This window comes from Stenotrophomonas maltophilia, from assembly GCF_002799155.1.
Classification (GTDB): Bacteria; Pseudomonadota; Gammaproteobacteria; order Xanthomonadales; family Xanthomonadaceae; genus Stenotrophomonas; species Stenotrophomonas maltophilia_R.
The window spans coordinates 963,231-1,075,637 of record NZ_NERD01000002.1 but is presented as its reverse complement, the minus strand read 5'-3'; the positions used below and the strand labels follow the sequence as shown (position 1 = coordinate 1,075,637).

104 protein-coding genes and 6 tRNA genes (2 of these 110 running past the window's edge) are annotated in these 112,407 nt (G+C 66.8%); 55 read left to right on the top strand and 55 right to left on the bottom strand.

What is annotated here, in order from left to right:
• Positions 1–229, bottom strand: partial view of a sensor histidine kinase gene (locus B9Y82_RS05500; RefSeq protein WP_100471852.1) — the beginning only. The gene continues 1,115 nt to the left of window position 1, outside the view; only the first 229 of its 1,344 coding nucleotides appear in the window; its start codon is at positions 227–229; its stop codon lies beyond the left edge, outside the window.
• Between the two features lies 1 nt (position 230).
• Positions 231–902 carry a response regulator transcription factor gene (locus B9Y82_RS05495; protein ID WP_100471851.1) on the bottom strand — a complete coding sequence of 224 codons (672 nt, stop codon included), beginning with the start codon at positions 900–902 and terminating at the stop codon, positions 231–233.
• A gap of 145 nt (positions 903–1,047) precedes the next feature.
• Here B9Y82_RS05495 and B9Y82_RS05490 point away from each other — a divergent pair, with 145 nt between their 5' ends.
• Positions 1,048–1,815 carry a MipA/OmpV family protein gene (locus B9Y82_RS05490; RefSeq protein WP_100471850.1) on the top strand — a complete coding sequence of 256 codons (768 nt, stop codon included), beginning with the start codon at positions 1,048–1,050 and terminating at the stop codon, positions 1,813–1,815.
• A 29-nt stretch (positions 1,816–1,844) separates the two neighbouring features.
• Positions 1,845–2,129 (top strand): hypothetical protein, encoded by a 285-nt coding sequence (locus B9Y82_RS05485; protein WP_100471849.1) that lies wholly within the window; start codon positions 1,845–1,847, stop codon positions 2,127–2,129.
• Positions 2,130–2,230: 101 nt separating this feature from the next.
• On the opposite strand, the gene B9Y82_RS20745 is transcribed toward B9Y82_RS05485, so the two are convergent.
• Complete coding sequence (locus tag B9Y82_RS20745; RefSeq protein WP_202908117.1) at positions 2,231–2,371, bottom strand: hypothetical protein; 141 nt, start codon at positions 2,369–2,371, stop codon at positions 2,231–2,233.
• A 182-nt stretch (positions 2,372–2,553) separates the two neighbouring features.
• Between B9Y82_RS20745 and B9Y82_RS05480 the strand changes: the two genes are divergently transcribed.
• On the top strand, positions 2,554–2,856 hold the full coding sequence (locus B9Y82_RS05480) for a hypothetical protein (RefSeq protein ID WP_100471848.1): 303 nt from the start codon (positions 2,554–2,556) through the stop codon (positions 2,854–2,856).
• Between the two features lie 130 nt (positions 2,857–2,986).
• Here the strand turns inward: B9Y82_RS05480 and B9Y82_RS05475 are convergent.
• The 3 genes from B9Y82_RS05475 to uvrB form a co-directional block, all read right to left on the bottom strand.
• Positions 2,987–3,061: transfer RNA gene (locus B9Y82_RS05475), tRNA-Val, on the bottom strand.
• Positions 3,062–3,159: 98 nt separating this feature from the next.
• Positions 3,160–3,234, bottom strand: a tRNA-Val gene (locus B9Y82_RS05470).
• Between the two features lie 106 nt (positions 3,235–3,340).
• Entirely contained in the window at positions 3,341–5,365 is a 2,025-nt protein-coding gene (gene uvrB, locus B9Y82_RS05465) for an excinuclease ABC subunit UvrB (RefSeq protein WP_100471847.1), read from the bottom strand.
• 128 nt (positions 5,366–5,493) lie between these two features.
• Here uvrB and B9Y82_RS05460 point away from each other — a divergent pair, with 128 nt between their 5' ends.
• On the top strand, positions 5,494–6,039 hold the full coding sequence (locus B9Y82_RS05460; RefSeq protein WP_100471846.1) for a GspH/FimT family pseudopilin: 546 nt from the start codon (positions 5,494–5,496) through the stop codon (positions 6,037–6,039).
• Positions 6,040–6,091: 52 nt separating this feature from the next.
• Here B9Y82_RS05460 and B9Y82_RS05455 read toward each other — a convergent pair.
• From B9Y82_RS05455 to grxD, 11 genes are all read right to left on the bottom strand, one after another.
• Positions 6,092–6,168: transfer RNA gene (locus tag B9Y82_RS05455), tRNA-Asn, on the bottom strand.
• Positions 6,169–6,215: 47 nt separating this feature from the next.
• Positions 6,216–6,623: a type IV pilin protein gene (locus tag B9Y82_RS05450; protein ID WP_005415966.1), complete on the bottom strand. Its 408-nt coding sequence runs from the start codon at positions 6,621–6,623 to the stop codon at positions 6,216–6,218.
• A gap of 24 nt (positions 6,624–6,647) precedes the next feature.
• A complete protein-coding gene (locus B9Y82_RS05445) occupies positions 6,648–10,412 on the bottom strand; it encodes a pilus assembly protein (protein ID WP_100471845.1) in 3,765 nt (1,254 codons plus the stop codon).
• A 13-nt stretch (positions 10,413–10,425) separates the two neighbouring features.
• Positions 10,426–10,947 (bottom strand): pilus assembly PilX family protein, encoded by a 522-nt coding sequence (locus B9Y82_RS05440; RefSeq protein ID WP_100471844.1) that lies wholly within the window; start codon positions 10,945–10,947, stop codon positions 10,426–10,428.
• 5 nt (positions 10,948–10,952) lie between these two features.
• Positions 10,953–12,110, bottom strand: coding sequence for a PilW family protein (locus B9Y82_RS05435; RefSeq protein WP_100471843.1), 1,158 nt, complete (start codon positions 12,108–12,110; stop codon positions 10,953–10,955).
• An 8-nt stretch (positions 12,111–12,118) separates the two neighbouring features.
• Positions 12,119–12,616 (bottom strand): type IV pilus modification protein PilV, encoded by a 498-nt coding sequence (gene pilV / locus B9Y82_RS05430; RefSeq protein ID WP_100471842.1) that lies wholly within the window; start codon positions 12,614–12,616, stop codon positions 12,119–12,121.
• Positions 12,613–13,128 (bottom strand): pilus assembly FimT family protein, encoded by a 516-nt coding sequence (locus B9Y82_RS05425; protein ID WP_100471841.1) that lies wholly within the window; start codon positions 13,126–13,128, stop codon positions 12,613–12,615. The genes pilV and B9Y82_RS05425 overlap by 4 nt, the downstream gene beginning before the upstream one ends.
• A gap of 162 nt (positions 13,129–13,290) precedes the next feature.
• Positions 13,291–14,679 (bottom strand): nucleotide 5'-monophosphate nucleosidase PpnN, encoded by a 1,389-nt coding sequence (gene ppnN, locus B9Y82_RS05420; RefSeq protein ID WP_100471840.1) that lies wholly within the window; start codon positions 14,677–14,679, stop codon positions 13,291–13,293.
• A 252-nt stretch (positions 14,680–14,931) separates the two neighbouring features.
• Complete coding sequence (locus tag B9Y82_RS05415; protein ID WP_100471839.1) at positions 14,932–18,135, bottom strand: TonB-dependent receptor; 3,204 nt, start codon at positions 18,133–18,135, stop codon at positions 14,932–14,934.
• A gap of 232 nt (positions 18,136–18,367) precedes the next feature.
• Positions 18,368–19,144, bottom strand: a complete 777-nt coding sequence (locus B9Y82_RS05410; protein ID WP_100471838.1) for an SDR family NAD(P)-dependent oxidoreductase — start codon at positions 19,142–19,144, stop codon at positions 18,368–18,370.
• The gene (gene grxD / locus B9Y82_RS05405) at positions 19,141–19,461 is read right to left on the bottom strand and encodes a Grx4 family monothiol glutaredoxin (RefSeq protein ID WP_005415957.1); all 321 of its coding nucleotides are present in this window, start codon (positions 19,459–19,461) and stop codon (positions 19,141–19,143) included. Before grxD ends, B9Y82_RS05410 begins: the two co-directional genes overlap by 4 nt.
• 121 nt (positions 19,462–19,582) lie before the next feature.
• Here grxD and B9Y82_RS05400 point away from each other — a divergent pair, with 121 nt between their 5' ends.
• On the top strand, positions 19,583–20,161 hold the full coding sequence (locus B9Y82_RS05400) for a superoxide dismutase (protein ID WP_100475178.1): 579 nt from the start codon (positions 19,583–19,585) through the stop codon (positions 20,159–20,161).
• A gap of 76 nt (positions 20,162–20,237) precedes the next feature.
• Here the strand turns inward: B9Y82_RS05400 and B9Y82_RS05395 are convergent, their stop codons facing one another.
• The 3 genes from B9Y82_RS05395 to purE form a co-directional block, all read right to left on the bottom strand.
• Complete coding sequence (locus B9Y82_RS05395; protein WP_100471837.1) at positions 20,238–20,579, bottom strand: carboxymuconolactone decarboxylase family protein; 342 nt, start codon at positions 20,577–20,579, stop codon at positions 20,238–20,240.
• A gap of 124 nt (positions 20,580–20,703) precedes the next feature.
• Complete coding sequence (locus B9Y82_RS05390; protein ID WP_100471836.1) at positions 20,704–21,852, bottom strand: 5-(carboxyamino)imidazole ribonucleotide synthase; 1,149 nt, start codon at positions 21,850–21,852, stop codon at positions 20,704–20,706.
• Positions 21,849–22,352, bottom strand: coding sequence for a 5-(carboxyamino)imidazole ribonucleotide mutase (purE, locus tag B9Y82_RS05385; protein WP_100471835.1), 504 nt, complete (start codon positions 22,350–22,352; stop codon positions 21,849–21,851). The genes B9Y82_RS05390 and purE overlap by 4 nt, the downstream gene beginning before the upstream one ends.
• Before the next feature lie 58 nt (positions 22,353–22,410).
• Between purE and B9Y82_RS05380 the strand changes: the two genes are divergently transcribed.
• From B9Y82_RS05380 to B9Y82_RS05365, 4 genes are all read left to right on the top strand, one after another.
• Positions 22,411–22,680, top strand: coding sequence for a Trm112 family protein (locus B9Y82_RS05380; protein WP_049432560.1), 270 nt, complete (start codon positions 22,411–22,413; stop codon positions 22,678–22,680).
• Positions 22,677–23,528 (top strand): carboxylating nicotinate-nucleotide diphosphorylase, encoded by an 852-nt coding sequence (gene nadC / locus B9Y82_RS05375; RefSeq protein ID WP_100471834.1) that lies wholly within the window; start codon positions 22,677–22,679, stop codon positions 23,526–23,528. The genes B9Y82_RS05380 and nadC overlap by 4 nt, the downstream gene beginning before the upstream one ends.
• Positions 23,529–23,729: 201 nt before the next feature.
• On the top strand, positions 23,730–24,731 hold the full coding sequence (locus B9Y82_RS05370) for a DUF2272 domain-containing protein (RefSeq protein WP_100471833.1): 1,002 nt from the start codon (positions 23,730–23,732) through the stop codon (positions 24,729–24,731).
• Between the two features lie 67 nt (positions 24,732–24,798).
• Positions 24,799–25,149, top strand: a complete 351-nt coding sequence (locus B9Y82_RS05365) for a DUF3301 domain-containing protein (RefSeq protein WP_005415950.1) — start codon at positions 24,799–24,801, stop codon at positions 25,147–25,149.
• Positions 25,150–25,236: 87 nt separating this feature from the next.
• Here the strand turns inward: B9Y82_RS05365 and B9Y82_RS05360 are convergent, their stop codons facing one another.
• The 7 genes from B9Y82_RS05360 to B9Y82_RS05330 form a co-directional block, all read right to left on the bottom strand.
• A complete protein-coding gene (locus B9Y82_RS05360) occupies positions 25,237–25,689 on the bottom strand; it encodes a ClpXP protease specificity-enhancing factor (protein WP_100471832.1) in 453 nt (150 codons plus the stop codon).
• 84 nt (positions 25,690–25,773) lie between these two features.
• On the bottom strand, positions 25,774–26,409 hold the full coding sequence (locus B9Y82_RS05355; protein WP_005408842.1) for a glutathione S-transferase N-terminal domain-containing protein: 636 nt from the start codon (positions 26,407–26,409) through the stop codon (positions 25,774–25,776).
• A gap of 134 nt (positions 26,410–26,543) precedes the next feature.
• Positions 26,544–27,293, bottom strand: a complete 750-nt coding sequence (locus B9Y82_RS05350) for a cytochrome c1 (RefSeq protein ID WP_100471831.1) — start codon at positions 27,291–27,293, stop codon at positions 26,544–26,546.
• Entirely contained in the window at positions 27,286–28,545 is a 1,260-nt protein-coding gene (locus B9Y82_RS05345; RefSeq protein WP_100471830.1) for a cytochrome b, read from the bottom strand. The genes B9Y82_RS05350 and B9Y82_RS05345 overlap by 8 nt, the downstream gene beginning before the upstream one ends.
• Entirely contained in the window at positions 28,545–29,165 is a 621-nt protein-coding gene (gene petA / locus B9Y82_RS05340; protein WP_004151998.1) for a ubiquinol-cytochrome c reductase iron-sulfur subunit, read from the bottom strand. Before petA ends, B9Y82_RS05345 begins: the two co-directional genes overlap by 1 nt.
• A gap of 194 nt (positions 29,166–29,359) precedes the next feature.
• Complete coding sequence (locus B9Y82_RS05335; RefSeq protein WP_100471829.1) at positions 29,360–30,265, bottom strand: lytic transglycosylase domain-containing protein; 906 nt, start codon at positions 30,263–30,265, stop codon at positions 29,360–29,362.
• 46 nt (positions 30,266–30,311) lie between these two features.
• The gene (locus B9Y82_RS05330; protein ID WP_100471828.1) at positions 30,312–31,280 is read right to left on the bottom strand and encodes a helix-turn-helix transcriptional regulator; all 969 of its coding nucleotides are present in this window, start codon (positions 31,278–31,280) and stop codon (positions 30,312–30,314) included.
• A gap of 80 nt (positions 31,281–31,360) precedes the next feature.
• On the opposite strand from B9Y82_RS05330, the gene B9Y82_RS05325 reads away from it, so the two are divergent.
• Together B9Y82_RS05325 and miaB are read left to right on the top strand one after the other, a co-directional pair.
• Positions 31,361–31,981, top strand: a complete 621-nt coding sequence (locus tag B9Y82_RS05325) for a glutathione S-transferase family protein (RefSeq protein WP_049414878.1) — start codon at positions 31,361–31,363, stop codon at positions 31,979–31,981.
• Between the two features lie 165 nt (positions 31,982–32,146).
• Positions 32,147–33,565, top strand: coding sequence for a tRNA (N6-isopentenyl adenosine(37)-C2)-methylthiotransferase MiaB (miaB, locus tag B9Y82_RS05320; protein ID WP_049435924.1), 1,419 nt, complete (start codon positions 32,147–32,149; stop codon positions 33,563–33,565).
• A 99-nt stretch (positions 33,566–33,664) separates the two neighbouring features.
• On the opposite strand, the gene B9Y82_RS05315 is transcribed toward miaB, so the two are convergent.
• The 3 genes from B9Y82_RS05315 to B9Y82_RS05305 are packed head-to-tail and all read right to left on the bottom strand — an operon-like array spanning position 33,665 to position 36,674.
• Positions 33,665–34,777 carry an ABC transporter permease gene (locus B9Y82_RS05315; protein WP_100471827.1) on the bottom strand — a complete coding sequence of 371 codons (1,113 nt, stop codon included), beginning with the start codon at positions 34,775–34,777 and terminating at the stop codon, positions 33,665–33,667.
• Positions 34,774–35,697 (bottom strand): ABC transporter ATP-binding protein, encoded by a 924-nt coding sequence (locus B9Y82_RS05310; RefSeq protein ID WP_100471826.1) that lies wholly within the window; start codon positions 35,695–35,697, stop codon positions 34,774–34,776. Before B9Y82_RS05310 ends, B9Y82_RS05315 begins: the two co-directional genes overlap by 4 nt.
• Before the next feature lie 20 nt (positions 35,698–35,717).
• Entirely contained in the window at positions 35,718–36,674 is a 957-nt protein-coding gene (locus tag B9Y82_RS05305; RefSeq protein WP_100471825.1) for an HlyD family secretion protein, read from the bottom strand.
• 525 nt (positions 36,675–37,199) lie between these two features.
• Here B9Y82_RS05305 and B9Y82_RS05300 point away from each other — a divergent pair.
• The 7 genes from B9Y82_RS05300 to B9Y82_RS05270 all read left to right on the top strand — a co-directional run bounded on the left by B9Y82_RS05300 (position 37,200) and on the right by B9Y82_RS05270 (position 43,150).
• Positions 37,200–38,186, top strand: a complete 987-nt coding sequence (locus tag B9Y82_RS05300) for a PhoH family protein (RefSeq protein WP_100471824.1) — start codon at positions 37,200–37,202, stop codon at positions 38,184–38,186.
• Positions 38,183–38,668, top strand: coding sequence for an rRNA maturation RNase YbeY (gene ybeY / locus B9Y82_RS05295; protein WP_014036587.1), 486 nt, complete (start codon positions 38,183–38,185; stop codon positions 38,666–38,668). Before B9Y82_RS05300 ends, ybeY begins: the two co-directional genes overlap by 4 nt.
• A 49-nt stretch (positions 38,669–38,717) precedes the next feature.
• Entirely contained in the window at positions 38,718–39,329 is a 612-nt protein-coding gene (locus B9Y82_RS05290) for a hypothetical protein (protein ID WP_100471823.1), read from the top strand.
• A complete protein-coding gene (locus B9Y82_RS05285) occupies positions 39,329–39,937 on the top strand; it encodes a hypothetical protein (protein WP_428993169.1) in 609 nt (202 codons plus the stop codon). Before B9Y82_RS05290 ends, B9Y82_RS05285 begins: the two co-directional genes overlap by 1 nt.
• Before the next feature lie 64 nt (positions 39,938–40,001).
• Positions 40,002–40,883 carry an HlyC/CorC family transporter gene (locus B9Y82_RS05280; protein WP_100471821.1) on the top strand — a complete coding sequence of 294 codons (882 nt, stop codon included), beginning with the start codon at positions 40,002–40,004 and terminating at the stop codon, positions 40,881–40,883.
• On the top strand, positions 40,880–42,121 hold the full coding sequence (locus B9Y82_RS05275; protein ID WP_100471820.1) for a DUF4105 domain-containing protein: 1,242 nt from the start codon (positions 40,880–40,882) through the stop codon (positions 42,119–42,121). Before B9Y82_RS05280 ends, B9Y82_RS05275 begins: the two co-directional genes overlap by 4 nt.
• Before the next feature lie 6 nt (positions 42,122–42,127).
• A complete protein-coding gene (locus B9Y82_RS05270) occupies positions 42,128–43,150 on the top strand; it encodes a magnesium and cobalt transport protein CorA (RefSeq protein WP_087922051.1) in 1,023 nt (340 codons plus the stop codon).
• 79 nt (positions 43,151–43,229) lie between these two features.
• On the opposite strand, the gene B9Y82_RS05265 is transcribed toward B9Y82_RS05270, so the two are convergent.
• From B9Y82_RS05265 to B9Y82_RS05250, 4 genes are all read right to left on the bottom strand, one after another.
• Entirely contained in the window at positions 43,230–44,594 is a 1,365-nt protein-coding gene (locus B9Y82_RS05265) for an NAD-dependent succinate-semialdehyde dehydrogenase (RefSeq protein ID WP_100471819.1), read from the bottom strand.
• Between the two features lie 83 nt (positions 44,595–44,677).
• Entirely contained in the window at positions 44,678–45,520 is an 843-nt protein-coding gene (locus B9Y82_RS05260) for an ABC transporter permease subunit (protein ID WP_100471818.1), read from the bottom strand.
• Positions 45,517–46,449 (bottom strand): ABC transporter permease subunit, encoded by a 933-nt coding sequence (locus B9Y82_RS05255; protein WP_100471817.1) that lies wholly within the window; start codon positions 46,447–46,449, stop codon positions 45,517–45,519. The genes B9Y82_RS05260 and B9Y82_RS05255 overlap by 4 nt, the downstream gene beginning before the upstream one ends.
• Positions 46,446–47,582 (bottom strand): ABC transporter ATP-binding protein, encoded by a 1,137-nt coding sequence (locus tag B9Y82_RS05250; RefSeq protein ID WP_100471816.1) that lies wholly within the window; start codon positions 47,580–47,582, stop codon positions 46,446–46,448. The genes B9Y82_RS05255 and B9Y82_RS05250 overlap by 4 nt, the downstream gene beginning before the upstream one ends.
• A gap of 272 nt (positions 47,583–47,854) precedes the next feature.
• Here B9Y82_RS05250 and B9Y82_RS05245 point away from each other — a divergent pair, with 272 nt between their 5' ends.
• The gene (locus B9Y82_RS05245; RefSeq protein WP_100471815.1) at positions 47,855–49,255 is read left to right on the top strand and encodes a flavin-containing monooxygenase; all 1,401 of its coding nucleotides are present in this window, start codon (positions 47,855–47,857) and stop codon (positions 49,253–49,255) included.
• A gap of 39 nt (positions 49,256–49,294) precedes the next feature.
• Here B9Y82_RS05245 and B9Y82_RS05240 read toward each other — a convergent pair whose 3' ends face one another.
• The 3 genes from B9Y82_RS05240 to B9Y82_RS05230 form a co-directional block, all read right to left on the bottom strand.
• Complete coding sequence (locus B9Y82_RS05240; RefSeq protein WP_100471814.1) at positions 49,295–50,404, bottom strand: polyamine ABC transporter substrate-binding protein; 1,110 nt, start codon at positions 50,402–50,404, stop codon at positions 49,295–49,297.
• Positions 50,405–50,495: 91 nt separating this feature from the next.
• A complete protein-coding gene (locus B9Y82_RS05235; protein WP_014036577.1) occupies positions 50,496–51,893 on the bottom strand; it encodes a glutamine synthetase family protein in 1,398 nt (465 codons plus the stop codon).
• Positions 51,890–52,651, bottom strand: coding sequence for a gamma-glutamyl-gamma-aminobutyrate hydrolase family protein (locus B9Y82_RS05230; RefSeq protein WP_100471813.1), 762 nt, complete (start codon positions 52,649–52,651; stop codon positions 51,890–51,892). The genes B9Y82_RS05235 and B9Y82_RS05230 overlap by 4 nt, the downstream gene beginning before the upstream one ends.
• 161 nt (positions 52,652–52,812) lie before the next feature.
• Between B9Y82_RS05230 and B9Y82_RS05225 the strand changes: the two genes are divergently transcribed.
• Together B9Y82_RS05225 and B9Y82_RS05220 are read left to right on the top strand one after the other, a co-directional pair.
• Positions 52,813–54,090, top strand: a complete 1,278-nt coding sequence (locus B9Y82_RS05225) for an NAD(P)/FAD-dependent oxidoreductase (RefSeq protein ID WP_100471812.1) — start codon at positions 52,813–52,815, stop codon at positions 54,088–54,090.
• Positions 54,091–54,315: 225 nt separating this feature from the next.
• Entirely contained in the window at positions 54,316–55,908 is a 1,593-nt protein-coding gene (locus B9Y82_RS05220) for an MASE1 domain-containing protein (protein WP_100475177.1), read from the top strand.
• A 159-nt stretch (positions 55,909–56,067) separates the two neighbouring features.
• Here B9Y82_RS05220 and B9Y82_RS05215 read toward each other — a convergent pair whose 3' ends face one another.
• Positions 56,068–56,556, bottom strand: a complete 489-nt coding sequence (locus tag B9Y82_RS05215; protein ID WP_087922044.1) for a hypothetical protein — start codon at positions 56,554–56,556, stop codon at positions 56,068–56,070.
• A gap of 157 nt (positions 56,557–56,713) precedes the next feature.
• On the opposite strand from B9Y82_RS05215, the gene B9Y82_RS20565 reads away from it, so the two are divergent.
• From B9Y82_RS20565 to B9Y82_RS05200, 4 genes are all read left to right on the top strand, one after another.
• Positions 56,714–56,887 carry a hypothetical protein gene (locus tag B9Y82_RS20565; protein WP_157804594.1) on the top strand — a complete coding sequence of 58 codons (174 nt, stop codon included), beginning with the start codon at positions 56,714–56,716 and terminating at the stop codon, positions 56,885–56,887.
• A gap of 126 nt (positions 56,888–57,013) precedes the next feature.
• Positions 57,014–58,576 (top strand): MASE1 domain-containing protein, encoded by a 1,563-nt coding sequence (locus tag B9Y82_RS05210; protein ID WP_100471811.1) that lies wholly within the window; start codon positions 57,014–57,016, stop codon positions 58,574–58,576.
• A gap of 94 nt (positions 58,577–58,670) precedes the next feature.
• Positions 58,671–60,014, top strand: coding sequence for a diguanylate cyclase (locus tag B9Y82_RS05205; RefSeq protein ID WP_100471810.1), 1,344 nt, complete (start codon positions 58,671–58,673; stop codon positions 60,012–60,014).
• Positions 60,015–60,098: 84 nt separating this feature from the next.
• A complete protein-coding gene (locus tag B9Y82_RS05200; RefSeq protein ID WP_100471809.1) occupies positions 60,099–60,560 on the top strand; it encodes a bacteriohemerythrin in 462 nt (153 codons plus the stop codon).
• Here B9Y82_RS05200 and B9Y82_RS05195 read toward each other — a convergent pair.
• Complete coding sequence (locus tag B9Y82_RS05195) at positions 60,541–61,842, bottom strand: MFS transporter (RefSeq protein ID WP_100471808.1); 1,302 nt, start codon at positions 61,840–61,842, stop codon at positions 60,541–60,543. The two genes, B9Y82_RS05200 and B9Y82_RS05195, sit on opposite strands and share 20 nt — an antisense overlap.
• 134 nt (positions 61,843–61,976) lie before the next feature.
• Positions 61,977–63,473, bottom strand: a complete 1,497-nt coding sequence (locus B9Y82_RS05190) for an aldehyde dehydrogenase (RefSeq protein ID WP_100471807.1) — start codon at positions 63,471–63,473, stop codon at positions 61,977–61,979.
• A gap of 104 nt (positions 63,474–63,577) precedes the next feature.
• On the opposite strand from B9Y82_RS05190, the gene B9Y82_RS05185 reads away from it, so the two are divergent.
• The 7 genes from B9Y82_RS05185 to B9Y82_RS05155 all read left to right on the top strand — a co-directional run bounded on the left by B9Y82_RS05185 (position 63,578) and on the right by B9Y82_RS05155 (position 72,171).
• Entirely contained in the window at positions 63,578–64,930 is a 1,353-nt protein-coding gene (locus B9Y82_RS05185) for an aspartate aminotransferase family protein (RefSeq protein ID WP_100471806.1), read from the top strand.
• Between the two features lie 63 nt (positions 64,931–64,993).
• Positions 64,994–65,872, top strand: a complete 879-nt coding sequence (locus B9Y82_RS05180; protein WP_100471805.1) for a plasmid replication/partition related protein — start codon at positions 64,994–64,996, stop codon at positions 65,870–65,872.
• 118 nt (positions 65,873–65,990) lie between these two features.
• A complete protein-coding gene (locus tag B9Y82_RS05175) occupies positions 65,991–67,277 on the top strand; it encodes a DUF445 domain-containing protein (RefSeq protein ID WP_100471804.1) in 1,287 nt (428 codons plus the stop codon).
• A gap of 289 nt (positions 67,278–67,566) precedes the next feature.
• Complete coding sequence (locus B9Y82_RS05170) at positions 67,567–69,792, top strand: TonB-dependent siderophore receptor (protein ID WP_100471803.1); 2,226 nt, start codon at positions 67,567–67,569, stop codon at positions 69,790–69,792.
• A 107-nt stretch (positions 69,793–69,899) separates the two neighbouring features.
• Positions 69,900–70,214, top strand: a complete 315-nt coding sequence (locus B9Y82_RS05165; RefSeq protein WP_100471802.1) for a DUF3649 domain-containing protein — start codon at positions 69,900–69,902, stop codon at positions 70,212–70,214.
• Positions 70,211–71,845, top strand: a complete 1,635-nt coding sequence (locus B9Y82_RS05160; protein WP_100471801.1) for a PepSY-associated TM helix domain-containing protein — start codon at positions 70,211–70,213, stop codon at positions 71,843–71,845. Before B9Y82_RS05165 ends, B9Y82_RS05160 begins: the two co-directional genes overlap by 4 nt.
• Entirely contained in the window at positions 71,842–72,171 is a 330-nt protein-coding gene (locus tag B9Y82_RS05155; protein ID WP_100471800.1) for a DUF3325 domain-containing protein, read from the top strand. The genes B9Y82_RS05160 and B9Y82_RS05155 overlap by 4 nt, the downstream gene beginning before the upstream one ends.
• Positions 72,172–72,291: 120 nt before the next feature.
• Here B9Y82_RS05155 and rlmKL read toward each other — a convergent pair whose 3' ends face one another.
• Together rlmKL and B9Y82_RS05145 are read right to left on the bottom strand one after the other, a co-directional pair.
• Positions 72,292–74,430, bottom strand: a complete 2,139-nt coding sequence (gene rlmKL / locus B9Y82_RS05150) for a bifunctional 23S rRNA (guanine(2069)-N(7))-methyltransferase RlmK/23S rRNA (guanine(2445)-N(2))-methyltransferase RlmL (protein ID WP_100471799.1) — start codon at positions 74,428–74,430, stop codon at positions 72,292–72,294.
• Positions 74,431–74,575: 145 nt separating this feature from the next.
• Positions 74,576–75,103, bottom strand: a complete 528-nt coding sequence (locus B9Y82_RS05145; protein WP_100471798.1) for a hypothetical protein — start codon at positions 75,101–75,103, stop codon at positions 74,576–74,578.
• A gap of 72 nt (positions 75,104–75,175) precedes the next feature.
• Between B9Y82_RS05145 and B9Y82_RS05140 the strand changes: the two genes are divergently transcribed.
• On the top strand, positions 75,176–75,742 hold the full coding sequence (locus B9Y82_RS05140; protein WP_100471797.1) for an N-acetylmuramoyl-L-alanine amidase: 567 nt from the start codon (positions 75,176–75,178) through the stop codon (positions 75,740–75,742).
• A 317-nt stretch (positions 75,743–76,059) separates the two neighbouring features.
• Here B9Y82_RS05140 and B9Y82_RS05135 read toward each other — a convergent pair whose 3' ends face one another.
• The 3 genes from B9Y82_RS05135 to B9Y82_RS05125 form a co-directional block, all read right to left on the bottom strand.
• Positions 76,060–76,962: a sulfurtransferase gene (locus B9Y82_RS05135; protein WP_100471796.1), complete on the bottom strand. Its 903-nt coding sequence runs from the start codon at positions 76,960–76,962 to the stop codon at positions 76,060–76,062.
• Positions 76,959–77,762, bottom strand: coding sequence for a CoA pyrophosphatase (locus tag B9Y82_RS05130; RefSeq protein ID WP_100471795.1), 804 nt, complete (start codon positions 77,760–77,762; stop codon positions 76,959–76,961). Before B9Y82_RS05130 ends, B9Y82_RS05135 begins: the two co-directional genes overlap by 4 nt.
• 125 nt (positions 77,763–77,887) lie before the next feature.
• On the bottom strand, positions 77,888–78,589 hold the full coding sequence (locus B9Y82_RS05125) for an FKBP-type peptidyl-prolyl cis-trans isomerase N-terminal domain-containing protein (protein WP_005408797.1): 702 nt from the start codon (positions 78,587–78,589) through the stop codon (positions 77,888–77,890).
• A 167-nt stretch (positions 78,590–78,756) separates the two neighbouring features.
• Between B9Y82_RS05125 and B9Y82_RS05120 the strand changes: the two genes are divergently transcribed.
• From B9Y82_RS05120 to rnt, 15 genes are all read left to right on the top strand, one after another.
• Positions 78,757–79,539, top strand: a complete 783-nt coding sequence (locus B9Y82_RS05120) for an enoyl-CoA hydratase/isomerase family protein (RefSeq protein WP_100471794.1) — start codon at positions 78,757–78,759, stop codon at positions 79,537–79,539.
• A 4-nt stretch (positions 79,540–79,543) separates the two neighbouring features.
• A complete protein-coding gene (locus tag B9Y82_RS05115) occupies positions 79,544–79,897 on the top strand; it encodes a hypothetical protein (RefSeq protein WP_100471793.1) in 354 nt (117 codons plus the stop codon).
• Positions 79,897–80,583: an endonuclease III gene (nth, locus tag B9Y82_RS05110; RefSeq protein WP_100471792.1), complete on the top strand. Its 687-nt coding sequence runs from the start codon at positions 79,897–79,899 to the stop codon at positions 80,581–80,583. The genes B9Y82_RS05115 and nth overlap by 1 nt, the downstream gene beginning before the upstream one ends.
• Before the next feature lie 215 nt (positions 80,584–80,798).
• Positions 80,799–82,010 carry an OprO/OprP family phosphate-selective porin gene (locus tag B9Y82_RS05105; RefSeq protein ID WP_100471791.1) on the top strand — a complete coding sequence of 404 codons (1,212 nt, stop codon included), beginning with the start codon at positions 80,799–80,801 and terminating at the stop codon, positions 82,008–82,010.
• Positions 82,011–82,242: 232 nt separating this feature from the next.
• A complete protein-coding gene (pstS, locus tag B9Y82_RS05100) occupies positions 82,243–83,259 on the top strand; it encodes a phosphate ABC transporter substrate-binding protein PstS (protein WP_100471790.1) in 1,017 nt (338 codons plus the stop codon).
• A 385-nt stretch (positions 83,260–83,644) separates the two neighbouring features.
• Positions 83,645–84,733, top strand: a complete 1,089-nt coding sequence (gene pstS / locus B9Y82_RS05095; protein ID WP_100471789.1) for a phosphate ABC transporter substrate-binding protein PstS — start codon at positions 83,645–83,647, stop codon at positions 84,731–84,733.
• A gap of 82 nt (positions 84,734–84,815) precedes the next feature.
• Complete coding sequence (gene pstC / locus B9Y82_RS05090; RefSeq protein ID WP_100471788.1) at positions 84,816–85,784, top strand: phosphate ABC transporter permease subunit PstC; 969 nt, start codon at positions 84,816–84,818, stop codon at positions 85,782–85,784.
• The gene (pstA, locus tag B9Y82_RS05085) at positions 85,784–86,647 is read left to right on the top strand and encodes a phosphate ABC transporter permease PstA (RefSeq protein WP_006428262.1); all 864 of its coding nucleotides are present in this window, start codon (positions 85,784–85,786) and stop codon (positions 86,645–86,647) included. The genes pstC and pstA overlap by 1 nt, the downstream gene beginning before the upstream one ends.
• A gap of 19 nt (positions 86,648–86,666) precedes the next feature.
• On the top strand, positions 86,667–87,497 hold the full coding sequence (gene pstB / locus B9Y82_RS05080; protein WP_005408788.1) for a phosphate ABC transporter ATP-binding protein PstB: 831 nt from the start codon (positions 86,667–86,669) through the stop codon (positions 87,495–87,497).
• A gap of 65 nt (positions 87,498–87,562) precedes the next feature.
• The gene (gene phoU, locus B9Y82_RS05075; RefSeq protein WP_049444209.1) at positions 87,563–88,270 is read left to right on the top strand and encodes a phosphate signaling complex protein PhoU; all 708 of its coding nucleotides are present in this window, start codon (positions 87,563–87,565) and stop codon (positions 88,268–88,270) included.
• A 238-nt stretch (positions 88,271–88,508) separates the two neighbouring features.
• Positions 88,509–88,874, top strand: a complete 366-nt coding sequence (locus tag B9Y82_RS05070; RefSeq protein ID WP_100471787.1) for an HvfA family oxazolone/thioamide-modified RiPP metallophore — start codon at positions 88,509–88,511, stop codon at positions 88,872–88,874.
• A complete protein-coding gene (locus tag B9Y82_RS05065; RefSeq protein WP_100471786.1) occupies positions 88,861–89,736 on the top strand; it encodes an HvfB family MNIO-type RiPP peptide maturase in 876 nt (291 codons plus the stop codon). The genes B9Y82_RS05070 and B9Y82_RS05065 overlap by 14 nt, the downstream gene beginning before the upstream one ends.
• On the top strand, positions 89,729–90,484 hold the full coding sequence (locus B9Y82_RS05060) for an HvfC family RiPP maturation protein (RefSeq protein ID WP_100475176.1): 756 nt from the start codon (positions 89,729–89,731) through the stop codon (positions 90,482–90,484). The genes B9Y82_RS05065 and B9Y82_RS05060 overlap by 8 nt, the downstream gene beginning before the upstream one ends.
• A gap of 24 nt (positions 90,485–90,508) precedes the next feature.
• A complete protein-coding gene (locus B9Y82_RS05055; RefSeq protein ID WP_100471785.1) occupies positions 90,509–91,030 on the top strand; it encodes an HvfX family Cu-binding RiPP maturation protein in 522 nt (173 codons plus the stop codon).
• A 169-nt stretch (positions 91,031–91,199) separates the two neighbouring features.
• Complete coding sequence (gene rnt / locus B9Y82_RS05050; RefSeq protein WP_014036542.1) at positions 91,200–91,850, top strand: ribonuclease T; 651 nt, start codon at positions 91,200–91,202, stop codon at positions 91,848–91,850.
• Positions 91,851–92,168: 318 nt separating this feature from the next.
• Here rnt and B9Y82_RS05045 read toward each other — a convergent pair whose 3' ends face one another.
• The 3 genes from B9Y82_RS05045 to B9Y82_RS05035 form a co-directional block, all read right to left on the bottom strand.
• The gene (locus B9Y82_RS05045) at positions 92,169–95,195 is read right to left on the bottom strand and encodes a ligand-binding sensor domain-containing diguanylate cyclase (RefSeq protein ID WP_100475175.1); all 3,027 of its coding nucleotides are present in this window, start codon (positions 95,193–95,195) and stop codon (positions 92,169–92,171) included.
• A gap of 176 nt (positions 95,196–95,371) precedes the next feature.
• Positions 95,372–96,781 (bottom strand): ATP-binding protein, encoded by a 1,410-nt coding sequence (locus tag B9Y82_RS05040; protein ID WP_049446197.1) that lies wholly within the window; start codon positions 96,779–96,781, stop codon positions 95,372–95,374.
• A gap of 6 nt (positions 96,782–96,787) precedes the next feature.
• The gene (locus tag B9Y82_RS05035) at positions 96,788–97,516 is read right to left on the bottom strand and encodes a response regulator (RefSeq protein WP_057498358.1); all 729 of its coding nucleotides are present in this window, start codon (positions 97,514–97,516) and stop codon (positions 96,788–96,790) included.
• 204 nt (positions 97,517–97,720) lie between these two features.
• Between B9Y82_RS05035 and B9Y82_RS05030 the strand changes: the two genes are divergently transcribed.
• From B9Y82_RS05030 to B9Y82_RS05020, 3 genes are read left to right on the top strand one after another with little or no spacing between them, the layout of a single operon-like run.
• Positions 97,721–98,962 carry an efflux RND transporter periplasmic adaptor subunit gene (locus B9Y82_RS05030; RefSeq protein ID WP_100471784.1) on the top strand — a complete coding sequence of 414 codons (1,242 nt, stop codon included), beginning with the start codon at positions 97,721–97,723 and terminating at the stop codon, positions 98,960–98,962.
• Positions 98,959–100,917 carry a MacB family efflux pump subunit gene (locus tag B9Y82_RS05025; RefSeq protein WP_100471783.1) on the top strand — a complete coding sequence of 653 codons (1,959 nt, stop codon included), beginning with the start codon at positions 98,959–98,961 and terminating at the stop codon, positions 100,915–100,917. Before B9Y82_RS05030 ends, B9Y82_RS05025 begins: the two co-directional genes overlap by 4 nt.
• Positions 100,914–102,356, top strand: coding sequence for an efflux transporter outer membrane subunit (locus B9Y82_RS05020; protein ID WP_100471782.1), 1,443 nt, complete (start codon positions 100,914–100,916; stop codon positions 102,354–102,356). The genes B9Y82_RS05025 and B9Y82_RS05020 overlap by 4 nt, the downstream gene beginning before the upstream one ends.
• A gap of 53 nt (positions 102,357–102,409) precedes the next feature.
• Here the strand turns inward: B9Y82_RS05020 and rlmB are convergent, their stop codons facing one another.
• The 3 genes from rlmB to rnr form a co-directional block, all read right to left on the bottom strand.
• Positions 102,410–103,153 carry a 23S rRNA (guanosine(2251)-2'-O)-methyltransferase RlmB gene (gene rlmB / locus B9Y82_RS05015; protein ID WP_100471781.1) on the bottom strand — a complete coding sequence of 248 codons (744 nt, stop codon included), beginning with the start codon at positions 103,151–103,153 and terminating at the stop codon, positions 102,410–102,412.
• Between the two features lie 92 nt (positions 103,154–103,245).
• Positions 103,246–103,740 carry a GFA family protein gene (locus B9Y82_RS05010; RefSeq protein ID WP_100471780.1) on the bottom strand — a complete coding sequence of 165 codons (495 nt, stop codon included), beginning with the start codon at positions 103,738–103,740 and terminating at the stop codon, positions 103,246–103,248.
• An 84-nt stretch (positions 103,741–103,824) separates the two neighbouring features.
• On the bottom strand, positions 103,825–106,284 hold the full coding sequence (gene rnr, locus B9Y82_RS05005; RefSeq protein WP_100471779.1) for a ribonuclease R: 2,460 nt from the start codon (positions 106,282–106,284) through the stop codon (positions 103,825–103,827).
• A 128-nt stretch (positions 106,285–106,412) separates the two neighbouring features.
• Here rnr and B9Y82_RS05000 point away from each other — a divergent pair.
• Positions 106,413–106,497, top strand: a tRNA-Leu gene (locus B9Y82_RS05000).
• A 205-nt stretch (positions 106,498–106,702) separates the two neighbouring features.
• Positions 106,703–106,787: transfer RNA gene (locus B9Y82_RS04995), tRNA-Leu, on the top strand.
• Between the two features lie 56 nt (positions 106,788–106,843).
• Here the strand turns inward: B9Y82_RS04995 and B9Y82_RS04990 are convergent.
• Entirely contained in the window at positions 106,844–107,590 is a 747-nt protein-coding gene (locus B9Y82_RS04990) for a sulfite exporter TauE/SafE family protein (protein WP_100471778.1), read from the bottom strand.
• Between the two features lie 98 nt (positions 107,591–107,688).
• Between B9Y82_RS04990 and B9Y82_RS04985 the strand changes: the two genes are divergently transcribed.
• Together B9Y82_RS04985 and B9Y82_RS04980 are read left to right on the top strand one after the other, a co-directional pair.
• On the top strand, positions 107,689–108,588 hold the full coding sequence (locus B9Y82_RS04985; protein ID WP_100471777.1) for a LysR family transcriptional regulator: 900 nt from the start codon (positions 107,689–107,691) through the stop codon (positions 108,586–108,588).
• 50 nt (positions 108,589–108,638) lie between these two features.
• Positions 108,639–108,723: transfer RNA gene (locus tag B9Y82_RS04980), tRNA-Leu, on the top strand.
• Positions 108,724–108,959: 236 nt separating this feature from the next.
• Here B9Y82_RS04980 and emrB read toward each other — a convergent pair.
• The 3 genes in view from emrB to emrC are tightly spaced (at most 11 nt apart) and all read right to left on the bottom strand, a layout consistent with a single transcriptional unit that may run on beyond the window.
• Positions 108,960–110,546, bottom strand: a complete 1,587-nt coding sequence (gene emrB, locus B9Y82_RS04975; RefSeq protein WP_100471776.1) for a multidrug efflux MFS transporter permease subunit EmrB — start codon at positions 110,544–110,546, stop codon at positions 108,960–108,962.
• Between the two features lie 7 nt (positions 110,547–110,553).
• Positions 110,554–111,732: a multidrug efflux MFS transporter periplasmic adaptor subunit EmrA gene (emrA, locus tag B9Y82_RS04970; RefSeq protein ID WP_099551083.1), complete on the bottom strand. Its 1,179-nt coding sequence runs from the start codon at positions 111,730–111,732 to the stop codon at positions 110,554–110,556.
• Positions 111,733–111,743: 11 nt separating this feature from the next.
• Positions 111,744–112,407, bottom strand: partial view of a multidrug efflux transporter outer membrane subunit EmrC gene (gene emrC / locus B9Y82_RS04965; protein WP_100471775.1) — the final stretch only. The gene runs 830 nt beyond the window's last position; the window shows 664 of its 1,494 coding nt (coding positions 831–1,494); the start codon falls outside the window, past its right edge — the gene reads right to left on this strand; it ends in the stop codon at positions 111,744–111,746.

Sequence of the window (112,407 nt, the reverse complement as noted above, 5' to 3'; positions counted from 1 at the left end):
CGGCGTCGGCATCGAGTGTGTCCCAGCGCGCCTGGTCCAGCACCAGCCGGCCGCCTTCGCTGTGAACCGCCTTGGCCACCGCCTCGGCAACGAACATGTCCATGCCCCAGGAGTCCTTGTCCCCCCATGTCAGGATCAGCGCGACCACCGCGAACAGTACGGTGAAGGCCTGCGCCAGGAACAGGCGCCAGGCCAGGCCAAGGGTAATCGAACGGATCGGACGGGCCATTTCAGGCCTCCGCCAGCAGGTAGCCAACGCCGCGGATCACATGGATCTCCACCCCGGCCCCGGCCTGCTGCAGCGCCTTGCGCAGCTTGGAGATATGCGCATCCAGCGCATTGGACTGGATCTCATCGTCGAAGCCGTACACCGCCGCCTCCAGTGCACTGCGGGTGACCGTGCGCCCCTGCCGCATCGCCAATGCCTGCAGCACCAGCACCTGGCGTCGTGGCAATGCCAGTGGCCGGCCCTCCACCTGTGCCTGCAGCGATTCGAAATCGAACTCGAGCCGCCCCAGCCGCAGGCTGGGCGTCACCATCGCCGAAGGCCTGCGCGATACGGCACGGATACGCGCCATCAGCTCCTCGATCGCCACGGGCTTGACCAGATAGTCATCGGCACCGACGTCCAGGCCTTCGACCTTGTCCGACAGCGTGCCCTTGGCGGTCAGCATGATCACCGCCAGGTTCGGCCGCAGCGCACGCGCCATCGCAACAAATCCGGCGCCATCGCCATCGGGCAGCTGACGGTCGAGCAGCAGCAGCTGGTGCACCGGTTCGCGCAACGCGAGCGCGGCCTCGGCAAGGCTGCCAACCACGTCGGCGACCACGCCCTGCCGCTCCAGGCCCGATTGCAGCGCACGGGACAGATCAGGATCGTCTTCGACCAGGAGGATGCGCATCAGGGACTCGTCAACCGGAAACGCTGCCGATCATAGTGCCTGGCGCCCTGATTTTCCGCCCATGCATGCCGAACGCGCGGGCGCAATGTTCTGACAATGTTGCCCCGTCACCATGCGCAGCCATCTCCTGCAAAGTGGCTGATCGATGCCGTCGCTGTCCCCGCCCCTGCTGCGCCCGCTGCTGTTCACCGCTGTTTTCGGCGTGCCGTTGATCGCCCACGCAGCCGAGCAGAACCCTGGCGTGCAGGCCGGCATCAGCGCTGGCGCGACCTCCGGTGCATACGCGCACTATGACGTCAAACCGCTGCTGGTACCGGCCGTTGCCTGGCAGGGCAAGCGCTTCTTCGCTAGCCCAGGCTCGCTGGGCATGTACCTCTACAAGGGCCAGGGACTGCGCCTGTCGGCGGCGGTCACGCCCTACACGCTGCGCTTCAAGACCGGCGATGTGGACGACGCACAGCTGCGCCGCCTGCACAGCCGTCAGATGTCGGCGATGGCGGGCATCAACGCTGAGTACAGCGCCGACTGGGGCATGGTCGAGGCCAGCGTGATGCGGGAAGTCACCGGCCATGGCGGTGGTATCGAGTCGCGCCTGCATTACAGCTATCCGATCCAGGCGGGCCGCTTCACCTGGGTTCCGCGGGCAGGGGTGGTGCATTCCAGTGCTCGGCTGCTCGACTACTACTACGGCATCAGCGACGAAGAAGCACTGCGCTCTGGCCTTGCCACTTACCGCCCAGGCAGTACCACGTCGCCGAGCCTGCAGATCGCGGTCAGCACGCCACTGGGCACGAAATGGCGCGCCACCGGCGTGGTGTCCAACCAGTGGTTCGGTGATGCAGTGAAGGACAGCCCGATGGCGCGACGTGGCACGCAGACGTCGGCCTTCGTTTCCCTGATGCGCTCGTTCTGAGCGCGCACCCCTACGGACAAGGACCCCCCATGGCCTCCGTCTCCCCCGTCACCGAAGCCCACGCGATCCTGCGTGCACCCGACCTGGACAGCGCCGAGCGCGTCTATCTGGGGCTGATGCCCGACCTTGAACACGTGAACGCACTGGCCCGCCGTGCAGTGGGCCTGTCACGCGTTGCAGACGCCGCACGCGGCTATGCGTTGTCGATGACCCTGGTCGGACTGCGCCTGCAGGAGCTTGAGATGGGCGAACCGACCGCCCGGGAACATCGCCAGGCGACCCTGCGCAGCCTGCGCCAGACCTTCAGCGCCTGACGGTACACGCATGGAAATCGCCGCCGCCCCCTTGCGGCGGCACCCGTATCCACTACCTCGGCAGGGCCTGCGCACAGGCAAGCCCGGCGCGATGGCGTTGCTCAACGCAGCGTGGTCCATGCCAGCAGCGCACACAGGATTGCGACCCAGATTACTGCCTTGAACGTGCCTTCCAGCATGTTGCCGCCGAACAGGCGTTCCAGGAACGGATTGGGCCTGGATTCGGGTACGTGATCGCTCATGCGGCAGCTCCTTGCAGTGTCGGCGCGGTTGCGCGGTAGCGCCGAGTCTACGCCTGCGCGGCCCGGCTTCATCGGCGTCTGCCTGCCTTTGGCGACGCAATCCCTGCCTTCGTCGCAGGCCGGCTGCGGTGCCCGGCAGGCCATGCCAGCCTGCATGCACTTTCCCGCCGGAGCACCGTGCCATGCCGATGCTTGCCCTGATCCTGCTGCTCTCCAGCCTGTTCGGCGACGCCAGCGGACCCACCGACGATGCCCTGCGCAGCCAGATCCTGCGCGCCGAGGCCCCGCAGCACACGCATGACGTGCTGCCCCTGCAGCTCTATCACCTGCGCCAGGACCGCGTACTTCGATTGGGCTGCCAGCGGCTGCCAGACGACCACAGGGGCCGCCCCCAGGCCGCGCTGGTGCGGGCAGGTGTGGCGCAGCTGTGGGAACGCGTCGATGGCCACTGGCGGATCCAACGTTCGGTCAGCATCACCCGCTGATTTCACGCCACTGAACCGATCGGGATGCGGCCTCGCGGGAAGAAGGGAGGCCCCCCCCGGAACGAAAAAAGCCGGCCCAGTGGCCGGCTTCCATCGTTTCCACCATTTCACCGGCAATGCCGGGAGCAGGTGGTGGGCGGTACAGGGTTCGAACCTGTGACCCCTACCATGTCAAGGTAGTGCTCTACCGCTGAGCTAACCGCCCATCATGTTCTTGCCACCCGAAGGCTGGCCTTGTTACGTAAAAACCCGGCGCCAGGGCCGGGCTTTGCAGTTCACGACAGCCCTCTTCCGAGAACTTCGTGGTGGGCGGTACAGGGTTCGAACCTGTGACCCCTACCATGTCAAGGTAGTGCTCTACCGCTGAGCTAACCGCCCGTTTTTCTTCTGCATTTCCGCGATTGCGTCGGTGCAGGCCGCGTATATTACGTATGCCGGCGGGGAAGCGCAACACTTTTGTGAAGATGATGCTGCACTGCCGCGTTCAGCCCAGACTGGCTTCCTTCAGCTGCCGGATCTGGTCACGCACGCGTGCGGCATCTTCGAACTCCAGGTCCTTGGCATGCTGGTACATCTGCTGTTCCAGCGCCTTGAGACGGGACGCAAGCTGGGCCGGGCTGAGCAAACGATAGTCGCTCCCTTCCTCGGCAACGCCGGGCCGGCCCTTGCCCTTGCCCTTCTTCGCCTCCTTCTCCGCCGCATCCGAACGCGCGCCCTCGAGGACGTCGACGATCGGGCGCGCCACCGAGCGCGGCACGATGCCATGTTCTGCGTTGTACTCGACCTGCTTGGCGCGGCGGCGGTCGGTCTCGTCGATCGCCGCCTGCATCGAACGGGTCACCTTGTCCGCGTACAGGATCGCCTTGCCGCGCACATTGCGGGCGGCGCGGCCGATGGTCTGGATCAACGAGCCGGTCGAGCGCAGGAAGCCCTCCTTGTCGGCGTCGAGGATCGCCACCAGCGACACTTCCGGCATGTCCAGGCCTTCGCGCAGGAGGTTGATGCCGACCAGCACATCGAACTTGCCCAAGCGCAGGTCGCGGATGATTTCCACGCGCTCGACCGTGTCCACGTCCGAGTGCAGGTAGCGCACGCGGATACCATGCTCGGTGAGGTACTCGGTGAGGTTCTCGGCCATGCGCTTGGTCAGCGTGGTGACCAGCACGCGGTCGCCGGCCTTGATGCGTTCGTTGGCCTCGCTCATCAGGTCGTCGACCTGGGTCCCCACCGGGCGGATCTCCACCACCGGGTCGATCAGGCCGGTCGGGCGCACCACCAGCTCGGTGATCTCGTCGCCGGCCTCGCGGTATTCGTACGGCCCTGGCGTTGCCGACACATAGATGCTGCGCGGGCAGCGCTCCTCCCACTCCTCGAAGCGCAGCGGGCGGTTGTCCAGCGCCGACGGCAGGCGGAAACCGAACTCGACCAGGGTTTCCTTGCGCGAACGGTCGCCCTTGAACATCGCGCCGATCTGCGGAATGGTCACGTGCGATTCGTCGATCACCAGCAGCGCATCGGCCGGCAGGTAGTCGAACAGGGTCGGCGGCGGCTCGCCGGCATTCTTGCCGGTCAGGTGCCGGGAGTAGTTCTCGATGCCATTGCAGTAGCCGACCTCAGCCATCATTTCCAGGTCGAACTGGGTGCGCTGGGCCAGGCGCTGCGCCTCCACCAGCTTGTTCTGCGCGTACAGCTGCTCCAGCCGCTCCTTCAGCTCCACCTTGATCGTCTCGATCGCCGCCAGCACGCGCTCGCGCGTGGTCGCATAGTGTGTCTTCGGGTAGACCGTGAAGCGTTGCATGTTGCGCAGCGTCTCGCCGGTCAGCGGGTCGAACAGGGTGATCTTCTCGACCTCGCCATCGAACAGCTCAAGGCGCAGCGCCTCGCTGTCCGACTCGGCCGGGAACACGTCGATCACTTCGCCGCGCACGCGGAACGTACCGCGCTGCAGTTCGTACTCGTTGCGTGTGTACTGCAGCTGGGTCAGGTGGTTGATCAGGTCGCGCTGGTCGATGCGCTCGCCCTTGGACAGGATCAGGCGCAGTGACAGGTAGTCTTCCGGTGCACCCAGGCCATAGATCGCCGACACCGTCGCCACCACGATCGCATCCGGGCGCGACAGCAAGGTCTTGGTCGCGGCCAGGCGCATCTGCTCGATGTGCTCGTTGATCGAACTGTCCTTCTCGATGAAGGTGTCCGACGACGGCACGTAGGCCTCGGGCTGGTAGTAGTCGTAGTAGCTGACGAAATACTCCACCGCGTTGTGCGGGAAGAATGCCTTGAACTCGCCATACAGCTGCGCCGCCAGCGTCTTGTTCGGCGCCATGATCAACGTCGGCTTCTGCACGTTCTGGATGACGTTGGCGATGGTGTAGGTCTTGCCCGAGCCAGTCACGCCGAGCAGGGTCTGCTTGGCGATGCCGGCCTCGAAGTTGCTGGTCAGCTTCGCGATGGCATCGGGCTGGTCGCCCGCCGGCGAATACGGCGAGACAAGTTCAAAACTGTCGCTCATGGTGTTGCCAGTTCCCGGGAAGGTTGAGTATACGGGGCAAGGGGTGACGGCTGGCTGAGGGGTCGCCGGGCAGCCCGCCGCGGAGAATCCCGATGGCGGCTGCCCAGCCGGGCGCGGAGGCTGGATGCATGCACCCGACCCACGCCCCCTGCCCCCACGGCCCCCGCACTGCGCGGGGCGTGCACCTGACCGAACTGCTGGTGGTCATCGCCGTGCTGGCGGTGCTGCTGGCCGCGACCTGGCCGGCACTGCGGCCCCTTCTGCTGAGGCACCGCGCCGATGCACTGCAACTGACCCTGCACGCCAGCCTGTCCGGCGCACGCAGCGAGGCATTGCGCAGGCGCGAGCTGATCGGCCTCTGCGCCAGCGTCGACGGCCTGCACTGCGGCGACGACTGGAGCGCCGGCTGGATCATCTACCGCAGCGGCGACCAGCGCGGGGAACCGGCGTCGCCGGAAGCGATCCTGATCCACCATACCGGGCGCCCGGACATCTCGATCCTTGCCAAGGCCAGCAGCGGGCGCCCCCAACTGTTCTTCCAGGCAGATGGACGCAGCCCGGGGGCCAACCTGAGCCTGCGCATCTGCGCGGGCAATCGGCTGCACGGTGCGCTGATCGTCAACAATGGCGGCCGCGTCCGAAGTGAGCACGTAGACCGCGATACACCCTGCTGAATGCTTGCGCAGAAAAGCAAAAGCCGCGATTTCTCGCGGCTTTTGCAGTATCTGGCGCCCGAAGTTGGACTCGAACCAACGACCCCCTGATTAACAGTCAAGTGCTCTAACCGGCTGAGCTATTCGGGCGGGGAGGCGCATTGTACTGGTCGATCACAGGAAGATCAACACCTGTTTCACCAGCAGCTGGCAACTCCACCGTCGGCCGTCTTGCGGTTGGCCTGGTCCACGCTCAACTTGCCGCAGCTGTCCTTGGCCTGCGTGCCCTGCGGGGTGGCGGTAATGGTGAAGCTCGTGCCATCCCCCTTGTAGTCCAGGTTGTAGCGCGCGGTCCCGCCATCACGGGGCGACACCTTGGTCGGCAGCGCGTAGCCCGTGTAGGAGTTGTTGCTGGTGTGGTAGCGCTCGGCACGCTGTGCGTACTCGGCCAGGTCCGCCTTCACCACGGCGCGATGCGATCGGCGCACGTATTCCTGATAGGACGGAATGGCGATCGCCGCCAGGATGCCGATGACGATCACCACGATCATCAGCTCGATCAGCGTAAAGCCAGCCGCGCGGCGAGGCATGGGAGTGTGCAGCATGAGCATGGATCCTCGCACTTGGGGTTACTTGAGCTGGCGCCAGGACTGGCGACCGCACGGGTAAGGCAGATAGAGCGACTGGCTGCCGGCGGCGCCGACGGCCATCCAGCAGGAACTCCCTCCGGGTGGCGCCTTGTCCGTCGGACGCGGCAGTACTGACAGCGAGACGTCACGAACCGGCGCGGTTCCTCCGGTCTTCAACGCGATGGCTGCGGTTCCGGTCCCCGGCTGGCTACCGGTCGGCGAGCCGTAGCGCACGTTCTCCAGCATCGGCAGGCCACTGATCGACGACAACCCGAACAACCAGTTCGAACCGCTGGTCGAGCACCCCACCGACTGCATGTTGGGCACGTATGTCGGCATGAAGACGATGCCACTGACCAGGATCGGATTCCCGACTGCGCGCTCGCCGTTACCGGCAGGCAACTGGATCATCCAGCCACGTGCATTGGCTGGAGCCGTACCCGCCGTGATCTTGCGCTCCTGGGCTCCCGCAGCGGCGGCCGCTGCCGTGTAGGGAACGAGGTTGGCTGCGGTCACCGTCGAGGCCACCGTCTTGCCCGAAAGATCGTTCACGGCGTACAGCGCCTGCTGTGCCTTGTCATCCTTGTCACTGGTGAACGAGAAGCTGCCGGTGCCGAAATAAAGCATCACGCCACCCGAGGGCCCGGTCGCGGCGGTCATGCCACCGGTGATCGGCTGGCGGTAGGTCTTGTTGGAAGAGTCCTGGGCCGCCTGGCTGGTGAACATCGGTACGGTCAGCGTGGTGTTCGCACTGCTGGTCAGGTCGAACTTCCACACGGCGCCGCGCTGATCGGCGGCGTAGACGGTGTCAGCCAGTCCATCGCGGCCGCGCGCATCCTGGCTCGCGCCGGTCCAGCGATCGACCACGACCACATTGCCCAATCCGTTGCTCCCGGAGATGCCGGCACCCGAGGTACCCTCAACCGCTTCGATCATCCGGATGTCGCCGCTGGCCATATCGACCACGAACAACACGGCCTTGCCGTTTGCGCTGCCGTAGCCATTGCCGAAGATCGCCTTCCAGGCCACGCCGGTGCCACTCTTCACCGGCACGATCACCGGCTTGCCCAGCACGAAGCCGATGTTGTTGCGCACCTCGTCCTGCAGCGACGCGTTGATGTCGCTGATTTCCCACAGCACGTTGCCGGTGCCGAAGCTGCCCGGCGTGGTGACGTCCAGTGCGAACACCGAACGGCCGCCCGCACCCGTCGTACCCACCAGGCTGGTCTGCCAGGCGGTGCCGTTGAAGGTATCGGCCACCGTTACCGGACCATCGACGTAGTAGCGATGGCGGAAGGTCTGGTCAGCCGTGTCGGACTTGTAGGGGAACAGCAGGTTGGCCATATGGCCCAGCGCGGTGGCCGGGATGTAGGCGAAGCTCTCCGTGCCGCCAGTGCCATCCTGCTTGGCATCCGCCTTCATGCCACCATCGAAGGCATGCAGCATGCCGTCGTTGGCGCCGACGTACACCATGTACCGCTGCGATTTGGCCTTGGTGGCCAGGTAGTCCGTGTAGCTCTTGGCATAGGTACCGCCCAACTGGCGGTAGCCGTAGTCGTCCAGCGGCGAGCTCACCACCGGTGCCGAATTGACGATGTCGCCCAGCGGCGTGGACCGGTCGCGATACTTGCCGCCGTTGCGGACCTCGGTCGAGCTGTCGGCACTGAGATAGTTGATGGCACTGGCCAGGTCGGCCTTGATCGCCGTCAGCTTGTCGGTGGAGCAGACCAGCATCGACGCGTACTTGCCGTCCGGCTTGCTGCACAGATCCTGCAGGTTGATGCGGGCGCTGTTGAAATCCACCGGCGAACCCAGCTTGTTGGCGATGATGCGACGGCCGGACGAGGACAGGCGGCTGGAGGCTTCCCATACCTCGGTCAGCTCGGCCACCTGATCGGCGTTGACCTTGACGCTGGACGCGGTCAGTTTACTCGACCAGTCGGTGCCGCTGTTGGTGATGTCATAGCGCGGCGTGACCGCCAGTGAGCCCGTGCCGATGCGTGCACCGCTGATGCCGATCGTTCCCGACGGCGATGCACCTCCGGTGATCGAAGACAACACCCGGCGCATAGCCTCGGTGACGTCGGCCGGCGTCTGCGCATTGATGAACTCGCCACGGCTGTTGACGGCCGCGTGCCACAGTTCATCGATGACGGTACCGTCGTCGACATCTATCGGATTGCCGTTGCCAGCCCAGTTCGGCGGGTTCTTGTAGGGATCGTCGGTAGCTGCCTGGTTGACGCCATAGATCTTGCCCTGCGCGCCCAGGGTCACCCCGTAGAAATTCATGTGCAGGTCGGTCTGGCAGTCCAACCGCTTCCAGTCCGGACTGCTCTTGTCCAGGGTGCTGCACTTGTCACTGACCGGCACCTGCCCGGCCGGGAAGCTGGTCCCGGTGCGCAAGGGGGTGCGGGCGCCGGCATAAGCCGCTGCCGCGATGTCGGCGATGGTGTTGCTGTAGCCATCGGCGAACGGAATGGACGGCAGATGGGTCGAGTTCACCGAGTCGGCATCACCGAAACCGTTGTTCGCCGTGTTGCCGGAGTTGGTGTAGCCATCGGTGAACAGCATGCCGCCGTTGCGCTGGCAGGCCAGCTGAACCGGCGCATCGGCGTCGGTACGTCGGAACTGGTCGACCAGGTACTCCACCGCACGTCGGTTCGGCGTGCCGCCATTACCGGTCAGCGTATAGATCTGCTTGTAGAGGTCGGCACGGTTGGTGACCATGTCATACATGGTCGCGTTGTTGAGCTTGTTGATGGTGAAGTAGCCCACGCGCATCGTGTCCACGCTCACCAGTGCAGCGGTCGAGGAGCCGACGATGGCCAGCACGCGGTTGCGGTGATACTGGAACCAGTTGGCGAAATTCTGGATCGCGGCGTTGTACGCGGCCGGGCTGGAATAGTTGCCTGACTTGATCTGGTAACGACGCAGATTGCAGCCCGGACCACAGGCACCGCTGATCACCGGGCGATTGACGTCGTCGGTCTTGTATCCGTCCGGTGCGGGCGCCGCGGCCGGCAGGTAGAAGGTCGCCGGGAAATAGCTGATGGAGTACGTGGTATTGCCGGTGTTGCTGACCGCGGCGGTCTTCCACCCGCCATCCCACCAGCTGTCGACGTAGTACTCATTGCCGCTGCCGGAAAGGTCGGGAATCCGCATGCCGTTGACGAACTGGAACTTCTCCGACGTCTCGGCACGGTTGACGGTCATGTTGTACACGGCCTTGTAGCCGCGCTGGTCGGACCGTGGATCGGCGCGGGTCTGGGTGATCGACGCATTTGGCCACAGCGTGCCATCGGCATTGGTCCACGGCCGATAGGTCACTGCCGGGTTGAAGTAGCTGGCGTTATAGACATGCGAACGGGCGAAGCCATAGATATCCAGCGGCGGGATGGCCCGGCCCGGTGAATATTCCTTGTTGAACTCCGCGTGCGGGTACAGGTACAGGTAGCAGTCCAGCGAGTTGTTGGCGCACGCCGAGCCCACGCTGAAGAAGCTCCCATCATTGTTGAAGAAGCTGCTGGTGCTGCTGTTCCAGCGCATGCGGCCATCACCACCGGGGAACATGCGTTCGAAGTTCATCGAACCCGAATCGTCCACCGCCATGATGAAGGCCGGCGTCGCGCGTGTCTGCACGTTCATCGGCTCCTGCGCCAGCACGCCCTGTGCCTGTGCGGCAAACAGGGTATGTGCCAGATAGCCGCCAGCGGCCAAGACAGCAAGGCCTGCGCCTGCCAGGATCCTGCGGTTGCGAGTGTTCATGGGCTCCCCAGCCTCACAGCTTGAATACGGTATCGATCGCCGCACGCGACGTCGCATCACTGGTGGTATCACCGGCATAGGTCGTGATCTGGTAGACCGGCGTTGGCTTCTCCACCGACTTGCCCATGTCCAGCGCACCCTCCCCCTGGATGCAGCCCTGGATCTCGCGGACATAGATCGCCGGCTTGCTGCCCAGCTTGGTTTTCGCGACCCAGGCCGAAGGATCGAAGCCGTCATCGCACTGCTGGCTGATGTCGGAGGACACCACGGCCGGATTGCTACCGGCATCCTTCCGGTTGGCGATGTTCTCCACCGCGTTCTCGGCGCTGCGTGCCGCGCCTTCGGCGTTCTGGAATGCCATGTTGGTCGCCCGGTAGCCAGCCGCCATGCGCTCCTGCATGCCGGCCACCTGCATGCCGATCACCCCCAGCAGGGCCAGCAGCACCAGCATGATCAGCGCGACATAGAGAACGGCACCCTGCTGTCGTGCCCGGGCAACGAAGGGACGGCGTCGGGAGGAAGGATGAGTGCGCATGGTCGTCAGTTCCCGAACAAGCGGTTGCGAAGCGCAACGGACGCTTCATAGGCGCCACGATGGCGCTGGTCGTAAGGATCGGCCGGGGCAAAGCCCACCCCCAGGATGGCCGGATAGGTGGCCGCACTGCCCGGTGCTTCGGCCGACGCACGCTGCGGACTGCGCGCCAGCAGGCCCACCTGCACCATGCCCACGCGCCGCCACTGCCCTGCGGCGGCGGCATCGGTGCCGGTGCTGACCGCACTGGCCACGCGCTGGTCGACGATGCGACCGGTCGGCGGCGTGGGCAGGGCGATGTTCGTGGTGGCATCCAGGCCGTACAGGAACTGCATGTTCTCGATGCCTTCCACCAGCTCCTCGCCATCGGCGTAGCCGCCGGCGCCATTGGCGCGCGCCCGGTAAAGCGCCGGCTCGCCATTGGGATTGGTCGCGATGTAGTACGCCATGCCATCGGCGCGATACAGCATGGTCATCGCGTTGTTGATCGAATAGTTGCTCAGGTCGACCTTGTCGACCTTCACGGTCGAACCGGTGATGGTGGCGGGGAATACGTCGGCACGGGTGCAGTCGGCCACGCCGAAGACCGTCGGCGTGCCTGCGGCGTTGGCCTTCAGTCGGGCCATGCCTTCATTGGAAACGGTCAGGGTGGTTGCACCCGCGGCCACGGATATGCCGGTCACGACGGCCCCTTCCGGACTCATCACGCGCAGCACCAGGATGTCACTGCCCGGCAACGGTGCCGGCTTGAGGTTGGCGATGCTCTTTGGAACCGACTGCGCCGCGCTCCACGCACGGCCCAGCGTCAGCGTGGCGCCCGGCGCCGTACCTGCAGCCTCATATCCCTGCACCGGAACAGAGAAATCCTGCGGGTCGCCACTGCCCGAGCTGATGCCCAGGTGGTAGCCGACATCGCCGGTGTTCTTGACCACGTGGGCCTGGTCGTTGACGCAGCCAAAGTGGCCGGCCATGCGAAGGTCATGCTGCAGGAAATCCAGCGCGAAGCGCGCGTTCTCCTGGGTACGGGCCGCGCCTTCGGACAGGCGTGACGCCGCACGCGAGGCGATGAAGATCTGGGTGACGCCCAGCATCAGGACCAGGCCGATGACCATGGCGATCATCAGTTCGATCAGCGACAGGCCTCGGGCTCGCGAAATTGGACTCATGGGCGCGTTCACAGGAAGGTCGTCAGGCCGAAGGTGGTAAGGCTGTCGGGATCCTTCGGATCCCAGCGCTGGTCACCCCAGCTGATGGCAACGGTGACCTGGCCGGTACTCTGCACGAAGGTCACCTGTGCACTGGCCTTTTCACCCAGCGTCCGCGCAACCTCGCATTGCCAGCGTGCCACGTTCGTCTTCGGCGTCACCGCGGCGCCGGTCGGCCAGGTGCAGGCGCCGCTGGGCTTCACCGAGCCTGCGGAGAACGAGGCCGAGGAATAGGCGCCACCGGCCAGCGTGTCGGCACGCTGGGCGCGCATCAGCTCGATCAGGTCGTTGGCCAGGTTGGTGGCCTGGGTGCGGTAGTTCGCGCTTTGCACGAAGCGGACATTGGTGGTCTGCAGCAGGGCGAAGCCCAGCAGCCCGAATGCCAGGATCAGTACCGCCACCATCACTTCGATCAGGCTGAAGCCGCCCTGCGAAGAGCGTGGGCGGGCCAGGTTGCGGCGGCTCATGAGCAGGTTCCCTTGGTCACCCGGACCTGGCCGGATTGGTTGATCGTCAGCGTGCTTTTCGATTCACCGGCCTTGCACGCATCCGGCGACAGCACCAGCGTCTGGTCAGCAACCGCCCGGCGCCGGCCGCGCCCGTCGAAGGCGATGACCGCGCCCGGCGGACCCACCACGCTGAGCTGCGGGTTGCCCTGCGAAAACCGCAGCGCGACGTCATTACTGCCCATCTGGCCGTCGCCATCAAGGTCCGACCAGGCCAGTACGCCCTTGGACCAGTCGCCATCACAGGCCTTGCCATCGGCGCTGCCACAGACACCGCCACCGCTGCTGTTGCGGATGCCTTCGCTGCGGGCCAGGTTGGCCAGCGCGATCAGTTCATTGTTGGCGGTCGCCAGCCGGTTCGAGCGGATCATCCCGCGGAAACTCGGATAGGCGATCGACGCCAGGATCACGAAGACGGCCAGCGTGACCATCAGTTCAACCAGCGTGAACCCGTTTTGCCGGCGCAAAGACATTTGGACGCTCCCCAGCGTGTTGGTGGCCACGATGGGCCATCGCCCCGCCACCGGCAAGCGGTGGCAGGATGAACGGTCAATCCGGGGCGACGGGCGTCAAAGGCTTGACGACCCACCCTCCCCTGCCGGTGCCGGCGCGATCCCCACCGCGCCGGCCCGGGTTCAGGCCAGCACCTGGTAGCAGGGCTGGTATTCACCGGAGATCTTCATCCGGCGCTGCTCGACGAACGCGCGCAGCAGCGCATCCAGCGCCTGCATCATGTCCGGGTCACCGTGGATCTGGAACGGCCCGAACTGCTCGATGCGGCGCATGCCGTCTTCCTTCACGTTGCCGGCCACGATGCCCGAGAACGCCCGGCGCAGGTCGGCCGCCAGCGCGTGCGGCGCGCGGCCGTGGTGCAGGTCCAGCGCCGCCATCGCTTCATGGGTCGGCACGAACGGCTGCTGGTACTCCCACGGGATCTCGATGGACCAGTTGAAGAAGAACGAATCCTTCTGCGCCAGGCGATGCTCGCGAACGCGCTTGATGCCGCTGGCCATTTTCCTGGCCACCGCCACCGGGTCACCGATGATGATCTCGTAGCGCTCGGCGGCCTCGTCGCCCAGGGTCAGGCGGATGAAGCGGTCGATCTGCTCGAAGTACGGCGCCGCCACGGTCGGGCCGGTCAGGATCAGCGGGAACGGCAGGTCCTTGTTCTCCTCGCGCAGCAGGATGCCCAGCAGGTACAGGATCTCTTCGGCGGTACCGACGCCACCGGCGAACACGATGATGCCGTGGCCGATGCGGACGAAGGCCTCGAGGCGCTTCTCGATGTCCGGCATGATCACCAGGTGGTTGACGATCGGGTTCGGCGACTCGGCGGCGATGATGCCCGGCTCGGTCAGGCCGATGTAGCGGGTGACCGTCTTGCGCTGCTTGGCATGGGCGATGGTGGCCCCCTTCATCGGGCCCTTCATCGCACCCGGGCCGCAGCCGGTGCAGATGTCCAGGCCGCGCAGGCCCAGCTCGTAGCCGACCTGCTTGGTGTACAGGTATTCGTCGCGCGAGATCGAGTGTCCGCCCCAGCACACCACCAGGTTCGGGTCGCCCGGGTTGAGGATGCGCGCGTTGCGCAGCAGGCCGAATACCGCGTTGGTGATGCCCTCGGACGATTCCAGCTCGGCCGCGTAGGCCGGGCCCATCTCGATGGCCATGTAGGCCAGGTCACGCACAACGGCGAACAGCAGTTCGGCGACACCGCGGATGATCTCGCCGTCGACGAAGGCCATCGCCGGTGCGTTGACCAGGTCGATGCGCACGCCGCGGTCCTGCTGCGCCACCTGGATGTCGAAATCAGGGTAGAGATCGCGCGCGGCGCGCGGATCGTCCGAGGCGCTGCCGCTGGTCAGCACGGCCAGCGCGCAGCGGCGCAGCAGCTCATGCATGCCGCCCGCGGAGGCATCGCGCAGGCGTGCCACCTCGGCCCGCGACAGCACATCCAGCCCACCGCGCGGATAGATCCGCGCATCCTGCACCGGCAGTGCACGGGCCGATTTTTCGTTCGTGGTCATATCCAATTTTTCGCTTCCTTCAAGGTTTCCGACTGTACTGCCGCCCCCTTAAAAAGCAAAACGGCCGGGAAGCCCGACCGTTGGATGTGTGCTGCCCGCGTTCGCCATTCCGGGACCGCATCGGCGGCGTTGTCACCGCGCACGTTCAAAGATGCTACGCCGATGCAGAGTGGCCTGCAAGGACTTTCGCCTGAACGGAAAACGGCCGGGTTTCCCCGGCCGTTTTCACTCACTGCTTCAGGCTCTGACGGATCAGAACTTGTACTTCAGGGTCAGCTGCATCGACCAGCGCGACACGGCGGTGTTGCCCTTGTCGTTGTTGTTTTCCTGGATCGCAGAGCTGTCGGCACCGGTGAACGAGTACACGTACTTTCCGGTGGCCGGATCGATACCCGCGTAGTTGGCAACGCGGCGGGTCGAGTAGAAGCCGTAATCGTCGATCAGGCCCCACTTCTTGTTCAGCAGGTTGCCGACATTCATGATGTCCAGCGCGATCTCGCCCTTGTGGCTCTTCACGAAGCCCGGGAACTCCTGGCTGATGCGGACATCGAAGGAGTTGATCCACTTGGCGCGATGCTGGTTGGCCGGAACCACGCTGCCACGGTAGGCATCCAGCTCCGGGTTCTGCGCCAGCCAGTCGAAGAACGCCTTTTCCATGGTCGCGCCGCCAGTGAACAGCACGTCGCCCGGGCCCTTCGGCACGTAGAACAGATCGTTGGTGGTAGCACCGTCGCCGTTCGCATCGTTATAGAAGATGTAGCTGTACGGACGGCCCGAGCGACCTTCGTAGAACAGGCCGACGCGGGTGGCGTTGTCACCGAAGAAGTTGTGCTTCCACTCCAGGGTGCCGGTGATGCGGTCCTTGAGCGCGTAGCGCGAGTTGTAGGCCACGTCTTCGTTGGAGTTGAAGATCAGCGTGTTGTTCCAGTTCGAGGTGTTCTGCGAGCTGGACAGCGGGCTGACTTCCTTCGACTGGGTATAGGTGTAACCCAGCGACCAGCCCCAGTTCTCGGTCAGCGGCTTGGCCAGCGAGAAGGTGGCCTGGGTGCCACGGCCCTTGTCGGTGTTGCGCATGACCAGCACGTCACCCATGTCACTCGGGCGATTGGCACGATCGACCGCACCGTTGGTGCCGGTGGTCATGCCCAGGTCCCCGCGGGTGTTGGCCGGGTTACGGCCCTGCGGGTTCCAATAGATCGCGCGGCCATCCGGACCGGTAACGGTCGGCGCGCCAATGTCCAGGCGGTCGAAGTAGATGCCGTCCTTGACCTTGGTCACCAGCAGTTCGGCCGACGCCACGATGCCGTACCACGGCAGTTCATGGTCGAACGCCAGGTTGGCCTTCCACACCGACGGCAGGCGGGTGCCCGGCGCGATGATGTCCACGTTCTGGCGCGCAGTCGCCGGGCCACCTGCCGGGATATACGGATTGTTGCCGTCCGGAGTGAAGGAGCCGACCGGCGGATTGCGCTGGTCATACTCGATGTAGTTCAGGCCGGTGTTCTGGTAGGCACCCGCAAGCCACACATTCGGGGCGGCGCCACCGAACAGGCCCACGCCACCGCGCAGCTGGGTCGGACGCTCGCTGTCGAAGGTGTAGTTGAAGCCAACACGCGGCTGCACCAGGTTCTTGTCGACCAGCTTGGTGTTGTTGAAGCCATACAGCTGCTCGATGCGCGGGTTGTACAGGCGCTGGCTGCTGAAGTCAGGCATGTCGACGCGGACGCCGAACATCAGGCTCAGGTTGTAGTTGATCGCCCAGGTGTCCTGCACGAACACGCCGGTGTTCTTCAGGGTGAAGTCGGCCGGGATGTCGCTGCGGCTGCCATCGGCACGCGGCGCACGCAGCTGGTAGCGCGCAGCCCTGCCTGCCAGGAAGTCGTTGACGCTGTTGAATTCGTACACGCCGTTGAGGTTGCGGCCATAGAAGTTCATCAGCTCGTTCTTCGAGTAATCGAAGCCGAACTTGACGGTGTGGTCACCGATGTACCAGGTACCGGCACCAAAGGCGCTCAGCTCCTTCGACTCGACGATGTTGACATGGGTGTTCTGCTCGGTACCGACGTACAGCGAATCATTACCCGAACGGATGCGGATCTGCGGCATGTCGACCAGCGGAACGCGGTTGGCCGAGTAATCCTTGTGCGAAACCTTGAATTCGGTCGAGAAGTTCTCGGACCAGTCGCTGAACAGTTCACCCATCCAGGTTTCGTATTCGGTCGGCTGCTGGTACCAGAAATTGCTCAGCGAGATGGCGCTGCTGCTGACCTGCGGGAAGCGAACGACGTTCTGCTCCATCTTGTTGTAGCGCAGGGCCGCACGGTGGTTCTCGTTGATGTTCCAGTCCAGCTTGACCGCGTACTCTTCGATCTCGGTCTTGCTGTTCGGCGCCGACAGGCTGCCCGGGTCATAGCCCAGATTACCCAGGTAGTTCTGGACATCAGTGATGTCCTTCTGGGTGATCGTGCCCTTGCCGATCGGCGTATCGCTCAGGCTGATGCCGGCGGCCGAACGCTCGTACTTTTCATAGTTGGTGAAGAAGAACAGCTTGTCCTTGACGATCGGGCCGCCGAAGGTCATGCCATAGGTCTTCTCATCCTCGAAGCCGTTGAAGTCCTGGCGGTCACCTTCCAGGCGCGAACGGACCATGTCCTTGTCGCGGTAGGAGCCGTACACGGTGCCGTGGAATTCATTGGTACCCGACTTGGTCACGGCATTGATCACCGCACCGGTGCCACCGGCGATGGTGGTGTCGTAGTTGGCCAGGTCAATGTTGATTTCCTGGATGGCATCCATCGACACCGGCTGACGCTCGGTCGGCAGGTTGTTGGAGCCCAGGCCGAACGGATCGGAGGCGCTGATGCCGTCGATGCGGATGGCGTTGTAACGGGTGTTCTGGCCGCCCGCCGAGATCGCGCCGTCCGCCTTGCTGACCTGCGAGATGCGCGGGTCGAGACGGACGTAGTCCTGGATGTTGCGGTTGGCCGACGGCAGCGCATCCATCGTTTCGCGGGTGACGTTGGTACCGGTGCCCATCTTGTTGGCGCTGAACAGGTCCAGGCCGCCGGCGGTGGCGACAACGTTCACCGCGTCCAGGTTGGTCGCAGCCAGGTCACCGCCCAGGTTGGCGTTGACGGTGTTGACCTGGTTCAGGTTCAGGTAGACACCTTCTTCGGTCTTGGTGCCTTCACCGGACTTGGTGATGGTGATGGTGTACGGACCACCCACGCGCAGGCCGCGCGCGTTGTAGCGGCCCGACGCATCGGTGGTGGCACGCGAAACAGTACCCGACTCGGTGTGGGTGATGGTGACTTCAGCGCCGGCGACAGGCTGGCCTGCGGCGGACATCACCTGGCCGCCGACACCGGCAGAGGTGCTCTGGGCGAAGGCGGGAGCGGCGGCAAGTGCAGCCACGAGACCAAGGGTAAGCTTGGACATCCGGAGTGGGTGGGTCATTTTTCGGTAGCCTCGATGCGAGTTGGCGATGGCGGAAAAAAAGCGCATCCAAACAGCCCTGCGGGTGGCTGCTCGGAGAGTTATCTGGGGTTCCCTACCGCTTGGCTGAAGGCAGCCATAACGGTTAACACTAGATTAACACGCTACGCCATCAATGTGACGGTCGTGCGACAAACGGCACGGGATCGCAACGCAATCGTGACGGGATCTTCATTCCACCCTACGGCGGCCTTCACGCGTCGCCGGATGGCTCGCTCGCATCCAGGATGCGGCCCCGCCAGTCGCTGCCGGCAGCGGAAAGCAGGGTCACCGCCGCCGCCGCCGCGGCTTCCGGCGTTCGGGCAGCCGGATCCTGATCGACGGAATAGGCGCGGGCCCGCAGTGCCGTGCGCAGCGGACCCGGGTACAGACCACTGACCCGCACCGGGCTGCGGCCCAGCTCATCGTGCAGGCTGCCGATCAGGCCGCGCAGGCCATGCTGGGCCACACCGTACCCCCCCCAGTAGGCCTGCCCCACCCGTTCGGGGGCATCGACCGCGAACACCAGGGCGGCGTCCTCGCGCTGCCGCAGCAGCGGCAGGCAGGCCTGGGCCAGCCAGGCCGGGGCGGTCAGGGTGACATGGAGCGCGCGGGCGAAACTTGCCGGGTCGGCCAGTTCGAACGGGGTCAGGCCGGGGAAATGCGCGGCGCAGACCAGCAGGCCGTCCAGCCGCCCCAGCTCGCGCTGGACTGCCTGGGCCAGTTCGGCATAGTCATCCGGGCCGGCGCCTTCCAGGTCCAGCGGGTACAGCAAGGGTTCCGGGCCGACCGCCTGGACCTGGGCATAGACCCGATCCAGCCGGCGCGGCTTGCGCCCCAGCAGGACCACGGTGGCCCCGGCCGCTGCGGCGGCGACCGCCGCAGCACTGCCCAGCCCTCCCCCGGCGCCAGCGACCAGCACCACGCGGTCCTGCAACGGACGGCCATCGAGCGCCCCGTCAGTGGGTGACGTCGACGGCCAGGCACTCATCCCTGGGTCGCCTCTTCGACGATGCGCTTGAGCTCGCCGGATTCAAACAGTTCCATGACGATGTCGCAGCCGCCGATCAACTCACCGTTGATGAACAGCTGCGGAAAGGTCGGCAGGTTGGAGAAGCGCGGCAGGTTGGCGCGGATCTCCGGCTCCTCGAGCACGTTGACGGTGCGCAGGGTGACGGCGCCGGCGGCCATCAACGCCTGCACGGCGCGGCTGGAAAAGCCGCACATCGGGTACTGCGGGGTGCCCTTCATGAACAGCACGAGCGGGTAACGATCGACCTCGGCCTGGATTTGCTGCATTACCGCCACAACCACACTCCTTGCTTCGCCGGACAAACCGACCGTGATGGTCGGCTAGACTGCCCACGGTAGCCGCCATTGTAAGCGGATGGAACCGGCTGCCGCCGTCCCCTTGGCCACGAACCTGTCCATGCCCGTCGAATTGCCCGCCCTGCCCTACCTTCCCGGCTCCCTGCAGCCACACCTGTCCGCACAGACCGTGGAACTGCATCACGGCCACCACCATCGCGCCTATGTGGATGCCGTCAACGCCGGCATCCTCGGCACCGAGTGGGAGGAAGCGTCACTGGAAGAGATCGTGCGCCACGCCCAGGGCTCGCTGTTCGATGCCGCCGCTCAGGCCTGGAACCATGGTTTCTACTGGCAGTGCCTGCGCCCGCGCGGCGGCGGCGAACCGCAGGGCCGGCTGGGCGAGCTGGTGAAGCGCCAGTTCGGTGACGCACAGCGCCTGCGCGAGGAGTTCAACCGCACCGCGCTGGGCCTGTTCGGCTCGGGCTGGGTGTGGCTCGTGCAGCACCCGGGTGGCCAGCTGGGCATCCAGGCCACCCGCAACGCCGGCACGCCACTGACCGGTGAAAGCACGCCACTGCTTTGCTGCGACGTCTGGGAGCACGCTTATTACACCGACTACCAGAATGACCGCGCGCGTTACCTGGACGCGTTCTGGCAGATGGTGAACTGGGAATTCGCCGAGAGCCAGCTGCGCTGAGGACATCCGCCGGGCATGGCCCGTCGCTACCCCACCCTCGCGGTAACGCCGGGCCATGGCCGGCGGCACGGTGGCATCACGCGTTCTCGTGTGCAGCCACGGCGTCCATCACCCGCGCCGAGTACACCAGCGCCGCGCCGGCGTTGAGCGACACCGCCACGCCCAATGCTTCGGCGATTTCCTCGCGGCTGGCACCATGTTTCAGCGCCGCGTCCACATGCACGGTGATGCAGCCGTCGCAGCGGGTGGTCACTGCCACCGCCAGCGCGATCAGCTCGCGGGTCTTGGCATCAAGATGGTTGGTCTGCGCGCCCGCATTGGCCAGCGTGGCATAACCCTTGACCGTATCCGGCGAGAGCTTGCCGATCTCGCCGATGCGGCCCTTCAGCTCCTTGCGGTAGGTATTCCAGTCGAGCATGAGGGTGACTCCTGTGAAAGGAGCTCCACGCTACCACCGGGAATGCTGCGCCGATGCCTGCACCGGCGCGCCACACCGTTGCAGGCACACGGGGTTGTGCCGGCCATTGGCCGGCACGCCCGGCTCAGCGGTTGCGCAGCGCGTGTACCGCCGGCGCCACCTGGGCCTGGCGGTCCAGCTCCAGACCCACCTGGTCCAGCGCGTCGGCCAGGGCAGCGGCATCGTCATCGCGCAATGTGGCATGGCCGACCTTGCGGCCTTCGCGCGGCTCCTTGCCGTAGTCATGCCAGTGGCCACTGGCTTGGGCAAGCACCGGCAACGGGTCGGGCATCTTGCCCAGCCAGTTCAGCATGCAGGCGTGGCCGAGCATGCGGGTGCTGCCCAGGGGCAGGCCCAGCACGGCACGCAGATGGTTCTCGAACTGCGAGGTCTCGCTGCCTTCGATGGTCCAGTGGCCGGAGTTGTGCACGCGCGGCGCCATCTCGTTGGCCAGCAGTTCGCCATCGCGGCAGAACAGTTCCAGCGCGAACACGCCGACGTACTGCAGGTGCTCGGCGACACGACGGGCATAGCCGATCGCGGCCTGCTGTTCGGCGTCGGCCAGCACGGCCGGTGCCACGCTGGCCGACAGCACGCCGTCGACGTGCCAGTTGCCGGTGACCGGCCAGGCCTCGAAGCTGCCATCGCGGCCGCGCACGGCAACCACGCTGACCTCGCGCTGGAAGGCCACGAAGCCTTCCAGGATCAGGCCGGTGCGCTCGACCTGCGTGCCCAGCGCATCCCACGCGGCGTCGATGTCGGCTTCGCTGCGCAGGCGGAATTGGCCCTTGCCGTCATAGCCCAGGCGGCGGGTCTTGAGGATGCAGGGCAGGCCGAACTCGGCAGCCTTCGCCGCCAGCTCGTCACGGCTGCGGATGTCGGCGAAGACCGGCAGCGGGATGCCCAGCTCCTGGAACAGGGTCTTCTCGCTCAACCGGTCCTGGGCCACGGCCAGTGCGGCCGGCGGCGGATAGACCGGCACGCGGTCGGCCAGGAACTGTGCACTGTCTGCAGGCACGTTCTCGAAATCGAAGGTGACCACATCGACCTTGGCGGCGAAGTCCGCCAGCGCCTGGCGGTCATCGAAGGCGCCGACGGTGAGCGGTGCCAGCGGGCCGCTGCAGGCATCGGCAGCCGGGTCGTACAGCTCGAAACGCAGCCCCAGCGGCGCACCGGCCAGGACCATCATGCGGGCGAGCTGGCCGCCGCCCAGGATGCCGACGGTCAGGCTCATTGGCGCGGATCGTCGTGGGCCATCACGTCTTCGGTCTGGCGTGCGCGGAACGCGTCGAGCGCCTGGCCGATCGCCGGCTGGTCGCTGCCCAGCATCGCGGCGGCGAACAGCGCCGCATTGGAGGCGCCGGCATTGCCGATGGCGAAGGTGGCGACCGGGATGCCGGCCGGCATCTGCACGATCGACAGCAGCGAATCCATGCCGTTGAGGGCCTTGGACTGCACCGGCACGCCCAGCACCGGCACGGCGGTCTTGGCGGCGATCATGCCCGGCAGGTGCGCGGCCCCGCCGGCACCGGCGATGATGGCGCGCAGACCACGCGGGCCCGCCTGCTCGGCGTAACTGAACAACACATCCGGCGTCCGATGCGCGGACACCACCTTCACTTCGAACGGAACACCCAGGGCTTCAAGCTTCTGGGCGGCGTGCTGCATGGTTTCCCAGTCGGAACGGGAACCCATGACGATGCCGACAAGCGGCGCGATCGGGTTGGGGGTCATTGGCCGTCACCTGCCTTAAAGACGTATTCTAGCCATCTTCCACGCAAGACGAAGAACCATGGATCGCAAGCTGCTCGACCTGCTGGTGTCGCCGGACACCCGCCAGCCCCTGTCCCTGCTGGATGGCAAGGGCCTGGAAGCCCTCAACAAGGCCATTTCCGCCGGCGCAGTGAACAAGGCCGATGGCAACCCGCTGGCGCAGCCGCTGCGCGAAGCGCTGGTTACCCGCGACCGCAAGCAGGTGTTCCGCGTTGACGACGGCATCCCGGTGCTGCTGGCCGAGGAAGCCATCCCGACCGCCCAGATCACCGACTTCCCGGCCGCATGAGCACGCTGCCGACGCCGGATGCGGCCGTTGTCGCCGCCGATGTCGCGCGTGCACTGGCCGAGGACCTGGGCAGCGGTGACGTTACCGCCGCCCTGCTGCCCGACCAGGCCGACAGCGCCTACCTGCTGTGCAAGCAGGATGGGGTGATCGCCGGTCGCCCCTGGTTCGATGCCACCCACCGCGCGCTCGACCCGGACGTGCGCATCGAATGGCGTGTTTCCGAAGGCGACGCGGTCACCGCAGGCACCGTGCTGGCCCTGCTGCACGGACGCAGTCGCAGCCTGGTCAGCGCCGAGCGCACCTCGCTCAATTTCCTGCAGACGCTGTCCGGCACCGCCACCACCACTGCCCGCTATGTGGCCGCCGTGGCCGGTACCGGCACGCGCATCCTCGACACCCGCAAGACCCTGCCCGGCCTGCGCCTGGCGCAGAAGTACGCCGTGCGCTGCGGCGGCGGCGACAACCATCGCTTCGGCCTGTACGACACGGTGATGCTGAAGGAAAACCACATCCGCGCCGCCGGCTCGCTGGCTGCCGCCGTGGCAGGCGCACGCCGGCAGTGGCCCGCGCTGCCGCTGGTGGTGGAAGTGGAGGACCTGACACAACTGCGCCAGGCCCTCGAAGCCGGTTGCGAGCGCATCCTGCTGGACGACTTCAGCCCCGACCTGCGCCGCGAGGCGGTACGCATCACCGCCGGCCGCATTCCGCTGGAAGTGTCTGGCAGCGTCGGCCTGGGCGGCCTGCGCTCGATCGCCGAGGATGGCGTGGACTGCATCTCCATCGGCGGCCTGACCAAGCACGTGCAGGCCATCGATCTGTCGCTGAAGCTCGGCCCGCCGCCGGGCTGAAGCCTGCAAGACCCTGTGGAGCCGAGCCCATGCTTGGCTGCTTTCCGGAGCCCTCCCAAGGTGCAACCCGCGCGTTGCGCGCGCGATGAGCCGGGCTACCGCTTCGCTCGCCGGGCATGCGGCGCTACCGGTTCGGAGGCCTTCACGGCTCGGCCACGCCGTCCTCTGCGACGCTGCGGGCATCCCCCACAGGAACCGTGCATGCGCCGGATGCTCTTGCCTGCCTGCCTGCTGCTCGCGGCAGCCCCCTTGTCCGCAGCGGCTGCCGAAGCCTGCGATGTGCCGCCCCGCTTCGGCCTGAGCCCGTTGGCGGTGGCCATCCGCAATACCGCCTGCAACGAACACCGGCTCTGGTTCCGGCCTTTCATCGATCGTGATGGCCGCGCGGCGAGCCTCAGCGTCACCGAGGCCGAGAAAGAACACCTGGCCGACAACGGCCTGATCGCCTGGCAGCGCGTGGCCGGCTATTGGCGCGACAGCGGCACGCTCAACGCAATGGGCAGCATCGCGGGTGCCAGCAGCTGCCTGGCACCACTGGGCACGCGTTACACCGACAGCGATTGCCGCGCCTTCCTCGTCGACAACCCATGGTCGGCGGCGTTCATTTCCTGGGTGATGGTGCGGGCCGGCGTGCCCGGCTTCAATACCTCGCCACGCCACATTGACTATATCCGCGCTGCGTACCAGGGCGGGCCCTCGGGCGTGCCCTACCGCCTGGTCGACCCGGCCACGGCCAAACCCGCACCCGGCGATCTGCTGTGCTTCCTGCGCGACCGCAGCAGCACGCTCAGCTACAGCGGGCTGGTGCAGGCACTGGGCAATGGCTCGGTGGGCCACTGGAAATCGCATTGCGAAGTGGTGGTGGCCGCCAATCTTGGCGGCGACCAGACCCTGTACCTGGTCGGTGGCAACGTGATGAACACCGTGGCGATGCGGCTGCTGCCGCTGGAGCGCACCGGATTGATCAAGCTGCCGCCGGCGCGCGAACGCAACAGCACCGGCATCGACCCCAGCTGCACGCCGGGCCGCGAGGACGAATGCAGCTTCAACCGCCAGGACTGGGCGGCGCTGCTGCAGCTGACTGCGGCCGCACCATTGGTGATGCCTTCGCCCATGGCCACGCCGATGCAGACCGCTCCTGCGCCGCAACCGGCCATCGCGCCCGCGCAGCCGGCGCCTGGCCTACCGCCGCCGCGGCGGTGAGTGCAGCGCTTGATCCAGCGCGCGTTCGCCGCCATCTTTGCCGGATCGACCTCTGACGGCTGAAGCCATGCCCACCCTGCTGCTGTTGCTGATTGCCGGCGGAATCATCTACTTCTTCTGGAATGCCGCACGCTCGGCCGCCGAGCGCGCGGTCGAGCTGGGCCGCAACGCCTGCCGCGCCGCCGATGTGCAGTGGCTGGACCAGGCGGTGCACGCCACCGGCCTGCGATTGTCGCGTGGCGAGGATGGACGGCTCGGCTTCGAGCGCACCTTCAAGTTCGAGTATTCCTACGATGGCATCGATCGCCACGTGGGCCGCATGGTGCTGCGTGGCGACCAGCTGATCTCGTTCACCGGCCCCGGTGCCGCGCGGATCAGCCAGATCCGGCCGGATGTGGAGGATGCCGAGGATGTGTAGGGGCTGAAGGTGTGCCGACCAACGGTCGGCACCCACCGGTAAATCCTGCAAGGAAAAACGCCGCCCATCGGGGCGGCGTCGGAACGGTTACTTGACCACGCGCAGATTCGGGCGGCCCTTCGGCGGCGGGCTGGCCGGCGGCGTATCGTCCGGCGGCGTGCCTTCCTCGTGCAGCAGTTCCTCGCTGGTCGGTGCGGTCTCATTGCCCGGAATGTCATCCGGCAGCGCCATGCCCTGCCCGGTCTCGCGGGCATAGACAGCCAGCACGGCGCTGATCGGCACCTGCACCGGGTAGCTGGTGCCGGAGAAGCGGGCCGAGAAGCTCACCATTTCGTTGTCGATCATCAGCCGCACGACGGCACGTTCGGCGATGTTGAGCACGACCCGGCCGTCCTTGACCGCCGAAGGCGGGACCTGCACGCCGGGGACGCCGGCGTCGACCAGGATGTGCGGGGTCAGCTGGTTGTCATTGATCCATTCCACCAGCGCCCGCAGCAGGTACGGGCGGTGGCTGGTCATGTGGAAGAAGTCTTCGGTCATGCGTGAAGTGTACGCGCCCGGCGCCCCGCCGGGGCGGATCGCCTGCACGCCGGTCGGTGTGCAGACGGGTTGCGCAGGGCCAGGTCAGACCGGGAGATCGCGCAGCTTCTTTTCCTGGTCGGTCAGGCTGCGGACGAAACCCGGGTGGCGGAAGATGCGGTTGCCATAGTCCTCGATCGCCTTGCCGTCCTTCGGCAGCGGCACGTCCAGCGATTGCAGGCGCCAGATGATCGGCGCCATCGCGCAGTCGGCCAGGCTCATTTCCGGGTTGAGGAAGAACTTGCTGGCCTTGAACAGCGGCAGCGAGGCGGTCAGCAGTTCCTTCAGGCGCTTGCGGCCGGCCTCGGCCTGGGTCTTGTTGCCCAGCTGGATGGCCTGTACCTGCGGCACCCAGTCGTGCTCGATGCGCAGCATCGCCAGGCGGATGCGTGCACGCGAGAGCGGATCGACCGGCATCAGCGGCGGATGCGGATAGCGCTCATCCAGGTACTCGCTGACCACCGATGCGGCGTACAGCACCAGCTCGCGCTCGACCAGGGTCGGTACCGAGTGGTACGGATTTAGATCGATCAGGTCTTCAGGCGGGTTCTGCGGATCGACCGGAACGAAGTCGAAGGTGACCCCCTTGGCCGCCAGCACCAACCGTACACGGTGGCACAGTACGTCGTCGTTCGAGGAAAACAGCGTCAGTGTATTGCGCATGCGTACGCTCGCCGCCATCAAAGGCTCTCCCACGACAGGAGACCGCCTGCCGCATCGGCGCCGCCGGCACCGTGCCAGCGGTCGACTCCTCCCCGAGTGTGCAACCGACCATCACAAAAGCCAATAGGCCCGTGCGATGGCCGGCGGCAGAATCAGTGAACGTCCTTCCAGTATTCCTTCTTCAGCAGGTACAGCAGGAAGGTCAGCAGCGCCAGGAACAGGATCACCCACACGCCCAGCTGCTGGCGCTTGAGCGCGGCCGGTTCACCGGCGTATTCGAGGAAGTTGGTGATGTCCCGCACGGCCTGGTCGTACTGGCCGGCATCCACCGAACCGGGCGTTTCGATGCGCAGGCCGGTCACCGGCGGGTCCATGCCGGGGGCCTCGGGCTTGCCATGCACGGCATGCTGCAGCCCCTGCATCTCCCACAACGGGTTGGGCATGGAGGCATTGGCAAACAATGCATTGTTCCAGCCCAGCGGCCGGCTGCTGTCCAGGTAGAACGACTTGAGATAGGTGTAGACCCAGTCGCTGCCTCGAACCCGCGCGATCAGGCTGAGGTCCGGTGGCATCTTGCCGAACCACTTCTCGGCGTTCTCCTTGGGCATCGCCACCGGGATCGGATCGCCGATCGCCGAGCCGGTGAAGTTGAGGTTGTTCATCACCTCTTCTTCGGTCAGGCCCAGGTCCTGCGCCATCCGCGAATAGCGCAGGTATTTCAGCGCATGGCAGCTGGAGCAATAGTTCATGTAAAGCTGCGCGCCGCGTTGCAGCGAGGCGCGGTCACCGAGATCGTTGCCGGCCTGCAGCAGCTTGGTGCCGCCCTCGGCGGCGGAGGCCAGGAAACTGCCCAGCATCAGGGTGGCCGCCAGGGCCAGCCGGACCATCCAGCGCTCAGTCATGCGTGGTCACCCTCTCCGGTACCGGCTTGGCCTTGTCCAACCTTGTCCATAGCGGCATGGTGATGAAGAACGCGAAGTACAGGAAGGTCAGCACCCGCCCGATGTAGGTTTCGTGCACGTCGGTGCCCGGGCCGGACCCAATCACGCCCAGCCACACGAAGCACACCGCCAGCACGCCCAGCATCACCTTCGAGATCCAGCCGCGATAGCGCACCGACTTCACCCGGGCCTTGTCCAGCCACGGCACCAGGAACAGGATCGCGATGGCCGAGAACATCACCAGCACGCCGCCCAGCTTGTTCGGCACCACGCGCAACATCGCGTAGTACGGGGTGTAGTACCAGACCGGCTTGATGTGCTCCGGCGTCACCAGGCGATTGGCCTCGGTGAAATTGTCGTGCTCCAGGAACAGGCCGCCGAAACCGGGCGCGAAGAAGATGATGAAGGCGGCGATGATCAGCAGGAAACCAGCGCCGACGCCATCCTTGAGCGTGTAGTACGGGTGGAATGGAATGCCGTCGGCCGGGGCGTTCGGCGACCAGCGGTTGCCCTTCGGCCCCTTCTTGATCTCCACGCCGTCCGGGTTGTTCGACCCCACTTCGTGCAGCGCGCCCAGGTGCAGCACCACCAGCAGCAGCAGTACCAGCGGCAGGGCGATGACGTGCAGCGCGAAGAAGCGGTTGAGCGTGGCGTCACTGGGCAGGTAGTCACCCATGATCCATTCGGTCAGGCCGTTGCCGATCACCGGTATCGCGCCGAACAGCGAGATGATCACCTTGGCGCCCCAGAACGACATCTGGCCCCAGGGCAGCACGTAGCCCATGAAGGCTTCGGCCATCAGCACCAGGTAGATCAGCATGCCCAGGATCCACACAAGCTCGCGCGGTTTCTGGTAGCTGCCATACAACAGGCCGCGGAACATGTGCAGGTAGACCACGATGAAGAACAGCGAGGCACCGGTGGAGTGCATGTAGCGGATCAGCCAGCCCCACTCCACATCGCGCATGATGTATTCGATGGAGCCGAACGCCTCGGCGGCGTTGGTCTTGTAGTGCATCGTCAGGAAGATGCCGGTGACGATCTGGTTGACCAGCACCAGCAGCGCCAGCGAACCGAAGTAGTACCAGATGTTGAAGTTCTTCGGCGCGTAGTACTCGGTGACGTGCTTGCGGTAGACCGGCATCAGGCCCGGCGCGCGGGCATTGACCCAGTCGGCCACGCCGCTGGCGGCACGGCTGAGGATATTGGACATCAGGCAGCCCCCTGCGGATCGACACCGATGATGATGGTGTTGTCGTCCTGGTAGTGGTGCGCGGGCACCTTCAGGTTGATCGGCGCCGGCACGTCCTTGAAGACGCGGCCGGACATGTCGAAGCGCGACTTGTGGCAGGGGCAGAAGTAGCCGCCCTTCCACTGCGGGTCATAGGGTTCGGGCCGGATCTCGGCGACCATTTCCGGTGAGCAGCCCAGGTGCGTGCACAGGCCGACCAGCACGGAGATGTCCGGCTTGATCGAGCGCAGCTCGGGGTTCTGCTTCAGCACGTAGTCCGGCTGCTGGTCCTTCTCGCCGGACTCGGGGTCCTTGAGGCGGCCATCCAGCCCGTGCAGCGCATCGAGGATCGCCTTGGACCGCTTGACGATCCAGATCGGCTGGCCACGCCATTCCACGATCAGGCGTTGGCCTTCCTGCAGCGCGCTGATGTCGGCCACCACCGGTGCGCCGGCAAGCTTGGCGCGGGCACTGGGGTTCCAGGATTTGATGAAAGGAACTGCGGTGAATCCGACGCCGACGGCGCCCACCACGGCTGTGGTGGCAGAAAGAAAACGCCGACGTCCGGTGTTGACTGGATCGTGTACCCCATCGTTGGCCATCCGGCACTCCGATATTGATTAGGTAGCTTTAAGGCTGCCAGCGGATCCGGTGGGGGCCAGAGCCGCATTGAATCATGGGCGAGTGTAGCGGAACCGTCGCGCGCCACACAACGCATTGCAACAACTCTTTCAGATGCGTGCCGCCTGACAGTCGGCGCCTACCTGTTCAAGGAGTGCCGACCAACGGTCGGCACCTACTGGTGACTCAGGGCGGTGCGGTAACGCTCGGCCAGCTGCCCGACCCGGCGCACGTAGTGCTGCGTCTCGCTGTAAGGTGGCACGCCACCGTGGCGGTCGACCGCGCCTTCGCCGGCGTTGTAGCCGGCGGCAGCCAGGGTCAGGTCGCCGTTGAAGCGCTTCAGCAACCACGCAAGATACTGCACGCCACCGCGGATGTTCTGCCCGGCATCGTAGGAGTCACTGACCCCGAAACGGGCCGCGGTCGGCGGCATCAGCTGCATCAGGCCCTGCGCGCCAGCGCGGCTGAGCGCGGTCGGGTTGTAGGCCGACTCGGCGTGGATGATGGCGCGCACCACGGCTTCGTCGACGCCGAACTCGCGCGCGGCCGAGGTGATCTCGGTCTGGAACGCGGTGGTGTTCAAGCGCACCGAACCGAAGTCCACGCGCGGGTTGACGCCGCAGGCGTAGCAGCGCTCCATGAAACTGTAGCGGATGGTGCGCACCGGGCCGAGGTTGGCCACCTGGGTCGGCCGCGCACTGGTGTAGTGGCGCACGCCATCCTTCATGAAGGAATAGACCTGGCCGCTGACCATGCGCCCGCTGCGCGAGGCGACCGGGGTCTCGGGTACGGCGGCTGGCGCAGCCGCCGGTGCCGCAGCGCTGGCTGCCACCGCCACCGGGTTGCGCTCGATGCTGGCCACGGTGGTCGGCGCCGGCTTCGGCGCGGCCACCACCGGGCGCGGTGCCGGGCGGAGGTCGCGGCTGTAGCTGATGGCGCTGCAGCGGGCCCCGGCCACGCGCTTGCTGACGTAGCTGGTGACGCCGTCGGCGCCCTGGCACTTGAACAGGGTGCCCGCGCTGGCCGGCGCAGCGGTCAGCGCAGCGATGATGACCGCCGTTGTCCCCAGTATCCCCTTCATGCCGGCGAGTGTCCCAGCTTCGCCGGGGCTTGCCAAGCGACGCGGCTCAGCCTGTGACCGGCGGCACAGCCAGCAGCTGCCCCAATCCGGCCAGGCGCTGTGCCAGTTCATCGCGCAGGCCCGGCGGCGTGGTCCACAACGCCACTGGCACCCGGTCCAGGCTGAGGATCTGCGCCAGCATCATGCCGCGGCTCTCGGCGCCCATGCGCAGCAGGCAATGGGCGGGCCCGTCGGCCTCGAGCACACCGCACCAGGGCGGGATGCGGCCTTCCAGCTCGGCGTGGCTGCCGGCCAGGCGGACGATGGCCTGCAGCGCGAACGGGGCCTGGCTGACCGCCTGCCGCACCATGACGTCCGGTGGTGCGGGCGTACGGCGGTGCATGCCCGGCTCGGCGCATTCGCGCACCGCGCCCATCCGGTCCACGCGCAGGGTACGCCAGTCCTGCCGGCCCAGGTCCCAGGCCAGCAGGTACCAGCGCCGCCCGTAATTGACCAGGTGCTGCGCCTCGACCTCGCGCTGGGTCACCGCGTCCTGCGCACTGCGGTATTCGAAGGCCAGCCGTGACGCCTGCCGGCAGTGCTGGGCCAGCCGTCCGAGCAGGCGTGCGTCGGTGGACGGAAGGTCGGACAAAGTGGCCGTCGCTGCGTGCACCTCGCCGGCCTGCTGGCGGCGACGGCTCGGCACCAGCGGGTCGAGCTTGGATAACAGGCCGCGCGCGGTGTCGTCGATGCCTGCGACGGTGGCCGAGGCCGCGCGCAGGGCGATGGCCAGGGTGGTTGCCTCCTCCTCATCCAGCAGCATCGGCAGGACCGGTGCCCCTGCCCCCAGCTGGTAACCGCCCCCTACCCCGGACGAGGCCTGCACCGGATAGCCTAGCTCGCGCAGGCGCTCGATGTCGCGGCGGATGCTGCGCCGGTCCACGCCCATGCGCTCGGCGAGCTCGGCCCCGGACCACTGGCGACGGGCCTGCAGCAGGGCAATCAGGCGCAGCAGTCGATGGGCGGTATGGCGCATGAAGGATCGAGGACAGAAGTCGTCCGCAATACTGCCTCAGGATGGCCTCCAGTTCACCACCCACCGCAAGGAGCAATGCCATGACCTCACGCCAGATCACCCTGTACCACGCCGCCCGTTCGCGCTCGAGCGGCGCGGTGGCCCTGCTTGAGGCGCTGGGTGCGGACTACCGCATGCAGGTGTTGGACCTGAAGGCCGGCGCCAACCTGGCCCCGGCCTACTTGGCCATCAACCCGATGGGCAAGGTGCCGGCCATCGTCCACAACGGCGCGCTGGTGACCGAGCAGGTGGCGATCTACCTGTACCTGGCCGACCTGTACCCGGAAGCCGGGCTGGCGCCGCCGATCGGCGACGCCCTGCGCGGCCCCTACCTGCGCTGGATGGCCTTCTACGGTGCCTGTTTCGAGCCGGCGATGATCGACAAGGCGATGCACCGCGAGCCACCGCCGCGCCTGATGTCGCCTTACAACGATGCGGAGACCGTGCTGCAGGTGGTCGAGGCCCAGCTGGCGCAGGGCCCCTACCTGCTCGGCGAGACGATGAGCGCCGCCGACGTTCTCTGGGGCAATGCGCTGGCCTGGACCACCGCCTTTGGCCTGGTGCAGCCGGCGCCGGCAACGGCCGACTACATCGCCCGGATGAGCGCGATGACCGCCTTCGACCGGTCGCGGCAGATCGATGCGGAGCTGGCGGCGGCGTAATGGCGGCGGGTGGCGCGGGATATCGGTAGCGCGGGGCCATGCCCCGCGAGCGCACCGCCCGGCCCCGTTGGCGTTCCGCCGAGCATGGCCCGGCGCTACCGGGCGGCTGGCGCGGGATGCGGGTAGAATTGCCCGCTTTCCCGCCACCCGAATGGATTAAGCGCCATGACCGGGACGCCAGACGTCTTTCCGCCCGCCACGCCGGGCGGTACCCCGCTCGTTGCCCTGCCCGCTGGTCCGCGCAAGCCCGACCAGGTGAAAGGCAAGCTGTACATCAAGACCCACGGTTGCCAGATGAACGAGTACGACTCGGCCAAGATGGCCGACGTGCTTGCCGCCAGCGATGGCCTGGAACTGACCGACAGCCCGGACGACGCCGACGTCATCCTGGTCAACACCTGCTCCATCCGCGAGAAGGCGCAGGAGAAGGTGTTCAGCCAGTTGGGCGTGTGGAAGGGCCTGAAGAACAAGGGCCGCGAGGTCATCATCGGCGTGGGCGGCTGCGTCGCCTCGCAGGAAGGCGAAGCGATCATCAAGCGCGCGCCGTTCGTCGATCTGGTGTTCGGCCCGCAGACCCTGCATCGCCTGCCGGAGCTGATCCGTGCACGTCGCGAGCAGAAGCGGCCGCAGGTGGACATCAGCTTCCCCGAGATCGAGAAGTTCGACCGCCTGCCCGAGCCGCGTGCCGAAGGTGCATCGGCCTTCGTGTCGATCATGGAAGGCTGTTCCAAATACTGCTCGTTCTGCGTGGTGCCCTACACCCGCGGTACCGAAGTCAGCCGCCCGTTCGAGGACGTGGTGGTGGAAGTAGCGCAGCTGGCCGCGCAGGGCGTGCGCGAGATCAACCTGCTCGGCCAGAACGTCAACGCGTATCGCGGCCCGTATGGCGACGGCGAGTTTGCCGACCTCGGCCTGCTGATCCGCACCATCGCCGAGATCGATGGCGTCGGCCGCATCCGCTTCACCACCTCGCACCCGCTGGAGTTCAGCGATTCGCTGATCGACGCGTTCCGCGACGTGCCGCAGCTGGCCAATTTCCTGCATCTGCCGGTGCAGGCCGGCAGCGACCGCGTGCTGTCGGCGATGAAGCGCGGCTACACCGCGCTGGAATTCAAGTCGAAGATCCGCAAGCTGCGCGCGGTGCGCCCGGACATCTCGATCAGCTCGGACTTCATCGTCGGCTTCCCCGGCGAGACCGATGCCGATTTCGAGAAGACCATGAAGCTGATCGAAGACATCGGCTTCGACCACAGCTTCTCCTTCATCTATTCGCGTCGCCCGGGTACGCCGGCCGCGGACCTGGAAGACACGATCAGCGACGCCGAGAAGCACGCGCGACTGTCGCGCCTGCAGGAGCGCATCAATGCGCACGCCGCCAGCATCTCCGAGAAGATGGTCGGCACCGTGCAGACCGTGCTGGTGGAAGGCCCTTCGCGCAAGAACCCGAACGAGCTGACCGGCAAGACCGAGAACATGCGTTCGGTGAACTTCCCGGCGCCGGCGCGGTTGATCGGCCAGTTCGTGGATGTGGTGATCACCGAAGCGCTGACCAATTCGCTGCGCGCGCGCGTGGTGGCGGAATAAGGTGTGCCGGCCAGCGGCCGGCACCCACCAGGGGAGAGAGATGTGCCGACCAACGGTCGGCACCTACCGGGATGGATGCCGACCGTTGGTCGGCATTCTCTAATCCAGGCGTTTGCGGAAACGCAGGATGGCCAGGGTCATCATCACCACGATGAAGGCCAGCAGCGCCAGTGCATCCGGCCACAGCTCCCACAGCGAGGCACCGCGCAGCATGATGCCGCGCACCAGGCGCAGGAAGTGGGTCAGCGGCAGCACCTCGGCCAGCCACTGCACCGGCCTCGGCATGCCGGCGAACGGGAACATGAAACCCGACAGCAGGATCGACGGCAGGAACAGGAACAGCGTCATCTGCATGGCCTGGAACTGCGAGCGCGCGCGGGTGGAGATCAGCAGGCCCAGCGCTAGGTTGGCCAGCACCAGCAGTACCGCGGCCAGGTAGATATCGAGCAGGCTGCCGCGGATCGGCACCTGGAACAGCCAGGTGCCCAGCACCAGTACCAGCGTGGTCTGCAGCAGACCGATGGCCGCATAGGGCAGCACCTTGCCGACCATCAGTTCGCTGCGCGAGACCGGCGTGGCGATCAGCAGCTCCATGTTGCCGCGCTCGCGTTCGCGCACCACCGCTACCGCGGTGAACATCACCAGGGTCATGGTCAGGATCACCCCGATCAGGCCCGGCACGATGTTCACCGCCGAGCGCCGTTGCGGGTTGTAGAAGCTGGTCACGCTGACCGGACCACTGGCGATGCTGCCTTCGCGCAGCGGACGCATGTTGCTGGCCGGACGCGTATCCAGCGGCACCTGTGCCAGCTGGATCGCCGCGCTCTGCACCACGGTATCGCTGCCATCGACCAGCACCTGCACCGCCTCGCGACCGTCGAAGCGGCGACGCTCGAAGTCGGCCGGCACCACGATGCCGACACTGATCTCGCCACGGCGCAGCGCCTGCATCAGCTGGTCCGGCGTGTAGGCCTGGCTGCGCGGCGTGATCACGCCGGTGGCCACCATGTCCTGCACCAGCGCACGTGACGCCGCACTGTTGGCCTGGTCGGCGATACCGGCGTCGAGATGGCGCAGGTTGAGATTGATCGCGTAGCCGAACAGCAGCAGCTGCATCACCGGAATGCCGACGATCATCGCCAGCGTGATGCGGTCGCGGCGCAGCTGCCGCAGCTCCTTGAGCATGATCGCCCAGAGCCGGCGCAGGTTCATGCCGCCGGCTCCCGGCCGCGGCCGCGGGTAGCAGCGACGAAGACGTCTTCCAGGTTCGGTGCCACTGTCTCGATACGGGCCTGCGGGTCAGCGCTGGACAGCGCACGGCCCAGCACTGCGACATCCGCCGCCCCCTCATTGCACAGCACGCGCAGATGGGTACCGATCTGCGCCACGCTCAGTACCCCGGGCAGCTCGGCCAGCGCGCGGCTTGCCAGCCGCGGCTGCGACGCGGTGACCTGCAGCGTGCGCCCTTCCAATCGTGCGCACAGTTCAGCCGGCGTGCCATCGGCCACCAGCGCGCCACGATCCAGGATCGCCAGCCGGTGGCAGCGCTCGGCCTCGTCCATGTAGTGGGTCGACACCAGCACCGTGGTTCCGGCGTCGGCCAGCTCGAACAGGGCCTCCCAGAAATCGCGGCGCGATTCGGGATCGACCGCGCTGGTCGGTTCATCCAGGAACAGCAGTTCGGGCGAATGCACCACGGCGCCGGCCAGGGCCAGGCGTTGCTTCTGCCCACCACTGAGGGTTCCGGCCAGCTGCGGCTGCCGGTCCAGCAGACGGTACTGCTGCAGCAGTTCGTCGATCCGACGCCGAGCCTGCGCGCGCGGCAGATCCTGGATGGCAGCGAGGAACTCCAGGTTCTCGCGCACCGACAGATCTTCATACAACGAGAAGCGCTGGGTCATGTAGCCGATGCGTCGGCGCAATGCCTCTGCCTGCTCGGGCACGGCCAGGCCCAGCACCTCGATCTGCCCGGCGCTGGGTTCCAGCAGGCCGCACAGCATGCGGATGGTGGTCGACTTGCCGGACCCGTTCGGGCCCAGAAAACCGTATACCTGCCCGCGCGGCACGGTCAGGTCGACGTTGTCCACGGCCAGCAGTTCGCCGAAGCGGCGCGTCAGGCCCTGCGCATGCACCGCGATGTCCGCGCCAGTGTTCAGAAGCGCACCTGCACCGGCAGCCCGGCCGGAAGCGTCCGCATGTCGGCGGCCGCGTCCACTTCGATCTCGGCCAGGTAGCTCAGCCGTTCGACGTCATCACCGGTCAGTGCGTAGTACGGCGTGAATGAAGGTTCGCTGCGGATCGAACGCACGTGCCCCTTCAGCACGGTGCTGCCGCCTTCCAGCTGTATCTGCGCAGCCTGCCCGACCTTGACCTGCAGGCGCAGTGGCTGCGGCAGGTAAACGCGCGCATAGGGGCGCTCGCCAACCAGCATCACTGCCAGCGGCGCCCCGATCGGCGCCTGGTCACCCTGCCGGTACGGCAAGGCATCAACCACGCCATCGCGCGGTGCACGCAGCTGCAGCTTCTGCAGGTTCACCCCCTGCACCACCTGCTGCGCCCGTGCGGCATCGGCGGCCGCCTGGCCCTGCGCGATGTCCTGCGCGCGGCTGCCGTGCACCAGTTCCAACCAGGCCTGCTCGGCGGCACGCACGCTGGCCTCGGCATTGCCGGCAGCCGCCCGTGCACGGTCCAGTTCGGCGGCGGCCACCAGCTGCTGGCGTGCCAGCGGCTGCACCCGGCGATAGTAGGCGCTGGCTTCGACGGCCTGGGCGCGAAGCGCGGCCAGCTGGGCCTGGGCCTGCGCAATCTGTTCCTCGCGCGGGCCAATCTTCAGTTCTTCCAGTTGCGCCTGCGCACGCACCGTGTCGGCCTGCGCAGCAGCAAACTGCGCGTTGCCGCGCGCCGGGTCGAGCTGCATCAATACAGCGCCGGCCTTGACCGGCTGGCCCTCGCGCACCTCCACCGCAGCGATCACCTCGGCCGCTGGTGCTGGCACCGTGATCCGGTCCCACTCCAGCGTGCCCAGCGCAGTCGGCGTTGACGGCTCACACCCCGCCAGCAGGCCGATGCCTGCCAGTCCGATTCCACGCATCCCGTTGCCGATGCCCATGCCATCCCCTCCTGCGACGGCGCCACGGTGCCATGCACCGCGTGCACCCTCAATGATTCCGATCAGCCCTGGCGGTTTATTCACCACGGCCTGGCGGGCCTTGGGCTGCAAGGCTCCGCGCCACCTGTCCACAGGTTGATTCGGCATCATTCCACAACCGGTGTGGAAAACCGGCGACGCAGGATCGTGTTGCACGCCTGGCAGCGGAACCTGCGCTGCCATCACGAAGAACACCGACGTGCCCGGCGAAGCTTCCGACGAAGCACTGCGAAGTGCCCCTTCCCCCGGTGCGTCCGTCCTGCAGGTGCCACCCCCATTGCGGCCGTGACGGTTTTTTCACCACCCTCTCATGAGGCTTGTGGCACAAGCATCGCAGAGGCCTATCCACAGGTTTCCGCAGTCCCCGTCCACACCGGGTGTGGAAAAGCCCGCATCGACCTCCTGCTGGCCGTGCGCCCCGTGCGCGCGCTACCCTTGTCCTCCCTGAATACACTGCGGTGGAAGGCTTCCGCCCCACCCCGAGCAATGAAAAGCATCGATCACCGAGACTTCACCCTGTCGCCGGAAGACAACGAGCGGCTGGCCAACCTGTGCGGCCCTTTCGATGGCCACCTGCGCCAGATCGAGCTGAAGCTCGGCGTGGAGATCGCCAACCGTGGCTTCGTGTTCCGCATCAGCGGCCCCAGCGAGGCCATCGTGGAAGCGCAGAAGCTGGTCGAGGCGCTCTACGCCGAAGCCGGCGAGACCACCTTCGACAACCACGCCATCCACCTGCGCCTGGCGCAGGCCAATGTCGAGCAGATCGCCGAGCGCTCCTACGAAGCGCAGGACGTGGCGATCAAGGTCAAGCGCGGCACGGTACGCGGCCGCGGTGCGAACCAGGGCCGCTACCTGCACCAGATCGCCACCCATGACATCAACTTCGGCATCGGCCCGGCCGGTACCGGCAAGACCTTCCTGGCCGTGGCCAGCGCGGTCGAAGCCCTGAACGAATCGCGGGTGCAGCGCCTGATCCTGGTGCGCCCGGCGGTGGAAGCCGGCGAGAAGCTGGGCTTCCTGCCCGGTGACCTGAGCCAGAAGGTCGATCCCTACCTGCGACCGCTGTACGACGCCCTGTACGAGATGATGGGCGTGGAGAAGGTGGTCAAGCTGCTGGAAAAGAACGTCATCGAGATCGCACCGCTGGCCTACATGCGTGGCCGCACGCTCAACGATGCCTTCGTGATCCTGGACGAAGCACAGAACACCACCATCGAGCAGATGAAGATGTTCCTGACCCGCCTCGGCTACGGCTCCACCGCAGTGGTCACCGGTGACCTGACCCAGACCGACCTGCCCAAGCACGTGAAGTCCGGCCTGCGCGATGCCATCGACGTGCTGCGCGAGGTCGAGGGCGTCAGCTTCACCTTCTTCGAATCCCGCGACGTGGTGCGTCATCCGCTGGTGGCGCGCATCGTCAGCGCCTACGATCGCCGCGACCTGCATCAGATCCAACCTGGAGCAACTCCATGACCCGTGGTCCCGTGCGACTGGACGTCGCCGTCAGTTATGCCCTGCCGCGCACCGGCCTGCCGGCGGCGGTGAGTTTCCGCAAATGGGTGGCCGCTGCACTGAAAGGCCGCATCCGCGAAGCCGACCTGGCCATCCGCGTGGTCGATGCCAAGGAAGGGCAGTCGCTGAACCGCCATTACCGCGGCAAGGACTACGCCACCAACGTGCTCAGCTTCCCGGCCGAAGTGCCCGAAGGCCTGCCCAAGGGCGTGAAGTTCCCGCTGCTCGGTGACCTGGTGATCTGTGCACCGGTGGTGGCGCGGGAGGCCGACGAACAGGGCAAGGCGCTCAACGCCCACTACGCGCACCTGACCGTGCACGGCGTGCTGCACCTGCTCGGCTGGGATCACGAGGACGACAAGGAAGCCGACGCGATGGAACAGCTGGAGCGCGAGATCCTGGCCGAGCTCGGCATCGCCGATCCCTACGCCGGGGAGCGCTGAGGCCGACCCAAGGGCTATGCTCGCTCCGACCGATATCGGGAGAACAGGGATGATCTTCAAGGATGGCCAGGGGACGTTGCTGATCGGCGGTGCGGGGCTCGCTTTGTTGTTGATATTCGGCGCACGCACCGTACGCCGCGTCAGTGCACGCGACCCCAGCGGGCAGCACTGGCTGCTGCGCACGCTGGCACTGCTGTCTCCGGCGTGCGTCATTGCCAGCCTGGCGGTCGCCGTGATCGGGCCCCACCTGCTGCAACAGCGGCACGGAATGAGCACCACGGCGGGCCTTGTGACGAGCGCGCTGCTGCTGATGCTGGCTGGCGCGCTCACCGCGCCGGTGGCCTGGCGCGTGGTGGTCCAGCAGCGCCTTCGGCGCTCGGCGGACACGCTGCCATTCTTCCATGCGTCAACTGCTTCTCTTTGCCTGTTGTATGTGCTCTGCGCGACCTACTTGCCGCTGGCAAAGGCCGCCGAGCCCGCGCTGATGCCTTGGTTCGAACAGCCGGGCCTGCTGCAGCTGGTGGCCCGCGGGCTGCTCACGGTCCTCCACGCCTCGATGAAGGCAGTAGTGCTCACCCTGCCGGTGATGGCGATACGCGCCCTGCTGACCCGCGGTAGCCGCCGCCGCGAGAGTGAGACCCCGCGCCCATCGCCGTTATGATGGCCGCCCCCGCCCCGCGGAACCTGCCCGTGACCCTGCGCTGCTGCCTGCCCCTGCTGTGTGCCTTTGCGGTGCCTTCGGCCCTCGCCTCCAATCTTGACCTGCCGGCCCTGATCGAATGCCGCCAGGGCGTAGCCGACCACGCTGCACTGGCGCCGCTGCTGGCCGACCCATTGAAGGCCGTCGCCCAGGGCCTGCAGCCCCTGCCGCAGGGCAACCAGTTCATGAGCGAGTACCGGCTGGCCCAGCCGATCAGCGTGTTCGGCGCCCGCACCGAGCGGGTCGCCGTGGCCGGGTCCAGCGTCATGGCGATCCTCGACCAGGCCGACCCGCGGCCGCTGGCCAAGCGGCTGGGGCTGGAGACCGGCTATGACCAGGATGGCAAGTTCATGGCCGGCCGCGAGCTGGTCAGCCGCGACGTGACCGACCCCAAGAGCGGCGAGGCCCAGATCGAGTCGATCATCCTCAGCGTCTCCACCGTGGCCTCCCACCCCGGCAAGACCCTGGCCGGCTGCACCTACAGCCTGGACCTGCCCGAGGAAGAAGCGCCCGCCCGGCCTGAACTGGCGCCGCCACCGATCACCGGACCCGGCAGCGACGGTCACTGACAGGCCGCTACATCCTGCTAGACTGGGGCCAACGCCCGGCCTGCCGGGTGCCTTTTTTCCAGAGATGTCAGAAGACGACAGTAGTAGCTCCCCTGCGGAGCACAGTGAAAAGAAGCGCGGCTGGCTTGAACGCCTGACCTCCGCTTTCTCCGGCGAACCCCACACCCGCGACGAGCTGGTCGCTGTCCTGCACACCGCGCAGGAAGAGGGCCTGATCGCCGCCGATACCCTGAAGATGATGGAAGGCGCCATTTCGGTGGCCGAGCTGACCGTGGGCGACGTGATGATCTCGCGCTCGCAGATGGTCTCGCTGCCGGTCGAAGCGCCCTTCCTGGAACTGATGAAGCAGGTGGTCGAATCCGGCCATTCGCGCTTCCCGGTGCACGGCGAGAACAAGGACGACATCCTTGGCATCCTGCTGGCCAAGGACCTGCTGCGCGGCGTGGTCGCCGACAACGGTCCGGCCAACGTGCGCGAGCTGCTGCGCCCGGCGGTGCTGATTCCGGAGGCGAAGAAGCTCAACGTGCTGTTGAAGGAGTTCCGCCTGTCGCGCAACCACATGGCCATCGTGGTCGACGAGTACGGCGGTGTCGCCGGCCTGGTCACCATCGAGGACGTGCTGGAACAGATCGTCGGCGAGATCGACGACGAGCATGACGAGGCCGAGGATCCGTCGGCGCAGATCGCCATCCAGTCCGACGGCCAGTACGTGGTCGACGCGCTGACCCCGATCGGCGACTTCAACGAACGCTTCGGCGCCACCTTCTCCGACGAGGACTACGACACCATCGGTGGCCTGGTCACCGAGGCCGTGGGCCACCTGCCGGAAGTCGGTGACGAGCTGGCGCTGGACCGCTTCATGTTCCGCGTGGCCCGCGCCGATGCGCGCCGGGTGCAGGCCTTCCACGTGACCGTGCTGCCGCCGGACGCGCAGGACGACACTTGAAGCGCCGCGGTCTGATCCTGGCGGTGTGGCTGGCACTGTGCGTGCTGGCCATGGCCCTGCCACTGGCCGCATTCGCGCAGCCGGTGGCAGCTGCGCCTGCTGCCAGCGCCGAGGCCCCTGCTCCGCGCGTCGGCGTGGTGACCATGCAGCCGGGCACGGTGTTCTTCGAGCGCTTCGGCCATGACGCCATCGTGGTCCTTGATCCGGTCAGCGGCGAGGCGACCTCGTACAATTTCGGCTACTTCGATCCGTCCGAGGACGATTTCATCAGCCGCTTCGCACGCGGCGACATGATGTATTACCTGGTGGCGCTGCCGCTGCAGCAGGACCTGTCGTACTACGACGAGACCGGCCGCGGCGCCAGCGTGCAGTGGCTGGACCTGCGCCCGGACCAGGCGCGCGCGCTGGCCGCCGACCTGGCGGAGCGGGCCAAGCCGGAAAACGCGCGCTACCACTACGACTACTACACTGCAAACTGCGCCACGATGGTGCGCGACACCGTGGACAAGGCACTGGGTGGCGGACTGCAGTCGCAGCTGTCGGGGCGCTCGCGCGGTAATACCTACCGCAGTGAATCGGTGCGCCTGGCCTCGCCGGCACCGTGGATGTGGCTGGGCTTCGACGTCGGTCTGGGGCCGTTCGCCGACCAGCCGCTGTCACGCTGGCAGGAGGCCTTCGTGCCGATGCGCCTGGCCGACGCGCTGCGCCAGGCACGCAACAGCGACGGTCGGCCGCTGGTGCAGTCCGAACAGGAACTGCTGCCGCACCGCATCGCCCCGGAGCCGAAGGAATCGGCACGCCGCTGGTGGCCCTGGCTGCTGTGCGGCCTGCTGGTCGCCGCCGGCGTGCTGGCGCTGCGCAACCGGCCGCGCCTGCTGGCCGGGCTGGCCCTGCCATTCTGGCTGCTGTGCGCCCTGTTCGGTGGCGTGCTGGTGTTCCTGTGGGGCTTCAGCATCCACTACGCTGCGTGGGCCAACCGCAACCTGCTGCTGCTTTCGCCGCTGGCCCTGCTCCTTCTGCCGGGCGCGATCGCGCTGCTGCGCCGGCGCCTGCCGGGCCGCATGTTCAGGGTCGTGCTGTGGTTGCTGGCGGTGCAGGCCGTGGCGGCGCTGGTGCTGCACTGGCTGAGCCTGCAGGCGCAGTACAACGTGCAGTGGATCGTGCTGCTGCTGCCCGTGCACGCAGCGCTGGCCTGGGTGCTGGGGCGCCGTCCTCACTTGTCCGAAACACGGCACTGACGCACGATGGCGGGCATGTCATTGCCCGCCTCCGCTTCCGCCCCTGCTTCGGCCAACCCTGCCTGCGTCATCAACTGCGTCCATTACGATGACGAGGGCAAACGCCACGACATCAGCCTGGATGCCATCAGCGATGTCATTGCCAGTGGCAACGGCTTCGTCTGGGTGGGCCTGTACGATCCCAACGACGATGTGCTGCTGAAACTGCAGGAGGAATTCTGCCTGCACGACCTGGCCATCGAGGACGCGCGCAACGCGCACCAGCGGCCCAAGGTCGAGACCTACGGCAATTCGCTGTTCGTGGTGGTGACCACCGCGCAGATGGTGGACGAACGCATCCAGTATGGCGAAACCCACGCCTTCCTCGGCCCGCGCTTCCTGGTGACGGTGCGCCACGGTGCCTCGCTGTCCTACGCCCCGGTGCGTGCACGGGTGGAACGCGAGCCGCAGCTGCTGAAGATGGGCCCGTCGTACTGCCTGTATGCGGTGACCGACTTCGTGGTCGACAACTACCTGCCCATCGTGCACCGCTTCCGCGACACCCTTGATCTGCTGGAAAAGGACATCTTTGCCGACAACTACAAGCGCAGCACGGTGGTGCGGCTGTACGAGCTCAAGCGCGAACTGAACAAGATGCGGATGGCGGTGGCGCCGCTGCAGGATGTGCTGGCGCAGCTGCGCCGCTACCAGGGCGAGCTGATCCCCGATGAAGTGAAGCTCTACGTGCGCGACGTGCACGACCATGCGGTACGCATCAGCGATGTGATCGACACCCTGCGCGAGATGCTGGGCACCGCGCTGAGCGTGAACCTGTCGCTGGTGACCCTGGCGCAGGGCGAGACGGTCAAGCGACTTGGCGCGTGGGCCGCACTGCTGGCAGCGCCGACGCTGATCACCAGCTGGTACGGCATGAATTTCAGCCACATGCCCGAGCTGAGCGAACCGTGGTCGTACCCGCTGATGATTGTCGGCGTGGGCGGCGTCTGCGTGGGCCTGTACCGGTTGTTCAAGCGCGCGAAGTGGTTGTAGGGAGTATCGACCAAGAGTCGATACCCACCAGACCGCCAGGCCACGACCATTGGTCGTGGCGCATGGCCCGCGTTCGGAATCAAGCCACGTAGACAGTCTTGATGTTCATGAACTCGTGGATGCCGTGGTCAGCCAGCTCCCGACCGAAACCAGACTGCTTGCTGCCACCGAACGGCAACCGCGCGTCGCTCTTGACGATGGCATTGACGAATGCCGCGCCGCACTCCATGCGCTGCGCGAACCGCTCACCACGTACTGGATCCTGCGTCCACACGCTGCCACCCAGGCCGAAGCGGGTGTCATTGGCCACGCGCAGCGCATCGGCCTCGTCCTTGACCCGGATCACCGCAGCGACGGGACCGAACAGTTCCTCGTCATAGGCCGGCATGCCCGGACCGACCTGGTCGAGCACGGTGGCCGGGTAGCCCGCATGCGTGCCGGCAATGGGCTCGCCGCCGACCAGAATGCGGGCGCCCTTGGCCACGCTGGCCTGCACCTGCTTGTGCAGTTCATCGCGCAGGTCCGCGCGCGCCATTGGCGCCAGCGTCGTGCTGCGTTCGCCGGGATCGCCGTACTGGCGCTCGCCTGCGGCTTCAACAAAGCGCCGGGTGAACTCATCGGCCACCGCATCGACCACGATGAAGCGCTTGGCTGCGATGCAGGTCTGCCCGCTGTTGTCGAAGCGCGACTTCACGGCCGCCGCGACGGTCTTGTCGAGGTCGGCATCGTCGAGCACCACGAAGGCATCACTGCCACCGAGTTCCATCACCGATTTCTTCAGCTGGCTGCCGGCATTGGAGGCGATCGATCGCCCTGCCCGTTCGCTGCCGGTCAGCGTCACCGCCTTCACCCGTGCGTCGCGCAGCACGTCGGCGGCCTGGTCGTTGTCGATATGCAGCACGTCGAACACGCCGTCCGGCAGGCCGCCGTCACGGCACACCGCCAGGATCAGGTCGGCACACTGCGGCACGTTGCTGGCGTGCTTGAGCAGGGCCACGTTGCCGGCCATGAACGCCGGCGCGAGGAAGCGGAATACCTGCCAGATCGGAAAATTCCACGGCATCACCGCGAACACGCAGCCGATCGGCTCGTAGCGCACATAGCTGCGTTGGGCCTCGGTGTCGATCAGCTGCGGCTTGAGGTAGTCGGCCGCGTGATCGGCGTAGTACTCGCAGGCCGCGGCGCACTTGTCGACCTCGGCCAGCGCTTCGGCCTTGAGCTTGCCCATCTCGTGGGTCATCGCCTGCTGCAGATCGTCACGGCGCGCGCGCAGCTGCGCGGCAACCTGGCGCAGGATCGCGCCGCGTTCCTGCAGCGAGCGATCGGCCCAGCCAGGGAATGCCTCGGCAGCAGACTGCAGGCGCTGCTCGATGTCGGCTGCACCCATCAGTTCATGGCGGTAGGTCACCTGGCCGGTGGCCGGGTCGATGATCTCGACGGTCATGGGGGATCTCCATCTGGAAGGCCCCCATTGTGCGCCGTTGCCCGTGAGCCGGATGTTGCCGGATCAGCCGACAGACCGCGGCCTCAGCCGTTGTCCTGCCGTGCCAGCTGCAGGTCACGCTGGCGCCGTTTCTCGGCGCGGGCGTTGATGTACCAGCCGATCACTGCGGCAATCGACACCGCCGACACCAGCAGTGTGGCCAGCGCGTTGATCTTCGGGCTGATACCCATGCGCACCGAGGCGAACACCTTCATCGGCAGCGTGGTCGAGCCCGGCGTGGCCACGAAGCTGGCCACCACCACGTCATCCAGCGACAGGGTGAAGGCGAGCAACCAGCCCGCCACCAGCGCCGGCGCGATGATCGGCAAGGTGATGCGGGTGAACACGGTCAGCCGGCTGGCACCCAGGTCCATCGCCGCTTCTTCCAGCGACAGGTCCATTTCCTGCAGGCGCGAAGACACCACCACGGTGACGAAGCACAGGGTGAAGGTGACGTGCGCGATCCAGATGGTGGCCAGGCCACGCGCGGGGAAGCCGGGAATCGCCCCCATCGAGGCCAGCAGCGCCATCAGTGAGAAACCGAGGATCACATCCGGCATCACCAGCGGCGCGGTGACCAGCGCACCGAACAGCGGCTTGCCGCGGAAGCGTTTGAAGCGGGTCATCACCATCGCCGCCAGCGTGCCCAGCACGGTGGCGGTACAGGCGGTCCAGAACGCCACCACCAGGCTGGTCCACATTGCATCCATCAGCGCGCGGTCGGCGAACAGGTCGCTGTAGGCGCGGGTGGAGAACCCGGCCCAGACCATCGCCAGCCGCGAGCTGTTGAACGAATAGAACATCAGCAGCAGGATCGGCAGGTACAGGAAGGCGAAGCCGAGCAGCAGCACGCCCAGCCCGAGGCCCTTTGCGCTACGCGGGCTCATGCCTGCTTCCCTTCCAGCAGGCGCTGCTGGGAACGGTTGAACAGCAGGATCGGCACCAGCAGCAACAGGATCATCGCCACCGCCATCGCCGAAGCTCCCGGCCAGTTGCGGTTGTTGAAGAACTCGTTCCACAGCTGGCGGCCCACCATCAGCGTCTCCGAGCCACCCAGCATTTCCGGGATCACGAATTCGCCCACCGCCGGGATCATCACCAGCATGCAGCCGGCGATGATGCCCGCCTTCGACAACGGCAGGGTAATGCGCAGGAACGCCTGCCACGGCTTGGCACCGAGGTCGTAGGCCGCTTCCAGAAGGCGGTGGTCATGCTTGACCAGGTTGGCGTACAGCGGCAGCACCATGAACGGCAGGTAGCAGTAGACGATGCCGATGTAGGCGGCGGTCGGCGTATCGATCAACTGCAGTTTCGGCAGCCCCATCGACGTCATCAGCGCCTGCAGGCCGGTGAACTGCAGGAACTGGTCGAGCAGGCCGTTGCGGTCCAGGATCGCCTTCCACGCATACACGCGGATCAGGAACGAGGTCCACGATGGCAGCACCACCAGCATCATCGCCACGTTGCGCGCGGCCGGCGACAGGCGGGCGATGGCGTAGGCCATCGGATAGCCGATCAACAGGGTGAGGAACGTGGAGATGGCTGCGATCTTGATCGAGCTCAGGAAAGCCTGCGCATAGATCGAATCGCGGAACAGCGCCAGGTAGTTTTCCAGGTTCAGCTTCAGCGAGAAGCCGCCGTCGGCATATTGCAGCAACCAGGTATACGGCGGCGAGCCGACCCGGCTGAGCGAGAAGCTGATCATCAGCACGATCAGGAACGGCACTGCGAAGAACAGCAGCAGCCACAGGTACGGAATGCCGATCACCGTGGCACGCAGCCCCGGCAGCCAGCGCTTCAGGCCGGCGACGCTCATGAGGTCAGCACCACGCCGTCGTTGTCGCGCCAATGCACCCACACTTCATCGCCCCAGGTGAGGCCATCACTGGCCCAGCGCTGCGAGTTGGCGAAGTTGGCCAGCACCTTGGCGCCGCTGGGCAGGCGCACGTGGTAGACCGAATGGCTGCCGAAGTAGGCGATGTCCTCGATCACGCCCTGGGCCTTGTTGGTGTGCCCTTCCGGTTCGTCCTTGCCGATCATCACCTTCTCCGGGCGCAGCGCGAACGCGACCGGCTGCCCTTCATAGCAGGTGATGCCATGGGCGATGTAGATCGGTGCCGGGAACAGCGGTGAGCGCACGGTCACGTACTCGGGCAGGTCCTCGTCGATCACCCCGTCGAACAGGTTGACCGAACCGATGAACTCGGCGACGAAGCGGTTGGCCGGCTGCTCGTAGACCTCGTCCGGCTTGCCCACCTGCTGGATCCAGCCGGCATCCATCACCGCGATGCGGGTAGCCATGGTCATCGCTTCTTCCTGGTCGTGGGTGACCATCACACAGGTCACGCCGGAGGATTCGATGATGCTGACCAGTTCCAGCTGCATCTGCGAGCGCAGCTTCTTGTCCAGCGCGCCCATCGGCTCATCCAGCAGCAGCAGCTTCGGCCCCTTGGCCAGCGACCGCGCCAGCGCCACGCGCTGCTGCTGGCCGCCGGACAGCTGGTGCGGCTTGCGCTTGCCCAGGTGCCCCATCTGCACCAGGTCCAGCATCTCGCCGACGCGCTTGCTGACCGCGTCCTTGCCCAGGCCATCCTGCTTCAGGCCGAAGGCAATGTTCTGCTCGACCGTCATGTGCGGGAACAGGGCATAGGACTGGAACATCATGTTGACTGGCCGCTGGTACGGCGGCAGTGCGTCCAGGCGCTGGCCATCAAGGGTGATGCTGCCCTTGGTGGGCGTCTCGAAGCCGCCCAGGCAGCGCAGCAGGGTCGATTTGCCACTGCCGGAGCCACCGAGCAGGGCAAAGATCTCGCCCTTGCGCACGTCCAGGTTGACGTCGTCGACGGCGACGAAACCGTCGAATTCCTTGCGCAAATCACGAATGGAGAGATAGCCGGGCGCACCGGTCGTGTCGACGACGGCGGCTACCGGCTGGGCTTCAACGGGCATGGGGGCTCCGGGAGCGGGCGGTGGACAGCGGCGGCCATTCTAACGGCCGGGGGCCGAAGGGGATATGACGGCGGCGGGCGGAAGCGTCCGCAGGCCCGCCCGGGGACCCCGAGGCGTGTCGGTTTTCCCCCGCCAGCGTGGCCTGTCCGCTCAAAGGCCGGGGCTGCCCCGGTTGTCCAGGCAGCCGCCCCGGCAGACACCACGGGCGACGGTCCGATATGCAACGTTTTTCAGAGCGGGATCTGTTGAAGGCCCGGGGCATTCCCCGCGCAATGCCCCGGATCAAAGCCTTGCATGGACCCGCCCTGGTGATTTCCCCGCACAGACCCTGCCCTCTCCCGCCCCACCCGCCGGGCTCCCTGCCTGCGAGGCTGCCGCTGGCCATCATCGGCGCCGGCCAGGCCGGGTTGTCCCTCAGTGTGCTCCTGCAGGAGGCCGGCGTCGAGCATCGCGTGCTGGAGGCCGAAAGCGTGGGTGCCAGCTGGCAACGGCGTTGGCACTCGTTCCAGACCAACACCGCCAACGCAACGATGGCCCTGCACGGCCACGCCTACGCAGGCGCAGACCCGGAAGGCTTCATGGGCGCCGCGGAGGTGATCCGCCGGTTGCGCGAGTATGCCGACGAGCGCTCGCTGCCGATCAGCGAAGGTTGTGAAGTACAGCGGGTCACGCGTGAGCATGATGGCTATGTAATCGACAGCAGCCAGGGGCGGATCCACGCCCGCGCGGTGGTGGTCGCTACCGGTGAATACCGCCGCGCCCGGATGCCACGGGCCCCGTTCGCGCCCGGGCCGGGCCTGGCGGTGCTGCACTCGGGGGACTACCGCAGTGCCGATCAGTTGCCCGATGGCGGCGTGCTGGTCATTGGCGGTGGGCAGTCCGGTGCGCAGATCGCCCAGGACCTGCGCGACAGCGGGCGCAGGGTCTACTGGTCTCTGGCCCAGCGTCATTCGCATACCCGCCGGCTGCGCGGCAAGGACTCGATGACGTGGTGGGACATGGCCGGGCGCATCCACCAGCACGTGGGCGAAACGGCCGGCGTACTGGCCGGCGAGCCGGATGCGCTGCGCAAGGCGCGGACCGCCGAATTTCCGTTGATTTCCGGCAAGGGACGCAACGGGCGGGGCAGCTCGATCAGCCTGATGGCAATGCATCGGGAAGGCATCACGCTGTTGGGCCGGCTGCAGGGCCTTGAGGGGATCATCGCCCGCTTCGCCGACGTTCGCCCGCAGCTGCAGGCCGCAATCGAGGCCACGCGGGCCGAGTACGACTACCTCGATTCGCTGGCCAGTGCGTACTACGCCACGCGGCCCGAGCCGCGCACGGACGATGCCCGCTACATTCCAGAAGAGGTCTATCTGCACTGGGAACCGGACGCCGCCCCAGGTGAACTGGACCTGCAGGCGGAAGGCATCCGCTCGGTGGTGCTGGCCACCGGCTTCGCCGCCGAATGGCCCTGGCTCGACGTGGAAGGTGTGCTGGATACGTACGGCTATCCGCTCGGCGAGTTCGGTGTTTCCCCGCAGCCAGGGCTGTTCTTCATCGGCATGCACAACCTGCAGCGGATGAGTTCGTCGTTCCTGTGCAACGGCGGCCGCGATGCGCGCGACCTGCTGCCGGCCATCCTGCGGCATCTTGGCCGGGGCGGCGGTACCGCTCCCGGCCAGGGGTGAAGCGTTCCGCCAGGCATGGCCCGGCGGCGCCAGACCGGCTTATCGGCCGGTCTTCACCTCGGTCCACAGCCGGGTGTAGAGCTTGTCGGTCTCCGGCGTGTTGATCGAGTAGGTGAACATCTTCTCGGCCACATCCGCCGGCGGGTAGATCGTCGGGTCGGTGCGGATCGCCTCGTCCACCAGCGGCGTCGCGGTCGGGATCGGGTTGGCGTAGTGGATGAAGTTGGTGTTGGCCGCAGCAACCTTCGGTTGCAGCAGGTAGTTGATGAAGGCGTAGGCGGCTTCCGGGTGCTTGGCATCCTTCGGGATCGCCAGCATGTCGAACCACTGCGGTGCACCTTCCTTCGGGATCGAATAGGCCACGTGCACGCCATTGCTGGCTTCCTCGGCGCGGTCGCGGGCCTGGATGATGTCACCCGACCAGCCGACCACCAGGCAGGTACCGCCGTTGGCCAGCGAACCCACGTACTGCGAGGAGTGGAAGTTCTGCACGTACGGGCGGATCGACTTCAGCAGGTCGGCGGCCTTCTGCAGCTCGGCCGGGTCGCCGCTGTGCGGGTCCAGGCCCAGGTAATGCAGCGCGATCGGGATCATGTCCGCCGGCGTGTCCAGGATGGTCACGCCGCAGTCCTTCATCTTGCTGATGTTCTCCGGCTTGAACACCAGGTCCCAGCTGTTGGCGATGTCGGCGCTGCCGCCGAAGCGCTGCTTCAGCATGTCCACGTTGTAGCCGATGCCGGTGGTGCCGATCATGTACGGCACGCCGTACTGGTTGCCCGGATCCTGGGTGGCGATGCGCTTCATCACCGCCGGATCGAGATTGGCCAGGTTCGGGATCTTGCTCTTGTCCAGCGGCAGGAACACGCCGGCCTGGATCTGGCGACCGAAGAAGTTCAGGGTCGGCACCACCACGTCGTAGCCGCTGTTGCCGGCCAGCAGCTTGGTCTCGACCATCTCATCGCTGTCGAACACATCGTAGGTCACCTTGATCCCGCTCTCCTTCTCGAAGGTCGGAATGGTGTCCTCGGCGATGTAATCGCTGTAGTTGTAGACGTTCAGGACCTGGCTGTCCTGCGCGCCGCCGTTGCCACCGCCACAGGCGGCAAGCATGGCGGAGGCCAGGCCGAGCGTGAGGATACGCAGCTTCATCGGGTGCTCCAGAATGCGGGAAGGGGGGCCGGCGGGGCCGGCGACGGGTGCCAGCCTACCCCCCGGCGGCGGATTTTTCTATTCCGGATGCTCAGACGTTCAGCAGCAGGAACTCGCGCTCCCACGAGCTGATGACGCGGAAAAAGGTCTCGTATTCCTTGCGCTTGACCGAGATGTAGGCCCGGCAGAAGCGCTCACCCAGCAGCGCCTGCAGCTCGCTGCACTGCTCCAGCCCGTCCAGCGCCTCGCCCAGCGAGCGCGGCAGGTTGTACCCCAGTTCCTTGGCGCTGCCGGTCACCGGCGCATCGGGTGCCAGCCGCTCGCGGATGCCGAGCAGGCCGCAGGCCAGGGTCGCGGCCATCGCCAGGTAGGGATTGGCATCGGACCCGGCGAAACGGCTCTCCACGCGCATGTTTTCTGGCGTATCCAGCGGCACGCGCAGGCCGCAGGTGCGGTTGTCGAAACCCCAATGGACGTTGCTCGGCGAGACTTCGCCGAACACCAGCCTGCGGTAGGAGTTCACGTTCGGCGCGAAGAACGCCATGGCCTGCGGCGCGTACTTCTGCAGGCCGCCCAGGTAGTGGCCGAACACCGGGCTGAACTCGCCCTCGGCATCGGTCTCGCCGGCGAACACGTTGCTGCCATCGCTCACCCGCACCAGGCTCTGGTGGATGTGCATGGCACTGCCCGGTTCGTTCTCCATCGGCTTGGCCAGGAACGTGGCATAGACACCGTGGCGCATCGCTGCCTCGCGCATGGTGCGCTTGAACAGGAACACCTGGTCGGCCAGGTCCATCGCATCGGCATGGGTGAAGTTGACTTCCAGCTGCGCCGCTCCGGATTCGTGGATCAGCGTGTCCACGTCCAGCTTCATCGCATCAGCGTAGTCGTACATCAGGTCGAGGATCGGGTCGAACTCGTTGACCGCATCGATCGAGTACGACTGCCGCGCCGTTTCCGGGCGCCCGGAACGGCCAGCCGGCGGCAGCAGCGGGAAGTCCGGGTCGGTGTTCTTCTGCACCAGGAAGAACTCCAGTTCCGGCGCCACCACCGGGCGCAGGCCCAGCTCGGCATAGGCTGCCAGCACGCGACGCAGCACGTTGCGCGGCGCCAGCTCGTGCGGCTCGCCGTTCTTGGTGTAGCAATCGTGGATGACCTGCGCGGTGGCATCGGCCGCCCACGGCACCATCCGGACCGTGTCCGGATCGGGGCGCAGCATCATGTCCGAGTCCGACGGCGAGGTCAGCTCGTAGTAGTCATCGGGAAACTCGCCGGTGACGGTGGTGGCGAAGATGCCTTCGGGCAGGCGCGTACCGTAGTCGTGCGAGAACTTGTCGGCGGGAATGATCTTGCCGCGCGCGTTGCCGGTGATGTCCGGCACCAGGCATTCCACCTCGGTGATGCGCCGCTCCTTCAGCCAGCGCAGCAGCGTGCTTTCCTGCGGTGCGGGGGGCGTGGCCGTCTTGCGCGGGCGCGTTCGGGAACTCATCGGGAATCCAGTCGGTTCTGTTGGTGCTGCCGGCAAGCTTGGCCGAACGCACGGAAAATAGCGTGATAGAACGGCGCCTGCATGACACGCCACTCCGGGTGCCACTGTACGCCGAGCACGAAACGATGGTGCAGGCTGCGTGCCGCTTCGACCAGCCCATCGTCGGCCACGGCCTCCACCTGCAGCCCCTGCGCCAGGCAGGCGACACCCTGCCCGTGCACCGAATTGACCTGCGCGCGGTCAGTGCCGTGCCACTGCGCCAGCCAGCCATCGGCGGCCAGGGCCACACCATGGGCCGGCCCATACTGCACGTCCACCGGCGCCTGCGGGTCTTCGCGGTGGTCGGCCAGGCCGGGCACCGCATGCACCTGCGGATGCAGGTTGCCACCGAGCGCCACATTCAATTCCTGGAAGCCGCGGCAGATCGCCAGCACCGGCAGGTCCAGCGCCAGCGCCTCGCGCAGCAGCGCAAAGGCATTGGCATCCCGAGCGGGGTCGTGCGGATTGCCTGGCCAGCTGCGGCCACCCTCGTAGTGCTGCGGTTCGATATTGCTGACCGCGCCGGTCAACAACAGGCCATCCAGCCCCTGCAGCCAGTTGCCAGCCGGCAGCGGTGGCTGCAGGCTGGGCAACACCACCGGGGTCACCTCGGCCGCCTCGGCCAGCGCGCGAACGTACTTCTCGCCGGCCATCGCGAAACGGTGATGGCCGAGCACGGTACTGTCGGTGGGCAGGCCCACCCAGGGCAGGGGGCGCATGGAAAAACTCCTTGGCGTGCCCACACGTTACCCGTCGCCCGGCGAACGCGGCAAGTCGTCGCCGTCACACCATGGCCGTCACGCATCGGCGAAACTAGGCGGGTGAATGCTGATCGTCTTCCCCCGCTCTCCCCTCCCGCACCGCGCCCGCGAGGCGTGCGGTGAGCGCCGCCTTCCCGCCCAGCTGGTACGCCGCCAGCCTGCCCGAGCCGGCCGCGCTGCCTCCTTTGCAGGGTGATGTACAGGCCGATGTGGCGGTGCTCGGCGCCGGCTACACCGGCCTGACCGCCGCGCTGGAACTGGCCGCCCGTGGCCAGCGCGTGGTGCTGTTGGAAGCACAGCGGATCGGTTGGGGCGCGTCCGGTCGCAACGGTGGCCAGGCGCTGGTGGGCTATGGCTGCGAGGTGGACGAACTGGAGCGCCAGCTCGGCCGTGATGACGCGCGCCACCTGTTCGACTGGTCGCGCGATGCGGTGCAGGCCATGCGTACGCGCATCGACCGCCATGGCATCGACTGCCACTGGGTGGAGGGCCATGCCAGCGTCGCCATCCGCGAACGGCATGAGCGCGACCTGCGTGCCAACTGCGAGCACCTGCAGCGCCACTACGACTACCCGATGCAGTGGTGGGACCGTGATGCCCTGCGCGCGCAGCTGGACAGCCCGCGCTACCGCGCCGCGATGTTCGATCCGCTCAGCGCGCACCTGCAACCGCTGGCGTATGCACGCGGCCTGGCCGATGCGGCGCGCGCGGCCGGCGTGGTGATCCACGAGAACTCCGCAGTGACCCGCGTGCAGCGCGGACCACAGCCGTCCCTGCATACCGCCCAGGGCAGTGTGCGCGCTGCGCATCTGGTCGTGGCCGGCAACGCCTGGCTGCAGGGCCTGCTGCCCGAGCTGGAACGGCGGATCATGCCGGTCGGCACCTATATCGGCGCCAGCGAGCCGCTCGGCGCCGAGCGTGCCCGCGCCCTGATCGGCAACAACATGGCCGTGGCTGACACCGCCTGGGCACTGGATTACTTCCGCCTCAGCCACGACCACCGCCTGCTGTTCGGCGGCCGCGCCAGCTACTCGGCGCTGCCCCCACCCGGCCTGCGCGGGGTGATGCAGCGGCGCATGCACCAGGTGTTCCCACAGTTGGCCGACGTGGCACTGGACCAGGTCTGGGGTGGTTATGTGGACATTACCCGCAACCGCGCGCCGCATTGGGGTCGGCTGGACGGCAATCTGTACTTCGCGCAGGGGTTCTCCGGCCATGGGGTGGCCGCCGCCGGGCTGGCCGGCGAGGTGATCGCCTCCGCCATTGCCGGCCAGAGCGAGCGCCTGGACGTGTTCCAGCGCCTGCGGCATGCGCCCTTCCCCGGTGGCCGGCTGCTGCGGATGCCGCTGCTGGTGACAGCGATGTCGTGGTACAAGCTGCGGGATGCGTTGTGGTGAAGATTCTGCATCTCCACCTGTATTGAACGTTCTGACAAACGTACCGCAGCGCTGATCGTGCTGCACACGTCACAGAATTTCACGCAACATCTGTGATGGATGGCTGGACAATTTCCTAAATGCGCAGCTGTGCAATTGCATAATCGTTCGCAGACCGATACCGTCCTGAGAAACCGGGCCCCGCGGCGAATGGATGCTGACAGGGGACACGTAGGAGAAGGGGACGTGCGATTGGACTGGTGGAAAGAAGGATTGTTGCTGAAGGTGCGCATTCGTCCGGCTGGCCTGATGCTTGCCTTGCTTTATGCAGTTGCCTACTGGGCAACCCGACAGCTGTCGCTGGATCAGTTCTATTTGCCAGCCGGCATCCGGGTGGCAGCCGTGCTGTTGTGCCCGCCGCGCCTGTGGCCCTACCTGCTGTTGGGCGAATATGCGTACTTTGCACAGTCCCGCGTGCCGATGATCGAGAAGTACGGCCTGACATGGGTCATTGTTGCCTCCGCGTTCCTCATGCCAGCGGTGATGCTGATTGTGAAGCTGCAACGGCGACTGATGGCGGAGTCGCAGACGATCGGCCTCCTGTTGATTGCCGCCGCTTCCAGCGTCGTTGTTACTCTGCTCAACCTCAGCTTTTCCCATCTGCTCTGGCCAACACCCCCTTCCACGCCCTTCCTGACCAATGCCGCGCGCTTCAGCGTGGGTGATTTCATCGGCATTCTGACGGTGGCCCCCGTCGCCATGCTGTGGGCGCGACAGGACGTGGCACAGGAGTGGAACGCTCGACGAAAGACGCCGATGCTGGCAGCACTTTCATCGATGCTGCTGATCGGGATAGCAGCGGCTCAACTGCCCGCAGACTGGATTGCATTGAAGGCAACCTTCCTGCTGCTGTTGGCACTCCCAGCGGCCGCACTTACCTGCCTGTATGGCTGGAGAGGTGCTGCCCTTGCAGTGCCGGTGCTCAACATGGTCATCGGCCTGACCACGCCCAACACCCATCCAACCGCATTCGATCCGGCAGCCTTCATCACCCAGCAGATCATGGCGATCAGCGGCATCGTATTGCTGCTGCTCGGATCACGCATCACCCACTTCTACCATCGTTACAGGCTGCGCGAGATGGGCGAAAGGGACGCCATCCATCTTGCGAGGAGCTCGCAATTGGCCAACGAGATGGAGCTGCGTGAACGTGCCCTGCACCTTCGCAGGCTCGGCGACGGCATTGATACGTCGCTGGTTGAGCTGGCCGACTGGCTCAAGGCCCAGGGACATCACGCAGTGGCCAGCAGCCTTCTGCATACCTCGAACGTACATTCGCGGCTCTTTCGCGAACAGACAAGCATGGTCTACCCCTCGGGCCTGGAGCATCTTGGGCTTTACGTGGCCTTGCAGGCTGGTGGCATCCGTGAGTCATGGAAGCTGACGGAACGCGTTCTCCGCCCGGACCTGAAAGGCGACCCCTGCAACCTGAGCGTGGAACTGCAGTTGGCCGCCTACCGGACACTGATTGATGCGGTCTCCATTCTTCTCAAGCATGAAGGCGGTCAGATTCGCATTCGTGCAAGATGCGGCGGAATGGGCTCCAGGCGCGGAATCCTCATGGTCGTGTCACTGCTGGAACAGCGTAGGCACCTTTCCCAGCAGACAACCATGGCAGCGTTCGAGCGACTGACCGGGCGAACCCTTCCCTATGACGGGACCGTTGACTGCTATCGCAACCGGGTCAGGATTCTGTTCCTCGACCGCGAGACCAAACTTGAGACAGCGCCCAGTGCTCCATCGCGGTACAGCTGCCCCGCACCCTCTGCGCTGCAGTAGTACCTTTCACATTCACGCGACCGGATCGAGCCAGCGCAACAGAATGGCATAAGCATCTCGCACATCCCCCTGGTCCCGCGCGTCATGGGCACCCGGCGAACACCGGGTACCCACGCGGTCTGATACTGAAGCTCGCCGATATCCCGGCAACAGGCAGTATCAGGGTGCCTCGACCGCCCACAACACATCAGCTCCGCTTGCATACCTGACCAGCGTGAATGCGGAGGCCCGATAGACAACCGTTCTGGTGGCTTTGGCGGGAACAGGCAGGCGCTGCTCCGGCAACGACACCTTCGCAGATGGGTCACCTGCCGGCAGCACCCAGAACGTGCCGGCAGCATTGCCGATCACGATGTGCACGTGCCCCGCGAGATCGTTTACCTGGAAATAATCCATGCCATCGCGCTCGAACCCATAGACCAACCAGCCGGGATCCACGCTCAGGTCTTGTGCCTGCGGAATCGACTGGCCGAGCCCTTGGCCGGCCATCTTGATTCCATGGTCGTCACTCGGGGCAAATGCAAAAACGGATACAGGCACCAACATCAATGCACCAGCAAATGCATGAATTCGGAAACTTCTCACACTAACCTCCAGGTTGGATGCAATACGGATCAAGAAGGATGCTACCGCCAATCGCATCAGCATATACCGGGCGCACTCCATAGTGCCTATCGGACATAATCGACTGGATCGATGCAAACCCATGTCATGCCGAAGCTGCGTCCGAAATCGCCAATACCCGCAGTGAAATCCGCCGACGGTGCGGGCCAGGGGCATCTGCGACAAAGACCTGGACAAGCGCGTGCAACAGCAGGATATCGTCGTTTGTGTGATGGCGAACACAGCGGACAGCATCAACCGCCGAGTGTGGCTGGTGCAGCGGCTGGAACGCGATCGACACGTGGACGCGCTGATTGTGGATGATTCACCGTCCGCAGGTGGCCATGCCGCCGCACTGCTGAGCGTGTCGCCATGAAGCGTGGGAAGCCGCCGATTGCAGCGCATAAGGGAGGCAGGCACGTCGATTGCGCCCGTCTCCAACTGTCGCTAGTGTCTGCAGAAATGACCAGCCATCATTGGCCGGGAGACAAGAGGCGGGGGCTTGGACCGATTCAAAGAAGCAATTGAACTGAGCTTCCGGATCCGACCCGTCGGAATCGCGCTCGCGGCCGCCTACGCCCTGAGCTGCCTTGTCTCGCGTCAGTTCTCGCTGGATCAGTTCTTCCTGCCCGCGGGCATCCGGGCAGCGGCACTGCTGATCATCCCGACCCGCCTGTGGCCCTACCTGCTACTTGGCGAGTATGCGTACTTCGCAACCCTGCGCATCCCCATGATCGACAGCTACGGGCTGGACTGGGTCATCCTGGCGTCGACGCTGCTGATGCCGATGGCGATGCTGGTGGTTTACCTGCACCGGAAAAAAATGCCGTCCGAGGCAGCCACGGGCCTCTGGCTGCTTTCGTTGTCGATCTGCACCGCCCTGTTCGTCCCTGCTCTCAATCTGAGCATTTCATATGTTCTCTGGTCGAATCCGCCGCCGAGCAACCTGCTGGACGCGGTCGATCGGACGATCTTTGGTCACTTCGCCGCCATCATCACCCTGGTGCCATTGGCATTCCTCTGGTCGCGACGGCACGCCGCCCCAGGTTGGGCCCATCGTTTTGTCACACCCACCGTCTCGGCGATCCTGGTGATGCTGGTGCTGGGGCTGTGCATGCAGCTGACAAGCGTCAGCGCCCACACCACGCGGACGCATATGGTGCTGCTGGCCGCCCTGCCCGCCATCGCCCTGACCTTCATGCATGGCTGGCGTGGCGCGGCCATCGCGATTCCGCTGTTGAACCTTCCACTCCATTTTGCCACCCCCAGCACCGGCCTACCGTCCTCGTTCGACCTGGGCACGTTTGCCACCCAGCAGAACATGGCCGTGATGAGCGTCGCGCTGCTCGCATTGGGATCCAGCATCAGCTATCACCATCAACGCGCGCAGTCACGAAGCCTGGCAGAGGAAACCACGTTGCGCCTCGCACGCAGCTCGCACCAGACCAGCGAGCGCGAGCTGCGCGAACGTGCCTCCCATCTCAAGCAGCTGGGCGAAGGGATGGACAGCTCGCTCGGCGAGATGGTCAGCTGGCTGAAGGAACAGGGGCATCATGCGGTGGCCAACAGCCTGCAGCACGCCTCATCCGTGCACTCGCGGCTGTTCCGTGAACAGGCCAGTCTGGTGTACCCGACGGGGCTGGAGCAGGTTGGGCTGTACATCACGTTGCGGGTTGGCGGCGCATGCGAAAACTGGAGCAACACCCATCGCGTGATTCCGCCACGGCTGGAGGGCAACCCCTGCCTGCTGACTGTGGATCTGCAGCTCGCCATCTATCGCTCGCTGATCGAGGCGGTGTCGCTGCTGCTGGAGTTGGAATCGGGACAGGTCAGCGTGCGCGCCCGGAGCGGCCAGACAGGCGATCGCCGCGGCATCTTGGTGGTCGTGGGCCTGCTTGATCGCGGTTGCACACTGTCGAACCGGACCGTTCGGCAGGCCACCGAGCGCCTGGCCGGCCGGATAATGGCCTACGGCGGCACGGTGCATTGCCGTGGCAACCGGCTCCGGCTCGTCCTGCATGAATCGATTGCGGGTACATCGGCGGCATCCGCATCGCCTGCCTGATCGGGGAACGACGCGCAGGGCATGCTGCTCCGCTAAAGTTGCGCCCGAAACCGCCGCTATCCGTGCCGAGCCCTCCTCCGTGAGCCACCGCATCATGCCCGTCCTGCCGCAGGCCGCCGTCGATGGCGACCTGGCCGATCCGCTGCCGCAGCGGATCCTGCTGGTCGAAAACTCCCGTGCGTTCACCGGCATGCTGCGTGAAGCCATCGAGCAGCGCCTGGAACTGCCGGTGGTGATCGCCTCCACCCTGGCCGAGGCCGATCGCCTGCTGAGCGAGGATGGCGGCTGGTTCCTGGTGCTGACCGGGTTGGTGCTGGCCGACGGCGACCGCGATGCGGTGGTTGAGTTCTTCCTCAAGCGCGGCCTGCCCACCGTGGTGGTCAGCAGCGTCTACGACGAGGACCTGCGCAAGCGCGTGCTGCAGCAGCAGATCATCGACTACGTGCTGAAGAATACCCCGGGCAGCATCGACTACCTGGTGTGGCTGGTGCAGCGGCTGGAACGCAACCGCCGCATTGCCGCGCTGGTGGTCGACGATTCGCCGTCCGCGCGCGGCTATGCCGCCGCCCTGCTGCGCATGTATGGCCATGAGGTGCACGAGGCCGCTGACGGCAACGAGGGCCTGGCCGCGATCGAGGCGCATCCTGCGATCCGCCTGGCGGTGGTCGACCAGGAGATGCCCGGCATGCAGGGCGTGGAGTTCACCCGCCGCCTGCGCACCCTGCGCTCGCGCGACAAGGTGGCGGTGATCGGCATTTCCGGTAACACCGACGCCTCGCTGATCCCGCGCTTCCTGAAGAACGGCGCCAACGATTTCCTGCGCAAGCCGTTCTCGCGCGAGGAATTCTTCTGCCGCGTCTCGCAGAACGTCGACCAGCTGGAACTGATCGGCACCCTGCAGGACCTGGCCACCCGCGATTTCCTCACCGGCCTGCCCAACCGTCGCTGTTTCCTGGAACAGAGCCAACGCCAGCTGCCGCAGCTGCAGCTGCACGGCCAGTGCGTGGCGGTGGCGATGATCGACATCGACCACTTCAAGCACATCAACGATACCCACGGCCACGAGGCCGGCGACGACGCGCTGCGCGCGGTGGCCGGTGCGGTGGCCGCGCACGCCCGTAGCCAGGACCTGATCGCACGCTTCGGTGGCGAAGAGTTCTGCCTGCTGGTGCCGGACATGGAACAGGATGAGGCACTGCAGTACTTCGAAGAACTGCGCCAGCGTATTGCTGCGCTGGAAGTGGACATCGGCGCCGCCACCCTGCGCATGACCGTCAGCATCGGCCTGTGCTGCCTGCGCCCGCAGCGTGATGCACTGCACCGGCTGATCTCCGAAGCCGACCGCCAGCTGTACCTGGCCAAGGCCGGTGGCCGCAACCGGGTCAGCTGCACCACGGTGGCCAGCCCGCTGCGCCCGCGCGAGCCTGCCCTGCCCTGACCGGCCCGCTTTGATCCAGATCAACGCCGTCCCCGCACGGCAGCCCTACAGTCGGCCCCGACATAGGCATGAAGGGGAGCCGGGATGGCACTACTGGTCTGGCAGGACGATCTGAACATCGGCATCGATGTGATCGACCAACAACACCGCCGCATCATCGAGATGCTCAACCACCTGCACGTGGCGCAGGCCAGCCTGCAGCGCGCGGCGGTGGGCGAAGTGATCGACGAGGTGGTCGACTACACCATGTCGCACTTCGCGTTCGAGGAAGAGCTGATGGAGGAAGCGGGCTACCCGTTCTGTGCCGCGCACAAGCGCGTGCATGAGGTCTTCATCAAGCGGGTGTCGGAATACCGCATGCGCTTCCAGGCCGGCGAAGACATCAGCGACGAACTGCGCACCATGCTCTCGCGCTGGCTGTTCAACCACATCCGCGGCGATGACCAGGCCTACGCCGAACAGGTCAAGGCGCACCTGAACCAGTTCGCCCGCGAACACCAGGGCGGCGGTTGGCTGGGGCGCACGCTCAAGCGCTTCTTTGGCTGAGCCGCAGCGCGCGCCGGTGCAGTGCCACCAGCGCGCACAGGGTCGCTGCCGCAGTCAGGCACAGGTAGTAGCCGACCGCGACCAGGCCGAAGCGTTCGGCCAGCCAGGTGGCCAGGTACGGCGCCGGTGCCGCACCCAGAATGCCGGCCAGGTTGAATGACAGCGAGGCGCCGGTGTAGCGCACTTCCACCGGGTAGATCTCGGCCAGGAAGGTACCGCAGGGGCCGTAGGTCAACCCCATCAGGAACAGGCCCAGGCACAGGAACGCCGTGACCAGCCCGGGGCTGTGCGGCTGGAACAGCGGTGCGAACAGCACGCCGAAACCGATGATCAGCACGCTGGCCACGATCATCGTGCGGCGCGTGCCCCAGCGGTCGCCATAGCGCGCCGACAACGGGATGCCCAGCGCGAAGAACAGCATGCCGGCCATCTGCATCAGCAGGAACTGCTCACGGCTGTAGCCCAGCACCGCCGTGCCATGGCCGAGACTGAATACGGTCATCAGGTAGAACAGCACGAAGGTGGCGAACGCGCCCAGCGTGCCCAGCAGCATCGGCACCGGATGGTCACGCAGTACCGTCCACATCGGCAGCCGTACCGGCGCCTTGCGTTCGAGCGCCTTCTTGAAATCCGGTGTCTCGTGGATGTTCAGGCGCACCCACAGGCCGAGGCCGACCAGCAACGCGCTGGCCACGAACGGAATGCGCCAGCCCCACTGCAGGAAATCGGCCTGGCTCAGGCAGCGGCCGAGTACCAGGAAGATGCCGGCCGACAACAGGAAGCCGAGCGGTGCGCCCAGCTGCGGGAACATGCCGTACCAGGCGCGCTTGCCCGGTGGTGCGTTCTCGGTGGCCAGCAGCACCGCCCCACCCCACTCGCCGCCCAGCCCCAGGCCCTGGCCGAAACGGCACAGCGCCAGCAGCGCCGGTGCCCACAGCCCGATCTGCGCATGGGTGGGCAGCAGGCCGATCAGTACCGTCGACAGGCCCATGGTCAGCAGCGCGGCGACCAGGGTAGCCTTGCGGCCGATGCGGTCGCCGAAATGGCCGAACACCGCCGAGCCCACCGGGCGTGCGATGAACGCCACCGCGAAGGTTGCCAGTGACTGCAGCAGGGCAGCCTGTTCGCTGCTGTCCGGGAAGAACAGGTGCGGGAACACCAGCACTGCGGCCGTGGCGTAGATGTAGAAATCGAAGAACTCGATGGTGGTGCCGATCAGGCTGGCCAGCAGGACACGGCGGGGAGAATTCACGGGCGGCGCGGCAGCGGTGATCGTCGACATCGGCAACACGGGTAACGGCGGATCGCCCGATTCTGCCACGGGCCGGTGGCCGCACGGGGCGATGGTTTCAGCCGACACCGATGCCAACCAGGATGGCAGGCGCCATTCTTCTGCAGCGTCGAGCAGCCGCGTCGTTACAGCTGGATCCAGGTGGCCTTGATCTCGCTGTACTTGTCGAACGCATGCAGCGATTTGTCCCGCCCGTTGCCGGACTGCTTGTAGCCTCCAAACGGCGCGGTCATGTCGCCGCCATCCCAGCCATTCACCCAGACGCTGCCGGCACGCAGCTGGCGCGCCACGCGATGGGCACGGCCCAGATCGCGGGTCCACAGCCCGGCGGCGAGGCCGTAGCGGCTGTCGTTGGCCAGGCGCACCGCTTCGGCTTCGTCATCGAAGCCCAGCACCGCCAGCACCGGCCCGAACACTTCCTCGCGCGCCAGTGCCTGGTCCGGGCTCACCTGGTCGAACACGGTGGGCTGCACATAGCAACCACCTGCCTCGACCTCGGCGCGATGACCGCCCAGCAGCAAGCGGGCGCCCTCGCTTTCGGCACGCGCGATATCCCCCATCACCTTGTGCAGATGCGCGGCATCCACCAGCGCGCCCATCGGTGCGTCGGCGTCCAGCGGGTGGCGCGGCTGCATGTGCTGGCCGTAGGCAACCACCTGGTGCACGAAATCCTCGCGGATCGAGCGCTGTACCAGCAACCGCGAACCGGCGGTACAGACCTCGCCCTGGTTGAAGAAGATACCCTGTGCCACGGCCTTGGCCGTCGCGTCCAGATCGGGAGCGTCGGCGAACACCACGTGCGGGCTCTTGCCGCCACACTCCAGCCAGACCCGCTTGAGGTTGGACCGGCCGGAATACTCCAGCAGCTTTGCGCCGGTGGCGGTGGAACCGGTGAACGCCAGCACATCCACGTCCATGTGCAGGGCCAGCGGTTCACCGACGCGCGCACCGTGGCCGGGCAACACGTTCAGCACGCCCTCCGGCAGCCCGGCCTCGACGGCCAGCGCCGCCAGCCGCAGCGCGCTCAGCGGCGACCGCTCCGAAGGCTTGAGCACCACCGAGTTGCCCATCGCCAGCGCCGGCGCGATCTTCCAGCAGGCCATCAGCAATGGGAAATTCCACGGCACGATGGCCGCCACCACGCCCGCCGCCTCGCGGGTGACCAGTCCCAGTTCGTGCGGACCGGTGGGCGCGATCTCGCCATACAGCTTGTCCACGGCCTCGGCAGTCCAGGTCAGGCAGCGCACCACGCCGGGCAGGTCGATACGGCGGGCGTCACGCACGGGCTTGCCCATGTCCAGGGTTTCCAGCAGCGCCAGTTCATCGGCGTGCGTTTCAACCAGTGCGGCCAGTGCCTGCAGTACGCGCTTGCGGTGGGCCGGACTGGCCTGTGACCAGTGCCCCGCCTCGAAGCTGCGCCGCGCGGCCAGTACCGCACGTTCCACGTCCTGCGCGTCGCAGTCGGCAACCGCCCCCAGCACACGTCCGTCGATCGGGCTGATGCAGTCGAAACGGGCACCGCTGGCCGCATCGACATAACGGCCGTCGATGAAGGCCTGGCCGGGTATCGACAGCTGAAGCGCCAACGCCTGCCAGTGGCTGCGGTCGGGGAAATCGGCCATGGGAAGCTCCAACATTCAACGAGCCTTGGTTATACCGGGACCGCCGCGACTCCGCCGTGACGCGGCTGCGCTACATTCGTCGCATCGGACCCGATGGAGCTGGCATGAAGCGTCCCGAAAGCGACCTGCACGACCTGGCCACCCAGCGCCCTGAGTCACTGGACGCGTACTGGATGCCGTTCACCGCCAACCGCCAGTACAAGGCCGCCCCGCGCATGCTGGTACGCGCCGAAGGCATGCACTACGAGGATGTCGACGGTCGCCAGATCCTCGACGGCACCGCCGGCCTGTGGTGCTGCAATGCTGGCCACGCACGACCGCGCATCGTCGAGGCCATCGTCGAGCAGGCACGCACCCTCGACTACTCGCCGGCCTTCCAGATGGGCTCGCCGCCGGCCTTCGCGCTGGCGCAGCGGCTGGCCGCGCTGGCACCTGCCCCGCTCAACCATGTGTTCTTCACCAGCTCCGGGTCCGAGGCGGTGGATACCGCGATGAAGATCGCGCTGGCCTATCACCGCCAGCGTGGCGAGGGCCAGCGCACCCGCTTCATCAGCCGCGAGAAGGCCTACCACGGGGTCGGTTTCGGCGGCATGGCGCTGGGCGGACTGCCCAACAACCGCAAAGCGTTCGGCCTGCAATTGGGCGGCGTCGACTACCTGCGGCATACCCTTGACCTGCAACGCAATGCGTTCAGCAGGGGCCTGCCACGCCAGGGCGCGGAGCTGGCCGACGACCTGGAACGACTGATCGCGCTGCACGATGCCTCGACGATTGCCGCCGTATTCGTCGAACCCATCGCCGGGTCGGCCGGGGTGATCCTGCCCGCGCCGGGCTACCTGCAGCGCCTGCGCGAACTGTGCGATCACCACGGCATCCTGCTGGTGTTCGACGAAGTCATCACCGGCTTCGGCCGGGTCGGCATGCCGTTCGCTGCGCAGCGCTTCGGGGTCACCCCGGACCTGCTGACCTTCGCCAAGGCGGTCAGCAACGGTGCAGTACCGCTGGGCGGCGTGCTGGCCAGCGACGCCGTGCATGCAGCCCTGATGCAGGCGCCGCCACAGGCCATCGAGCTGTTCCATGGTTATACCTATTCGGGCCATCCGCTGGCGTGCGCCGCAGCGCTGGCCACGCTGGAGGTCTATGCCGAGGAACGCCTGTTCGAGCGTGCCATCGAACTGGGCGAATACTGGCAGGAACGCCTGCATGCCCTGCAGGGCCTACCCAACGTGATCGACATCCGCAACTTCGGGCTGGTCGGCGCGGTCGAACTGGCGCCGCGCCGCGATGCCCCCGGCAGCCGTGGCTATGAGGTGTTCCGGCGCTGCTTCCAGGACGGCCGGCTGCTGGTGCGCTGTACCGGCGACATCATTGCGTTGTCGCCGCCCCTGATCGTGGACAAGGCACAGATCGACCAGATCACCGGCACCCTGGGCGAGATGATCCGGGCCACCGCCTGAGCCCGGGCCGGCGGTGGCGAGCGGGTACAATGGGCGGTTCCGCTCCTGCTCGCTGCCGTGCCCATGGATATCGTCGTCAAAGAAGAACTGAAGGCCTACATCGACCCGCTGACCGCGGACGAACATGACGCGCTGGAGCGCAGCATCCTGGCCGAGGGCTGCCGCGATGCACTGGTGCTGTGGGGCGATGTGCTGGTCGACGGCCACAACCGCTTCGGCATCTGCCAGAAGCACGGCCTGCCCTTCAATACGGTGCAGAACACCCGCTTCCAGAGCATGGAAGACGTGCACCTGTGGATGATCGAACAGCATCTGGGCCGCCGTAGTGTGTCCGACTTCCAGCGCGGCGTGCTGGCGCTGCGCAAGCGCGACATCCTGGCCGCCCGCAAGCAGGTCGAGCAGGCGCAGCTGCAGCGCGAGAGCGATGGCACCGCCGACGTCGCCGAGGATGCCGGCGAGGACAGCCCGCCGTGGGAACCGGCACCGAAGATCAGCCGCGCCGAACTGGCCCGCGAGGCCAAGCTGAGCACCAGCCAGGTCGGCATGATCGAACGCATCCATGCCCAGGCCGCGGCCGAGGTGGTGGAAGCGGTGAAGGCCGGCGTGATCTCGATCAGCGCTGCCGCCGCCGTGGCCGACCTGCCGGAAGACGAGCAGCGTGCCGCCGCCGCCGGTGGCAAGGACGAGCTGAAGCAGGCCGCCAAGCGCGTGCGCGAGTCCAAGCGCAAGCCGCGCGCGCCAAAGCCTGAACCGGCCGAGATGGACTTCGAGGAAGCGGACGAGGAGCAGATCGCCAGCCGCGACGCGGAGGTTCTGTCGGCGCTGGAGCAGCTGGGCGAGGATGCACCGGCACTGCGCCGCCGCGTGGTCGCGCTGACCCGCGAGAACGACACCCTGCGCGCGCAGCTGGCCGCGCTGCGCAAGCAGCTCGAAGCACTCTGAACCAGCGGGTAGTGCCGGCCGCTGGCCGGCAACCCCATGAACGTTCCGGGTGCGTTGCCGATGCCGGCCAGCGGCTGGCACTACCCGTTGCTCATCCGCTGGCAGGTAGACTTCAGGCATGACGCCTGCCCACGATCCGCGCCGCGCACAGCTGCGGCGCCTGAAAGCCCTCGCGCTGGGCCTGCTGCTGTTGATGCTGGCCGGTTTCGCGGTCAGCCACTGGCAGGGCGAACGCGGTATCTGGGCCTGGGTCTCGGCGTTCTGCGAGGCCGCAGCCGTGGGCGCACTGGCCGACTGGTTCGCCGTTGTTGCCCTGTTCCGGCGGCCGATGGGCCTGCCGATTCCGCACACCGCGATCATCCCGCGCAGCAAGGAACGCATCGGCGACAGCCTCGCCCTGTTCGTGCGCGACCAGTTCCTGGAACCGCAGGTGCTGCTGGCCAAGCTGCAGGTGTTCGATCCGGCCAGCCGTCTCGGCAGTTGGCTGGCCGACCCGGCGCGCTCGCGGATGCTGGCCGACATGGCCCGTGGTTGGGCCCTGCAGGCACTGGACTTCTTCGACGAAACCGCGGTGCGCCGGCAGCTGCATGCCTTCGTGGTGCAGCAGTTGAGGCAGTGGAATGCCGCCGCCACCGCCGGTGAGCTGCTGGCCCTGCTGACCGCCGACGGGCGCCACCAGCGCGTGCTGGACGAGGGCCTGCAGCGCCTGGGGCGCTGGCTGGAGCAGCCAGAGGTGAAGGAACGCGCCTCGCAGCTGATCGTGCGCTACATCCAGCGCGAATGGCCGACGCTGTCGAGCACGGTGAACTGGGTCAAGCCGATCGACGAGATTGGCGACAGCCTGGCCGAGCGCCTGGCGCGGGCAGTGCTGGAAGAACTGCAGCAGGTATTGGCCGAGCCGCAGCACCCGTTGCGCCAGGATTACGAAAGCTGGCTGCAGAACTACGTGCAGCGCCTGCGCGAGGACCCGGCCCTGGCCGAGCGCATCGAACAGCTCAAGCAGGAAATGATCGACCACCCGGCCCTGCAGGAGTACGTGCAGGGGCTGTGGGCGCGCATCCACGCCGGCCTGCGCGCGGACCTGCAGCGCGAGGACTCGGCGCTGGTCGGCCACCTGCAGCGCAGCCTGGCCTCGCTGGGCAGCAGCCTGCAGGCCGACCCGGCCCTGCGCGAGGCCCTCAACCAGCACCTGCTGGAGGGTGCGCAGCGCCTGACCGGCCGCCTGCGCGAGGGCGTGACCACGCATATCGCGCAGACCGTGAAGAGCTGGGACGAGCGGCACCTGGTCGAGCAGCTGGAACTGAGCGTGGGCCGCGACCTGCAGTTCATCCGCTTCAACGGCACACTGGTAGGCGGGCTGATCGGCCTGTTGCTGCACGCAGCGACGGTGGTGTTCAGGTTCTAGGAACCCATCCGGCTGTCGATGCACGCCCTGCGTGGGGAGAATCCGTCACGCTTGATTAACGAAATGCGAATGCCTATCATTTGCTGATCGGTTGTACGCTTAGCCAAGCGGGGCACGGAAGCACGCACCCACCCGCCCCTTCGCCCGTGTACATCCCCCGACTACCGGGTCGCCCGCACCAAGCGGGCGGCGCACCGTCGATGGGACTCGCGGGGCGGCGTGCGCGAAGCACGCGGCGGCTGCGTCTGCGCATTCCATCGCCTGTTTCGTCCTGCATGGAATCGCACCGATGGCAACGCCGCTGAACCTCCCTCGTCCCACTCTGCTGGCCCTGGCCGTGACCGCACTGATGATCGCCCCGCTGGCCCACGCCGACGGCACCGCCGATCCTTCCGCGCGCACGCTGGATACGGTCCAGGTCACCGCTGACGGCGATATCGTCGACAGCTATACGGTCAAGCGTGCCAGCACGGCCACCAAGCTTGGCCTGTCGCTGCGCCAGACGCCGCAGTCGATGACAGTGGTCACCCGCGAGCGCCTGGACGACATGGGCCTGTTCTCGCTGTCCGATGTGATGGGCCAGGTCACCGGCGTGGCGGTATCGGTCACCGACAGCGAGCGCATCAACTACGTCTCGCGCGGCTACAACATCACCAATTTCCAGGTCGATGGGATGCTCAATACCTTCGGTGGGTACATCAAGACCAACACCGACAGCGTGATCTACGACCGCATCGAAGTGGTGCGCGGCGCAACCGGCCTGACCACCGGTGCCGGCGATCCCTCCGGCACCATCAACTTCGTGCGCAAGCGTCCTACCGACAGCTTCCAGATGAGCGCCAACCTGACCCTCGGGCGTTGGGGCAACCAGCGCCTGGAGGCCGACCTCGGTGGCCCGGTTGCACTCGACGGCCGCATCCGCGCGCGCGTGGTGGCGGCCAAACAGCAGAGCGACTCGTTCCGCGATGTCTACAAACTGGACAAGGACGTGTTCTACGGCATCGTCCAGGCCGACATTACCGACACGACCCTGCTCGAGGCCGGCTACGAGTACCAGTCGCCGCGCACCACGGGCGTGACCTGGGGCGTGGTGCCGTACTGGGGGTCCGATGGCCAGCCCGCCAGCCTGCCGCGCTCGACCAACCTTTCCGCACGCTGGAGCAGTTGGCCGATCATCGAAAAGAGCGCATTCGCACGCCTTGAACAGCAGCTGGGCAACGGCTGGACCGCGAAGGCCGCCTATACCCGCTCCAAGCGCGAAACCGACGGTGCGGTGTGGTACGGGGCCTCCGGCTACCCGAATGCCGATGGCAGCGGCATCAGCGCCTTCGTCGGCAGCTTCGGCGAGAACGGCGACATGCAGGTGTTCGACTTCAACGTCGGTGGTCCGTTCCGGCTGTTCGGCCGGGAACACGAGCTGGTGCTCGGATTCGGTCAATCGGTGCGCAAGGGTGAAGTGCCTGCCACCGACACCGCTGCCTACCCGGACAGCTACACCCGTGTACCGGATTGGCACCGCTGGAACGGCGACGTCGCGCCGCTGCAGGTCACCCGCCTGGGCTATCTGGCTTCTGAAGACGAACTGCGCCAGCGCGCGGCCTATCTGGCGACGCGCCTGCAGCTGGCCGATCCGTTGACCGCGGTGCTCGGCGCGCGCTACGGCAGCTGGGAAACGCGCACCTGGAACTACACCCATGACGCCGCCGGTCGCCTGACCGATACGCGGCGCGGCGGCTACAAGCCGGACGACTCGCTGACTCCGTATGCCGGCTTCATCTACGACTTCAACCGCTACTTCAGCGGCTACGTCAGCTACACCGACATCTTCCAGCCGCAGAACTACCGTGACCGGGACAACAATTACCTTGAACCGGTGGTCGGTGACATGTGGGAAGCCGGCGTCAAGGCCGAGTTCTTCGACGGTCTGCTGAATGCTTCCGCGGCCGTGTTCAAGGGCCAGAAGGACAACGTTGCCGAGCTCGATGACTCGGTGCCGGAAAACTCGCTGCCGGGAGGGGCCAGTGCCTACCGCTCCACCGGCAAGGGCAACAAGGTCAAGGGCTGGGAGATCGAAGCACAAGGCAGCCTTGGCGAGAACTGGAACCTGGCGGCCGGCTTTACCCACACCGTCAGCCGCAATGCGCAGGGCGTGCGCCAGAACACCGTCATCCCGGTCGATCTGTTCCGCCTCAACGCCAGCTGGCGCCCGGGCGGCGCTGAAGGCCGCTTCTGGCTGGGCGGTGGCGCCACCTGGCAGAGCGGTATCTGGAGCCTGAGCAACAAGCCGCGTGCGGATTTCCTGACCAGCGGCAAGCGCGACCGGGTGGCAATCGAACAAGGCGACATCTACCTGCTCAACCTGTCGGCGGGCTATCGCTTCAACGAGAACTTCACCGCGCAGGTGAACGTGAACAACCTGCTGGACAAGAAGTATTACAACCGCGTCGGTTTCTATGACGGCGTGTTCTGGGGCGAACCGCGCAATGTGACGATGACACTGCGCTGGAAGCTCTGATCCTCGATGGATGGCACCGGTTCTGCGACCGGCGCCCGGCCACGGAGGGCCAACCCCGGCGCGCTGCGGTGCGCCGGTTCTTTTTCACTGAAACCTGCAGGAATGCCGTGGACCGCTCGCCCGCAACCGCCAGCCCCCGCACCTTCTTCTCCAACCCGCGCTGGAGCGTGCTGTCACGCTCGCTGGCGGCGATCTTCGGCGGCTACGCGCTGGCCTCGGTAACCAGCGTGTTCTGCGCGGTGGCCCTGCCCGGTGCGCGCGGGCAGACCGTGCTGACCGGGATGCTGCTGGCGATCCTGGTGGCCGCCTGCGCGCCGCTGTGGGCGTTCGCCACCCGCAGTGCGCTGCGTGCGTGGGTCGGCATCCTCGCTCCCACCCTGCTGATGGCAGCCGTCGCGCGCATGCTGGGGGCCTGGGCATGAAGAACGGATTCCGCCAGTCGATGGCCTGGCTGCACACCTGGACCGGCCTGCTGGTCGGCTGGCTGCTGCTGCTGATCTTCATGGCTGGCACGGCCAGCTACTACCGCGAGGAAATCAGCCGCTGGATGCGCCCGGAGCTGCCCTCCAGCAACGTCAGCATCGATGTCGCCGCGCAGCGCGCGGTGGACTACCTGCAGGCCAACGCCGCGCAGGCCGAGAACTGGTTCGTCACCCTGCCGCAGCCGCGCAACCCGTCCATGCAGATGTTCTGGCGGCTGCCACCGGAGCTGGCCGACCCCAGCCGTGGCCGCCGCGGTGGTTTTGGTGATGCCACGCTGGACCCCAACACCGGCCAGGCACTGAAGGCACGCGAAACGCGTGGCGGTGATTTCTTCTACCGCCTGCACTTCGACCTGCACTACATCCCGGTGCTGTGGGCACGCTACCTGGTGGGGTTCTGCGCGATGTTCATGCTGGTGGCGATCATCACCGGCGTCATCACCCACAAGAAAATCTTCAAGGACTTCTTCACCTTCCGCAAGGACAAGGGCCTGCGTTCCTGGCTCGATTTCCACAACGTCAGCGCGGTGATGGCCCTGCCCTACCACGCGATGATCACCTATACCGGCATCGTCACCCTGATGATCATGTACCTGCCGTGGGGCGTGAAGGTCGCCTATCCGCAGGACGAGGACAAGTTCTTCAGCGAAGCCTTCGGCGGCATGCCGGAAGTGACCGCGCCGGCCGAAGGCCGCGCCACGCCGCTGCCGATCGCGCAATTGCTGGACAGCGCCCGCGCCCACTGGCACGGCGTGGAAGTGGCCGGCTTCACCGTGTCCAACCCGGGCGCGGCCAATGCGGTGATCGACATCCGCCAGCGCGACGGCAAGCGCCTGTCCACCGACACCCCGGCGCTGCGCTATGACATGGTCAACGGCACGTTGCTGGGGGAAACGCCCCCGTCCGGCGGCGCCACCGCCACCCGTGGCGTGCTGTACGGCCTGCACCTGGCGCGCTTCGCCGACTGGGGCCTGCGCGCACTGTTCTTCCTGTCCGGCCTGGTCGGCTGCCTGATGGTGGCCAGCGGCGTGGTGCTGTGGGCAGTGAAGGAACGGCCCAAGCATGCCAAGAGCGGCCGCATCGGCTTCGGCCTGCGCCTGGTCGACGCGCTGAACATCGGCACCGTGGCTGGCCTGCCGATTGCCTTTGCCGCCTACTTCTGGGGCAACCGTCTGCTGCCGCTGGACATTGCCGAGCGCTCGAGTGCGGAAGCCAACGTGTTCTTCTACGCTTGGGGCGGTGCGCTGCTGGCCGCCTTCATCTGGCCGAAGCGGATGATGTGGGCCTGGCAGCTGTACCTGGGCGCGGCCGCGTTCGCGCTGGTGCCGGCGGTCAATGCGCTGACCACGCAGGCCCACCTTGGCGTCACCCTGCGCAACGGCGACTGGGTGCTGGCCGGCGTCGATCTGTCGATGATCGCGTTCGGTGCGATGCTGGCGCTGTGCGGCTGGCGCATGCAGCGCTGGACGCCACCGCTGTCTGCGGCCGAAAAGAAGAAGCGTGCCGCTGCGGCGGCACCCAAGGCCGCGGTGGACGCTGCGGAAACCGCCGAAGCGGAGGCCAGCGCATGATGCTGCTGGCATTGACCCTTTCGTTCTCTGCGTTCACCGCGTTGTCGCTGGCGATGGAAAAGCACCAGCACGACCTGCACGGCAAGGCTGCAGCCTCGTCGGCACGACGCATGCAGTGGCGGGTACTGGGCTGGGCCTTGCTGACGGTGGCGTTCGCACTATGCGTGGTCGACCACGGCTGGGCGATGGGCCCGGTGCTGTGGCTGGGCACGATGACGCTGGGTGGCGTGGTGCTGTCGTTCGGGTTGTACCCGTACCGGCCAAAGTGGATCGCATCGCTGGCGATCGCGCTGCCCGTGGCCGGGCTGCTGGCGGCGTTGGTGTAGCAGAGCCATCGGGGTCGGATCCCTTGCGCACAGCGCAAGGGCTCTGCCCCCTGGTACGTCGATCCGGATGGGGTCAGAGCCCCTGCGCTTCGCGCAGGGGATCCGACCCCGGGCATCGGCTCAACCCAACCGCTTCAGTTCCCACGCGCGGTGGATGCGCGCGTTGCGCTCGAAGTCCGGACCAATCGTGCGCGCGGTGATCTCGCGGCACTGGGCGAATTCGGCAATGGCGTTTTCTTCCAGCTTGAAGCGGCGGAAGTTGTTGGAGAAGTACAGCACGCCGCCCGGCGCCAGGCGCGCCACCGCCGCACGCAGCAGCTTCAGCTGCTCGCGCTGCACGTCGAAGTCATCGGCGCGTGCGGAGTTGGAGAAGGTCGGCGGGTCACAGAAGATCACGTCGTACTGGCCACGGTCGCCTTCCAGCCACGCCATCGCATCGGCCTGTACCAGCAGGTGCTGGCTTCCGCCCTGCCCGTTCAGCGCCAGGTTGTCGTAGCACCACTGCAGGTAGGTCGCCGACAGGTCGACGCTGGTGGTGCTGGCGGCTCCGGCCACCGCGGCCTGCACGCTGGCCACGCCGGTATAGCAGAACAGGTTGAGGAAGCGCTTGCCACGCACCTGCTCGGCCATCATCCGGCGCAGCGGGCGGTGGTCGAGGAACAGGCCGGTGTCCAGGTAGTCGAACAGATTCACCTGCAGCAGCGCGTTGTTCTCACGCACCACGATGAATTCGTCACGCTGTTCAAAGCGGCCGTACTTGCTGCCACCCTTGCCGCGCTCGCGCGACTTCATCGACACCTGCTCCGGCGGCACGCCGAACACTTCGCGCGCGGCCGCCAGCAGCTCGTTGCGGTGGCGGCGCACGTCGTTCTCGGGAATCGCCGCCGGTGCGGCGTATTCCTGCACATGCAGGAAGGTGCGGCGCTTGCCACCGTCTTCCTCGTAGACATCGATGGCCGCCGCGTACTCCGGCAGATCGGCGTCGTAGGCGCGGAAGCAGGTGATGTCCTCGCGGGCACGCCAGCTCTTGAACTTCTTCAGGTTCTTGCGCAGGCGGTTGGCCACCATCTGCGCGCCTTCGCTCAGTTCGCGCGGCTGTGCCGGATCACGCCCCGGCACGGCGATCGGATCGCAGACGATCAGCGCGCATTCCAGCGCGCCGTTGAACATCTGGTAATTCTTGCCCGCGCGCAGGCCGGTGGCGAAGGCCAGCTCGTCGTTGCCGCACAGCAGGCTGGCACGCCACTGCGGCACGGCCTTCTGCAGGGCGTTGCCCAGCGCGCGGTACAGCGCCGGGTCGGCGGCCAGGCGCTCGTCGTACGGTGGGTTGCAGACCACCGCACCGATCTCCTGCTCCGGCGTGGCCAGGTCAGCCACATCGGCGCGGGTGAAGCGGATCGCGTGGGCGACGCCCGCGACCTCAGCGTTCTCGCGCGCCGCCTGGATCGCGGTCGGGTCGATGTCGCTGCCGTGGATGACCGGCTTCAGCGCGGCCAGGCCCGCGGCCTCACGGTCACGCGCTTCGCTCTGGATGGTCTTCCAGGCGGCCCTGTCGAAGCCCAGCCAGCGGCTCGGCGGCAGGCTGCCATGGCGCATCAGGCCGGGAGCAACGTCGGCGGCCATCAGCGCGCCTTCGATCAGCAGCGTGCCGCTGCCGCACATCGGGTCCAGCAGGCCACCACCGGCGGCGTGCAGGCGCGGCCACTGAGCGCGCAGCAGCAACGCGGCGGCCAGGTTTTCCTTCAGCGGTGCCTCGTGGGCGGCCCCGCGCCAGCCACGGCGATGCAGCGGGCCGCCGCCGAGGTCGATCGACAGCGAGGCACGACCCTTGCGCAGCGACAGGTTGACGCGCACATCCGGCAGGTCGGTGTTGACCGACGGCCGCTCCAGGCCCTCGTCGCGCATGCGGTCGACGATGGCGTCCTTGATCCGCTGCGCGGCGAAGCGGGCGTGGGTGATCTTGTCGCCGGACACGTGCGCGTCCACCGCCAGGGTCATCTCCGGCTTGATGTGCTCGTGCCACGGCAGCGCACGCACGCCGTCATACAGGGCCTGCTCGTCCGGGCATTCGAACTCGTCGATCGGCCACAGCACGCGGCTGGCCAGGCGCGACCACATCACGATCCGCAGCGCCTGCTCCAGTTCGCCCTCGGCGTTGACGCCGGCAATGGTGGCAGTGGCCTTGCCAAGGCCCAGGGCCGACAGTTCATCGGCAAGCAGGTATTCCAGGCCCTTGGCGCAGGAGACGAAGAATTTCACGGGATCGGTTCGCAGGTGGTCGGGCGCGGCACAGGAGCCGGGCCAGTCGGAAAGGAGGGCCGTAGTCACGGCCGGCAGGCCCGCGCCGGGGGCGGCGGGGCTGCCATTGTAGTCAATGCGGGCGGGCGCGCCGTGCGCCCGGGCTTCACAGCTGGCGCAGCAGGCGCTCGAAGGCCTGCGCGGAGGCCTCCACGTGGCGCTCCAGGCGGTGGCCATCGTCGACCAGCAGCAGCTGTGCCGAACGCGCCTGCGCCCAGACGATCACCCCGGCGGCCGGCACTACGTCGTCATGCCAGGCCTGCACCACCGTGGTCGGCACCGCGGCGGCATCCAGCGCCGGCATCGGTCCCATGGTGGTCGGCGGCACCATCAGGAACAGGCCGGCCACCGGCACCTGCAGCGAGGCGATGGCCGAGATGTAGGCGCCCAGGCTGGAGCCCGCCAACACCACCGGGCCCTGCTGTGCCGCGATGGCGGTGCGCTCGACCAGGCGGCGCAGGCGGGTCGGTACGTCGCCTACGCGGCTGACCTCGCTCATCGCGTCCAGGTCGGTGTAGTCCGGGCGCTCGTGGGTCCAGCCCAGCCGTTGCGCCACATCCGCCAGTGCGGTGACCTTGGTCGCTTCCGGGCCGCTCTCGAAGCCATGCGACAGGATGCAGTGGCCGCGGCTCATGCACGTGCTCCGTGCGAGCGGGCCAACGAGGAAAAGGAAGGCAGGTTCATGCCGCAATGCTAGCATCGCCGGATGCCCAACCCGCTCCTGCCCGGCCTGCAGCTGCAGCCCCTGCCTTACGAAGACCGCCTGCCGCTGCGCGACCCGGCCACGCTGGAGATGGTGGTGATCCACTGCACCGAGCTGCCCGATCTGGCGATGGCCCGCGATTACGGCGAGCGCGTGCTGTACGACAGCGGTGCCGGCAACAGCGGCCACTTCTACATCGACCGCGATGGCAGCGTAGTGCAGTACGTGGCACCGGAACGCGTGGCCCACCACGTGCGCGGCATGAACGCACATACGCTGGGAATCGAGCTGGTCAACACCGGGCGCTACCCGCACTGGTTCGACAGCCGCCAGCAGGCGATGGACGAGCCCTACACCGAAGCACAGCTGCAGGCGCTGGAGCAGCTGTTGCTGGCGCTGGTAGCGCGCTACCCGTCGCTGCGGCGGATTGCCGGGCACGACCAGCTGGACCTGGAGCAGGTGCCAGCCAGCGACGACGCGGCACTGAGGGTGGCACGCAAGCGCGATCCGGGGCCGCTGTTCCCGTGGGCGCGGATCCTGGCGAAGGTGCCGCTGCTGGGGTTGGAGTAAGCGGCAGGGCGGCGCCCTGCACCCGCAGAGGCAACGTCAACGTCAAAAGCGGGCTATCCGTGGGATGGCGGGGCGGATCCGGTTGCGAGGGACGCCGTAAACCCGTCCATGGGGGCTTGGCCGCGGCATCCATGCCGCGGACACCCTCGCAACCGGACCCACCCCGCCTTCGACAGATTCCTGCTGCTGTTGGTGGGTGTCGACCTTGGTCGACACGGGGTCGGATCCCGTTGCTACGCAACGGGCTCTGACCCCGATTTACGCTCGATGGGGTCAGAGCCGTTTTCCGTTGGAAAACGGATCCGACCCCACGCGGCTCAGGTGCCAGTGGCGACCGGGCGGCTGCTGTCGCTCACCCAGCCGCTCCACGAATCGGCGTAGATGCGCGCGCCGGACAGGCCCGCCGTTTCCATCGCCAGCAGCAGATGGCAGGCGGTCACGCCCGAACCACACATCAGCACCACCTGCTGCGGATCACGATTGCCGATCACGCCCTGCAGTTCGGCGCGCAGCTCCTGTGGGTCGCGCAGGTGGCCGTCGAGCACGTTCAATGCGAACGGGCGGTTGACCGCGCCCGGTACGTGGCCGGCGACCGGATCCAGCGGCTCGACGTCGCCGCGGAAGCGTTCGCCCGCACGTGCATCGACCAGCCAACCCGGCGCGTGCTTCAGCCGGGCGGTGATTTCATCGGCATTGGCGATCTGGGTAGTATCGAAACGGCCCGGGTAAGCCGGCAGTGCGGTCACTTCGCCCTGGCCGGTGGCCAGGGTGTGACCGGCGGCCTGCCAGGCGGCGATGCCACCATCGAGCACAGCCACCTTGGCATGCCCGATCAGGCGCAGCAGCCACCACAGGCGCGAGGCGGCCATGCTGCCGTCACTGCCGTCGTAGACCACAACCTGGGTGTCGGGACCGATGCCCCACGTGCCGAGCTTGGCGGCGAACGCATCGCTGTCCGGCAGCGGGTGCCGGCCATGTCCGACGCGGCCCAGATCGGACAGGTCGCGGTTGAGATCGGCATGCACCGCGCCCGGAACATGCCCTGCCAGATACTGGCCACCGGCAGCCTGCGGATCGGCCAGCGAAGCACGGGCATCGACCACGCGCAGGGCGGTGCTGGCGGTAGCACGTGCGTCGACGACACGTACGCCTTCACCCAATGCAGCAGCCAGGCTGGCGACATCGACCAGAGTGGTCCACGGCGGATCGATCGGCTTCATTGCACTTGCTCCAGGCGGCGACGCAGGTTGTAGAGGATGGCGGCAGTTGCGCCCCAGATACGCTGGCCTGGCCAGCCATATTCGAGGACGTGGCGGACGCGGCCGCGATGATTGATTTCGACCTGGTGCAGGTTGTCGGCCGCCATCAGGTACGCCAACGGCACCTCGAACACTTCGGCCACTTCGCTGGGCTGCGGCACCGGTATGAAATCCGGATCGACCACCGCCACCACCGGCGTGACCCGGTAGCCGGTGATCGTCACGAAGGGATCGAGATACCCCAGCGGCTGCACCTGGCCGGGCGCCAACGCGATTTCTTCCTGGCTCTCGCGCAGTGCGGCCGCCAGTGCATCGCGGTCATCGGGTTCGGTACGGCCGCCGGGGAATCCCACCTGGCCACCATGGGTGCGCAGGGTTTCCGTGCGACGGGTGAGGATCACCTGTGCGCCGTTGGCGCGCGGCACGATGCCGGCCAGTACCGCAGCTTCCACGGGGGGACCGGGCGGCAGCAGGTCGATCAGCTCACTGCGGTTCCAGCCGTCGCCGGCCGGCGGTTGGGCCAGTGGGTGCAGTGCACGCATCAGTCGCTGGTGGTCGGCCAGTGAGCCACGCAGTGATTGCTGCAGTTGTTCGCGCAGGGGCTGCGCGCGATGCAGGATGCGGCTGCGTTCCTCGTTGCTCATCGACGACCACCGCGCGATCTCATCGATATGCCGCCCGCAGCCGGTGCATTGCCGGTGCGGATCCAGCGTGCACACTCCGATGCAGGGACTTGCGACAACACGCGCCGTTTCTTCCATTGTTTGCACTCGGCAACAGTAGCGCGATCGGACTGAATCTGCGCGCGATGAGGTGGCGCGCAGCGCACTGCGCAAACAAAAACGCGCCGGTGGGGTCACCGGCGCGTTTCGTCTGCTGCTTCGATTTACTTGACGCTGACCAGCTTGATCTCGAACTGCACAGCCACGTTCGGCGGGAACGGGGTGCGCGGGTCGGCACCGTAGGCCTGGTCCGGCGGCAGGGTGACTTCCCACTTCGAGCCTGCCGGCATCTGCAGCAGGGTCTCGCGCATGGCCTTCATTTCGACTTCGCTGACCTTGATCGACGGGATCTGCTGGGCCGGGCGGGCTTCGGTCGGGCGCTGGCCGTACGGGAACGGACCGGCCACTTCCAGCTGCACGGTGCTGGCCTGGGTCGGCTTGGCACCCTTGCCGGCTTCGATCACGCGGTACTGGACGCCGCTCGGCAGGGACTGCACGCCGGCCTTGGCCTTGTTCGCCGCGATGAACTGATCGCTCTTGGTCTTGTTTTCGGCAGCAGCCTTTTCGTACTCGGCCTTGGCAGCCTGGGCACGGCCCTGCTCGCGCTTCTGGAAGGCTTCAACAGCCGGCTTCAGCTGCTCGGCGGTGATCGCCGGCTGCTTCTTGGCGTAGGCATCCTGCAGGCCCTTCACCACCGAGTTGATGTCCAGCTGCTCACCACGACCGGTCAGCTCCGCCAGGTTGTTACCGTAGTCGTAACCGAAGTAGTAGCTAAGCTTGCCCTTTTCGGACGAAACGTCCTGGGCGAAGGCATTGCCCGTCAGGGCCAGGGCCGCGACGGCGACCGCGATAGAACGCAACTTCATCAAACAGTTCTCCAGGGGTGGTAACTCAGGGACGTTCTGCGCCGCCCTGAGGCGACGGGTTAGGATAACGGGCGCAACGTGTAACCGCTACTCACGATGCAGGCTATGACCCGTCTGCGTTTGCAGAGTTCAATATCACTTTTTTTTAACGTTCCAGGAGTTTTCCCGTGGCCGATGCCCTGATCGCTGTCGCCGACGACGGCGCCATCCGCACCGTGACCGTCCAGCGCCCGGACAAGCTCAATGCCCTCAACGCCGCGACCCTGCAGGCCCTGGCCGAGGCGTTCAGCGCGGCTGCCACCGACCCGGAGGTGCGCGTGGTGGTGTTGACCGGCGCCGGCCCCAAGGCCTTCGTGGCCGGTGCCGACATCGCCGAAATGAACACACTCAGCGCGGTTCAGGGACGTGATTTCTCGCTGCTGGGGCAGGCCCTGATGCGCCAGATCGAACGCATGCCCAAGCCGGTCATCGCCCGCGTGAACGGATTCGCGCTGGGCGGCGGCCTGGAACTGGCGATGGCCTGCCACCTGCGCATTGCCGCCGATACCGCCAGGGTCGGTCAGCCGGAGATCAACCTGGGGCTGATTCCCGGCTTCGGCGGCAGCCAGCGGCTGCTGCGCCTGTGCGGTCGCGCCGCGACCCTTGAGCTGTGCCTGCTGGGTGCGCCGATCGACGCCGCGCGCGCACTGGAACTGGGCATCATCAACGAAGTGGTGCCGGCCGACGCACTGGACGCGCGCGTCCAGGACCTCGCCCGCCAGCTGGCGCGCTCGGCCCCCTTGGCCCTGCGGGGCCTGCTCGATGCGGTGCACGTGGGCGGCGAATGCAGCCTCGAGGCCGGGCTGGAATACGAAAGTGCGCAGTTCGGCCTGCTGTTCGCCACCGAGGACATGCGCGAAGGCACCAGCGCCTTCCTGCAGCGCCGCCCGCCGGCGTTCCAGAACCGCTGACGCCATGGCATCCCGACCCAACCCCGCGCAGCTGTTCGCCCGGGTCCAGGCAGACGATCTCGATGGCGCCCTGCAGGCCGGGCTGATGGACTACGTCGTCCGTGCCGGCGACGAACAGCTGCTGCCCGGCCACCCGGACCTTCCGCAACGCCTGCAGCAGGCGCAGCAGCAGCTGCATGCCGCCTGGGCTGCACGCGAACGCTACCGCGCCCGTGCGGTGCGCCTGGCCCGCCGCGAGGCCGAGCGCGATGCGCGGCGCACCCCGGCTCCGGCACCCGACGTGAAACCCGCCCTGCCCGCCGCAGCGGCCGCGATCCTCGCCCGCGCCAAGGCCCGCGCCAGCGGCAAGGAGTCGTAGTGGCCACCACGAAGAAGACCGCACGCGCCCCGGCGCGGCGTGCCGGCGCGATGCCGCGTGCCGACGTGGTGGAGATGTTCACCCGCCTGCGCGAACTCAACCCGCACCCGAAGACCGAACTGGAATACAGTTCGCCGTTCGAACTGCTGGTGGCGGTGGCACTGTCGGCGCAGGCCACCGACGTCGGCGTCAACAAGGCCACCCGCCGCCTCTTCCCGGTGGCCAACACGCCGGCAACGATCCTTGCACTCGGCGAAGAAGGGCTGAAGCAGTACATCTCCACCATCGGCCTGTTCAACGCCAAGGCAAAGAACGTGATCGCCACCTGCGCGATCCTGCTGGAAAAGCATGGCGGCGAAGTACCGCGGGATCGCGATGAGCTGGAAGCGCTGCCGGGCGTGGGCCGCAAGACCGCCAACGTGGTGCTCAACACCGCGTTCGGCGAGCCGGTGATGGCGGTGGACACGCACATCTTCCGCGTCGCCAACCGCACCGGGCTGGCCCCTGGAAAGAACGTGCGCGAGGTCGAGGATCGGCTGGTCAAGGCGATTCCGGCCGAATTCCTTCTCGATGCGCACCACTGGCTGATCCTGCACGGGCGCTACGTGTGCAAGGCCCGCAAGCCCGATTGCCCGGGATGCGTGATTGCCGATCTGTGCCGGTTCAAGGAAAAAACCGTGGCGTAGCCCGCCGGTCGAGGATCGGAGAAAGCATCCACGGATGGCGCGGATGTACTGCAATCCGTGCGCAACGGCAGCGTCACATGCAAGCGTTTACATCAGCGGGCCCTGCCGTGACGGGGCCTGCGGCGGATTGCGCTCGTGCGCGAACTGTCACATTTACGCAATCTTCACGATCTAGCCTGCGCGCATCTTCCCACCTGCCTGCAAGGCTCCTCTCCATGAAACTGCATCACCAACTCCTGACGGTCGCCGTGGCTGCTGCGCTGTATGTGCCGGCTGCACACGCCGAAGTCGCCATCGACGTGATCGGCGGTTCGGAAATCACCTTCGAAGGCCTGGTCCAGGCCGACGGTAACTGGTTCGACAACGACCTGACCGACCTCAACGGTGGCGACGCCGGCAACGGCAAGAACAGCGAATTCGAACTGCGTCGCGCCGAGCTGGTGCTGAAGGGCAAGGGCCCGGGCAACGTGGAATGGGTGGTCGGCTATGACGCCAAGGCCGACAAGTTCCTCGACACCAACGTGAAGTACAAGCTGCTGGGCAACGCCAACCACTTCATCCAGGTCGGCCAGTTCAAGCAGCCCAACAGCCTGGAAGAGCTGTCCAGCACCAAGAACAACGACTTCATTTCCAAGGCCGCTGTCACCAACACCTACGCCGTGGCCCGCCGCCTCGGCGGCGCCTACAGTTATGGCCAGGACAACTGGTCGATCACGGCCAGCGCCTTCGGCCGCGAACTGACCCGCAACCTGGCCCATGGCAGCGGCTACGGCGCGCGTGGCACCTTCGCCCCGATCAACGAGAAGGGCCAGGTCCTGCACTTCGGCCTGAGCTACGTCGACTACGACACCGACGCGGACACCCTGCGCGTGCGCGCCCGCCCGAACGCCGACCTGGCCACCGCGCGCCTGGTCGATGGCGGCAACATGACCGACACCGACCGCGTCAGCACCATCGGCGCCGAAGCGATGTACTTCCAGGGCCCGTTCAAGGCCCAGGCCGAGTACTACACCAGCAAGGCCAAGCGTTACGCCCATGACAACTACACCAGCGACGGTTACTACGTCAGCGGCGTGTGGAATGTCACCGGCGAAACCTGGAGCTACAAGGGCGGCACCCCGGGCACCGGCCTGCCGAACAACCCGGCCGGCGGCCAGTGGCAGCTGGGCGTGCGCTACGACCACATGGATCTGAACGACGGCAACCTCGCCGCCAACCCGGTGGCCGGTCGTCCGCCGATCGTCGATGGCGTGCTGGGCGGCAAGATGGACATCTGGACCGTCGGTGCCAACTGGTACTGGCGCTCGAACTTCAAGCTGATGCTCAACTACGTGATGGTCGACAGCAAGAAGTACAGCTCCTCGGCCCGCGGCTTCGTCAACGACGACCCGAACATCCTGGAAGCCCGCGCGCAGTTCTTCTGGTAAGACCAGCCGCCTGCGTTCGACCGCGAAGGCACGGCTCCGGCCGTGCCTTCTTCGTCGCAACGTTGCCCGCGCCGCCGCGGGCTGCAGCACGGCATACAGCCCGCAGCGCCCTTCATGACGCGTGTCACATCCGCGTCATATGACAGACGCGGGCGTGTCACGCAACCGTTATGGAATGTGCACCGAAACGTCGGGCAACCGCCCCTCGACCACCACCCCAGGAGTCTCTCCCGTGATCCACGCCTTCAAGTCGCGCGCCGCTGTCGCCATCCTGGCCGCATCGTCCGTGTTCGCCGCCAATGCCGCCGATATCACCGGCGCGGGCGCCTCGTTCATCTATCCGGTCATGTCCAAGTGGTCGGCCGACTACAGCACCGCGACCGGCAAGAAGGTCAACTACCAGTCGATCGGTTCCGGCGGTGGCATTGCGCAGATCAAGGCCAAGACGGTTGATTTCGGCTCCTCCGACGCGCCGTTGAAGCCGGAAGACCTGGCCGCCTCGGGCCTGGCACAGTTCCCGTCGGTGATCGGTGGCGTGGTGCCGGTGGTCAACGTGGCCGGCATCGCCCCGGGCGCGCTGAAGCTCGATGGCGCCGTGCTGGCCAATATCTTCCTGGGCAAGATCAAGACCTGGAACGACCCGGCCATCGCCGCGCTGAACCCCGGCCTGACCCTGCCGAACGCCAAGGTCACCGTCGTGCACCGTTCGGACGGTTCGGGCACCACCTTCAACTTCGTCAACTACCTGTCCAAGGTCAGCCCGGAGTGGAAGAGCTCGGTCGGTGAAGGCACCTCGGTGCAGTGGCCGGCCGGCATCGGCGGCAAGGGCAATGAAGGCGTTGCCGCGTACGTGAAGCAGATCAAGGGCGGCATCGGCTACGTTGAACTGTCCTACGCGCTGCAGAACAAGCTCTCGTACACCGCGATGAAGAATGCCGCCGGCAAGTTCGTGCAGCCGAGCGATACTTCGTTCGCCGCCGCGGCCGCCAGCGCCGACTGGGCCAACGCCAAGGATTTCTACCTGGTGATGACCAACGCCCCGGGCGCTGAATCCTGGCCGATCACCGCCACCAACTTCATCCTGGTGCAGAAGGCCCCGAAGAACGCCGCCAACGGCAAGGCGACCCAGGAGTTCTTCCGCTGGGTCTACAAGAACGGTGACGCGCAGGCCCGCCAGCTGGACTACGTGCCGCTGCCGGACAGCCTGGTGCGCCAGATCGAAACGTACTGGACCCAGAACCTGAAGTAAGCGCGTTCCCCCGCAGGAACGGGATCGGCGGGTCCTCTCTCCCCCGCCGATCCCACCCGGGCGCGAGATCCTCGAGATCTCGCGCTCTTCTTGTTTTTGGGGGTCGGTCGTGAAGAGCGCTGCGCCTTCGCTGATCCGTGGGGGAGTCGGTGGGGTCATGAAAGGTATGCGCAAAGGCAAGAGCGTTTGTAGAGCCCCGGCCGTCATATCGGTGCGCAGATCCGGGGTCTCCGGGGGTCTCCCGGACCGCGGCCAACCCCGTGAAACCCTTGTCAGAACGTGATCCAGTACACCTCTGTCATGGGCGTAATACGGCTGTAACAAAAACATCATTTCATAGCCGCATCCGCCGACGACGTCGGCTCTACCCCGCTATGGAGTGACCATGAAACTGCACTCGGCCGGCCTTGCCGCCCTTTCCCTGGCCATCGCCCTGGGCCTGTCGGCCTGCGGTGGCGACAAGCAGGCCGCGCAGCAGCCGGCTGCCGACGGTGCCGCCGCCCCGGCCGCTGCCGGTGCCAAGGTGACCGCCGAAGTGTCCGGCGCCGGCGCTTCCTTCATCTTCCCGCTGGTGTCCAAGTGGTCGGCTGACTACAACGCCAGCACCGGCGCCAAGATCAACTACCAGTCGATCGGCTCCGGCGGCGGCATCGCCCAGATCAAGGCCGGCACCGTCGACTTCGGTTCCTCCGACAAGCCGCTGAGCAGCGAAGAGCTGGCCCAGGCCGGCCTGGCCCAGTTCCCGTCGGCCATCGGCGGCGTGGTGCCGGTGGTCAACATTGAAGGCCTGGAAGCCGGCAAGCTGCGCCTGAGCGGCGCCCTGCTGGCCGACATCTTCCTGGGCAAGGTCAAGACCTGGAACGATCCGGCCATCGTCGCTGCCAACCCGGGCGTGAAGCTGCCGGACGGCAAGATCACCCTGGTCCACCGTTCGGACGGTTCGGGCACCACCTTCAACTTCTCCAACTACCTGTCCAAGGTCAGCCCGGAATGGAAGAGCAAGGTCGGCGAAGGCACCTCGGTGCAGTGGCCGGACGGCGTCGGTGGCAAGGGCAATGAAGGCGTTGCTTCGTACGTGAAGCAGATCAAGGGCTCGATCGGCTACGTCGAACTGGCCTACGCACTGCAGAACGGCATGCCGTACACCGCCATGCAGAACGCGGCCGGCAACTGGGTCGAGCCGAGCGCGGAAACCTTCGCCGCTGCAGCTGCCAGCGCCGACTGGGCCAGCGCCAAGGACTTCAACCTTGTCATCACCAACGCCCCGGGCGAGCAGGCGTGGCCGATCACCGCCACCAACTTCATGCTGATGCAGAAGCAGCCGAAGGACGCCAAGCGCAACCAGGACACCCTGGCCTTCTTCAAGTGGGCCTTCGAGAACGGCCAGGCCCAGGCCAACGAGCTGCACTACGTGCCGCTGCCGGCCGAACTGGTCAAGCAGATCGAGGCCTACTGGGCGACCGACCTGAAGTGATGGATATGACGGTGCCCGCCCCGCGCGGGCACCGCCTCTTCCACGCCGTACCGCCCCGCCCCTTCCTGGCCCCGCCGTCCCCATGAATGCCATCGCCCAGCCTGTAGCCGCCTCGTCCACGCGTGATGCGCGTGATGCCCGCAACGACAAACTGTTCCGATGGGTGCTGGTCGGCACCGTCATCTTCGTCCTGATCGCCCTGGCCTGCGCCGCGCTGTCGATGCTGTGGGGCGGCCGCCATGCCCTGCAGATGCAGGGCCTGAGCTTCTTCTTCTCCGCCGACTGGAATCCGGTCGAAAACAAGTTCGGTGCCCTCGCCCCGATCTACGGCACCCTGGTCACCGCGATCATCGCGATGGTCATCGCCGTGCCGGTCAGCTTCGGCATCGCCTTCTTCCTCACCGAAGTCGCGCCGCGCTGGCTGCGTGGCCCGATCGGTACCGCCATCGAACTGCTGGCCGGCATCCCCTCGATCATCTACGGCATGTGGGGCCTGTTCGTGCTGGTGCCGGTGATGACCGAGTACGTCACCCCGTTCCTCAACGAGACGCTGGGCGAATGGCCGGTCATCGGCCCGCTGTTCCAGGGTCCGCCGCTGGGCATCGGCATGCTTACCGCCGGTTTCGTGCTGGCCATCATGGTCATTCCGTTCATCTCTTCGGTGATGCGCGAAGTGTTCCTGACCGTACCGACCCGCCTGAAGGAATCGGCCTACGCGCTCGGCTCCACCAAGTGGGAAGTGAGCTGGGACATCGTCCTGCCCTACACCCGTTCTGCGGTGATCGGCGGCATCTTCCTCGGCCTTGGCCGCGCCCTGGGCGAGACGATGGCGGTGGCCTTCGTGATCGGCAACAGCGTGCGCCTGTCGCCGTCGCTGCTGGAACCGGGCACCACCATCGCCGCGCTGATCGCCAACGATTTCGGCGAAGCCACTGAAACCTACCGCTCGGCCCTGCTGCTGCTCGGCTTCGTCCTCTTCATCGTCACCTTCGTGGTGCTGGCCATCGCCCGCCTGATGCTGATGCGCCTGTCCCGCAAGGAGGGCAACTGATGTCCACCACCGCTGATTCGCTGTACCTGCGCCGTCGCATCGGCAACGTCGTTGCGATCACCGCCTCCTGTGCCACCGCCTTGTTCGGCCTGTTCTTCCTCGGCTGGATCCTGTTCACCCTGGCCTCCAAGGGCCTGGCCGGCATCAACCTGGACCTGTTCACCAAGATGACACCGCCGCCGATGCAGGAAGGCGGCCTGGCCAATGCCTTCTTCGGTAGCGCGGTGATGTGTGCGCTGGCGATCGGCATCGGCACGCCGCTGGGCGTGCTGGCCGGCACCTGGCTGGCCGAGTATGGCAACGCCCGCAAAGCCGGCACCGTGGTCCGCTTCGTCAACGACATCCTGCTGTCGGCCCCGTCGATCGTGCTCGGCCTGTTCGTCTACACCCTGTACGTGATGCAGACCGGCGGCAACTTCTCGGCGTTCGCCGGTGCCCTGTCGCTGGCCTTCATCGTGCTGCCGGTGGTGGTGCGCACCACCGACGAGATGCTGCGCCTGGTGCCTTCGCAGATGCGCGAAGCGGCGCTGTCGCTGGGCATCCCGCAGTGGAAGGTGATCGTGCAGGTGCTGTACCGAAGTGCGTCGGCCGGCATCATCACCGGCATCCTGCTGGCCCTGGCGCGCATCTCCGGCGAGACCGCACCGTTGCTGTTCACTGCCTTCGGCAACCAGTACTGGAACAACAACATCTTCCAGCCGATGGCTTCGGTGCCGGTGGTGATGAACCAGTTCGCCGGAAGCCCGTACGAATCCTGGCAGGTGCTGGCCTGGGCCGGTGCCCTGGTGCTGACTGTCTTCGTGTTGCTGGTCAGCCTTGCCGCCCGCGGCATCCTGCTGCGCAACCGTATCTCCCATGACTGACCTTTCCGTGGATAACGCCATGAACGACCTTTCCAACGCCGTGCCGATGCAGCGCATCGCCGTGCCGTCCTCGCACGAGAGCCTGCACACGCCGTCGCCGGTGAAGCTGGCTGCGCGTGGACTGGACTTCTACTACGACAAGTTCCATGCCCTGAAGGGCATCAACCTGGAGATTCCGGAAAAGCGCGTGACCGCGCTGATCGGTCCCTCCGGCTGCGGCAAGTCGACCCTGCTGCGCATCTTCAACCGCATCTACGCGCTGTACCCGAAGCTGGAAGCGCGCGGTGAGGTGCTGCTGGACGGCGAGAACATCCTGTCGCCGAAGTACCCGATGAACCGCCTGCGCAGCAAGGTCGGCATGGTGTTCCAGAAGCCGGTGCCGTTCCCGATGACCATCTTCGAGAACGTGGCCTACGGCATCCGCCACCACGAGAAGCTGAGCAAGGCCGACATGGCCGACCGCGTCGAGCAGGCGCTGCGCCAGGGCGCGCTGTGGGACGAAGTGAAGGACAAGCTGGGGCAGAGCGCACTGGGCCTGTCCGGCGGCCAGCAGCAGCGCCTGTGCATCGCCCGTGCCGTGGCCCTGCGCCCGTCGGTGCTGCTGCTGGACGAACCGACCTCGGCACTGGACCCGATCTCGACCAGCCGCATCGAGCAGCTGGTGGAAGAGCTCAAGCACGAGTACACCATCGTGATCGTCACCCACAACATGCAGCAGGCCGCCCGCGTGTCCGACTACACCGCCTTCATGTACCTGGGCGACCTGATCGAGCACGACCGCACCGAAGTGATCTTCTCGCAGCCGTCGCAGCGGCAGACCGAGGACTACATCACCGGCCGCTTCGGCTGATCGACGCCGTCCCTTCGCCACATGTCCCAGCCAGGCATGGCCTGGCTCTACCCGGATTGCAGACCATGAATCTTCCCAACGACCACATCGTCAAGAGCTACGACGAAGAGCAGCAGCGCCTGGTGGCCGAAATCGTGCGCATGGGCGAAATGGCCGTCGCCCAGCTCGAAGCGGCGATGGACGTGATCGAGAAGCGCGACGAGAACGCTGCCCATCGCATCATCGCCAACGACGAAGCGATCGATGCGCTGGAACAGCAGATCAGCCACGACGTGATGCGCCTGGCGCTGCGTGGCCCGATGGCGCGCGACCTGCGCGAAATCCTGGCCGGCCTGCGCATTCCGGCCGACATCGAGCGTATCGGTGACTATGCCGCCAACGTCGCCAAGCGCTCGATCGCGCTGGGCAAGGTGCCGCCACTGCCGCAGATCCAGGGCCTGCGTGCACTGGGCCGCCTGGCCGCGCAGCAGGTCCGCCGTGCCATTGCCGCCTACCGCGACAACGACGCCGACGCCGCACTGGAACTGCGTGAGGACGACGCCCGCCTGGACGCGCAGTACACCGCGCTGTTCCGCGAGCTGCTGACCTACATGATGGAAGACCCGCGCAACATCACTCCGTGCACGCACCTGCTGTTCATGGCCAAGAACCTGGAGCGCGTGGGCGACCATGCCACCAACATCGCCGAGAACGTGTGGTTCCTGGTGCACGGAGAGCAGCCGCTGCCGCCGCGTGAAAAGCGCGACGAGACCTCCAGCACCGGCCAGATCTGACGCTGCACTGCAACACCGGAGACGACTCCAAGGTGGCCGCTGTCCTGGTGACAGTGGCCTTCTTTTTTTGGGGTATGCCACCCGGATTGTGGGCGCCGGGCTTGCCCGATGCGAACCTGCCGGATGCTTCTGTAACAAATCTCACGAAAATTTGAGTACTTGGCGAGGATTCGTTGAGTAGGATCGCTGCACCATCGATTCACCCCGGGCACCTGCCCACCACCCAGGAGCAATACCGATGAGCAGTTCCAACAAGACGCTGTCCCTGCTGACCGCTACCGCCCTGGCCGCCGGCCTGGGCATGACCACCAGTGCCTCGGCCTTCAGCATGAGCGACCTCGCCCAGGGCTATCTGGTCGCCGGCCAGGCGGCAAAAGCTGCCGATGCCAAGCACGCCGAAGGCAAGTGTGGTGCCGACGGCAAGAGCGCCGAGGGCAAGTGCGGTGGTGACAAGGGCAAGGCTGCCGAGGGCAAGTGTGGCGAAGGCAAGTGTGGCGCCGACAAGGGCAAGGCTGCGACGGGCGCTGCCGCCGGTGCCAAGGCCGGCGACAAGAAGTCGGCCGAAGGCAAGTGCGGCGAAGGCAAGTGCGGTGGCAAGCACTGACGTCCGCGCCAGCGCCGTCCACCCGCGGCCGCCGCTTCGCGCGGCGGCCGCCGGGTTGGGCCTGCGCAGGGCGCTGCTGCAGGATCTGCGTGACGCTCCGGCAGGCGATTTCGATTTCCTCGAATGTGCACCGGAGAACTGGATCCACGTCGGTGGTCCCGCCGGTGACGCGCTGGCCGAACTGGCGCAGCGTCATCCGTTGAACTGCCACGGCCTGTCGCTGTCGCTGGGCGGCAGCGCACCACTGGATACCCAGCTGCTTGAGCAGGTCGGCCAGTTCCTCGAGAAGCACCGCGTGCCGCTGTACAGTGAACACCTGAGCTACTGCAGCGACGACGGCCACCTGTACGACCTGCTGCCGATTCCGTTCACCGACGAAGCGGTGCGCCACACCGCGGCACGCATCGCCCGCGTGCAGGACCTGCTCGGCCGCCGTATCGCGGTGGAGAACGTGTCCTATTACCTGGCGCCGGATCCGGCGATGGACGAGCTGGCGTTCACCAATGCGGTGCTCGCCGAGGCCGACTGCGACCTGCTGCTGGACGTCAACAACGTCTACGTCAACGCCTGCAACCACGGCTACGATGCCGACAGCTTCATCGCCGGCCTGCCTGCACAGCGCATCGTCTGCCTGCACGTGGCTGGGCACCTGGACGAAGCTCCGGACCTGAAGATCGATACCCATGGCAGCGCGGTGATCGATCCGGTCTGGGAGCTGCTGGCGCGAACCTATGCACGCATCGGCCCACGCCCGACCCTGCTCGAACGCGACTTCAATTTTCCGCCCTATGCAGAACTGCAGGGCGAGCTGCAGACCATCCGCCGCCTGCAGGCCACGCATGCCGGAGCTGCGCATGGCTGATGCCGCCGATACTCTGCGCGCGCAGCAGCACGCATTCACCGCGCACCTGCGCGATCCGCAAGCGGTGCCGGCACCAGCCGGCCTGGATCCACGCCGGCTGGCGGTGTACCAGCACCTGCTGTTCAACAACCTGCTGGGGCTCCTGAGCAACGGTTTTCCGGTCTGCGTTCGCCTGCTCGGCGAACCGGCATGGAGCGCGCTCGTGCGCCACTACTTCGCCACCCATCGCTGCCAGACTCCCCTGTTCACCGAGCTGGCCGCCGAGTTCGTGCAATGGCTGCAGGTACAGCCGCAGCTGCCGCACCCGGCGCTGGCCGAACTGGCCCACTACGAGTGGGTGGAAACCGCGCTGTATCAGTTGCAGGCCGAGCGGCTGCCTGCGCCGGGTGATGTCGATCCGCTGCGCGTACGACTGCAGCGCTCGCCGTTGGCGTGGCCGCTGCTGTATCAGTGGCCGGTGCATCGGCTGGGTGCCGAGGATGCGCCGACGCAGCCGCCCACCGAACCGACCGGCCTGCTGGTCCGCCGCGAAGCCGATGGCGAAGTGCGCTTCGCTACGCTCAGCCCGTTGGCGGTGTACCTGCTGTCCAGCATCGGCGAACAGCCTGGGCTGGAAGGTCATGCCTACCTGCAACGACTCGCCACCACGTATGGCCTGGCCGTCGATGCGCTGGCCGGACCCGGTGCCGCGCTGCTGCGGCAATTCCTGCAGGCCGGCGTGATCGGGCCGCTCACAGCCCCTCCCTGACACCTCTTTCGCGGAGATCCCCTGATGAACCTTCCGACCCTGGCCACCGCGCGCGGCCAGCTGGACCGTCTCGCCCCCTGGTTGGCCCCGCTCGGCCTGCGCCTGCTGCTGGCCTGGGAATTCTTCGAATCCGGCCGCGAGAAGCTGCGCGGCCAGAACTGGTTCGCTGACCTGCAGGACGCCTTTCCATTCCCGTTCGACCAGTTGCCGGCCACCCTGAACTGGCAACTGGCGACCTGGTTCGAACTGGTCGGGGCGGCCTGCCTGCTGTTTGGCTTCGGTACCCGTTTCGCCGCCGCCAGTCTGCTGGTACTGACCGTGGTGGCCACCTATGCGGTGCATTGGCCGATGGAGTGGAACTCGCTGGCCGAGCTGGCGATGGGCTATGCGATCAGCGACCAGGGCTTCGGCAACTTCAAGCTGCCGGTGCTGTTCATGGCCATGCTACTGCCGCTGATCTTCACCGGTGCCGGCAAGCTGAGCGTGGACGCATGGTTGGCCCGATGGCAGCCATCCACCACCACGGCACCGCGCGCAGTCCGGTAGATGCCGACCTTGGCCGGCGCGCGCCGTGGCAACCATGGTTGCCACCTACCGGCATCCTGAGCGCACGGTGCACCGGTGGGTGTCGACCTTGGTCGACACGCTCCTACGCAGCGAACCGGTGCATCACAGGCCAGCCAGGCGCTCGGGGGCGCTCTGCTAGAATTCACGCATGACTGACCCCACCCCCGCACCTGCCGCCGCTCCCGATTCCGCAGTCCCCCAGGCGCAGCGCGCGATGTCACAACGCTTCCGCGGCTTCCTGCCGGTGGTGGTGGATGTGGAAACCGGCGGCTTCGACAGCCAGCGCAATGCGCTGCTGGAAATCGCTGCGGTGCCGATCGAGATGGACGAGAACGGCCTGCTTTACCCCGGCCAGACCGCCAGTGCCCACGTGGTCCCGGCCGAAGGCCTGGAAATCGACCCGAAGTCGCTGGAAGTGACCGGCATCATCCTCGACCACCCATTCCGGTTGGCCAAGGAAGAAAAGGCGGCGCTGGACCACATCTTCACTCCGGTGCGTGCGGCGATGAAGAAATACGGCTGCCAGCGCGCGATCCTGGTCGGCCACAACGCCCATTTCGACCTGGGCTTCGTCAACGCCGCAGTGGCGCGGACCGGCCACAAGCGCAACCCGTTCCATCCGTTCAGCGTGTTCGACACGGTCACCCTGGCCGGTATCGCGTACGGGCAGACCGTGCTGGCGCGTGCGGCCACCGCCGCCGGGTTGGGTTGGGATGCGAATGAAGCGCACAGCGCGGTGTATGACACCGAGCAGACCGCGCGCCTGTTCTGCACGATCGCCAACGCCTGGCCGCGATAAGGCAGCCAACGGCGGAGCCCCTCGTGGCGGGAAGCGAATCATCGGTTGGGCCGGGCAAGGTGGGGTCGCGGGGGACGCCGTGAACCCGTCCCTGGGGGCTTAGCCGCGCCATCCATGGCGCGGATACCCCCGCGACCCCACCCTGCCCGGCCTTCGACAGGTTGCTGGCCGCCACGGAAAGATCAGAAAAGCGGAAGCAACAGCGGGTCGCTGCGCTCGTTGGGGGCTGCCGATCACCTCTGTGGTGGGTCACTTCTCTGGTGGGTGCCGACCGTTGGTACGGCAACACCCGTAGATCCACGCCATGCGTGGATGCGATCAACCAATGCTCGTGCGATCCCGGCCATCGCTCTTGGCGCGGTACAGCGCACGGTCGGCACGCTGGTACAGCAGCGCCGGGGTGCGGTCGTCGGCATCGAGCTCCACCAGGCCCGCGCTGAAGGTCACGCGCAGGCCTTCCACACCGGCCCAGTCGGGATGGTCGTGGAACAGCCCGCGCAGGCGTGCGCACAGCTGCGCGGCTTCCTCCAGTCGGGTGTCATTGAGCAGCAGCGCGAACTCTTCGCCGCCGGTGCGCGCCGGCAGGTCGGAGTCGCGGCAGGCCGCCGCGATCAACGTCGCCACCTGCACCAGCACCGCATCACCGGTGCTGTGGCTGTGGCGGTCGTTGACGTCCTTGAAGTGGTCGATATCCAGCACCACCAGGCACAACGGGTGACCACTGCGCTGCGAACGCGCGAAGTCGCGGGCCAGGGTTTCATCAAAGGCGCGGCGGTTGGCCAGGCCGGTCAGGGCGTCTTCGCGGGCCTGGCGCTCGAACGCCTCGGCCTGGCGAGCCAGGCGCTCGGCCAGTTCGGTCTTTTCCTGGTTCAGCGCCTGCAGGTGCACGGTCTTGGCCTGCAGGTCGAAGGTCGCTTCGTCCACCCGCCGCGCCAGGCGCAGGTTGCTGGCCTTCAGCTGCTGCAGCAGCAGGCGGTACAGCACCACCAGCCCGGCCAGCAGCAACAGTCCACCCAGCACCTGCACGCTGCGTCGCTGCCACCAGAACGGCTCCACGGTGAAGCTCCATACGGCTTCGTGCTGGCCCCAGCTGCCACCCGGATGGGCAGCGGCCACGTGCAGGGTGTAGTCGCCCGGAGGCAGGCCGACGAACTCGACGCTGCGCTGCGGCCCACGCTCCACCCAGCCAGCATCGAGGCCATCCAGCCGCGTGCGGTAGCGGATCCGGTCGGACATCAGGTAGCTCAGGCCGACATAGCTCACCGCCAGCCGGCGGCCACCGGGAATGGAGTTGCGATCCGGCCCCTCCCAATGCACCGGCGCACCATCCACCTGCACGCTCTCGATCGCGGCCGGCGGCGATGGCCGCTCGCGGAAGCGCTGCAGCCGCTGCGGGTCGACCGTGCTCAGGCCACCGGCGGTGACCACCCAGAACGTGCCGTCCTGGCGCAGGATCGCCGATGGGCTTGAGCTGCCGTTGGCCTGTGCATTGGCCATGCCGTCGATCTCGTTGTAGCGCTCCACCCCTACCCGTGGCGTGCGGCCATCGGCCACTGCATTGAGGGTCGCCATGTCGGTGCGCAGCACACCACGGTTGCTGCTGATCCACACGTTGCCGAGGCGGTCCGGTACCAGCTGGAACACCGCATCCACCGGCATGCCCTGCTCCAGGCCGACCCGCGCCAGCGCACCGTTGCGCCAGCGGTACAGGCCGCGATCGCTGCTGATCCACATCGCATCGCCCAGCTGGTGGAAACCGAACACGCTGCGGCCTCCCCCCAGCGGGGCCAGGTCGATCGACTGCACATGGTCGCCGCGCAGCACGCGGATGCCTTCGATGGTGCCGATCCACAGGTTGCCCTGATGGTCATGCTCGAGCGCGGTGATCAGGCCGCCAGGCATGCCCGGCACGTTCGAGACCTGTACACGGTCGCCGTCGATGCGTACCACGCCCTTCTGCGTGCCGGCCCAGACCACGCCCTGCGGGCCAACGCTGATCGCACGGATGTTGCCACCCGGCATGCCATCGGCGGCCGCATAGTTGTGGCGCAGGCGCCCATCGCGGCCCAGCCGGTAAACGCCATCGCCGAAGGTTCCCACCCACAGGTCACCGTCCGGTCCCTGCGCAAGGCTCAGTACCGAGGGTGCCTTGCCGCCGCGGTTGTGCAGCGGTATCGCGCGGAAACGGCCGTCGGCAGCCTGCAGGTCAAGGCCACTGGCGCTGCCGACCCACAACTGCCGGTTGCGATCCTCGAACACCGTGCGCACATAGTCACCACTGAGCCCATCGCGCTCGGTGTAGCTGCTGAACAACGTTTCGCGCAGGCGGTACAAGCCACCGTTGGCCCCTACCCAGATGCTGCCTTCGGCATCCTCGCGCAGGCTGACCACCCGTCCACCCGGCAGGTTCAGGCCGGCCGGCAACCGCTCCAGGCCATGCGCGGAGATGCGCAGCAGGCCCTGGTTCTCGGTGCCCAGCCACAGGTCACCATGCCGGTCCTGCAGCATCGAGGTCATGTGCAGCTGGCCCGGCAGGCGGTGCACCAGCACCAGCTGGTCGTCCTCCACCCGGTACAGGCGCTCGCCGGCGACGATCCACAGTGCGCCATCCGGCGCCCGGTACGGCCACGACAGGCCACTGCCGGCGCCCAGCCCCCATGCGGCGGGCGCGCGCTTGAGTACCCCATCGTTGTCGCGCAGCACCAGCCCATCGAGCGTGCCGACCCAGACCCGGTCCTGTGCATCGACCACCAGCTTGGTGAAGCTCATCGCCATCGGCAGGTCCGCCGCCGGTGCCTGGTAGACGATGCCGGTGTCCGGCGTCAGATAGCCGACGCCCTTGCCTTCGAACAGCAGCCACAGCCGGCCCTGGCTGTCCATCTGCATGGACTGGATCAGCACCTGCGGTGTACCGGCCTGGTGCTCCCATACCCGCCACTGGCCGTCGCTGCCGCGATGGCTGACATTGCCGCGCGAATCGCTGATCCACAGCCCGCCCTGGCGGTCGACGAACAGTGCGCCGATGCCGTTGTCGCGCAGGCCCGGGCGCGTGCTGCGGTCGAACACGGTGAAATCCAGGCCGTTGTAGCGCACCAGCCCTTCCCAGGTGGCGAACCACAGATGGCCCTCCGGCGTCTGCGCGATGTCGCGCAGCGAGTTGTGCGGCAGCCCGTTGCGCGAGGTCCATACATCGATGGCGTAATCGCGCAGCGGCGGCGCACCATCCTGTGCTGCCAGCGGCAGCGCAAGGGCCAGCAGCAGCCACAGCAGGCCCTGCCGCAGCGCCCGCCTGAATCCTGATGTGCGGCGCTCCACCCAGCGCCCCTCGTCCCCCTGCCCGCCCATCACCGCAACGGCGGCGGCCAGGTGCGGCTGCAAGGCGCGGCAGCATGCGGGAACTGCCAGGCAGCGCGGAACGGCATGCCGGCGGGAACGGGCTGGCTCATCGGGGGGAGACTGGGGAGATGCGCAGATGATAGGCCAAACCCCGGCCCCGGCGTCACCGTGCGCAGCCCTCCGGCTCAGCCGGCGCGGCCGGGCGCCACCACCTGGGCACTGGCCGGCCACTGCACCACCGCCTCCAGGCCACCTTCGGCCCGGTTGCGCAGCCACAGCCGGGCTCCGTCCTTCTCGGCCAGAGCGCGGGCAATGGTCAGGCCAAGGCCCGCCCCGCCGGTCTCGCGCGAACGCGAGGTTTCCACCCGCACGAAGGGATCGAACACCGCCTCCAGCTGCTCCTCGGCCAGGCCCGGGCCGTCATCGGCCACCACCACGGTGATCGCACCGCCGCTGCGCTCGACCCGTACCCGCGCCCGCTGCGCATACATCACTGCGTTGTCCACCAGGTTCGAGAACAGCCGATGCATGGCCAGCGGCCGCAGCATCAGCACCGAACCACTGCCGCCTTCGAAGACCACATCGGCGCCGCCTTCGGCGGTGTCCTCGACAATGCTCTCCAGCAGCGAATCGAGGTCGAGTGCGGCGCGCTGCTCGGCACTTTCGGCGCTGCGGGCCAGTTCCAGGCCCTCGCGCACTAGCGCCTGCATCGCCGCCAGGTCGCCGATCAGGCGCTCGCGCAGGGCCTCGTCGCTGACATTCTCCAGGCGCAGGCGCAGCCGGGTCAGTGGCGTCTGCAGGTCATGGGTGATCGCCGCCAGCATCTGCGTGCGTTCGGCCAGGTGCCGCTGCAGGCGGTGCTGCATGGCATTGAACGCTTCGGCGGCGCGCTGCACTTCGCGCGGGCCGCGCAACGGCAACGGGTCGCGCTGCAGATCATCGCCGAGGTCTTCGGCGGCGGCGGCCAGCTCCTGCAGCGGCGCGCTGGCCATGCGCGCAACGATGTAGGCCAGCACCGCGATGGCCAGCACCAGCAGGGTCAGGAACCACGGGTCCACGGCGAGGATGCCGTTGTGCGCCACCGCTGGCGAGTCCAGCGCCAGCTTCAGCAGCGTGCCGTCGTTGAGGGTCACGTCCACCGCGCGGCATTTGGGCGGGATGAACGCCGGGTCGCGTTCGCGCGGCGGCCGCCGGTGGCCCGGTGGCGGCGGCGGCAACAGGTCCTGCAGCTTGGGAATGCAGGAGCGGAACGAAGCGAAATGCACATGCGCGCGCGACACCGGCCCGGGGCGGTCTTCCAGCACTTCCATCAACGCCGTATCGGCCCGCCCTAGGCGGGCGCCGGGTTGCAGTGCGCGGACGCTCGGCCCACCGATCGCCAGCAGGCGCTCGCGCAGCTCCGGATTGCCATCCAGCAGGTTGACGTAGCCCTGCAGGCGGTCGGCAATGCGGTTCAGGTTCTGCCGCTCGAACTCCTGCTGGCGCTTGGAGGTGGCCAGCATGGTCGCGCCGATCGCAGCCACCGCCATGCCCAGCAGCAGGATCACGAACAACCGCCCGACCATCGAGGACAGGAAATGGCGCAGGCGCTTCATCGCGGCTTATTCCAGGTTCACCGAGGAGGCCAGCACGTAGCCTTCGTTGCGCACGGTCTTGATCAGTCCGTCCGGACCACCGTCGTCGCCCAGCTTGTTGCGCAGGCGGCTGACCTGCAGATCGATGGCGCGGTCCTGCGCCTCGTAGTTGCGGCCGCTGCTGAGCGCGACCAGCTGCTCGCGCGACAGCACCTTGTTGGCGTGGGCGATGAACACCCGCAGCAGGCGGAATTCGGCGCCGGACAGCACCACCACGCGGTCGTCCGGATCGACCAGGTGGCGATGCTCCAGGTCGAACACCCAGCGCGAGAAGCGCGCACGGCGCACCGCCAGCGGCTCCAGGTTGGCCGGCAGCGCCTCGGTCCGGCGCAGCACGTTGCGGATGCGCGCCAGCAGCTCGCGCGGTTCGAACGGCTTGGCCAGGTAGTCGTCGGCACCCATTTCCAGGCCCAGCACGCGGTCGATCGGCTCGGCACGTGCGGTCAGCATGATCACCGGCGTGTTCGAGCGCGCGCGCAGGTCGCGGCACAGGGTCAGGCCATCCTCGCGCGGCAGGTTGAGGTCGAGCACGATCAGGTCCACGTGCTCACGGTCCAGCAGCTGGCGCATGGCGGTGCCATCGGCGGCCGTGCTCACCTGGTAGCCGGCACGGCCGAGCTGTTCGGCCAGCAGGGTGCGGATGTCGTTGTCGTCGTCGACGATCAGCAGTCGATGCATCGGGTTTTCAGTCTCCATGTCGCGATCATCCCGTGTCGGCAGCTGAACCGCATCCGGGGCAATGCGTACCAGTGTATCCACCCACGGGCGGGATACCTGTGGTTACGCGTATTCACCGACAGTGTTACATACAGACATGCCCCGAGGATTGAGCCGTCCATCGCCCGGTCTTCACAATGCCCACCAACGCCGCCCGTGCGGCCCCCAGAGTGAAGCCACGACGTGACGTTCCGCCTGCTGCCCGCGACCCGCCGGGGTCGCCTGATACTGATCGGCCTGCTTGCCCTTGCCGTCGCCGTTGCTGCCTGGTGGCTGCTGCGCAAGCCCGCTGCCCCCGCGGTGGCAACCACCCCGGTCAGCCGCGGCGACATCGAGCAGACGGTGGAGGCCACCGGCGTGATCGACGCCTACAAGCTGGTCAGCGTCGGTGCGCAGGCCTCGGGCCAGATCAAATCGCTGAAGGTGCAGCTGGGCGACACCGTGAAGGAAGGCGATCTGATCGCCGAGATCGACGCCACCACCCAGCAGAACCAGGTGCTCAACGCGCAGGCCTCGCTGGACCAGGTCACTGCCCAGCGCGCCGTGCAGCAGGCTACCCTGCGCCAGGCCGAACTGGAATTCGCACGCCAGCAGCAGATGCTGGCCGCCGAGGCCACTTCGCGCCAGGAATACGATGCCGCCGAAGCGCAGCTGAAGACCGCCCGTGCCCAGCTGCAGTCCTACGAGGCACAGATCAAGGGCCGCGAAACCGAACTGGGCACCGCCCGCGCCAACCTGGCCTACACCCGCATCACCGCGCCGATGGACGGCACCGTGGTGGCGGTGGTGGCCGAGGAAGGCCGCACGGTGAATGCCAACCAGACCGCACCGACCATCGTCATGCTGGCGCGGCTGGACGTGGTCACGGTCAATGCCGAGATTTCCGAGGCCGACGTGGTCAAGATCAAGGCCGGCATGCCGGTGTACTTCACCACGCTGGGTGATCCGGACCGCAAGTACCACGCCACGCTTCGCCAGATCAATCCGGCGCCGGCCTCGATCGCCAACGAGAGTTCGTCCAGCTCGAGCAGCTCGTCCAGCTCCAGTTCCAGCAGCGCGGTCTACTACAACGCGCTGTTCGACGTGGAGAACCCGGATGGCACGCTGCGCATCGACATGACCGCGCAGGTGTCGGTGCTGCTCAAGCAGGCCAAGGGCGTGCTGATGGTGCCGGCGGTGGCACTGGGGCCGAAGCGCCGTGGCGACGAGCGCATGGTGCGGGTGCTGGATGACAACGGCCAGCCGCAGCCGCGCAAGGTCACCGTGGGCATCAACAACGGCGCTTCGGCCGAGATCCTGTCCGGTTTGCAGGAAGGCGAGCGCGTGGTGGTGGGCGAAGCCGGTGCGGCCGGTGCCAGTGCCGGCGGCGGCAACCGCGGCGGCATGCAGATGCGGGTCGGCGGCCCGGGCATGGGACGCCGATGAGCACGGCGGCGCCTCTGCTGCGCCTGCGCGACCTTCGACGCGAGTTCCCGGCCGGCGACGATGTGATCGCCGTGCTGCGCGACGTCAATCTCGACATCCATGCGGGTGAGATGGTGGCCATCGTCGGCCAGTCCGGTTCGGGAAAGTCGACGCTGATGAACATCCTCGGCTGCCTCGACCGCCCCACCCGCGGCAGCTACCAGGTGGCCGGCCGCGAAACCGGGAAGATGGAACCGGACGAGCTGGCCGAACTGCGACGCGAGCATTTCGGCTTCATCTTCCAGCGCTACCACCTGCTGGGCGACCTCGATGCACGCGGCAACGTGGAGGTGCCGGCAGTGTATGCCGGCAGCCCGGGCGCAGTGCGCAACGCCCGCGCCGAGCAGCTGCTGCAGCGGCTCGGCCTGGGCGACCGCATGCACCACAAGCCCGGCCAGCTGTCCGGCGGCCAGCAGCAGCGCGTGTCGATCGCGCGTGCGCTGATGAACGGTGGCGAGGTGATCCTGGCCGACGAACCAACCGGCGCGCTCGACACGAAGTCCGGCGAGGAGGTGATGGCGATCCTCGGTGAACTGCACGCCGAAGGCCACACCATCATCATCGTCACCCACGACATGAGCGTGGCCGAACACGCACAGCGCATCATCGAGATCCGCGACGGCGAGATCATCGCCGACCGCGCCAACCCGAACGCACCGACCTACCGTGCGCAGCGCGAGGCCAGCACCGGGGTTGCCCGCGGCAACAGCTGGCGGGCGGCGCGCGACCGCTTCACCGAAGCGTTCCGCATGGCGCTGCTGGCGATGAACGCACATCGGCTGCGTACCTTCCTGACCATGCTCGGCATCATCATCGGCATCGCCTCGGTGGTCTCGGTGGTGGCGTTGGGCAACGGCTCGCAGCAACAGATCCTGCAGAACATCAGCGCGCTCGGCACCAACACCATCGATGTCTACCCCGGCCGCGGCTTCGGCGATATGCGCTCGGCGCGGGTGCAGACGCTGAAGGCCAGCGATGCCGATGCACTGGCAAGGCAGAGCTACGTGGACAGCGCCACCCCCAGCGTGTCGACCTCGGTCACCGCGCGTTACCGCAACCAGTCCTCCACCGCCCAGGTCAGCGGCGTCGGCGAGCAGTTCTTCCGGGTCAAGGGCGTGACCCTGCTCAGTGGCAGCTTCTTCGACAGCGATGCAGTGAAGGGCCTGGGCCAGGTGGCGGTGATCGATGAGAACACCCAGACCCAGTTCTTCCCCGATGTCGATCCGGTCGGCCAGGTGATCCTGCTCGGCAACGTGCCGGCACGCGTGGTCGGCGTGGCCAAGCGCCAGAGTTTCGGCTTCGGCGGCAGCACCAGCCTCAGCGTGTGGGTGCCCTACACCACGGTGATGTCGCGCATGCTCGGCCAGAGCCACGTGTCCAGCATCACCGTGCGCGTGGACGACGCCACGCCGATGGATGCCGCGCAGGAAGCGATCACCCGCCTGCTGACCCTGCGCCATGGCACCGAGGACTTCTTCCTCAGCAACAGCGCCGAGATCCGGCAGACCATCGAGCAGACCACGCGCACGATGACGCTGCTGATCGGCGCCATCGCCGCCATCGCGCTGCTGGTGGGCGGCATCGGCGTGATGAACATCATGCTGGTGTCGGTGACCGAGCGCACCCGCGAGATCGGCGTGCGCATGGCCGTGGGTGCACGGCAGAGTGATATCCGCCAGCAGTTCCTGATCGAAGCGGTGCTGGTGTGCCTGCTCGGCGGCGTGCTCGGCATCGGCCTGGCCCTGCTGCTGGGCTCGATGATCGGCCGCTTCGCCAGCGACTTCCAGGTGCTGTTCTCCACCGCCTCGATCGTCGCCGCGTTCGCCTGCTCGACCCTGATCGGGGTGGCGTTCGGCTTCCTGCCCGCGCGCAACGCCGCGCAGCTCGATCCGGTGGAGGCCCTGGCCCGCGAATGAAGATGATGATGATCCGACTGCCCTTCCCTGCATCCCCGCGCCAGTTGCTGGCGGGCGCCGTTCTGCTCGCCCTGTCCGGCTGTGCATCGGTCGGCCGCTATCCCGTGCACGCCCCCGACGTGGCGGCCCGCTATGGGCGTGGCGATGCCACCCTCAACGCACCGGCCGACGACCCGCGCAGCAGCGTGGATACCCCGGGTCGCGACATCCGCCAGGACACCTGGTGGACCGGCTTCGGCGATGAACGCCTGGACCGCCTGGTGGCACAGGCGCTGGCTGCCAACAGCGACCTGGCTGCCGCCGGCCTGGCCGTGCAGCGTTCACGCCTGCAGGCCGGCCTGGCCGGCAACGCGCTGTGGCCGCAGCCGTCGTCGTCCGGTGTCAGCGGCAGCGCCAGCCGCGCCACCGACCAAGCCGACGACTGGCGCCGCAGCTATTCCACCGGCGTCTCGCTGGGCTGGGAAGTGGACCTGTGGGGGCGCCTGCGCGCGCAGCGTGACATCGCCCGCTGGGAAGCCCAGGCCAGCGAGGAAGACCGGCAGAACACGGCCCTTCTGGTGATCAGCGACACCATCACCCAATACTGGAACCTGGCCTACCTCAACCAGTCCATCGCCACCGGCCAGGCCAACCTGGAGCGGCTGGAGCGCACCCGGGAACTGGTGCAGGCCCGCTTCGACGCCGGTGCGGTATCGCGCCTGGAAGTCCGCCAGGCACTGCAGAACCTGCAGTCGCAGCGGTCCTCGCAGAGCGCGCTGGAACAGCAACGGGTGGAGGTGCGCAATGCGCTGACCGTGCTGCTGGACGGCACGCCCTGGCCCCAGCAGGACGAACCGCAGGACCTGCTGGGCGCACGCAGCCCCATCATTGCCGAAGGCCTGCCGGCCGACCTGCTCGGCCGCCGCCCCGACCTGCGCGCGGCCGAACTGCGCCTGCGCAACAGCCTGAAGACCATCAAGGTCACTGCAACCCAGTACTACCCGGCACTGAGCCTGACCGGCAGCCTCGGTTCCAGCGCGACCTCGCTGGGCGATGTGCTGCGCAACCCGGTGGCCACGCTGGGCGCCGGCCTGTCACTGCCCTTCCTCAACCTGCAGCGCGCGCAGCTGGACACCGACATCGCCGGCACCGCCTACCAGATCGCCGCCAGCAACTTCCGCAAGACGCTGTACACCGCGCTCTCGGAAGTGGACAACGCGCTGTCGGCACGCGAGCAGCTGGCGCGCCAGGTGGCGGCCTCGCAGGCCTCGTACGACGAAGCGGTGGAAGTGGAGCGCGCGCAGGAAGTGCGCTACCGCGTGGGTGCGACCGACCTGCGCACGTGGCTGGAGGCACAGCAGACCCGGCGCGATGCCGAACTGTCGCTGGCGCGCGTGCGCCAGGGCCAGCTGAACAACGACGTGACCCTGTTCAAAGCGCTGGGCGGCAGCGCGGGGTAAGGCTTTGGGAGCGCCAACCAAGGTTTGCGGCCCCGATTACATGGCGCTGCCGATCAACCGCGCTGGCGCACGGCCTCGAACAGGCTGACGCCGGCGGCGACGGAGACGTTCAGGCTCTCGATCTCGCCCGGCATCGGGATCTTGACCAGGCCATCGCAGTTCTCGCGGGTCAGGCGGCGCAGGCCATCGGCTTCGCCGCCCAGCACCAGGGCGATGTTGCCCTTCAGGTCCAGCTGGTACAGCGACGCGGTGGCTTCGCCGGCCAGGCCGTAGATCCACACACCCTGCTTCTGCAGGTCCTTCAGGCAGCGCGACAGGTTGGTCACCGCCACCACCGGGATGAGATCGGCAGCACCGGCCGAGGTCTTGCGCACGGTGGCATTCACCGTAGCCGACTTGTCCTTCGGGATGATCACCGCGGTCGCACCGGCGGCAGCGGCCGAACGCAGGCAGGCGCCGAGGTTGTGCGGATCCTGCACTTCATCCAGCACCAGCAGCAGGGCCTTGCCCTCCGCCGCTGCGACCAGGCCTTCCAGCTCGTTCTCGCTGTAGGTGCGGGCGGCGGCATAGCGCGCGGCCACGCCCTGGTGGCGCACCGAACCGCCAACACCGTCCAGCGCCTGGCTGTTCACCTTGCGCACGTCGATGCCCTTGCGGCGGGCGTTTTCTTCGATCTCGGTCAGGCGCGGGTTCTTCGCACCGGCCTCGACCAGCACTTCGCGGACGTTCTCGGCGTCGTTCTCGATGGAGGAGGCGACGGCGTTGACGCCGACAATCCACTGGCTGTTCTTGCTCATGCGGGCGGGGACCGGAAAGGGGATGGCTATGGTAGAGCATCGGCGCCGACCGCGCTGCGCGCTCGCCGGGCCGTGCCCGGCGCACCCGCCGCTCAGCCTTCGGCGGAGCGGCTGCGCGGCGGCCAGTGCGGAGTGTCGTGGTCGGGGTGCTGGTGGGATACGATCGTGGCCAGGAATTCCAGCGCCGCGACGTCTTCCTCGGTGCGCCGTTCCGGCAGGCTCGACAGGCTGTCCACAAACGGCACCTTGCGCTCCACACCGTACTGGATCGTCGGCGGCAGGCGTCCGGGTTCGTCGAAGGCGCCAGCGGCCACCGCCACGCCATCCGGCGCCTCGTAGGTCAGGGGGGTGCCGCAGTCGGCGCAGAAGCCACGCCGCACCACGTTGGACGACTGGAAATAACGCGGCTGGCCGCGGGTCCAGCTGAACTGCACGCCGCGCACCGACACCAGCGGTGCGTAATAGGCACCAAACGCCTTCTGGCACATCCGGCAATGGCAGATGGAACTGTGGGTCAGCTCGCCGCGCACCTGGAAGCGGATCGCGCCGCACTGGCAGCCGCCGCTGAATTCGGGTTGGCCCTGCATGGTGCGCTCCTCCGAAACGTCGTGCCAACCCACGGTTGGCACCTACCGGGTGAAGTGGGTGCCGACCGTGGGTCGGCACGCCTTTCAATACTGCTTCTTGGTCCGCTTGGCCGGCTTGCCACGCTCAGGCAGCGCGGGCAGACCGTCGCCCTCGTCTTCGCCCTTGTGTTCGACCAGGCGGAAGTCGATCTTGCGTTCTTCCATGCTGGCCTTCAGCACCAGGATGCGCACGCGGTCGCCCAACCGATAACTGCTGCCGCGGCGTTCACCGGTCAGCGTCTTGCGGGTGGCGTCGAACTTGTAATAGTCCTGCGGCAGCTGGGTCACATGGACCAACCCCTGCACCTTCGACTCATCCAGCTCCACGAACAGGCCAAAGCTGGTGACGCCGCTGATCACACCGTCGAACTGGCCGCCCACGTGCTTTTCCATCCATGCCGCGCGGTAACGCTCGTCGACTTCGCGCTCGGCCTCATCAGCACGACGTTCGCGCTCGGAACACTGCAGCGCCAGGGCCGCCATTTCGCGCGCGTTGTAGGTGAACTTGTCCAGCGGCTTGCCGGACAACGCGTGCTTGATCGCGCGGTGCACCAGCAGGTCGGGATAGCGGCGGATCGGCGAGGTGAAGTGCGCGTACGCCTCCAGCGCCAGGCCGAAGTGGCCGTGATTCTCCGGGCTGTAGATGGCCAGGCTCTGGCTGCGCAGCAGCACCGATTCCAGCAGCGTTGCATCGGGACGATCGCGGATCTTCTTCAGCAGCTTGGTGTAATCGCCCGGGCGCACCTTCGACCACGGCGGCAGGCTCAGCTTGAACTCCTTGAGGAATTCCAGCAGGTCGGCGTACTTGGTTTCCGGCGGCTTCTCGTGGATGCGGTACGGGGCCGGCACGTGGCGCGACAGCAGGTACCTGGCCGCCTCCACATTGGCCGCGATCATGCACTCCTCGATCAGCTTGTGCGCGTCGTTGCGCACCAGCATGCCGGCCTGGGTGACTTCACCACGGTTGTCCAGCACGAAGCGCACTTCACTGCTTTCGAACTCGATGGCGCCACGCTTGGCACGTGCCTTGGACAGCACCTTGTACAACTGGTGCAGGCGCTGCACCTGCGGCAGCAGGTCGCCCATCCAGGCCTTGGTATCGCCATCGTCCTCGCCCACCGCCTTCCACACCTGGGTGTAGGTCAGGCGCGCATGCGAATTCATCACCGCCTCGTAGAAGCGCGAATGCGTGACCAGGCCATCGCGATCGATCTGCATGTCGCACACGAAGCACATGCGGTCGACCTTCGGCATCAGCGAGCAGATGCCATTGGACAGGGTCTCCGGCAACATCGGCACCACGAAGCCCGGGAAGTACACCGAGGTGGCGCGCTTCTGCGCCTCTTCATCCAGCGGCGTACCGGGGCGGACGTAGTTGGACACGTCGGCGATGGCCACCACCAGGCGGAAACCCTCGGCATTCGGTTCGCAATACACCGCGTCATCGAAGTCCTTGGCATCTTCACCGTCGATGGTGAGCAGCGGCGTGCTGCGCAGGTCGACGCGGTCGCCGATCATGGCCGGCTCGACCACCAGCGGCACCGAAGCTGCTTCGTCCAGCACCTCCTGCGGGAACTCGAACGGCAGCTCGTGGCCGTGGATGGCGGTCTCCACCACCAGCGACGCGGTCAGCTTGTCGCCGAGCACGGCGATGATGCGGCCGATCGGCGGACGGCGGCTGTCCGGCGCCTGGGTCAGTTCGCAGACCACCAGCTGGCCGTCGCGTGCACCACCGGTCTGGTCCGGCGGCACCTGCACGTTGCGCTGCACCCGCTTGTCGTCGGGCACCACATAGTTGATGCCCATCTCGATGCTGAAGCGGCCGATCAGGCGGGTCATGCCGCGTTCGAGCACGCGGGCGATGCTGCCTTCGCGACGGCCACGGTGATCGATGCCGGTCACGCGGGCCAGCACCTTGTCGCCGTGCATCACCTTGCGCATCTCATACGGGGGCAGGAACAGGTCGTCGCCGCCTTCGACCGGGCGCAGGAAGCCGAACCCTTCGGGGTTGGCGATCACCACGCCGGTGACCAGGTTCAACGTCTGGATCGGAGCGAAACCACCCCGGCGGTTCTGCACCAGCTGGCCATCGCGGACCATGGCGCCGAGCCGGCGCGACAGCGCTTCAGCCCGGTCTGGTGCGGTCAGGCCCAGGCGCGCGCCCAGTTCCTCGGCGGTCTGCGGCCCTTCGCAGCGCTCCAGCAGGGCCAGGATGGCCTCACGGCTGGCGATGGGTTGTTCGTATTTCTCGGCTTCGCGTGCGGCATAGGGATCGTCGATCACCTTGCCGGTCGGCGGCAGCTTGCGGCCCGGAGCAGGCCCCGGCGCATCCATATTGCGGGCCTTGCGGCCACGCGGCGCGGCGCCGCCTTCATTCAATTCGGGGAACCAGCCCGGCAAAGGCTTGCCTGGCTTGGGGGTGCGGGCCGCGCCCGTCTTGGCGCCTTTCTTCGGGCCCCGGCTGCGGGACGTGCTCCCGCCCTTGCTTGGTTTTTTGGTAGTCATCGCCCTACATGGTAGCCGCTGACGGCGTGCAGAACGGGTCAGCGGCCGTCTTGAAGGTCCTGCGTGAAAAATATTCAGGAAATCGTTGACAGCCTGCGGGTTCATCTTCACAATTGCGCCTCTGGAACGCCCAGGTGGCGGAATTGGTAGACGCACTAGTTTCAGGTACTAGCGGGTAAAACCGTGGAGGTTCGAGTCCTCTCCTGGGCACCATCGAAAAAACTCCTCGCTTCGGCGGGGATTTTTTTTGCCTGAGATCCCACAGCGGGGTCGGATCCCTTTCCACAGGAAAGGGCTCTGACGCCAAGCGAGTGGGTTGGGGTCAGAGCCCGTTCCGCACGCGAAACGGGATCCGACCCCGGATCCAGAAAAGGTGTTGACACCCCCGTCACGGCACCCCATAATCTCGCTCCTCGACGCCCAGGTGGCGGAATTGGTAGACGCACTAGTTTCAGGTACTAGCGGGTAAAACCGTGGAGGTTCGAGTCCTCTCCTGGGCACCACGTCGAGAATGAGAAAAACCCGCGAAAGCGGGTTTTTTCATGCCTGGAATGCGGCATCAGAACAGCGGCCGCAGCACCAGCTCCAGGCCAAGCAGCAGCAGGAACCCCAGGAAGCAGGCGCGGAACACGCGCGCACTGATGCGCTGCCGGATCACCTGGCCCAGCCACATGCCCAGCAGCGCCGGCAGCACCGCCAATGCACTCAACCCCAGCTGCTGGATGCCGAACGCGCCGTGCAGCACCAGGCCGATGGTCAGCGAAATCGTCGACACGGTGAACGCCAGCCCGAGCGCCTGTACCAGCTCCTCGCGCTGCAACCCCAGCGACTGCAGGTACGGCACCGCCGGCATCACGAACACCCCCGTCGCACCCGTCACCACACCGGACAGCGCACCCACCAGCGGACCCAGCCAACGCTCGCGCCGCTGCGGTACGCGGAACACCGGCGCGCGCAGCGCATACGCCGCGTAGACCACCAGCGCCACGCCCAACGCCACGCGCGACCAGGTGCGATCGACCCGCACCAGCAGCGCTGCCAACCCCAGCGTCACCACCACCACGGCCAGCATCATCGGCCACAGGCGCCGCACGATGTGGCCCAGTGACGGCCCGGACAGCAGCTGCCACGCATTGGTGACGAAGGTCGGGATGAACAGCATCGATGCCGCCGCCACCGGCGACAGCGCGCCACCAAGCAGGCCCATCGCCACGGTCGGCAGCCCCATCCCTGTCACACCCTTGACCACGCCGGCCAGCACGAACACCACCACCAACAGCACATGGAAGTACATCGATTCATTCATGCCTTCATTGGATCGGGCCGTCACCCGGCGCACAATGCGGTCTTCCCGGCCGAGCCTTCGGCTGACCCGAAGGCGCCGGATCAGCAATGAGGCACGACATGCGGATGGACATCGCCGACCTGCGCCTGTTCCTGGCAATCGCCGAAGCCGGCAGCATCACCGCCGGCGCGGCACAGGCAAACCTGGCATTGGGTTCAGCCAGCGAACGCCTGCGCACGATCGAAGCCGATGCTGGCACCCCGCTGTTGAACCGGCACCCACGCGGCGTCAGCCTGACCGAGGCCGGCGCCGCCCTCGCCCACCATGCACGGCTGATCCTGCAGCAGCAGGCGCAGCTGCGCGGCGAACTGCAGGCGTTCGCGCAGGGCGCGCGCGGCACCCTGCACCTGTATGCCAACACGGCCGCGCTGACCAACTACCTGCCCGCGCGGCTCGCACCGTGGCTGGCCGAACGCCCGCGCCTGCATGTCGAACTGATCGAGCGCACCAGCCCCGAAGTCGTACGCGCGATCAGTGCCGGCCAGGCAGAGGCCGGCATCATCAGCGATGCGGTCGACGCCGCCGGCCTGCAGCAGCACGTGGTCGCCGAAGACCCGCTGGTGTTGCTGCTGCCGGCCGATCACCGCCTCGCCTTGCGGCGCAGCGTGACCTTTGCCGAGGTTGCCGGCGAGACCTTCGTTGCCCTGGCCGATGGCAATGCACTGCAGACCTACATCGAGGACCAGGCGCGCGACATCGGGCGACGCCTGGATGTGCGCATCCGCATGAAGACCTTCGAAGGCGTGTGCATCATGGTCGGCCACGGCATCGGCGTCGGCATCGTGCCGCGGACCATCGCCCGGCAGCATCGGCGCAGCACGCATACAGTTGGCATAGCGCTCTCCGATGCGTGGGCACAACGTCGCCTGTGTGCGTGTTTTGCCGAGTGGACGCAGCTGTCACCGGCGATGCGCAGCCTGCTGCATCACCTCGGCGTGCAGCCGCAGAAAAAAGTGTGAAATGTTGTTGACACATCTTCTGTCGCTCCCCATAATTCACCTCCTGAGTCGCCCAGGTGGCGGAATTGGTAGACGCACTAGTTTCAGGTACTAGCGGGTAAAACCGTGGAGGTTCGAGTCCTCTCCTGGGCACCACGACTCAAGATGATCAAACCCGCGAAAGCGGGTTTTTTCGTTTCCGGGGCCTGCCATTCAACGCGATGGCGACGCTCATCCACGCATGGCGTGGATCTACCGAATTGCACAACGCTCCAAACAGAAACCCCGCTTTCCGGCGGGGTTTCTGCATTCCAGTAGATCCACGCCATGCGTGGATGCATCTGGCGGGAACGCCGCCGGGCATCGTCCGGCGCTACCCAGTGGCAGATCGATCAGTGCCCGCCACCAGCGGCGGCACCTGCCCCCGCGCCGAACGGCGGCTTGGCCAGCCACAGGAAAGCGATGATCGCCAGGAAGATCCAGCCCAGCAGGAAGAAGATGTCGTTGAAACCCATCTGCGATGCCTGGTGGTTGATCATGTTGTTCAGTACCGCTGCACCGTGTTGCAGGTCACCCTGCCCCATCGCCGTCACCTGCTCCTGCATGCCCGGCTGATAGGCCGAGATGTGCTCGGTCAGGTCGGCATGGTGCACCTGGGTGCGCCGCGCCCACAGCCACGTCGTCAGCGACGCCGCGAAACTGCCGCCCAGCGTTCGCAGGAACGTGGCCAGGCCGGAGCCTGCCGCGATCTCGCGACCGTCCAGGTCCGACAGCAGGATCTGCAGCACCGGCATGAAGAACAGCGCGACGCCGATGCCCATGATCAGCTGCACGCCGGCCACGTGCATGTAGTCCACCTGCAGGTTGAAGTTCGACCGCAGGAAGCTGGTCATGGAGAGCACAATGAACGCGACCGTGGCCAGCATGCGCATGTCGAAGCGCGATGCGTACTTGCCCACGAACGGCGTCATGATCACCGGCAGGATGCCGATCGGCGCGGTCGCCAGGCCTGCCCAGATCGCGGTATAGCCCATGTCCCGTTGCAACCACTGCGGGATCAGCAGGGCCACGCTGAAGAATGCCGCGTAGGCCACCACCATCGCCAGCGTACCGGCGCGGAAGTTGCGATGGCGGAACAGCTTCAGGTCGACGATCGGATCCTTGTCGGTCAGTTCCCAGATCAGGAACACCGTCAGCGTCACCACTGCCACGCAGGCCAGCACGACGATCTTCATCGACGAGAACCAGTCCTCGTCATTTCCCAGATCGAGCACCAGCTGCAGCGCGCCGACACCGATCACCAGGGTGACCAGGCCGACGTAGTCCATCTTCGGCTTCTCGATCTGCTCCGGGCGACCCTTCAGCTGGTTGCCCACCACCAGCGCAGCGAAGATGCCCAGCGGCACGTTGATCAGGAAGATCCATTCCCAGCTGTAGTTGTCGGTGATCCAGCCACCGAGGATCGGGCCGCAGATCGGCGCAACCACCGTGATCATCGCCAGCAGCGCCAATGCCTGCCCGCGTTTCTCGCGCGGATAGATCGAGACCAGCAGCGACTGCGTGATCGGGTACATCGGGCCGGCCACGAAACCCTGCAGCGCACGCGACACCACCAGCATGCCCATGCTCTGCGCCAGGCCGCACAGCAGCGAGGTGATGACGAAGGCCAGCGTGGCCCACACAAACAGCTTGCGTTCGCCGAAGCGGCGGCTGAGCCAGCCGGTCAGCGGCAGCGCGATGGCCGTGCTGACCGCGAAGGAAGTGATGACCCAGGTCGCCTGCTGCGAACTGGCACCGAGATTACCGGCGATGGTCGGCAGCGAGACGTTGGCGATGGTGGTGTCGAGCACCTGCATGAAAGACGCCATCGCCAGGCCAACGGTGCACAGGGCGACGCTGGGCGGCAGGAACCCGGAGGCCGCAGCCGGCGCCGCCGGTGCGCCCGGAGCGCCGGGCGCGGCTGGAGCTTGTGCGGACATGGCGACCTCAGCCCACCTTCGCCTGCTGCGGCAGGTTGCCCTGGATGATCGTGTGGATCACCTCGTCGGCATCATGCAGCTGCTTGGCATACACGTCGGTGTCGAACACCGTGCCCTTGGCCGGGGTGCTCGGCAGCACTTCGCCCTTCTGGTCGCGCAGGCTCACTTCGGCCTTCATCGACAGGCCGATGCGCAGCGGGTGCTCGGCCAGCTGCTTGGCATCGATGGCGATGCGGACCGGCACGCGCTGCACGATCTTGATCCAGTTGCCGCTGGCGTTCTGCGCCGGCAGCAGCGAGAACGCCGAGCCGGTGCCCAGGCCCAGGCTCTGGATGCGGCCCTTGTACTTCACGTCACCGGCGTACAGGTCCGACTTCAGCTCCACTTCCTGGCCCAGGCGCATGTGGCGCAACTGGGTTTCCTTGAAGTTGGCCTCGACCCACATCTGCTCGGTCGGCACCACGGCCATCAGCGCATTGCCCGGCTGCACGCGCTGGCCGACCTGCACCGAACGACGGGCGACGTAGCCGGTGACCGGCGCGACGATGCCGGCGCGGGCGTTGTTGAGGAATGCCTGGCGCAGCTGCGCGGCAGCGGCCTGCACGTCCGGCTGGGTGGCGATCACGGTGTCGTCGACCAGCGCGCGGTTGCGCTCGACGGTCTCGCGCGAACCGGCCACGGCCGCTTCGGCGGCAGCCAGCTCGTCGCGGGCGTGGGCCAGTTCTTCGTTGGAGATGGCGCCGGTGGCGGCCAGGTCCTTGCGACGGGCGAAATCTTCGCGCACGCGCTTCAGGGTCACCTGGCGGGCGTTCAAGTCCGCCTGCGCGCCCTCCACGCTGCGGTACAGGCCACGGGTCTGGCGCACGGTCTTGGCGAGGTTGGCTTCGGCCTGCTGCAGCGCCACCGACGTGTCGGACGGGTCCAGCTGCACCAGCAGCTGGCCGCGCTCCACGCGCATGCCGTCATCGGCGTTGATGGCGACCACGGTACCGGCCACCAGCGGGGTGATCTGCACCTGGTTGCCCTGCACGTAGGCGTCGTCGGTCTCTTCGAACCAACGGCCGAACATGAAGTACCACAGCGCCAGTGCGGCAAGCAGCAGCACGACGATCACGAACAGGCCGCGCAGCAGGTTGCCGCGGCGGTTGGGGGCGGCCGGGGCCGCAGTGTCTTGGGTCTGGCTCATGGCGGAAGTCTTCAGGAATGCGAGGAATCGGAATGGGAGGCGATCGGTGCGCGGTCGGCGTCAGTGGGCTGGAAACCACCGCCCAGCGCCTTGCTCAGGCGCACCGAGGTCTGCACCTGCTGCGACTGCAGGCCGGCCAGCTGCTGCTGCGACTGCAGCAGGGTGGACTGCGCGGTCAGCACGTCCAGGTAGCTGCCGATGCCGGCGCGGTAGCGCTGCTGGGCCAGGTCGAAGGCGGAACGCGCGGTGTCCACCGCCTGCTGCTGCGCGTGCGCCTGCTGCGCCAGCGAGCGCACCGCGTTGACCTGGTCGGCCACGTCGCGCAGTGCATCGAGCACCGTCTGGTTGTAGTTGGCCACCGCCAGGTCGTACTGCGCATCCGTGTTGGCCAGGTTGGCGCGCAGCTTGCCGCCTTCGAAGATCGGCAGGCTCAGCGCCGGTCCGATGTAGGCGAAGGTCGAACTGCTCTTCAGCAGGTCACCCACGTTCGGGGCGACCACGCCGGCCAGCGCGGTCAGGTTGAAGCTCGGGTAGAACTTGGTCCTGGCGACCTTGATCTGCTTGTCGGCCGCTTCCACGCGCCAGCGCGCGGCCACGATGTCGGGGCGACGGCCCAGCAGTTCGCTGGGCAGCACGCCGGGCAGCTGCAGTGCCATCGGGTTCAGCGGCTGCGGA

Excerpts from the sequence above, each read along its gene's own strand:
- B9Y82_RS05335 (WP_100471829.1), bottom strand. The coding sequence starts at position 30,265 with ATGAAGGGGATACTGGGGACAACGGCGGTCATCATCGCTGCGCTGACC.
- B9Y82_RS05175 (WP_100471804.1), top strand. The coding sequence starts at position 65,991 with ATGACGCCTGCCCACGATCCGCGCCGCGCACAGCTGCGGCGCCTGAAA.
- pilV (WP_100471842.1), bottom strand. The coding sequence starts at position 12,616 with ATGAGCCGCCGCAACCTGGCCCGCCCACGCTCTTCGCAGGGCGGCTTC.
- B9Y82_RS05140 (WP_100471797.1), top strand. The coding sequence starts at position 75,176 with ATGCCCAACCCGCTCCTGCCCGGCCTGCAGCTGCAGCCCCTGCCTTAC.
- B9Y82_RS05290 (WP_100471823.1), top strand. The coding sequence starts at position 38,718 with ATGATCTTCAAGGATGGCCAGGGGACGTTGCTGATCGGCGGTGCGGGG.
- B9Y82_RS05490 (WP_100471850.1), top strand. The coding sequence starts at position 1,048 with ATGCCGTCGCTGTCCCCGCCCCTGCTGCGCCCGCTGCTGTTCACCGCT.
- B9Y82_RS05355 (WP_005408842.1), bottom strand. The coding sequence starts at position 26,409 with ATGGCGGCGAGCGTACGCATGCGCAATACACTGACGCTGTTTTCCTCG.
- pstB (WP_005408788.1), top strand. The coding sequence starts at position 86,667 with ATGAACGACCTTTCCAACGCCGTGCCGATGCAGCGCATCGCCGTGCCG.
- ppnN (WP_100471840.1), bottom strand. The coding sequence starts at position 14,679 with ATGACCACGAACGAAAAATCGGCCCGTGCACTGCCGGTGCAGGATGCG.
- B9Y82_RS05280 (WP_100471821.1), top strand. The coding sequence starts at position 40,002 with ATGTCAGAAGACGACAGTAGTAGCTCCCCTGCGGAGCACAGTGAAAAG.
- emrB (WP_100471776.1), bottom strand. The coding sequence starts at position 110,546 with ATGTCCGCACAAGCTCCAGCCGCGCCCGGCGCTCCGGGCGCACCGGCG.
- B9Y82_RS05160 (WP_100471801.1), top strand. The coding sequence starts at position 70,211 with ATGAAGAACGGATTCCGCCAGTCGATGGCCTGGCTGCACACCTGGACC.
- B9Y82_RS05060 (WP_100475176.1), top strand. The coding sequence starts at position 89,729 with ATGGCTGATGCCGCCGATACTCTGCGCGCGCAGCAGCACGCATTCACC.
- rnt (WP_014036542.1), top strand. The coding sequence starts at position 91,200 with ATGACTGACCCCACCCCCGCACCTGCCGCCGCTCCCGATTCCGCAGTC.
- B9Y82_RS05480 (WP_100471848.1), top strand. The coding sequence starts at position 2,554 with ATGCCGATGCTTGCCCTGATCCTGCTGCTCTCCAGCCTGTTCGGCGAC.
- B9Y82_RS05325 (WP_049414878.1), top strand. The coding sequence starts at position 31,361 with ATGACCTCACGCCAGATCACCCTGTACCACGCCGCCCGTTCGCGCTCG.
- petA (WP_004151998.1), bottom strand. The coding sequence starts at position 29,165 with ATGGCCAACGATGGGGTACACGATCCAGTCAACACCGGACGTCGGCGT.
- B9Y82_RS05155 (WP_100471800.1), top strand. The coding sequence starts at position 71,842 with ATGATGCTGCTGGCATTGACCCTTTCGTTCTCTGCGTTCACCGCGTTG.
- rnr (WP_100471779.1), bottom strand. The coding sequence starts at position 106,284 with ATGACTACCAAAAAACCAAGCAAGGGCGGGAGCACGTCCCGCAGCCGG.
- B9Y82_RS05270 (WP_087922051.1), top strand. The coding sequence starts at position 42,128 with ATGGCGGGCATGTCATTGCCCGCCTCCGCTTCCGCCCCTGCTTCGGCC.
- B9Y82_RS05025 (WP_100471783.1), top strand. The coding sequence starts at position 98,959 with ATGAGCACGGCGGCGCCTCTGCTGCGCCTGCGCGACCTTCGACGCGAG.
- B9Y82_RS05170 (WP_100471803.1), top strand. The coding sequence starts at position 67,567 with ATGGCAACGCCGCTGAACCTCCCTCGTCCCACTCTGCTGGCCCTGGCC.
- B9Y82_RS05350 (WP_100471831.1), bottom strand. The coding sequence starts at position 27,293 with ATGACTGAGCGCTGGATGGTCCGGCTGGCCCTGGCGGCCACCCTGATG.
- B9Y82_RS05370 (WP_100471833.1), top strand. The coding sequence starts at position 23,730 with ATGCGCCGGATGCTCTTGCCTGCCTGCCTGCTGCTCGCGGCAGCCCCC.
- B9Y82_RS05425 (WP_100471841.1), bottom strand. The coding sequence starts at position 13,128 with ATGTCTTTGCGCCGGCAAAACGGGTTCACGCTGGTTGAACTGATGGTC.
- B9Y82_RS05285 (WP_428993169.1), top strand. The coding sequence starts at position 39,329 with ATGGCCGCCCCCGCCCCGCGGAACCTGCCCGTGACCCTGCGCTGCTGC.
- B9Y82_RS05365 (WP_005415950.1), top strand. The coding sequence starts at position 24,799 with ATGCCCACCCTGCTGCTGTTGCTGATTGCCGGCGGAATCATCTACTTC.
- miaB (WP_049435924.1), top strand. The coding sequence starts at position 32,147 with ATGACCGGGACGCCAGACGTCTTTCCGCCCGCCACGCCGGGCGGTACC.
- B9Y82_RS05215 (WP_087922044.1), bottom strand. The coding sequence starts at position 56,556 with ATGCTGATGCGATTGGCGGTAGCATCCTTCTTGATCCGTATTGCATCC.
- B9Y82_RS05345 (WP_100471830.1), bottom strand. The coding sequence starts at position 28,545 with ATGTCCAATATCCTCAGCCGTGCCGCCAGCGGCGTGGCCGACTGGGTC.
- emrA (WP_099551083.1), bottom strand. The coding sequence starts at position 111,732 with ATGAGCCAGACCCAAGACACTGCGGCCCCGGCCGCCCCCAACCGCCGC.
- B9Y82_RS05435 (WP_100471843.1), bottom strand. The coding sequence starts at position 12,110 with ATGAGTCCAATTTCGCGAGCCCGAGGCCTGTCGCTGATCGAACTGATG.
- B9Y82_RS05415 (WP_100471839.1), bottom strand. The coding sequence starts at position 18,135 with ATGACCCACCCACTCCGGATGTCCAAGCTTACCCTTGGTCTCGTGGCT.
- B9Y82_RS05250 (WP_100471816.1), bottom strand. The coding sequence starts at position 47,582 with ATGCCCGTTGAAGCCCAGCCGGTAGCCGCCGTCGTCGACACGACCGGT.
- B9Y82_RS05185 (WP_100471806.1), top strand. The coding sequence starts at position 63,578 with ATGAAGCGTCCCGAAAGCGACCTGCACGACCTGGCCACCCAGCGCCCT.
- B9Y82_RS05135 (WP_100471796.1), bottom strand. The coding sequence starts at position 76,962 with ATGAAGCCGATCGATCCGCCGTGGACCACTCTGGTCGATGTCGCCAGC.
- B9Y82_RS05145 (WP_100471798.1), bottom strand. The coding sequence starts at position 75,103 with ATGAGCCGCGGCCACTGCATCCTGTCGCATGGCTTCGAGAGCGGCCCG.
- purE (WP_100471835.1), bottom strand. The coding sequence starts at position 22,352 with ATGACCCCCAACCCGATCGCGCCGCTTGTCGGCATCGTCATGGGTTCC.
- B9Y82_RS05240 (WP_100471814.1), bottom strand. The coding sequence starts at position 50,404 with ATGAAGCTGCGTATCCTCACGCTCGGCCTGGCCTCCGCCATGCTTGCC.
- B9Y82_RS05195 (WP_100471808.1), bottom strand. The coding sequence starts at position 61,842 with ATGTCGACGATCACCGCTGCCGCGCCGCCCGTGAATTCTCCCCGCCGT.
- B9Y82_RS05070 (WP_100471787.1), top strand. The coding sequence starts at position 88,509 with ATGAGCAGTTCCAACAAGACGCTGTCCCTGCTGACCGCTACCGCCCTG.
- pstC (WP_100471788.1), top strand. The coding sequence starts at position 84,816 with ATGAATGCCATCGCCCAGCCTGTAGCCGCCTCGTCCACGCGTGATGCG.
- B9Y82_RS05445 (WP_100471845.1), bottom strand. The coding sequence starts at position 10,412 with ATGAACACTCGCAACCGCAGGATCCTGGCAGGCGCAGGCCTTGCTGTC.
- B9Y82_RS04990 (WP_100471778.1), bottom strand. The coding sequence starts at position 107,590 with ATGAATGAATCGATGTACTTCCATGTGCTGTTGGTGGTGGTGTTCGTG.
- B9Y82_RS05400 (WP_100475178.1), top strand. The coding sequence starts at position 19,583 with ATGCCCGTCGAATTGCCCGCCCTGCCCTACCTTCCCGGCTCCCTGCAG.
- B9Y82_RS05330 (WP_100471828.1), bottom strand. The coding sequence starts at position 31,280 with ATGCGCCATACCGCCCATCGACTGCTGCGCCTGATTGCCCTGCTGCAG.
- B9Y82_RS05460 (WP_100471846.1), top strand. The coding sequence starts at position 5,494 with ATGCACCCGACCCACGCCCCCTGCCCCCACGGCCCCCGCACTGCGCGG.
- B9Y82_RS05380 (WP_049432560.1), top strand. The coding sequence starts at position 22,411 with ATGGATCGCAAGCTGCTCGACCTGCTGGTGTCGCCGGACACCCGCCAG.
- B9Y82_RS05255 (WP_100471817.1), bottom strand. The coding sequence starts at position 46,449 with ATGAGCGTCGCCGGCCTGAAGCGCTGGCTGCCGGGGCTGCGTGCCACG.
- B9Y82_RS05235 (WP_014036577.1), bottom strand. The coding sequence starts at position 51,893 with ATGAGTTCCCGAACGCGCCCGCGCAAGACGGCCACGCCCCCCGCACCG.
- B9Y82_RS05105 (WP_100471791.1), top strand. The coding sequence starts at position 80,799 with ATGAAACTGCATCACCAACTCCTGACGGTCGCCGTGGCTGCTGCGCTG.
- B9Y82_RS05440 (WP_100471844.1), bottom strand. The coding sequence starts at position 10,947 with ATGCGCACTCATCCTTCCTCCCGACGCCGTCCCTTCGTTGCCCGGGCA.
- B9Y82_RS05180 (WP_100471805.1), top strand. The coding sequence starts at position 64,994 with ATGGATATCGTCGTCAAAGAAGAACTGAAGGCCTACATCGACCCGCTG.
- rlmB (WP_100471781.1), bottom strand. The coding sequence starts at position 103,153 with ATGAGCAAGAACAGCCAGTGGATTGTCGGCGTCAACGCCGTCGCCTCC.
- B9Y82_RS05360 (WP_100471832.1), bottom strand. The coding sequence starts at position 25,689 with ATGACCGAAGACTTCTTCCACATGACCAGCCACCGCCCGTACCTGCTG.
- B9Y82_RS05395 (WP_100471837.1), bottom strand. The coding sequence starts at position 20,579 with ATGCTCGACTGGAATACCTACCGCAAGGAGCTGAAGGGCCGCATCGGC.
- B9Y82_RS05485 (WP_100471849.1), top strand. The coding sequence starts at position 1,845 with ATGGCCTCCGTCTCCCCCGTCACCGAAGCCCACGCGATCCTGCGTGCA.
- B9Y82_RS05315 (WP_100471827.1), bottom strand. The coding sequence starts at position 34,777 with ATGAACCTGCGCCGGCTCTGGGCGATCATGCTCAAGGAGCTGCGGCAG.
- B9Y82_RS05495 (WP_100471851.1), bottom strand. The coding sequence starts at position 902 with ATGCGCATCCTCCTGGTCGAAGACGATCCTGATCTGTCCCGTGCGCTG.
- B9Y82_RS05040 (WP_049446197.1), bottom strand. The coding sequence starts at position 96,781 with ATGAAGCGCCTGCGCCATTTCCTGTCCTCGATGGTCGGGCGGTTGTTC.
- B9Y82_RS05055 (WP_100471785.1), top strand. The coding sequence starts at position 90,509 with ATGAACCTTCCGACCCTGGCCACCGCGCGCGGCCAGCTGGACCGTCTC.
- ybeY (WP_014036587.1), top strand. The coding sequence starts at position 38,183 with ATGACCCGTGGTCCCGTGCGACTGGACGTCGCCGTCAGTTATGCCCTG.
- B9Y82_RS05125 (WP_005408797.1), bottom strand. The coding sequence starts at position 78,589 with ATGAAGTTGCGTTCTATCGCGGTCGCCGTCGCGGCCCTGGCCCTGACG.
- B9Y82_RS05190 (WP_100471807.1), bottom strand. The coding sequence starts at position 63,473 with ATGGCCGATTTCCCCGACCGCAGCCACTGGCAGGCGTTGGCGCTTCAG.
- B9Y82_RS05230 (WP_100471813.1), bottom strand. The coding sequence starts at position 52,651 with ATGCGCCCCCTGCCCTGGGTGGGCCTGCCCACCGACAGTACCGTGCTC.
- B9Y82_RS05035 (WP_057498358.1), bottom strand. The coding sequence starts at position 97,516 with ATGGAGACTGAAAACCCGATGCATCGACTGCTGATCGTCGACGACGAC.
- B9Y82_RS05300 (WP_100471824.1), top strand. The coding sequence starts at position 37,200 with ATGAAAAGCATCGATCACCGAGACTTCACCCTGTCGCCGGAAGACAAC.
- nadC (WP_100471834.1), top strand. The coding sequence starts at position 22,677 with ATGAGCACGCTGCCGACGCCGGATGCGGCCGTTGTCGCCGCCGATGTC.
- uvrB (WP_100471847.1), bottom strand. The coding sequence starts at position 5,365 with ATGAGCGACAGTTTTGAACTTGTCTCGCCGTATTCGCCGGCGGGCGAC.
- B9Y82_RS05045 (WP_100475175.1), bottom strand. The coding sequence starts at position 95,195 with ATGGGCGGGCAGGGGGACGAGGGGCGCTGGGTGGAGCGCCGCACATCA.
- pstS (WP_100471789.1), top strand. The coding sequence starts at position 83,645 with ATGAAACTGCACTCGGCCGGCCTTGCCGCCCTTTCCCTGGCCATCGCC.
- B9Y82_RS05130 (WP_100471795.1), bottom strand. The coding sequence starts at position 77,762 with ATGGAAGAAACGGCGCGTGTTGTCGCAAGTCCCTGCATCGGAGTGTGC.
- B9Y82_RS20745 (WP_202908117.1), bottom strand. The coding sequence starts at position 2,371 with ATGAGCGATCACGTACCCGAATCCAGGCCCAATCCGTTCCTGGAACGC.
- B9Y82_RS05245 (WP_100471815.1), top strand. The coding sequence starts at position 47,855 with ATGCCCCGGATCAAAGCCTTGCATGGACCCGCCCTGGTGATTTCCCCG.
- B9Y82_RS05410 (WP_100471838.1), bottom strand. The coding sequence starts at position 19,144 with ATGAGTGCCTGGCCGTCGACGTCACCCACTGACGGGGCGCTCGATGGC.
- B9Y82_RS05265 (WP_100471819.1), bottom strand. The coding sequence starts at position 44,594 with ATGACCGTCGAGATCATCGACCCGGCCACCGGCCAGGTGACCTACCGC.
- B9Y82_RS05305 (WP_100471825.1), bottom strand. The coding sequence starts at position 36,674 with ATGGGCATCGGCAACGGGATGCGTGGAATCGGACTGGCAGGCATCGGC.
- B9Y82_RS05205 (WP_100471810.1), top strand. The coding sequence starts at position 58,671 with ATGCCCGTCCTGCCGCAGGCCGCCGTCGATGGCGACCTGGCCGATCCG.
- B9Y82_RS05450 (WP_005415966.1), bottom strand. The coding sequence starts at position 6,623 with ATGCTGCACACTCCCATGCCTCGCCGCGCGGCTGGCTTTACGCTGATC.
- pstA (WP_006428262.1), top strand. The coding sequence starts at position 85,784 with ATGTCCACCACCGCTGATTCGCTGTACCTGCGCCGTCGCATCGGCAAC.
- phoU (WP_049444209.1), top strand. The coding sequence starts at position 87,563 with ATGAATCTTCCCAACGACCACATCGTCAAGAGCTACGACGAAGAGCAG.
- B9Y82_RS05010 (WP_100471780.1), bottom strand. The coding sequence starts at position 103,740 with ATGCAGGGCCAACCCGAATTCAGCGGCGGCTGCCAGTGCGGCGCGATC.
- B9Y82_RS05390 (WP_100471836.1), bottom strand. The coding sequence starts at position 21,852 with ATGAGCCTGACCGTCGGCATCCTGGGCGGCGGCCAGCTCGCCCGCATG.
- B9Y82_RS05115 (WP_100471793.1), top strand. The coding sequence starts at position 79,544 with ATGGCATCCCGACCCAACCCCGCGCAGCTGTTCGCCCGGGTCCAGGCA.
- B9Y82_RS05200 (WP_100471809.1), top strand. The coding sequence starts at position 60,099 with ATGGCACTACTGGTCTGGCAGGACGATCTGAACATCGGCATCGATGTG.
- B9Y82_RS04985 (WP_100471777.1), top strand. The coding sequence starts at position 107,689 with ATGCGGATGGACATCGCCGACCTGCGCCTGTTCCTGGCAATCGCCGAA.
- B9Y82_RS05260 (WP_100471818.1), bottom strand. The coding sequence starts at position 45,520 with ATGAGCCCGCGTAGCGCAAAGGGCCTCGGGCTGGGCGTGCTGCTGCTC.
- B9Y82_RS05020 (WP_100471782.1), top strand. The coding sequence starts at position 100,914 with ATGAAGATGATGATGATCCGACTGCCCTTCCCTGCATCCCCGCGCCAG.